This window comes from Myxococcus sp. CA051A (assembly GCF_013336705.1).
GTDB lineage: Bacteria > Myxococcota > Myxococcia > Myxococcales > Myxococcaceae > Myxococcus > Myxococcus llanfairpwllgwyngyllgogerychwyrndrobwllllantysiliogogogochensis.
In genome coordinates this window covers 1-107,845 of record NZ_JABUMS010000025.1, presented here as the reverse complement: position 1 = coordinate 107,845, position 107,845 = coordinate 1, and the positions used below count along the sequence as shown (strand labels likewise).

The window sequence follows — 107,845 nt, the reverse complement described above, 5'->3', positions numbered from 1 at the left end:
GGCCTGTCGGCGAGACGGGTGCCACCGGCGCGGCGGGCCCTGCTGGCGCCACCGGTCCTGCCGGTCCTGCTGGCGAGACGGGTGCGACCGGTCCCGCCGGCCCTGCTGGCGCCACCGGTCCTGCCGGTCCTGCTGGCCCCGCCGGTCCTACCGGGGATACAGGTGCCACCGGCCCTACGGGCCCTGCCGGCGCAACCGGCCCCGCAGGTGCGACGGGGCCCGCTGGCGAGACGGGTGACACCGGCCCCGCGGGGCCTGCCGGGCCCGCCGGCGCAACGGGTCCTGCCGGTGCAACGGGTCCTGCCGGGGAGTCCGTGGTCGGGGCGTCCGAGCCCCCTGGGGTGAACTGCCCCACGGGCGGTGTCCAGTACACCTCCGCTTCTGGCGTCAACTACGTCTGCAACGGAGCTCCGGGCCCCGCGGGTGACACCCTGGCCTTCGGCTACTTCTATGCGCTGATGCCGCCCGACAACGCCGCCACGGTCGCGGCCGCGTCCGCGGTGGACTTCCCTCGCGACGGTGCGACGAGCGGAATCAGCCGGGCCAGCGCCAGCGAGTTCGTCCTGCCAGCGATTGGCGTCTATGAAATTTCCTGGCAGGTCAGCGTCAGCGAGGCCGGCCAGCTCATCCTCGGGCTCGACAGCGGCTCAGGGGTGGTGGAGCAGATCAGCACCGTGGCTGGCAGGGCGACGGGAACGTCCCAGATCATGAACCACGTGTTGATCACGACGAGCTCCGTGAACTCGCTCTTGACCGTCCGCAATCCCGCTGGGAATTCGCCGGCCCTGACGATTACGCCTCTCGCCGGCGGCACGCGGGCCGTCTCCGCGACACTCCTGATCAAACAAATCCAGTAGGCACCGGCCCCAGCAGGGCCGGTGTTCCGGGGAGGCCATTCGCGCGGTTCGAGTGGCCTCCCCTCGAAGTCTGTCATTTCGGACGCAGGGCCAAAAAGGCATGACACCTGCCCGGCTCGAATTGCGCAGACACCTCGTGAATGCTTGCGCAGTGAAGGGCTGTCAGTCCATGACATGAACACCGTCAGGAGCCGCGGTTAGGGTGTGAATTCCTAACGCTCCCTGGAGGTCTTCATGCAATTGCCGCGATTTTCTGTCGTACTGGTTTCAGCCTGCGCCGCATGGCTGGTGGGCTGTGGGGATGCGCCCGCGGACTCGATGGAACTGGCGGACGGGCTCTCCACCATCGACCCACGGTCGGGCCCCACGGGGGACGGGACCTGGATGGGCGAGCCCACGGGCGCGGGCTGCGAACCCGACGCAGGCACTCCGCCGCCCACGGATGGCGGACCGTCTGCCGACACCGTGCTGGTGACGAGCACCACGCGCTTCTTCACCTCGGTGGGCATCTCCGAGCAGGTCGAGGACCTGTCTGCCAATCCCCCTGAGATCCTCGTGCCCCAGGGCGCGACCTTCTCGCTGATTCTGGGCTCCGCGGTGCCCGGTGGCTGGGAGTTCCGGGGAGTGCCCCAGGGGCCGTACTACCTGCACAGGGGGACCACCCACGTCATCACGTCCGCGCGCCACGTGGACGTCGGCAGGAACCGGCTGGGCCGGGACGATGCCGTCTACTCGGAGTTCAACTGGGCGCCCCTGCAAATCAACCTCTTGAACCTGGCGCCGTGGACGCCATCCGGGTCCGGAAACCTGCAGCCCGGCTCCAGCCTCCAGCTCACCTCCGGGCAGGTGGACCTGTTCGGCTGGATGGACCTCTTCGAGATGGTCCCCAGGGGGCAGACGTCCATCCTCACCAACCAGGCCAGCCTGTCGCTCGGCAGTGGCTACAACATCCCCATCTTCGAGGCCGCGCGCGGAGACCGGATGTATGTCAATCAACTGAGCCAGTTCAGCGCGCAAGCGCTGTCGGATGGGACACCCGTGGGCTACGCCGCCGTGGAGCGCTCCCTGGAAGTGGGCGCGTTCGACTTCGCGCCGGACGGGGTCAGCCCGCTGCCGGTCTCCGGCATGCTCCAGCCCGTGAGGATGCGCGAGTTCCCCGTGGAGTGGCGCCTGCCCGCGTTCACTCGCTTCGCCTCGGAGGTACACCCGCTGGCGGCGCCCTGGACGCCCACGCTCCAGGTCCTGCCCGCCGCGCATGGGCTGTCCAAGGGTTGGATCGGCTACTCGGGTGAGCTGCTCACCCTCCGCCTGCCCCGAGCCTCCTCGTTCGACTACACGACCCGCCTGAAGTTCGGCAATCCGTTTCCCCAGAACTGGGGTGTCGTAGGCGCCTCGGGCTACAGCTTCCGGCACTCCGCCCCGCTGCCGGACGGCTCGGGCAACTCAATCGCCATCTCGGGCACCATCTCCACGGTCGACACGCTCGACAATCTCATCGCGGGGCCGCTGCAGCCCCGGGTGTCCCCTCCCCGCTCACTGACCATCGACGGCGTGCCCGCGAGCGTGCCGCGCGAGGTGGGCTCCGCAAGCCCCGTCATCGCCTGGGCACCGCCCACGCTCGGCACGCCCAATGCCTACCGGGTGGCCTTCTACCGGTATGACCCGGACCTGAACTTCGCCTTCCAGACGACGAGCCTCTATGTGCCCGGCTCGGCCACGCAGGTCCGACTGCCGCCCGACGTGCTCCTACCGGACAGCATCTACTACCTGCGTGTGAGGGCCATCGACGCCCCCGGCTTCGACATGGAGCGCCACCCGTTCACGACCCACGAGCAGGTGCCCTACAGCAGCGCGGATGCCGTCAGCTCCCTCATCACCACGCCGTAAGCGGCTTCGGTGGAGCTGAAACGTTTCGCCACCTCCCGGCCACGCGGCCCGGGTCCGGACGGGGTCAAACCTCACCGGGCCCGGGCCGTGGTGTCAGGAGTTGCATCTTCCGCCACACCAAATTGCGGACCTCCCTCGTCTTCCGTGCTAGGCAGCGCCCGCCGAAGCGCCTCGGCCGGGTGACAGCTCGAGGGCCCTGGGGTGTTGAACCAGTCCAGCGCCTCCAGACCTGACCCACGGCACCGCGCCGAAACAGGGGGACCGAATGTTTCCGAAGACCGGGTTCACGAGTGCCGTCACCGCGGTGCTGCTGGCGTTCGCTCCGCGAGTCGCCGCGGAGCCCACCGTCCAGGCTCCGTCCGCCTTCTTCCTCTCCCGGAGCGAGAACCGGAACCAGGTCCACTACGCCGTGGCCCTGGATGAGGGCTGCCGCCCTGTCGGCGCGCGTCCCGTGCACGTGTACTGGCGGATGCTGGAGCGGGGCGAAGCGGAGGTCGAAGCGCTGCTGAGCATCGAGCTTCCCGCCTATGGACTCGAGGACGCGCAGCAGGTGGAGTCCACCGCCGAGGGTGGGCGGGTGCGCATCCGCCTGCGGTCATTTCCGGATCGCCCCATCGACATCACCACCACCCTGGTGCGCGGTCAGTGCTCGGTGCAGGCCTGGACGAAGTTCGGCGCCAACACGGCCCAACTGGTCCACATCTTCGTGAAGACGTCCTGGCCCTTCTCGGTCGACTTCGTGCGGCTGGATGGCGTGGGCGCCGAAGGTCAGGCCCTCTCCGAGCTGATCCGCCGGTAGGACGTCCCGCCCGCGCCGGAGCCATGAAACACCGGTGTGATACCCCTGGAATTTCCAGCGGTTCCGGCTGCGTCAAAAAATCCGCGCGGAAGTGACAACCTCAGGGGGAACGGGGCCGATAATGCCCGCATGACCAGTGTCGTCGGCCCCCGCCGCTCGCCCCTCTCCGCTCGCCCGACCGAAACTGAAACCGCGCGTGAAACGTCTTCACCCCGGGCACCTGCCCCGGCGCGCAACGAGTTCGAGCCCTCGCGGCAGGGACTCGCGGGCCTCACCCCCTCCCTCCTGACGAAGCTCGGCTCCGTCTTCGTGCCTGGCGCCCCCACCGTCGCGAACGCGGCGGCCCCGAGCGCGAAGGCCGCGACGGGAACGGCGGCGACGCCGCTGACCCCCAGCACGAGCCCCAACGCGGCCATCCAGGACAACGCCACCGTCACCAGCACGCTGGACGTCGCGGACGACGCCAAGGTGGAGTCGCTCAAGCTGGACCTGGACATCGCGCACACCTACCGGGGTGACCTGACGGTGACGCTGACGTCCCCGTCGGGCAAGAGCGCGGTGGTGTCCAACCGCCAGGGCGGCTCCGCGGATGACCTCAAGGGTTCGTTCGACCTGAAGGACTTCGCGGGAGAGCCCACGAAGGGCACCTGGAAGCTCGAGGTGAAGGACACCGCGAAGGGCGACATCGGCACGCTGAAGCAGTGGGGGATGAACATCGTCCCCGAGACGAAGGCGCCCGAGCCGGACCCGGAGCCCTCGGATGACCCGTTCGACGGCCTGCGCGACGACGCGCTGCTGAAGGCCGTGAGGGACTCGGCCTCCGGCAAGAAGGTGGTCAGCTACAACGAGGCGCGCAACATCATCTTCTCCAGCCTGGACGTGAACGCCGCCGGCAACGTGGAGTGCGTCTACACGGGCGTGGAGGTCAAGGGCGGGAAGATTCCGAACAGCTCCGTGATGAACGTGGAGCACACCTGGCCGCAGTCCAAGGGTGCCACGGGCGCCGCCAAGAGCGACCTGCACCACCTGTTCCCCACCGACAGCAAGGCCAACTCGCGGCGCAGCAGCTTCCCGTTCGGCGAAGTGGTGAACGTGAAGTGGAGCCACAACGGCGCCAAGCTGGGCACGGACGCCAAGGGCAACACCGTGTTCGAGCCGCCCGACTCCCACAAGGGCAACGTGGCGCGCGCGATGTTCTACTTCTCGTCCACGTACAACAAGCCCATTCCCGCCGACGAGGAAGCCGCCCTCAAGGCGTGGAACAAGCTGGACGGAGTGGACACCGCGGAGATCGAGCGCAACCGCCGCGTGGCCAACATCCAGGGCAACACCAACGCGTTCGTCGACAACGCGGACCTCGCGGATCGCGTCAAGGATTTCTAGACGCCCGCTGAGCCGCACCGGAGATGAAGCACAGGGGTTGGATGGCTCGAGCCGTCCAACCCCTTTCATTTGGAGCCCGTCCATCCGCCACCGCGACATCGCTGCCCGGAACTCGTGGTGTGGGGAGTGCTGACAATCCTGTCGCGATGGCTGCTCGCCCACTCCCGCGACTCCGGGGAAAAGCGAGGGGCGTCGCGAGGCATGGGTGTTGCTTGGAGACAATCGCCACCCAGCCACAGGAGCGACTGTCTGACTCGCCTCGCCTTCGTCGCGCTGCTCCTCCTCGCCCCGGCGGTTCGTGCCCAGGCGGAGTCCCCCAGGCCCCAGGCCGAGTCCACGGCGGCCATTCCGAAGACCTCCATCTGGCTGTCGCCCGTGACGCACGCCTTCTTGTTCTTGGGAGGGCCGATGACGGAGCGGCTCCACGTCGCCGTGCCGATTGGCGTGGGCCGGAGCTTCTCGGAGACAACCACGGGGGTGCTCGAAGTCACGCCCATGCTGACGCGCAACAGTTGCAACCGCGAGTCCATGCGCTGCGACACGATACGGCAGCTCAAGGTCACCCTGGGCCTGGCGTGGAAGCCCGCGCCCAGGGCTCGTGGGCAGGGCTTCTTCTTCCAGCCCAGGTTGAGCGGCATGTGGACCTTTGACAGCCAGCATTTCCGTCCCTTCGGAAGGGCCTCCGCGCTGACGTATGAGCAGGAACATGGCTTCCAGGTCACCCTGGGGATGGACGTGGGCTACCGCGTCGTGACGCGACGCTCTGGGTTCTTCTTCGAGCCCATGCTCGGACTCGGCATGGGCTACAGCGTGAACCAGCGACGCAAGGCCATCGACGTGAGCTTCCAGTATGGAAATCCCATGACGGAGGACCGCACGGACCGCGCCATCACCGACCTGGACCTGGACCTGGTTCGCCTGGGCGTCACCTTCTGAATCCAGTGTCCCGGTACTCGATACGGAGCAGGCTCTCGCGCGCCAAGAACCATTCGCTCACGACGCGAGATATTCATGGAAACCTCCGCGCATGAAACAGGCTCGGTACCTCGGGCTCGTCTGAGATTTCCCGGTATCAACGACTGAAACATACGTCATCAGGCGGATACCCCTCGCCATGTGGGCGGCTTGGGTATACCGGTTGATTCATGAGCCGCTCGTCAGCTTCGGTCGGGACATTGCTGGGTCAGAAGTATCAGCTGCGCCAGAGGATTGGCGTGGGGGCAATGGGCATCGTCTACGAGGCGGCGGAGCTCGACGAGACCGACGCGGTGGCCATCAAGGTGCTCCAGCAGCACCTCCTCGACAACGAGGCCGTGCTCGCGCGCTTCCGTCGGGAGGCGCGCGCCATCGCGGGGCTCCAGCACCCGCACCTGGTCGAGGTGAAGGACTTCCAGTGCAACCCGGACGAGCCTCCGTTCATGGTGATGGAGCTGCTCCAGGGTCAGACGCTCCGACTCCTGCTGAAGCAGCAGGGTCCCCTGCCCGTCGCGCGCGCGGTGGCCATCGCGCTGCAGACGTTGTCCGCGCTGGAGACCGCGCATCGCGCTGGGGTCATCCACCGCGACATCAAGCCGGACAACCTCTTCATCGTCTCGAGCGAGACGGGTGACAAGGTGAAGGTGTTGGACTTCGGTGTGGCGAGGCTGCTCCACGAGGACGACGCCTCGGCGGTGGGCGCGGAGGCGGGAGCCTGGGTGGGGACGCCGTCGTTCATGGCGCCCGAGCAGGTGCGTTGCCAGCCCGTTGACGCGCGCGCGGATCTCTACTCGCTGGGTGCGTGTCTGTACCAGATGGTGACGGGGAAGCAGCCCATCGACGTCGCCGACACGGTGGCGCTCTTCTCCGCCATCGTGGAGCGGGTGCCGCCGCTCGCCTCAGCGATTCGGGCGGACGTGCCCGAGGACTTCTCGCAAGTGCTTGCACGTGCGCTGCACAAGAAGCCCGCGGAGCGCTTCGCTGATGCCGAGGAGATGGCACGAGCGCTCAGGCCATGGGCCACCCCACCCCGGACTGAGACCGCGGTTCAGCTCGACGCCGGGCCTGAGCTTCCGATCGACGCCGGGCCTGAGCTTCAGTTCGACATTGCGCATGAGCTTCCGCTCGACGCCGCGCCCGCGCCTCAGCTCGACACCGCGCCTGCGCCTCTGCTCGACTGCGCGCCCGCGCCTCAGTCCAACGCAGCTCCTCAGCCCAGCGCCGCGCCTCAGCCCAACGCTGCGCCTGCGCCGCAGCTCAACGCCGCGCCTGCGCCAAATCTCGCGCCTGTGGATGAGCGTGCGCCGGTTGTACCGGTGGCGCCTCCGCCGCCCCTGCCCCGCCGCCGCTCGGCCATGAAGGAGAGCCTCATGGTCGTCGGAGCCACCCTGCTCGGGCTCGTGGTAGGCGTGGCGCTCGGCCTGTAAGGCGGGGGCCTCACACCGCGAGCATCGTCTGTGCCTTCACATCCTCGCGGGCCGCGACAAAAGAAGACGCGCCCCTCCACGCTGACGCAGGGGCGCCCAAACCTCGAGCACGGGGAGCATGCTCAAGGTCCGACATCGAAGAATGACTCTCTCTCCAATGGAGCGGGAGCCCCAAGGGCCCCCGCCCCTCCCGCCCTCAGTGGACGATGAACGTCGAGGGGAGCAGGACCTTGGCGCCTCGGCCCTGGAAGAGGCTGTCCTTCAGGTGCAACTGGATGACGACGTGCTTGCGCTTCTCCAGCTCCGCGCGCTTGGTCGTGAACAGGATGGAGCCCGAGCGAGCGTTGATGAGACCCGGCGCGCCGGACTCCCGGAAGGCCCCCACGTCATCGAAGTGCACGCGCACGTCCGCCGACTGCGCTTCCGCCGGCAGGTAGAAGTACCCCAGCAGATAGGCGTGGTCCGTCTGAGCCAGGTCCATGGAGCGCGCGGACGCGGCGAGCTGGAACGGAATCGACTTGCCCTGCGCAATCACCTCGATGCGCCCCACGCCCAGCAGCGCCTTCTCATACAGCTCCGCATCCTGACCGAGCAGCCGCAGCTCGAAGCGGTCGCCCTCGGGCACCACGATCGGGTCCGGTCCACCGCCTCCATCACACGCGCTCAGCGTCAGCGCCACGAACATCCCGGACAGGGCCATCCACCTTGAATTCGTCATCATGTCATCCCCCCTTTCAGTACTGCGGTTCCACGGCCCGCTCCTGCCCCAGCAGCGGATCCATCTTCCAGATCTTCTTGCTCAGCGGCACCGCCCTGCGCTGACCGGAGCGGTTGTGCTTCTCCAGTTGCTCCAGCGCCTGCTCCAGCAACATCGGGTTGGGAGCAACCCACGCCTCCAGGCCCGTCAGCGCCGGAGCCTGGGTGCCGAAGAACCGCTCGTTGCACGTGGCCGTCAGCAACTCACGAGCGACCTTCACCTTGAGGGACTCGAAGTCCGAGCGGATGGCACCGCCCTGCGAGATGGCCGGGTTGGCCCAGAGGATGCCCAGCGCGGTCTCCGTCGTCGTGACCTTGCCCAGGTTGCCCAGCGAGATGGGGCCCGGCGCCAGACACTCGCTCAGGGCGTCCTCGCTAGAGCCATAGAAGCCGTGGTCCCGCGTCAGCATCGGAGGCTGTTCCTCACTGCCCACGGGAGGAGGCAGGTTGAAAGCACATGTCGCGCCGTCCGCGAACTGCGTGGCGGGGCCGGTGGTGACAGTGGTCAGCGCTCCCGTGACCAGGTTCACTGAATAGAACGTGTTGGCGAGGTTCACGTTCGCGTTGGTGGACCCGTAGAAGAACAGCGATCCGGAGACCGTGAAGAAGGCGGAGACCATGGAGTTGCCCACCGACGGCACACCGTTGATGAGTGTCGGGAGGAGGAAGTCCAGGTGGGTGCCCAGCACCGGATCGATGACGGTGACGCGCTGGGTGGCGCTGTTGAAGCCATACAGCAGGCCGTTGATGGGGTTCACCGCGAAGTCGGCGACCCGGAACGTCGCGGGAGTGCCCACGACGACATCCGACAGCGTCGCGCCCGTGGCGGTGTTGATGCGGACCAGGTGGTTGCTCGTGATTTCGAACCCGAGATAGGAGCCATCCTGGAGGACGGCGCCCGCGCCCCAGAGCGCCGTGTTCGCGGCCCCCGTGGCGAGCGGAGCGATGACATCGGACGAGCCATTGGCGTCCACCCGGATGAAGCTGGGCTGGACCACGCCGTCGGAGCTGATGGCATACAGGAAGCCGTCGACATGGTTGAAGGCGAGGGCATTGTACGGCAGCGAGGTCTCCCCCTGGAGCGCGAGCGTGGCCGTGCCAGGGTCGAAGATGTACAGACGCGACGGCCCCACGGGCAGCCCGGCGCTCGAGGAAGACGCCGTCGAGATGTAGACCGTGTCGTCACACGACAGGATGCGTTCCTGGGCGCAGAGCACGTTGACGCCGTCCTGGGCGGAGCCGCTGTCCCAGCCGATGCTGAAGACGTTCGTGAAGGAGGCCTCCTCGCTGGGTGTGGAAGGATTGGCGTCCAGCGCGCCCAGCGCGATGCAGGCCTCGTAGCTGGGCACGGGGAATGAGCACTGATACGTGACGTTGCCACCCACGGGGACCGTCCGCGGCGGCGTGGGGTCGAGCGTGCACGCGGTCAGGAGCGGGTCTGCCGCCAGGAGGAGAATCGACTCCAGCGTCGGATGGATGTTCGTCGCGCTGAACGTGAAGTTCAGCGTGTTCGGATAGGTAATGATCGTGGCCTGCTTCACGCCATTCACGAGCTTCTCCGCTCGGAAATCGTGAGCCCAGACACCCGGGGCCCATAACGCGCCACCGAGCAGGACTCCAAACCATCTGCGATTCATCTTTATGCCTCCGCGCCCTTGGGGGTTACGGCCAGGGACGCCGGACGCCCTGCACGGAAGGTGCCCGCTTTGGCTTGGTTCACAAACTATTCCCGGTGACGCCTGCGAATGCCCTTCAGTCCCGGCGTGTGATGAACACGCGGCATGAACAGACAGACATTCTCGGATGATGGGTGCCCGAGAGTGATTGTCTGCCCGATGAAGGGCTCGACACCCGCCCCCCAGGGCAACACCGCCTGCGGGCCAGGACGCGAGGGAAACAACCTACACGGAAATTTTTGGCAAAAGAGCCCTGCAACAATTCCAGTCAAAACACATATTCCGTGTCGGGTGCTCAGGAAGGAGCCACGGGCCCTGACTCCGCGACGGGCCCGAGGGCGGAGCCGGGCTGGGACTGGTCCTCGGTGCGCAGGTACCAGGGCACGCTGATGACCACCAGGCGCCGGGCTCCGGACAGCATCAAGGTGCTGCGCAGGAGCTCGGAGCGGCGCCCATACATGACAGCCCGGTACCACCGGCGCTCCAGCAGCTCCGGCAGGACGACGGCCACCGTGCGGTGCGGGTCCTCGGCGAGGAGTCCGTCCACGTAGTCCAGCAGGGGCTGCACGAGCCCCCGGTAGGGCGAGGGGACTTCGTCCAGCCTCGGCACCTGGAGGCGGGCCCGCACCGCGGGCTCCTGGACGAGCGCGGCCCACTGTTCGGCCAGGGCGCCCGGAGCGGCCTCGTCCTCGTCGGTGCGCACATGGACCGCGCGGACGTCATGGCAGAGCCCCAGCGCGAACCGCAGGGCGGTCTCCGACGCGTGGGACCAGCGGCTCATGGGCACCACCGCCACCATGCTCCCGCGCGCGTCCACCGCCATGGGCCGCTGAAGCCCTGTCGTCTCGCGCACGCGCAGATAGGCCTTGTGGACGCGACTGAACAGCAGCACGCCCAGCGGGATGATGACCACGGCGGCCCAGCCGCCATGGGTGAACTTGGCGACGATGACGATGGCCAGCGCAAGCCCCGTCAGCAGCGCACCCACGCCGTTGAGGACGCGGCGCCACCGCCACCCCGCCTCGCGGCGGCGCGTCCAGTACACCACCATGCCCGTCTGCGAGAGGGTGAAGGCGAGCAGCGCGCCAATGGCGAACAGCGGGATGAGCCGGTCGGTGATGGCGTCCGAGGCGAGGATGAGCAACCCCGCGAGCACCGCGAGCAACAGGATGCCTCGCGAGTACGCCAGCCTGCGTCCCCGGTGCACGAAGGCCACGGGCAGATAGCGATCCAACGCCAGGAGCCAGCACACGCGAGGGAAGCCCGCGAAGCTGGTGTTGGCCGACAGCGCGAGCACGCCGAGGATGGACGTCATCGCGACGTAATAGAAGACACCCCGCCCTGTCACCGCCGCGAGCAACTGGGACAGGACACTCTGGTAGCCCGGGCCGTCGGGCGCCGTCGCGCCCACGCCATAGACCTGGCACAGCGCGGACACGCCGAGCAGCAGCAGCACGAGGACGAGGATGATGAGCGACAGCGTGAGCCTGGCGCGGCGCACGGAGGGCGCGCGGAACACCGGCACCGCGTTGCTGACCGCCTCCACGCCCGTCATCGCCGTACAGCCGCTGGCGAAGGCCCGCAGCACCAGCCACAAGCCCACGCTCGCCGAGGGCGAGGGCAGCGCTGGCGGAGGGATGTCACTGGCCGGAGCGCCCCCTTGCGCGAAGGCCCGGAACGCACCGACGGCGAGCAGGATGAAGAGCGAGCCGATGAACATCGCGGTGGGCAACAGGAACAAGGCCCCGGCTTCCCGCGCGCCTCGGAGGTTGACGAGCGTGAGCAGGCCCAGCAACCCCAGCGCGAGCCCCAGCGTGTGCGGCCGCAGCGCGGGGAAGGCGGAGACGATGGCGCCCACGCCCGCGGAGATTCCCACCGCCACGTTGAGCAGGTAGTCCAAGAGCAGGGCGGACGCCGCGAGCAGCCCCACCCGACGGCCCAGGTTCTCTCGCGCCACCGTATAGGCACCACCGCCGCGCGGGTAGGCTGCGATGGTCTGCCGGTAGGAGGACGCCACCACCACCAGCAGCCCGACGATGCACGCGGTGATGGGCAACAGCAGCTTCACGCCCGTGGGGCCCAGCGGGCGCAGCACCGTGAGCGCGGCCTCGGGGCCATACGCCGCGGACGACAGCGCATCCAGCCCGAGGAGTGCCACGCCCGCGAGCACGCCCACCTGCTCGTGTGACGCCTGCGCCGTCGTGAGGGGCTTGCCGAGCAGCGTGTCCATCCAGCTCCGGCGGCTCGTCCTGGCGTGTTCCATGCCACCCCTCTGGCGCCCCTCGTGGTCCCGTCGCCGGGCGTCCCTCACGGGCAACCTGGGGATGCCACGCTCCAGGCAGAGCGGGCGGCGCGCCAGGCGCGCGACTCCACCCAATCCCTCGCATCCGCCCCAGGACACGTCGCATGCCTCCGCGCGGACACCTTGCTGCCCCGGGGTGATGGGCTGCCAACACCCGGAGTCCGCTTGTGTCGTCCCCGGACGCTCGGCCCTGGAGTCGGCTTCACGGAGCCCTCCCTGATTGGTCACTTCCACGTCCACCCCGCAAATCGCATTGGAGGGCAGCACGTATGGCCATGAGGCACTGCTGGACGCTATCTGTCATCGCCACCCTGGGAGTCTCCGGGACAGCGGTGGCGCAGGAGTCGGAGACGCGCGAGTCGAGCCCGGTGGAGCCGGTGGAGATGGATGTCCGCGCGGAGCACGGGATGGCCGGCCCCCAACTGGCGGTGGGTATCAACCTGGGCCTGGGCGCGGGCTACGTCTACAAGGACGGCACGTCGCGCACGGGGACCCGGGAGGACTTGAAGATCACCGACGCCGCCAACGCCTCCCTGCCACTGATGCTGGAGCTGGGCTATCGCTTCAACCCCCGCTTCTACGCGGGGCTCTGGGGCAGCTGGGAGAAGGTCTTCACCAAGACGAACGACATCTCCTGTCCGGAGGGGTTCGACTGCAACAACTCCCAATGGCGCTTCGGCCCCGAGGGCCGCTTCCACTTCAATCCGGAGTCGGGCTTCGACCCGTGGGTGGGGCTGGCCGTGGGCCTGGAGTTCCTCAAGAGCCACGTGGAGGGCACCACCCAGGTGCCCGTGCCCGGCGGAGGCACCGTGGCCGCGAACATCGACACCCAGGTGACGGACCGGGGCCCCACCTTCATCCGCCTCAGCGCCGGAGGCGACGTGCGGCTCACGCGCTACGTCGCGTTCGGGCCCATCGTCACCGCGTCGCTGGGCAGCTACACCGTTCGCACGGGTGACCAGACGTTGAGCATCGCCGGCCTGCCCGGGCAGACCTCCCCCGTCTCCGCCGTGGACGACGGCTTCCATGCACTCTTCACCCTGGGCGTGCGCGGCGTCTTCCGCACGTTCTGAGGCGCGCGGAGCAGGCCCGCGAGGCGGAAGACCGGGCGAGCCGTCCACGACGGCCCGCCCGGCCCGGTGCCCGATTTCCCCCGCTCCTGACACGATGTCTCGTGACAAGTGCACCTGGGTCACAACCGCCCCTCCCAAATGTTGCCGTGGCGCGTCGGAAAAGGCTCACTCCCCGGCTCCCAGAGGCCCTTCCCAAACCTTTCCTACATGTCAGGGGATGCAGACCTATTTACAGTCATGCGCCGCCAGTCGAGCATTGGCCTCCTCATGGCTGCCTACCGCCCCTCCCCGACACCTTTCGACAGCCTTGCCCCGCGCGACTCCATCGCGAGGCGTCACGCACCGTCGCGCCGAGTCGCGCGTCTGGCCCTGCTGGGCTGCGCGCTGTTCATGGCGCTCGTGCATGCACCGACGGCCCGCGCGGCCGAGGAGGCGAGTTCCTCCATCCCATTGTTGGAGGGATGGCGCTACCGCTGGGGTGACTCGCCCCAAGGCGCGGATGGACTTCCCCTGTGGGCGCAGACGGCCAACGTCGCCGAGGACTGGCGCACGATGGAGGCGCTCAAGCCGCCACCGGGACGCGGCACCCACGTCTTTCTGTGGGTCAGCATCCCGTTGCCCCAGGGGCCGTGGGCCGAGCCCGCCGTCATGCTGGGTGAGGTCACCAACGCCGTGGAGGCCTACGCCAACGGTCAGCGCGTCTATGTGAGCGGGCGACTGAACACGTCTGGCGCGGAGCTGTCCGACAACATGGCCTGGCATGTCGTGCCGGTGCCGCGCGCCGCGCTGGGTGGACATCTGCTGCTGCGCGTCCAGTCGAGCAACCCGAACATCGGCGTGGCACAGGGCGCGTTGATCGGCTCGCGGCACCAACTGCTCGCCAAGGTGACGCGCGAGGGACAGGCGCCGTTCGTCATGGGCATGCTGCTGCTGGCGGTGGCGGTGGGTTCGGGTGGAGCGTTCCTGATGCACTGGCGTCGGCGGATGCTCGCGGGCCTGGCGGTGTTCTCCGCCAGCGGCGGCTTCGTGCTGCTGGGCCTGAGCGGCATGCCCAACGCGCTCTGGGACGCGCCCATCACCGCGACGCGCTTCACGGTGCTCGGCATCTTCCTGCTCGTGTCGGGCCTCATCGAGTTCGTGTCCGACGCCATCCTCAACAACCAGCGGCGCTGGTTCCGCATTGGAGCGATGGGCTACACGGCGCTCTGCGTGGTGGCGGCCCTGTCCGCCCTGCTGGACCTGGGCACCGCGCAGCGCATCCTGGTGCCCTTCCTGCCCTTCTCCTTCATCATGCTGCTCATCTGCTTCAGCGTGGCGGCGGCGGAGGCGTGGCGGGGCAACCCCGACGCCCGCATCTTCGTGGGAGGCATGTCGGGGCTCGTGCTCTTCCTCGCGCTCACGGTGCTGCCCGTCATCGGCGTGCTGAGCTTTTCGTTGGGCAACGTGTCGCACTGGGGATACCTGGCGCTCACCCTGTCGCTGATAGGCATCGTCGCGCGACGCTCCATGGAGGTGGTGCGCTCGCTGGAGGCCCACACCCGGCAACTGGAGGAGCGGCAGCTGGAGGTGCGCAACCTGGCGGGGCGCATGGGCACCGGCGCCGGTGAGCTGGCCACGGTGGTGCAGCAACTGCGCTCCACCAGCGACCAGCAGACCGAGGGCGTCAGCCGTCAGGCGGCGGCGCTCCAGGAGGCCGAGCAGACGGTGAAGGAGATCCGCCGCTCGTCGCAGATGACGGCGGAGAAGGCCAGCTCGCTCGCCGCGTCCGCGGAAGGCGCCGAGCAGGTGGGCCGCGAAGGCAGCGCCGCGCTGGAGCGGACGCTGGCGGACCTGGCGGCGATTCGCAACGAGGTGTCGGAGATGGCCCGCCGCATCCTCGCGCTCGACGAGCGGACGCGCGAGGTGTCCGGCATCGTCGACTCGGTGAAGGACCTGGCGGACCAGTCCAACATGCTGGCCATCAACGCGGCCATCGAGGCGGCGCGCAGCGGCGAGAGCGGCCGGGGCTTCGGCGTGGTGGCGCGGGAGATGCGAGGACTGGCGGACCAGTCCATCCGCGCTACGCACCGCATCCGCGAGGTGCTCAACGGCGTGAGCGCCAGCATGCGCGAGGCGGCCCAGTTCAGCGAGAAGGGCGACGAGCGCGTCCGGCAGAGCCTGGATGCGGTGCGCACGTCCAGCGCCCAGTTCCAGGAGCTGGCCATTCTCATTGGCGACTCCAGCGCGAGCATGCGGCAGATCACCGCCGCCGTCAGCGCGCAGGACTCCGGCACCCAGCAGATGGCCATGGCCATCCAGGAGCTGTCAGGACAGATGCAGCGCACCCTGAAGACGGTTCAGGAGACGCAGGAGGCCACCCGCTCCGTCCAGTCGCTGGCGGAGAGCATGTCCGGCCTGGCCACCCAGTCGCTCCGGGCAGAAGGCTCCACGAGCGTCGCGCCACCCCGGTAGTCCCCAACACCCTCGGAGGAGAGGTCCCATGCGTACCCAGGCCGCCCTGCTGCTCGTGCTCGTCGCCGTGGCTTCAGCGTGTGGAGGGGCCCATGGGGCCGCCTCGGACCCCAACCAGCCTCCGCCCCCCAAGACAACGGTGGCGGTGGAGAGCCGGAAGCTCGTGGACGTCAACCTCTACGCGCTGACGGGGACACGGCGGATGCGGCTGGGGACCGTGCCGGGGATGTCGACGCGCAACTTCGTGTTGCCCCCGGACATGGTGGGCAACACGGACCGCATCCGCTTCGGCATCGAAATCATCGGCACCCTGGGCCACAAGAGCCTGGGCAGCGAGCGTGGCTTCGAGAGCGAGCAGGAGATGTCCGTCCGGCCCGGCGACGAGCTCTCCCTGACCATCTACTGACACCCACCCGGCGCCTTCCTTTCGTGAGGAAGGCACCGGGCTCGGGTCCTGGTTCCGGTCAGAACGACACGATGTCGCGGCGGCTCGAAGCCCCGCTTTCAAGGTCGGACAGCACCGAGGCCCCATCGAACGGCACCGGAGGCGCGGGCTCCAGGGGCCGAGCCGCGGCATCTGACGCCAGCGCGGCGGCGGTGACCTCGAGTTCGAAGAACCCGCCGTTGTTGTTCTCGTCGCTCTCCGCGACGACGCCATCCACGTCCGCCAGCACCACGACGCGGTAGCTGCCCGGAGCGATGGTCGGCGAGAAGGTGATGGTGGTGGGCGGCAAGGACCACGTCCCCGCGCCCGCGCTGATGGGAATGGCGCCAATGCCCTCCAGAATCTGGAAGTCCGGGTCGGTCAGGAAGACGCCCACGTGCGTGGCCGAGGGGGCCGCGCAGCGGGTGAAGAGTTCGAAGGAGAGGTCGGCGGAGCCTCCTGGCTGGATGGTGCCCGGGCTGAGCGTGCCGGCCGTGAAGAAGAAGTCGGGCGGCTTCGTGGTGCCCAGCAGGCTGTTGTCGCTCAACACGCCGGTGAGGTCCACGCGGCCCAGGACATACCAGGTCGATGGCTGACACCCGTTGGAGATGAACTCCAGTTGGGCCACGGTGTTGGCGGGCATGGAGAACCGGGAGATGAACTGCGTCTGGGTTCCCACCGGCGGCAGATAGGGTCCAAGTCCACTTCCCCGGAGCGCGATCTGCGTGGTGAACAGCGGGTAGACGCCGCTGCTGCCATTCGCAGTGGCCGACAAATAGAAGTTCAACTGCGCCACCGCCGCTCCAACGCCTGACTTGCTGCCGGCCATGGAGTACTGGACGTTGAAGCCCGAGAGCGGGGTCGTGATCGTCGGCGGTACCGAGATGGAGATCATCTGGACCTGCGCCCAGGCGGGAGTCGCCACCACGCCCAGCAGCAGAATGAAAGACACCACGGCGGATTTCCTTGTCATACAAAAGACAGTACACACGCCAGGAATGGCGCAGCAAGACAGACACCACCCGCCACGCCCGCGCCCATGTACACCAACCAGACACGCTTCTCCAAGGCAATCACAACCAATCCAACTTTACGACCGCGACGGAAGCTCGCGACCCTCAACAGGGCCCTCGGCCGGGAGACTCCCCCGGGAAACCGCTACACCGACAGCGAGACGCGCCGGCGCGCCACGGGCGTGCCCATCCTCCGCGCCCTCCTGAAAACACCCACACGCGGATGAAGACAGCCACTTCTTAAATTCCGATTCTTCGGAAACTCCGGACATCCCCGGCCCGACAACGTGTGGACCCCGGGTCGAATCGCGGTGCGACAGGCCCGCCGTGCACGGCCCGAGAACCGCTCGCGGGAACACCCCGCCTGGAGAAGAAAGATGCACACGAAACGGAAGATGTGGCTCCTCGCCCTGCTGTTCGTGGGGCTCTCCGCCTGTGGTGGTGAGGGCGAAGGGGTGACGGACGCGCCCGAGTCGCTCGACACGAGCACGGCCGAGCTCAACACCGCCATCTACAACCGGGCGCGCAACTACGCCGCGGCCCATCCCACGCGGGATGGCGGCACGTGGGACCAATGGTGCGGCTCGCTGATGTGGCGCTTCGGACAGTTCCCGGAGTCCTCGGCGCGGCCCTCGGCCATCGAGGCCTATCACGCGTCGACCCGGCAGCCCTACGCCGCTTCGCAGGCTCCCGCAGGGGCCTTCCACTGGTGGGACATCGGTTCGTTCGGCCACGTGGGCCTGGACCTCAACGGCGGTGGCACCACGGTCTTCATGGCCACGCGAAAGCTCGCGGAGAGCTGGGGCAACGCCATTGGCATCAACAGCGTGTCGGGGTACTCGGCGCAGTCCGGCGCGCGATATCTCGGCTGGTCGCTGGACTACGCGGGCAGCGTCATCCCGGACCATGGCCCCCTGCCCGGTGGCGGAGGTCTGCCTCGGACGTCGACGGAGGACGACGGCATCCCCGGGCCCATCTACTACAAGCGCATCCAGACGGTGGGGCGGCGGGACTTCGGCTACACGGGTCCCATCGACGGTGTCACCGGACCGAACACGGAGAAGATTCGCGTGAGAATCACGGCGCGCGAGCTCAACCGTCGGGGCGGCCCGCGCACCTCCGCGCAAGAAGACGGAATCCCAGGCGCCATCTACTGGCAGCGCGTCCAGACGGTGGGCCGGGGGTTCGGCTACACGGGCCCCATCGACGGGATTCCCGGCCCGAACACGTACAAGGCCGAGCACCGCATCTGCGGGTACGCCGTGAATCGGGCGTTCTAGACGGAAGGCCCCTGCCCTCGCGCTCACAATGCCCTTTCCGCCGAGCGCGAGGGCGGATGCGGCTACAGTCCGCGCATGACTGTCCAGGCCACGGGCGTGCTGCTCGACCTTGAAGGTGGCGTCGCCACGCTCACGCTGAACGATGCCGCGCGCCGCAACGCGATGACTCCCGAGCTGGGGGATGCGCTTCGTGCGCGGGTGGAAGAGCTGCGTGGGCGGGAGGACGTGCGCGCCGTCGTCCTCGCCGGAGCGGGCGGGACGTTCTCCGCGGGCGGCGACCTCCTGATGCTGGAGCGACTGCGCCAGGTCTCCTTCGAGGAGGCCCGCGTCTTCATGCTCGACTTCTACTCACGCTATCTCAGCATCCTGGACCTGCCCGTCCCCACGGTGGCGGCGGTGGAGGGCGCGGCCATTGGCGCGGGGCTGTGTGTCGCGCTCGCGTGCGACATGTGCATCGTCTCCGAGGACGCGAAGCTCGCCCTCAACTTCGTGCAGCTCGGCCTGCATCCCGGCATGGGCGCCACGTGGCTCGTGCCACTGCGCACAGGCCCGCAGCGCGCCGCGGAGCTGCTGCTCACCGGGCGGCGCTTCGATGGCCGCGAGGCGGTGCGGCTCGGGCTCGCGCTGGAGGCCACCCCCGCCACGGAGACCCGGACCCGCGCACGCGCTCTCGCGACGGGCATCGCGTCGAACGCTCCGCTCGCGACCCGGGGACTCAAGCAGCGGCTCGGCCTGGACCGCGCGGGGCTCCATCGCGCGCTGGCGGAAGAGGCCCGGCTCCAGGCGGAGAGCTACGGCAGCTCAGACCTGGGCGAAGGACTCGCCGCCGCCGCGGCGCGACGGCCTCCCGTGTTCCAGGGGCGGTAATCCGCCCATCGCCGTGCTTCCTCGTCGCCAGGGTTCGCGACATGCTGCCGGGCGGCTTCGCGGTGGACGCGAGACAGCGGCGGGAGGGATGGAGATGGGACAGCTTCGACTGGAGCGACACCTGCACGGGGTGCACGTGGTGCTCATGTGCACGGACGACGCGGAGGAACAGGCGGAGTGGGTGCTGAGCGTGCTCGAGCGCCTGCCTCCCGGCGGACTCATCCCCGGACGCACGCTGCGCTTCGGCTGGTCCAACCTGCGCCTGGACCCGCGCGGAGATTCGCTGGTGGTGACGGAGCCCGACTTCGACGGCAACCCGCTGACCGACTGGCGCGACGACATCACCGTGACGCTGCGAGTCCAGGGGCGGATGCTCGAGACGACGCAGACGGTGGGCACCGAGCCCCTGTTTCCTCGCTACGGGGACAAGGTCGCGGCCGTGCCCGGCTGGGACAGGAGCCCCCGGGTCGCCATGGCGCGCGCACGCGCCCCCGAGGGCACCGACTCCGGCTGGCTCATCGTCCCACCCGGCCCGCCCGGCGATGAGACCTTCGAGACCTTCCCCGTGTACGCCCTGCTGCGTCGCCGCCCCGCGTTGCTGTCCGCGCTCGCCCTCCCTGGAGGATGGGTGGCGGAGTTCGAGGACGACACGCTCGTGGGCTACGGCAAGCCCGACTGAGAATCCGGGTCCGCGTCAGGTACGCTCCGAGCGAACCGTCCTGGGCCCCCAACTCAAAAATTCGAAGACACGAACATCATGACCAAGCTCAATCAGATCATCGCCGTCGAGAAGGGCGTCAAGAACCGCTCCCAGCAGGAGCTGACGCAGGCCCACCACGACCTCCAGAAGCCGCAGCTGCTCAACGGCATCTCCCGCACCTATCAGCCCCGTGACGAAGAGGGTGAGCGCTTCCCTCCCGAGTCCACGCGCGTGCAGGTGCGCACCGACGACGTGCTGAAGAAGACGAAGGAAATCCTCACCCGGCTCTTCGACGTCACCGCCACCAAGGACCTCACCAACTGTCACGCGAAGGCGGACGTGCGTGTCGACGGCAAGGTGCTGCTCAAGGGCGCCCCCGCCACGTACCTGCTCTTCCTGGAGAAGCAGCTGGTGGACCTGCAGACCTTCGTGAAGAAGCTGCCCACGCTGGACCCGTCGGAGTCCTGGGTCCCCGACCCGGCGCAGGGCCTGTGGGCCACCGAGCCGGTGCAGACCGCGAAGACGAAGAAGGTCCCCCGCAACCACGTGAAGGCCGAGGCCACCGAGAAGCACCCCGCCCAGGTGGAGGTCTATTACGAGGACATCGTCGTCGGTTACTGGAAGACGGTGAAGTACTCGGGCGCTCTCCCCGCCGTCCGGGTCAATGAGCTGGTGGAGCGTGTGGAGAAGCTTCAGCAGGCGGTCAAGTTCGCGCGCGAGGAAGCCAACGCGGTGGAGGTCGAAGAGTTGAAGTCGGGCGAGGTTCTCCTCGGCTACCTCTTCAGCTAGACTCGGCGCGCAGTCCTTTCGGAGTACAAGCTCAAACTCAGCAGCAAGTTGATGCCGAGCGTTCCCGGGTCGCCTTCAGTGCAGGTTCGAACCCTGCCCCCGCCATCCACTCCTGCGGCGGGGTAGCCCAACTGGTAGAGGCAAGCGACGTCACGGGCCCGCGAAGCACCCCACGCTCAGATTCTCACTCCAGACTCAGCATTCGCTGTCGCAGGTCCGATCAACCGCCTTCGCCCTTCTCCCCGAGATGCTGGTGCAATTCCAGCCCGCCGCTCCACTCGCTTGCGCGGCGGTCGTTCAATCGCAGGACACGGGGCATCAGACTGAGGCGAAGTCTTAAACGTGCGGACCTCATCCATGGCAGCACCCCGAGCCCGGTCAGGAGGACACCCTGATCGGGCTCACCTATTTGTCCCGTCGAAACTTCCAGCGCGGCTGTTTCACCTGGCGGACATGTCTCGCCGTGAGGGCTCGTGTGGGGTTGCCCTCGGCGCGCGGGGCGACTTCAATGCGGAGTCGCGATGCTGTTCGGAAGCAAGACGCCGCCGTCCCGTTCGGAGCTCGTCACCGAGGCGGACCTGGCTCGCTCGAAGGGCCGGCTGAACAAGGCCATCTCTGGTTACCGGAAGGCGCTGGAGCTGGAGCCGAAGGACGCGGTGGTGCTCGGCAAGCTCGCGCCGCTGCTGGCCCGGGTGAAGCAGCCGGAGGCCGCGCTGGAGAGCTTCCGCGCGGCGGCCCAGGTCCATCTGGACAAGGGTTTCGCGGACAAGGCGCTCGCCGTCTATGCGCAGGCGGCGGAGCTGTTTCCCCTGGAGCTGGACCTCTGGCGACAGGTGTCGCAACTCCACGTCGTGAAGGGACACCGCGCGGAGGCCGTGAAGACACTGCTCCGAGGCCGGCTCCACTTCCGTCGCGGGGCCGAGCGGCCTGGTGCCATCCTCCTGCTTCGCGAGACGCTCGCGCTGGACGCGACGTTGTTCGAGGTGAAGCTGGACCTGGCGCTCCTGCTCGCGCGACAGAAGCAGCGTGACGAAGCGCTCGCGGTGCTGGAGCCCCTGCCCGCGGAAGCGAAGAGTCGCCGCCACATGCGCAGGTTGCGGTGGACGCAAGCCCAGGTGACGCCGACCGTCGGAGCGTTCGCGTCGTGGCTGCGCGCGGTGCTGCTGGGCCGCTAAGCGTCAGCCCTTGGCAGTCATGAGCCGTGAGCCTCCCTGGACTTGACGCTCTGCCACGCGAGCCTTGGCAGTTGGCCTCGCATCCAGGAGGGCTCCAGCGGAGCGCCCGCGAGGAAGCGGCGGCAGGCCTCGTGACTCGGGCCGAGCAGCACGACATCCAGCAGCAGCGGCGGCCACGGTGGCAGCGAGCCCTCCGCGATGAAGCGCCCGAAGTGCTGGACGATGGGCGCGAGCAGCTCCGCCTTGCGCGCCGTGAGCGCTCCCGCAGCGTGCGTCCCCAGCTCCATCGCCATCGCCTGGTACATGAAGCGCCCTTCATCCCGGTGGGCGAAGATCCACTCCAGGTGGCCATCCACCAAGGCCACCACGGCCGCCTCCGCCGTGGTGGTGGGCAACACGCGCTCCGACAGGTGCGTGAAGAGGCGCTCGAAGGTGCGAATCAGCAACGCCAGTGTCAGGTCCGGCAGCCCGTCGAAGAGGTGGTAGACGCTCGACGGGCTCGCCCCCGCGGCCTTGCGAATCTCCTCGATGCCCGTGCTGAGAACGCCCCGCTCCGCGAAGCAGTGCAGCGCCGCATCCAGCAAGGCATCGCGTCGCTTCACCCCGTCCCGTCGTGCTGGCCCCATCGCCCTACCCTATGCGCTGCCCCCTCCTTGGGTCATCAAACCCCAGACTCTCGAATTGGAATATTCTTCCAATTCATGAACAGGGCTGGCAGGCTGGTGTCCATGGCCGACCTCATCCTCACTGGAGCGTCGCGTGGCATCGGTCACGCGCTGGCAAAGGCCCTCGCGAAGTCGACGGAGGACCGACTCATCCTGGTTGCTCGGGACCGGGCCCGATTGGACGCGCTGGTGCTCTCCATCCAGCGGGACGGCGGGCAGGCGCTCGCCGTGCCTGGAGACCTTTCCTCTCTCGCGGCGGCGCGCGACCTGGGGCGGCGATTGGTGGACGTAGTGGGCCCCGAGTCCACGCTGGTGCACAACGCGGGCGTGTGGCCATCGCGACGGGAGCTGACGCCGGACGGGCTGGAGCGGGCGTTCGTGGTGAATCATGCCGCGCCGTGGGTGATGCAGCAGGCGTTGCTCGACGCGGGCCGGCTGCGCCGCATCCTGCTGGTGAGCGCGGGACTGTTGGTGAAGGGCCGGTTCGACGCGGCGCGCACACCCATGGGTGAGGACTTCTCCAGCATCCGGACCTACTGCGACACCAAGCTCGGCTTCGCGCTCGCGATGCGCGACGTCGCCACCGAACATCCGGAGCTGGACGTGCTCGTGATGCATCCCGGCGTCGTGCGCACGGACCTGGGTGCGCGCACGGGGCCCGTGGGCTGGCTGCTCTCGCTCGTGAAGCGCGGCTGGGAGTCGCCGGAGGTCTGCGCCGAGCGCCTCGTCCGAGTCCTCTCCAGGAAGCGTTGGTCTCCTCCGGGACAGGCCTCCTGGTGGATGGAGGAAACGGAGCAACCCTGGCCCGCGGTGACGGAGGATGTCGCCACGCGGCGCGCCGTGCGCGAGGTCCACGCGCGACTGTTCCCGGGCACTTGAGGCCCGCGCGGCCGCGGGCTCGTCCCGCGCGGAGGACGACTCGTCACCGGCGCCGGAGCTTCCGTCACATCCCCGCCCTCGCTGTCGACACGTCCCGCTACGACACGGTGCTCCAGCGCCTCCGGTGTTCGCCGGCGGCCCGTAGCGAGGAGCGTGTCCATGCATCGCCCGATATCCATCCGAAGCCTGTTCCTGGCGAGCGCCCTCACCCTGGCCTTCGTGCCCGGGTGTCAGGACGCCCCGCCGCCCGCTGACTCCCCTCCCGAGCCGCTGGGTGCCGCCACCCAGGGCCTCACCTGCGGCGACAGCCTCATCCCCGCGATGACGGCCGGCGATGCTCCGAGCGGGCTCGCCATCGGCTCCAGCCAGCTCAGTGCGTCCAACCCCGGCTGGATGGCGCTCGACGGCAGCGACACCACCATGTGGCTCTCCGCGAGCGGACAGGCCACGGCCTGGCTCACCTACGAGTTCTTCAACGGCCCCAAGACAGTCACGCACTACGCCATCAAGTTCTCCAACGGCACGCTCAACGCACGAGCGCCACGGGACTGGACGCTGCAGGGCTGGTCCGGCACCGCGTGGAACACGATTGACTCGCGCACGCTCCAGACGAACTGGGGAGGCACCGAGCAGCGCGAGTTCGCCGTCGCGTCTCCCACGGCCTACAGCAAGTACCGCCTGGTGGTGACGGAGGACAACGCGGCCGGCACGGGCGTGGACGTCCTCTCCATCGGCAAGCTGAGCTTCTACAACTGCGCCTGCGCCGCCAGCGTCAACCAGGTACCGGACATGACGAGCGCGACCGCGCCCTCCGGCATCGTCACTGCCTCGGGGGTCATCGACGCGGAGCCGGAGTACGACGCCTGGAAGGCGTTCGACAGCGTGGCCACCGGAACATCCATGTGGATCTCCGCCATCAAGCAGACTCCCGCGTGGTTGGCCTACGAGTGGACGGACGGTCCTCGCATCGTCAGCCGGTACGCCATCAAGTACGCCAACGGAGACATTACCACGCGCGCGCCGAAGAACTGGACCTTCCAGGGCTGGAACGGCAGCGCGTGGGTGACGGTGGACACGCGCATCGACGAGATGAACTGGTTGGGCGCGGAGCGGCGCGAGTACACGCTCAGCACCCCGAGGACGTTCAGCAAGTTCCGGCTGAACGTGACGGACGACAATGATTCTCGCACCGGGGTCGAGGTCATCTCCCTGGCGCGGCTGGAGCTGCTCGGCTGCGTGCGCGACACGGTGGCGCCCATCGTCCCGGTGTTCACGGGCTTCACGCCGGCCTCTCCCAGCACGCAGACCAGTACGACTCTCGCCGGCACCACGGAGGCGGGAGCCACCGTGCGGCTCTTCTCTGGAAGCAGCTGCGCCGGAAGCCCCCTCGCGAGCGTGACGGCCACCGCCACGGGCACCTTCACCCGCCCCTTCACCATGACGGCCAACACCACGAGCACCTTCTCCGCGAAGGCGGAGGACGCCGTGGGCAACATCTCCGCGTGCTCCGCCGCCATCAGCTATGTCCATGACAACATCGCCCCCACCACGCCCTTCCAGCTCGGCTTCGTCCCCAATGGAGTGGGAACGCAGTTGACGCCCCTGCTCGAAGGTCGCACCGAGGCGGGCGCGCTTGTCCGCGTCTTCCAGAACTCCAGCTGCGGAGGGACTCCGCTGACCACCACCACGGCGAACGCGACGACCGGCAACTTCAGCATCAACCTCACCGTGGGGACCAACTCGGTGACGACGTTCTCCTTGCGAGCCGTGGATGCCGCTGGCAACACCTCCGGCTGCTCTCCGACGGTGGCGTACACGCACGACAACCTCGCGCCGCTGCCGGCCACCTTCATACCGGGACTGGTGCCCTTCCCCCAGGCGCCCTTCGTCAGCGCGGTGCGCACCCTGGCCGAGCCTCGCACGCGGGTGGTCCTCTTCTCGAACGCGGGCTGCACCACGCCCATGGGCACGGAGGTGCCGTTGGACAATGCCGGCAACGCGATGGTGCCGCTGCTCGCCAACCAGGTCGGTGTCACCGTCTTCGCGAGGGTCCGGGACGCGGCGGGCAATCAGTCCTCCTGCACGTCCTTCACGGAGACCTGCGTCGCGGGCTTCCTGGACTGCGATGGCAATCCGGGCAACGGGTGTGAGACGTCGATGATGGAAGACGCGGCGAACTGCGGCGCGTGCGGCACCGTGTGCGGTGGCGCGGCCTCGGCGAGCGGCGTCTGTGGCGCGGGGACGTGTGGCCTCGGCTGCGCGGTGGGCACCTTCGACTGCGACGGCAACACGGTCAACGGCTGCGAGTCATCCACGGCCTGTGCTCCAGGCGTGTGTCAGGTGACGCCGAACCGCGAGCTGCTCATCACCGACCTGTCCGTGGTGGAAGACCCGGTGCGCACCACCGGCAACGGCGTCTGGACGTTCGGCACGCTGATGCGCCGCATGAACGGCGGGCAGAATCCCTCCGAGCTGGTGCGCAACTGGCTGAAGACGTGGGAGCAGGACCAGTTCATCGAGGCCTCGTTCGTCGCCGCGCGCACGCGCATCCGCCCCGACGTGCTCGGGCCGTGGGAGGCACGCAGCGGCGGCCCCACCGCACAACTCGACTTCAACACGGCGCCATTCCGACTGCTCGCCATCGTCAACCGCATTGACCTGCGCAGCGAAGGTACGCACTCGGGTGAGGGCCGCTTCGTCTTCGGCGTCACCACGCCCACGGGCCAGCCGCTGCCGTTCACCGTCATCCTTGAGTACATGCTGCCCGGCGATGGGCCGGAGGACATCCAGCGCTGGGCCCGTGACTGGCACGAGTTGGGCACGCTGAGCCTCGGCACACCCGCGTTCAACACGAAGCTCCAGGCGCTCACGGACCGCTTCACCCAGTCGTTCGTGGCACCCGGCCACTTCATGGGCAGCGCCATCCATCAGGTGCGCACCAACGAGAACGCGCTGGACCCGCTGTGGGAGCTGCGCGAGTTCCGCTTCGGGCCCACCGGCCTGGCCCCCGCTCCCGTGGCCCTCACGCCGGAGCTCTTCCACGCCGGCACGCCCCTGGTGTCGAACTACGTGCAGCAGAACGTGGTGCCCCTCATGAACGGCACCCACGAGGTGCCGGCCTTCTTCGAGGGACAGCCCTTCCTGGCGGGCTCCGCGCTCACGCCGTTCTTCTTCTTCTGGGACGCGCCGGGCGCGGACCCCGAGGCCCGGCATCGCTTCTCCCTGAACACGTGCAACGGCTGCCACGCGGGGGAGACGCAGACCCCCTTCCTCCACATCTTCCCGCGCTCGGCCGGTAGCGCCTCGGGCCCGTCGCCCTTCATGGTCAGCCAGGCGCCGACTCCAGACCCCGTGAACTCCTCCATCACCCGCGTCTTCGACGACCTGGGCCGGCGAGACGACGACCTGGAGAACCTGGTGTGCGGAGCACCGCAGGGCTTCCAGGCGATGACGGGCTCCGTGGGCGAGGCCCTCCTCGCGCCACGCTCACTGAGCAGCGCGAAGAACCTGGACGCTGCCGTGCCGGGCTTCCCGCCCCGCTCGAACCTGCCTCCAGGCCGCGTCCACTGAGACGCACCGGACACACGAAGTGAATGGGCCGGGCTCCACCAAGGCGCGTGGAGTCCGGCCCGAATCATGTCCAAAGGACATCACGCGCTGGCTCAGAAACTCCCGAGCATCCAGGCACTGCCCACGAGGATGGAGACCGTGGACGCCACACGAGGCACATGCGTCGCCAGCTTGGAGGAGAACTGCTTGATGCGGGAAAAGGCGGCGATGCTCGCGGTGAGCGCGGACATGGCCATCGTGCTGCCGATGGAGAACCCGCCCAGGTAGAGGGCCTGCTCCGGCGCCGTGCCCGACACCGCGATGGGGAGCAGCAACACCAGCGCGGATGCACCCGTCAGACCGTGCACCAGCCCCACGGCGAGCACGCCTCGGGACGCCAGGGCCTCATCGCCCGCGCCCAGCTTCCGCCGCAGTCCCCAGACGCCCATCCCCAGCAGCGCGAGTCCCGCGAGGCGTTCGGCCCAGCGATCAACGGACTCCAGATGCACCGCGGACAGGAGCACCAGCAGCACTCCCGCGGCGATCAGGGTTCCGAGCCCATGGCCGAATCCCCACAGCAGCCCCACCCGCCACGCGCCCCGACGACGTCCCACCGAAAGAGGGGCGAGACTCAGCAGGTGGTCCGGTCCCGCCAGTGCGTGCAGCGCACCTGAACCGACAGCCGCGAGCGCGATGAGGGGCATGGTCATGGTGGTATCCACCTGCTGAGGGAGAGATGCCCATCCCCCCGCCCGCGTTCCAAGACATCGACTCAGGGGTCCCGCGAAGCCCCGCCGCCCGGTCGATTGAACGCCCGCCTACCCGCCCAGGACGGGCCCTGGGGCCAGCACTCCCGCCGAGACTTCCCGCCACCAGGGCGTGGCCTGCTCCAGGCGCAGGGGCTCGCTCGCGGCCCCCAGGCGAGGCGTGAAGAGCCGGACCTGCTGCTCGGAGGCCAGCCGGAGCAGCGTCTCCGCGGGCTCATCCCATGCGTGCAGGGCCAGGTTGAAGGTGCCCCAGTGCACCGGCATCAACCGGCCGCCCCCGAGCATCTCGTGGGCCTTGAGCGCGTTCTCCGGTCCCAGGTGGATGGTGCCCCAGCTCGGATGAAAGGCACCCACCTCCAGCATCACCAAGTCGAACGGACCATGTCTCCGCCCCACTTCGCGCAGCTCCTCCGTCAGCCCTGTGTCACCACTGAAGAAGAGGCGGTGCTTGTCACCCTCCAGAACCCAGGACGCCCACAGCGTCCGGTTCCGGTCGCCCAAGCCGCGCCCGGAGAAGTGCTGCGACGGCGTGGCGGTGAGTGTCACCGGTCCCACCGTGGTCCGCTCCCACCAGTCCAGCTCGGTGATCAGCTCCGGCGCCACACCGTAGGCCTCCAGGTGGGCCCCCACGCCCAGGGCCGTGACGAACGGAACGCGCCGCTTCGCCAGGGCCTGGATGGTGGGCCGGCACAGGTGGTCATAGTGGTCGTGCGACAGCAGCACCACGTCCAGCTCCGGCAACGCGTCCAGGGACACCGGCGCCTCGTGGAAACGCCGAGGCCCGGCGAAGGACATGGGCGAGGCACGCTCGCCGAACACGGGGTCCGTCAGGATGCGCGCGCCGTCCAGCTCCAGCAGCATCGTGCTGTGCCCCAGCCACGTCACCCGCAGGCCGGTGTCGGGCCTCCGTCCCCAGGCTTCCAGCGGGTTCTCCAGGGGCAACGGCCCCGGAGGCGTGCGCTGCGCGCCCCCGAAGAAGTACTCGCCGAGCAACGGCAGGGGGTTGCCCTGGATGCCAGGGTGCACGGGCGCGGTGTTGCGGAACCGACCCTCCGCGAACTGGCGGGAGGCGCTCACCCGCTCGAGTCGCAGCCCCGAGATATGCCCACCACGGCTGGAAGAAGACATGTCGTCGTGTCTAACGCCTTGGCCCGATTCTGGCCACCCCACCAGGAGGGCGAGCGATGGGTCGCCCTCCCGGCGGGTGGAAGTCAGTCCAGTCGGACGTGCTGCTCCAACCGCTCCTCGGCCGTCAGCTCGCGGTTGGCGACCTCCAGGTCGAAGTCGAAGGTGGCGTACTCGATGCGGCCCGTGAAGGGGAACGTCCCCCGGTCCAGGTACCCGCGGCTCACGGGCGAACGAGAGTCCATTCCGACATCCATGCACTCGGTGCTGAAACGCCCGCGACACTGACGCGGAATCGCCACGTGGCCCACGTCCTTGCCGTTGATGAAGATGCGTGCCGACGCGGGGCCGCCCAGCGTGTCGGACTCATTGGTGAACGCGAGCTTCAGCTCCACCCGCCCCGTGGGGACCTCGATGTCCGACACGGCCTCGTGCCGCTCCACGTCGAAGAAGTTGTAGTGGTACACGAGCCGCCGGTCCTTCACGTACAGCGACCAACCACCCATGTCTCCGCCCACGCAGACCAGCACGCCCTCGGTGCCCTCCGAGGGAAGGTCCGCTCCGACGGTGAGCGTGTAGCTGATGTTGTTCGTCTTCGGCGCGCTGCCCTCCGGCAGATAGGTCATGCCCGAGTAGAACGTGACGCGCTTGCGCCCGTAGAACCAGCTCGGGCGGAGCGTGACGTCCGCGCGCTCGATGAACCGGTCATCCAGGGGCAGCACGTCGTACTTCGCCGCCTCCACCATGAACAGGTCCTGGAGCTCGCGCAGCTTCTCGGGATGTCGGGCCGCGACGTCCACCGCCTGGCTGTAGTCGCCCCGGAGGTCATAAAGCTCCCAGCGGTCCTTGGCGAAGTCCGCCGTTCCCACCGTCTGCCACGGCAACCGGCCATGTCGGCATGAGGCCATCCAGCCATCGCGATACAGCGCCCGGTTGCCGAACATCTCGAAGTACTGGGTGGTCCGCGTGCTCGGAGCGTCCTCGGCCTTTTCATCGAAGGTGTACGCCAGGCTGACGCCCTCGATGGGCTTCTGCGGCGTGCCCTTCATCATCGTCGGCTCGGTGATGCCGATGACCTCCAGCAACGTGGGCGCGATGTCGATGATGTGGTGGAACTGGAAGCGCGAGCCACCTCCCTCGGTGATTTCGCGAGGCCACGAAACAATCATCGGGTTGCGCGTGCCACCGAAGTGCGAGGCCACCTGCTTCGTCCACTGGAACGGCGTGTCGCCCGCCCAGGCCCAGCCCACCGGGTAGTGCGGCGACGTGCCCGGCAGGCCTATCTCGTCCTGTCGGTCCAGGAGCTGCTGGAGGTCGGGCGCGTACCCTCCCAGCGTCAGCATCTCGTTGAGGGTGCCCGTGAGCGTGCCCTCCGCGCTCGAGCCATTGTCTCCGATGATGTAGAGCACGAGCGTGTTCTCCAGCTCACCCAGGTCGTCGAGTGCCTGGACGACTCGGCCCACCTCGTGGTCCGCGTGGGACAGGAAGTCCGCGTAGTTCTCCGCCATGCGACTGAAGAGCTGCTTCTGCTCGTCGTCGAAGGAGTCCCAGGCCGGAATCTCCGCGGGGCGCGCGGTGAGCTTCGCGTCGGGAGGAACCACGCCCAGCTCTATCTGCCGCTTGAACACCTCCTCGCGATAGGCGTCCCAGCCCTGGTCGAACTTCCCCTGATGCCGGCCTCGCCAGTCGAGTGGTGGCTGGTGCGGCGCATGGCCCGCGCCGGGTGCGAAATAGAGGAACAGCGGACGCTGTGGGGCAATCGACTTCTGCTGGCGCATCCACCCGATGCAGTCATCCGCGAGGTCTCGCGTGAGCTGATAGCCCTCCTCGGGCGTCCGGCCGGCCTCCACGGGCTCCGTGCCCCGATAGAGCGCGGGACGGAACTGGTCCGTCTCACCGCCGATGAAGCCGTAGAAGTAGTCGAAGCCCCGCTGCGTGGGCCAGTTGTCGAACGGCCCCGCCGCGCTCGTCTGGTTGTCGGGGACGTTGTGGTTCTTCCCCCACCAGGCCGTGCCGTAACCATTCTGTTGGAGGGTCTCCGCGATGGTGCCACAGCTCTTGGGGATGATGCCCGTGTAGCCGGGGTAGCCCGTGCCTATCTCGCCGATGACTCCCGACGCGGCGCTGTGGTGGTTGCGGCCGGTGAGCAACGCGGCCCGCGTGGGCGAGCAGAGCGCGGTGGTGTGGAACTGGCAATACTTCAACCCGCTCCGCGCGAGCCGCTCGGCCGTCGGCATCGAGACCCGTCCGCCGAACGCGCTGGACCACCCATAGCCCACGTCGTCCAGCAGCACGAGCAGCACGTTGGGCGCGCGCTCTGGCGCGTTCGGCTGGCGCGGGAAGTCGGGCTTCGAGTCCTGATAGGTCAGCCCGATCTTCGCTTTCGAGAAGCGGTACTCCGGGCCTGGGTAGACGTGGCGATCCACCTTCCGAGGGAACCGAGGCTTCCTGGCCATCGCACGAGTCCTTGCTGCGCCGGGCGCAAAGAAAACCGAGGGCACGGCACCATGGAGACAGGTGGGCCCCCCTGGACGCGCCTTCAAGCCACCCCCGAGCGCCGCCCAGCCCCCGGGCCTGTGTCCACCCCCTGGACGACGGGGAGGAACAGCCAGGCACGCATCCGCTCGAACCCTGGGAGGTGAAACCCGCTAGGGTGCCGCCATGATCGACGAGAAGCCGTTCGTCTCCCGCCACCGCTACGAGCACCACCATCCGACGGTGCTCGCCATCTATTGCTCGGATGGACGCTTCACGGATGCCGTGGAGGACCTCGCCACCCACCTGGGCCATGAGCGCATCGATACGCTGACCATCCCCGGTGGTCCCGCGCTCCTCAACCGCTGGGTGGCTGACTATCTGGAGAGCGACACCATCACCCGCGCGGCACGCTTCCTCATCATCGGCCACCACATCGAGGAGGTCCTCCTGCTCGCTCACGCCAACTGCGGCTACTACCAGTCCCGTCACGGAACGATGGGGCCGGAGTTCATCGCGGAGCAGCAGGTCCAGGATCTGCGTCACGCCGCCGAGCAGCTCCAGAAGGAGCACACCGGCATCCGCGTGCGCCCCTTCTTCGTCCACCCGGAAGCGGAGCGCATCCACTTCAAGCCCGTAGCCCTCCACGACTGAGGCCGCGGACGACCCTCTGGCTCAGCGCGAGTCCGTCCGCCCCGCCGCCTCCGCTTGCCCCACGCGGGAGTGCTTGCGGCCGTAGCCGAAGTAGATGACCAACCCCAGCGCGAGCCAGAGGATGAGGCGTATCCAGGTCTCCGTGCCAAGGCCCAGCATCAGGGCCGTGCAGACGAAGATGCCCAGGATGGGGACCACGGGCACGAAGGGCGTCCGAAAGGGCCTGGGCAGATCCGGCCGCGTGTAGCGCAACACCAGGATTCCGGCACAGACGACCACGAACGCGAACAGCGTTCCGATGGAGACGAGGTGCCCGAGCAACCCGATGGGAAACAGCCCCGCCACCACCATGGACACGGCTCCGGTGATGAGCGTGGACACATAGGGCGTGCGGAAGCGCGGATGGATGCGGCCGAAGAACGGTGGCAACAACCCGTCGCGCGACATGGCGAAGAAGATGCGCGGCTGCCCCATCAACATGACGAGCACCACGGACGCCAGTCCCGCGATGGCCCCCACCCCGACGATGGGGCGGAGCCATTGCAGGGCCGGGCCCCCCTCGGAGATGGCCACGTACACGGGCTCGGGCACGTTCAGCGTGCGGTACGGCGCCAGGCCCGTCATCACCGCCGCCATCAGGACGTAGAGCACCGTGCACACGATGAGCGAGCCGAGGATTCCCGTGGGCAGGTCCTTCGACGGGTTCTTCGTCTCCTGCGCGGCCGTCGAGACGGCGTCGAAGCCGATGTACGCGAAGAAGATGACGCCCGCTCCCGACAGCACCCCGCTCCAGCCAAACTCTCCGAAGCGCCCGGTGTTGGGAGGGATGAAGGGCGTCCAGTGCTCCCGCTCGACGTGGAAGGCGCCGAAGACGATGACGAGCAGGACGATGGCGACCTTCACGAAGACGATGATGTTGTTGACGCGCGCCGACTCGTGGATGCCGACGACGAGCAGCACCGTGAGCACGCCCACCAGCAGCACCGCCGGAAGGTTGATGAGCGCTCCGGTGGCGTGAGGGATGAGCGAGCCCGGCGCGGTGTCGAACGGAGCATTCGCCAAGGCCGCCGGCAGCTGCCACCCCACGTAGTCGCGAAGGAAGGCCGTCAGGTAGCCGGACCACCCCACCGCCACGGCCGAGGACGCGAAGAGATACTCCAGCATCAGGTCCCAGCCGATGATCCACGCCACCAGTTCGCCCAGCGTGGCGTAGCCGTACGTGTATGCGCTGCCGGCGACGGGAATCATCGAGGCGAACTCCGCGTAGCACAGCCCCGCGAAGAGACAGCCGACCCCGGCCAGGACGAACGACAGGACGATGGCGGGCCCCGCGTGCTGCGCCGCCGCCGTCCCCGTCACGACGAAGATGCCCGCGCCGATGATGGCCCCGATTCCCAGCAACGTCAGCTGGAACCCATTGAGGGTGCGGTGCAGCTCATGCCCCGCGCCATCCTCGTCCTGGAGCCTCGCGAGGCTCTTCTTCGACCAGATTCCCACGGGCGGCAGTCAATGCCGGCCCGCGAGCATTCGGAAGCACGGACAGCGGCGCTCGTCGGCAAGTGTCACCCGGCGAGCGAATCACCGGAGCGGCGCCCCCGGTATCGACTCAGCCGCGGCGGTGGTCGCGGCGGTCCTCACGGCGCTCGCGATGGTCCTCACGGCGCTCGCGATTGTCCTCATGAAGCTCCTGCTTTCCCTCGCGGACCTCGCGCTCCGCCAGCCGGATGAGCTCCTGGATGAGGTCCCGCTTGCGGTGCAACGCGCCACCATTCCGGCGGCCCTCCAGCTCCGCGAGCTCCCGGGCGATGACCTGCCGAGTGCGCAGCGTGGCGGCCTCCGCCTTCACATCGCGGCGGTCATCCCGGGCATCCCGCCGGTCATCGCGGAGGTCCCGCTTGTCGTTGACGTACGCGGCCCGGCGCCCCCAGGCGGCATCGTCGCGGACCTCCCACTGCTCCGCGCGCACCTCGCGCTGGCTGCGCTGGGCCTCCCGCTGCGAGGACGACAGCTCGGTGCGGCTCTCCATCATCTCCGCGCGAAGAAGCTGGCGCAGGCGCCCTTCCACGGCATCCATCTCACGGGTGTCACGACGCGCCCAGGCCTTGTCGAAGCGGGCCAGGACGGCCTTCAGCTCCTCCACGTCCTTCCGGTCGTCGCGAAGCTCGCGGCGGTCCTCATGCACTTCGTAACGGTCCTGCGCGCGCTCCCATTGGTTGGAGCGGGACTGGGCCTGCGCGCTTCCCGCGAAGAGAAGTCCCGCGAGCACGGCGGATGAAAAAGCGTTCATGGTGGGGGTCCTCGTGAGCGCGAAGCTCGCTTGTGTGTACAGGCCTACTGACGCGGCCTGAGCCATTTTATTCGAGGCTTCGAGCCCCCGGGTGGAGACAAGGTAGGACTCGCGCCGACTACTGGGCGGCGACGGTGCAGTCGCCCGTCACATTCGGCGCGGGGTTGCCATTCACCGTGTTCCCACTGAAGACGTTGTCGCTCTCGACCACCAGCTCCACCGCGCCGCTGCCTCGGTTGCACACCACCACGCCCCCCGCCCCTGCCTGGTTGTCCAGGAAGCGGTTGTGTCGCAGGGTGACACCGCGAGTGCCAACATCCTCCACGTAGATGGCCGCCGCGGGCCCCTTCGTCACGAAGTTGTCTTCGAAGAGGTTGTCCACGATGAGGTCGTTGTTCGGCTGGAAGTAGTGCAGGGCCGCGCCGCCGCCCAGGTCGTAGATGTTCTGTGAGTTGGGCCAGGCGAGCACGGGCCTCACCGTCAGGCCGCTCCACACACTGCCCCGGAACGCCTCCAGGCCGTTGTTCCGGAAGGTGTTGCCGCGCACCACGGAGTCACGTCCGTGCGTCACGCACATCGCCCCGCCACCCGCCATGGAGGACGTGCCCGCCTGAGCGAAGCGGTCGATGTCCGACGTGCGGTTGCCTTCGAACAGCGTGCTCTCCACGCGAGAGCCCACGGTGAACATCAGGTCCAGCGCGCCGCACTTCGCCGCGGACACGTTGTCACGGAACACGGAGTTCCGAATCGTCACCGGCCCCGGGTAGTAGGCCCACAGCGCGCCACGCGTCCAGTCTCGGTCGCCGTTGTATTCGTTCTTGCGCACCTTCTCGAAGACCATGTGGTCGAAGACGGGGTGTCCGTCTCCCACGGAGTTGTCTCCATAGAAGTTCATGCCCCACCAGCCATACGGGTTCGTCGAGGTGAGCAGCACGGGCTTGTCCGCCGTGCCACTCACCTGGATGCCGCCGTACACACGCACTTCCACGCGGCCCTTCTGGTGGTTCATCACGCTGTCCGGCGCACCCGCCGCGACATCGGCCTCCGTCACCTCCGGGCGCCCCTTGAAGTCGAGGATGACGCCGGGCTGCACCTTGAGGACCTGCCCCTTCGGAATCGTGACGACGCCCTGGGCATTGCCGATGACCCGGTAGGGGGAGCCCGCCGCCGTCAGCGTCCCGGACAATGTGCCCGTGACGACCGTGCCGCCATCCGTCGGCACCTCGACGGGCCCCGCATCCTGGCCTGCGTCCAGGCCACCATCCAAAGCACCGCCATCCGTCCCAGCATCGGCTCGGCCCGCATCCACGGGGTCAGGACCACTGCCACCGTCCACGCCGGAGTCGCCTCCATCCGAGGTCCCAGGGCCAGCGTCGCGCTCAGGTTCGCCACCAGCATCTCGCTCCGGTTCGCCGCCAGCGTCACGTTCGGGCTCTCCACCGGCATCGCGCTCGGGCTCTCCACCAGCGTCGCGTTCGGGCTCTCCACCAGCGTCGCGTTCGGGCTCGCCACCGGCGTCACGTTCGGGCTCGCCACCGGCGTCACGTTCGGGCTCGCCACCGGCGTCACGTTCGGGTTCTCCGCCAGCATCGCGCACGAGCCCGCCACCATCCTCCACTCCCACGCCGTCTTCAGGGTCCGTCGACGAATCTTCGCCGGAACAAGCAAAGGCACTCACCGAGAGAGACACGGCGACGACGCTGGCAATCAAGAAGGAAAACGAAGATGTCTTCATAGGCGGGCTGGCAGGTAACACGAGCAGGAGTCAGCCACCATTGCATGAGGGTCCCATCCCATGCGGACCAACCTTCGCTCCGAATTCCTGCACGAAGGTACGTGCCCGCCTCACGCGCCAGGCACTTCCCCACCCCCGCGGTCGGGCTTCCCTCCTCCAGTGACCCGTACATGCCGCGCACTCACCTCACCTGCATGGTCGGTTTTCATGCACCAGGTGGAGACATCCCGTGCACTGAAGCCTGCTCCCTCGCTTCGCCACACCGTGGCTGACGTACCGGGTCTGGAATCCGACCGCGAACGGGACGCCTTCCTCGCCGGGGGTCGCGTAGACTCCGCGCCACGATGAACCGCGAAGAAGCGAACCAGGCCCTCGAGCTCATCCGCCGCGTCGTGTCCCAGGCGCGTGACGACTCGGCCCTCCAGAACTGGGGCGTCATCTGGATGCTCCATGCCTTCACCAACGCCGCGGGCTTCGCCGCCACTCAGTGGCTCTGGAATCGGGGAGACCGGACGCCCGGCGCCTACGTCGTCCTCTGGAGCGCCATCCTGGCCTTCAACATCTCCAGCATCTTCCTGCTCAAGCGCGGCCAGACGGCGGGCGCGCGCTCCTTCGTCGAGCGGCAGATCTGGGCCATCTGGACCACGTTCATGGGCGGCATGGGGCTGGTGGCCCTCATCAACTGGCTGCTCGGCCTGGACCGGCTGTTCATGCCCGCGGTGGCCTGTGTGTTGTTCGCCACCGCCTTCTCGATGATGGGCGCGCTGATGGGCCGGGTGTGGTTCACGGTGGCGGCCTTCTTCGCGGTCGTCTCCCTGATGATGACGCGCTTGCCAGAGCACGGCTTCAGCCTGCTGGCCGCGCTCTGGTTCGCGGTGCAGTTCGGCGGAGGGCTCGCGCTCCACCGCGCCCGCTTGCGCAGGCTCGCGGCCCGGACGCCCGAGGCCCGGCTGGTATGAAGCCGGAGTCGCTCGCCGCACTGGTGGCCCTCGCAACCGAGCCGTGGGGGCTGGACGAGCTGGAGCTTCACTCGCGCCTCGCGGTGGCTGGAGTGACGGACCCCGCGTCGGCGCTGCGCGCGATTGCCCTGGCGGGACTGGCTCGTGAGGAGCGACGCCGCTGGGTCCCTACGCCGTTGGGACACGAGGCCCTGCGCGAGGCCCACCTGCTCCTCGCGAGCAGCCAGGACCCGAGCCCCAGTCCCCCCGGCATGGAGGAGTGCCCATCCGTGCCCTGGCTCACCCAGGTGCAGACGCACTGGGTGGAGGCCGTCTCACTCAACTACGCGGTGGACGCGGAGCGACTCGCGCGCCTGTTGCCCGCGCCGCTCGTTCCAGAAATCCATCGCGGCACCGCGTGGGTGCAGGTGCTGATGTCGTCCCTGCGCGACATGCGTCCCCAGGGCGTGTCTCCCCTGCTGGGCGTGTGCTTCTACCAGGTGAGCTATCGGGCGGCGGTGCGCTATCGCAACGCGCGCGGGGAGTGGCGACGCGGCGGCTACTTCGTGCGCAGCGAGACGAATGACCCGGTGATGCGCCGCGTGGGCAATGCGCTGGACGAGTTCCGCTTCCACGAGTTCGGCGAGGCGCACATGGTGATGGCTCGCGAGGGTGAGCTGCTCACCGTCGCGGCGGACCCGGAGGCGGCCTTTCCCGGAGGGCGCCTCGTCGGCGTGTTCGACACCCGGCCCCAGACACACCCGCCCCAGGGCAGCGTGTGGACGGGGCTGGAGGACCTGCACGAGCCGCTGGTCGAGTGCTACGACGCGCTCGGTGTTTCGGGCGACTTCGTCTACGTCCTCACCATCGACCGTGCCCCGTGGAACGCCCGCTTCTGCACCCCGGTGGAGCTGTACTGCGAGTACTTCGAGGAGGGCCCTCTCGCCCCGGGAGCGCGGCTGGACTCGGTCCTCCACCTCACGGAGTGTGCCTACCGCTGGCGGCCTCTTCGCAGGGAACGACATACCGTGGAACCGTGAGCGACCCGGCGGAGTCCAACGCGCGATGAAGACCTCTCTCGCAATCGTCGCCGGCCTCCTTGGCGCCCTTCTCTCCCTGAGCGCCCATGCAGGGGACCGCGTCGCCACCGCTCGCGCCTCGCGGATGAAGGACGTCACGGCCCTCTTCGCCACCGCCGGGACACCCTGGCCCACGGACCAGCTCTATGTCCGGGCCTTCAAGCACGAAAAGGAGCTGGAGGTCTGGGCGGGGCCCAAGGAGGGTCCGCTGGTGAAGGTGAAGACGTACCCCTTCTGCGCCGCCTCGGGAGAGCTGGGGCCCAAGCGTCGCGAGGGCGACCTCCAGGTCCCGGAAGGGTTCTACACGCTCGACCTCTTCAACCCGGTGAGCAACTTCCACCTCTCCGTGCGGGTCAGCTATCCCAACACGGCGGACAAGCACCACCAGAAGCCGGGCGTCCGGCTGGGCGGCAACATCTTCGTGCATGGCAACTGCGTGAGCATCGGCTGCATCGCCATCGAGGATGGCCCCATCGAGGAGCTCTACCTCATGGCGCTGGACACGCGCGCCCGGACGAAGCGGGACGCGCCCATCCACATCTTCCCGCGCAGGCTCGACGCGGCGGGGATGGCGGCGCTGGAGAAGCAGGCAGGCGCGGACACCTCGCTGGTGTCGTTCTGGAAGAGCCTCCAGCCCGCGTACACCCTCTTCGAGGAGAGCCGCCAGGTGCCTCGCACCTCGGTCGTCGCGAAGACGGGTGCCTATGTCGTGACACCCGCGACGAAGGCCCCTCGCGCGGGACGATGACCGCGCGAAGGGCGCCGCGCGTCACAGCGGATACAGGAACCCCGCCGCCGTCTCGTCCTGGGCGCTCAACACCAGGTCTCCCGCCGTCACACCGCACGAGTAGTTGACCATCACCGAGTTGGGATCCGGGGTCTCCGTCAGCATGCACGTGCCCGTGGTCCGCGGACAGAGCACGCTGCCCGGCTCATGCACGAAGCCCAGCACATGCCCCAGTTCGTGCCGCAGGAGGCCCCTGAGCGTCAAAGGGGCGATGTTCCCGAACGCGGTGTTGTCGATGAGCAGGCTCCGCGCGGAGCGGGCCGCATTCGGGAAGAACGCGCGGGCCAGATACTGGCCGCCCGTGTTGACCGGTCGGATGTCGAAGACGACGCCCTCCTGAGAGGCAATGCAGGCCCCGTCGAGCGAGCTCTCGTGGATGAAGTTCACGCCCGCCACGGCTTCCCACGCCTTCGCCGCGCTACTCATCGCCGCGATGACGTCGGCCTGGCGCGTGCCGAACGACCTGCTGACGCAGTACCGCAAGTCGCGCACCGCCGCGGAGCCCCACATGACGAGGACGCCATTGGGGCACCCCACGGCCAGCGCATCCTCGCGAGTGCCCAGTCCGTCCCGCCGCACGTAACGGTCGTGGTACGCGCGCAGCGCCGTGTCGCCGTCGAACGCCAGGTCCGGCGGCACGACATAGACGTTCGAGTCGGGCTCCCGGTATGCCCTCGACTTGAACTCCTCGAAGGCCGCATCGGAGGTGCCTGCCGGCGCACCTGCCGGCTCCTGTTCGACGCTCCCGCATGCCGAGAGCAGGACGGACACTCCGAGACACAACCCCACGAAACAGACATTGCGCATGACTCCCCCTCTGACGGCTCCCAAAGCCGCCCAACCAGAAATAATAGCAAATCTGGAAGGTGACCTGGGAGCCGGGGGGCTGAACTTCAATCCGGAGTGGGGTGCTCTTCTTCCGGCGTGGGGGTGGGGGCACCAGGCGGCGGAGACGCGGGCGGCTCCGTCTTCAAGACATTCACCAGGGCCATCATCTGGGCCACCAGGGTGGTCAGTCCCTGGCCGTCCTGCGCGCCGCCGGCGCCGCCGATGGACACCGAACGCAGCTCGCGAGGCTGCGGCAGCTTCTCCGCGATGGCGGGCAGCAACTCCACCAGCCGCGCCTGCACGTTGGACGCACTCAGCCCGTTGAGGATCTGCTGGCGCAGCTCCAGGTGCTCCAGCTCGACCCGGGCCTGACGGTTGGCCGCGGCGCGCTCCACGTCGTGAGCGTCCGTGCTCGCCAGCGCGGTGCGCTTGAGCCTTGCCGCCTCCACCTCCTGGTGCAGTCGCGCCAGCTCCGCCTCACCTGCCAGCCGGGCCTTCTCCAGCTCCGCGGCCTGGAGCACCGTCTGCTGCCGCTCCGTGGCCAGCTTGCGCGCGTCCTCTTCCTCGCGATGCTGTCGCCGCTGCCGCTCGGACTGCTCGCGGTCGTACGCCTGCGCGTCCTTGCTCGCCCGGAGCGCGGACAGCTCGCCATCGCTCTCCAGTTGCATGCGCTCGCGCGTCTGCTCCACCTCCAGCTCACGCTGGGCCAGCGACTCCTCCTTCCCCAACGACGCCAGCCGGGCGATGCGCTCCTGCTCGGCGCGGAACGGCGTCTGGAGGCTCTCCCACAGGCGCGCGGAGCTGACCACGGCCTCCTTGATTTGCACCGTGACGATGCGCAGCCCCAGGCCCTTGTCGGTGCCTCCGCCGCCCTCCGCCACGTGCCGCAACCGGGCCGTGAGTTCCTCGATGATGGGCTGCTTGTCGGACAGCACCGCGTCGATGCTCATGGTGGCCACCTTGTCCTTGATGGCCGCCTCCGCCTGCTCGCGCAGCTGCACGTTCACCACGCGCATCGGGTCCTCCACGTCGGTGAAGTCCAGCTTGCGGTAGGCCGTGCCGAAGTCCTCGATGATCCACTGCACGTAGCCCTGCACCAACAGGCCCTGCAGCTCGCGGCAGATGCAGTGCGCGTTGATGAGGATGGTCTGCATCGCCCCCGGCACCACCAGGAACGAGTCCTTCGAGGGGTCGTATGCGAACGACACCCCCAGGCCGAGCGTCAGCGGCTGCGCATGCCCACGGCGCGTCTGCACCACGTAGGCATTGGGCGGGACGACGACCGTCTTCCAGCGCCAGAAGCCGGTGATGCGCACGTCCACCGCGTTCCCCGGGCTCGCACCACCACCTCCTCCTCCTCCTCCTCCGCCCCCTCCTCCGGGTGACGCCGGGCGGGACGCGCTCGCCGACGCCATGGCGATACCGCCCACCATCTGCTTGCGAGCCCGCAGGTCCACCTCCAGGCGCTGCTGCTGCTCCCGCACCTGGTCGAGATACGCGTTCTTCACCGGCTCCTGGGACGACATGGACGCTCCCCCTGAAAAGGGGCCCATCCAAGCACACGTCAGGAGCCCCGAGGAGGCGGGGGGCGCTACTTGCCCTTCACCAGCAGGATGTCCACGCGGCGGTTCAGCTCGCGCCCGCGCGGAATCAGGTTGGGGGCCTTGGGACGGGTATCGCCCAGGCCGGAGGCGTCGATGCGCGACGGGCTCAGGCCCGCCTTCACCAGCAGGTCCGCCACGGCCTTGGCGCGCGACTCGGAGAGCGCCTGTCGCGCCGTCGCCGGAGCCTCGCGGTTGTCCGTGTGTCCCTCCAGGCGCAGCTTCAGCGTCTCGTCCCGCACCAGCAGGTCCACCAACAGGGCCAGGCCCTCCGTGGAGTCCTTGCGCGGCGCGGCCTGCTTCTCCGCGAAGCGCGGGGGCTTGGGCAGCTCCACGCGCTCGTTCTTCACCTGCGGCTGCTTCGCCTTCTGCGCGGGCGCGGGCGCCAGCACGAAGGCCACCGAGGCCTCGCGGTCTCGGCTCACCTTCACCTGACGCGTCTGGGCCAGGAACCCCTTGGAGAGCACATCCACCGTGTACTCACCCGGGGGCAGCATCACCGGCACCGGCTTGCGCGCGTTCTTGTCGAGGAGGACCTGCTGCGGCGCGCCCTTGCCCCGGACATACGCCGTGGCGGCCACGGGCTTCTTGCCCGCGAGCACCTTCAGCAGCAGCCGCCCCGGCGCCACCGGGCCCTGCTCCGGAGATTCCCGGGGCTTCGTCCCCGCGACTGGCGGCGCGGTGACAGGAGGCGCCGTCACGGGCGGCGCGGTGACAGGCGGCGTCACCTGCGCCACGGCGATGGGCGGCGCACCCGCGTCCTGGCCTTCCACCAGCGTGGCGTCCGCGAGCGGCGCGGTCATCTCCGCCGATACATCGTGCGACAGCTTCAGCTTCAGCCGAGGGTCGGGCGCGGTGGGGTTGATGCCGGGAATCACCTTCACCCGCATCCGCAGCCCCTTCTGCGCCTGGAACGTGACGGAGGCCGTCATCTTCCAGAGGAAGCCGCTCTCCTCGCTGAAGAGGTTCCACGCGTCGTTGTTCGTATAGGTGACGCGCGACACCAGCGTGTAGGAGCCCTCCTCCACCTTCAGCGACGCGAGGCGATGGATGCCCGGGCCGGAGATGACGTCCAGCCCCGGTACCGCGAGGGGTTGGCCGTTGAGGATGAAGTCCACCTCCAGCAGCTTGTAGGCCCGCGCGGTTCCCGCGCCCGGGAGCCCTTCGTAGGTGATGACGACCTCTGGAGGAGGCGTCTTGACCAGGGCCTGGAGCTGACGGTCCAGGTCCTCGCGGGCCCGCTGCTCGACGGTGGACGGTTCAGCCGCGCGAGCCGTGGCGCCGACGAGGGCCAGGATGCAGAGCCACAGTGCTTGTACGGAGGAATAAGCCACGGGGGTCCACAGCATCGCACAACCTGGGCCTGCCGCGAGTTGTCAGCCGGGCGGGCTGACCACCAGCCGACCGTCGGCCCCCCTCCCCTCACTCCAGGTCCCGGCCGGACAGGGGCCTGGGGTGTGGCCCGGTCCACGTTTTTGGCTCCCATCCCGCCGCCAAGGGCGCTACTCCTGGGCGCCGAAGACTCCCCCGAAGAGGCGCGCGCGATGAACGACTTCCAGTTCCAGGAAATGCTCCCGCTGGGCAAGGACGAGACGCCCTACCGATTGCTCACGAAGGACCACGTCTCCACCTTCGAGGCCGGCGGACGCACCTTCCTCCAGGTCGCCCCCGAAGCGCTCACCCTGCTGACCCGGGAGGCCATGCGGGACATCGCGCACCTCTTGCGCCCCGGGCACCTGGGCCAGCTTTCGAAGATCCTCCAGGACCCGGAGGCGTCCGCGAATGACCGCTTCGTCGCGCTGGAGCTGCTGAAGAACGCGAACATCGCCGCCGGTGGCGTGCTGCCGTCCTGCCAGGACACGGGCACCGCCATCATCATGGGCAAGAAGGGCCAGCACGTCCTCACCGACGGCCATGACGAGGAGGCCCTCTCCCGCGGCGTCTTCGAGACGTATCGCACGTCCAACCTGCGCTACTCGCAGATGGCGGCGCTGGACATGTACAAGGAGGCCAACACCGGCAACAACCTGCCCGCGCAGATCGAGCTCTACGCGACGGGCGGCGACGCCTACAAGTTCCTGTTCATGGCCAAGGGCGGCGGCTCGGCCAACAAGAGCTATCTGTTCCAGGAGACCAAGGCGCTGCTCAACCCGACGAGCCTCTTGGCCTTCCTCGACGCGAAGATCCGCTCGCTGGGCACCGCGGCGTGTCCGCCGTACCACCTGGCCATCGTCGTGGGCGGCACGTCCGCGGAGTTCGCGCTGAAGACGGCCAAGTACGCCTCCGCGCGCTACCTGGACACGCTGCCCACCGAGGGCAACGCGCTGGGCCGGGGCTTCCGCGACGTGGCGCTGGAGCAGGAGGTGCTGAAGCTCACGCAGCGCATGGGCATTGGCGCCCAGTTCGGCGGCAAGTACTTCTGCCACGATGTGCGCGTCATCCGGCTGCCGCGCCACGGCGCCTCGTGCCCGGTGGCCATCGCCGTGTCGTGTTCGGCGGACCGGCAGGTGCTCGGCAAGATTACGCGCGACGGTGTCTTCCTGGAGCAGTTGGAGGCGGACCCGGCGAAGTACCTCCCGGAGACGACGGACGCGGACCTGGCCGGCGAGGTGGTGAAGCTGGACCTCAACCGTCCGATGAGCGAGCTGCGCGCGGAGCTGTCGCGCTACCCCATCAAGACGCGCGTGTCGCTCACCGGCCCCATGGTGGTGGCGCGCGACATCGCCCACGCGAAGCTCAAGGAGCGGTTGGACCGGGGCGAGGGCATGCCGCAGTACCTGAAGGACCGCATGGTCTACTACGCGGGCCCGGCGAAGACGCCGGAAGGGTATGCCTCCGGCTCTTTCGGTCCGACGACGGCCGGCCGCATGGACGCGTACGTGGACCAGTTCCAGGCGGAGGGCGGCAGCTTCGTGATGCTGGCCAAGGGCAACCGCTCCCAGGCCGTCACCGACGCGTGCAAGAAGCACGGCGGCTTCTACCTGGGCTCCATTGGCGGCCCGGCGGCCCGGCTCGCCAAGGACTGCATCACCAAGGTGGAGGTGCTGGAGTACGAGGAACTGGGCATGGAGGCCGTGTGGAAGATTGAAGTGGTCGACTTCCCGGCCTTCATCGTGGTGGACGACAAGGGCAACGACTTCTTCGCCCACCTCAACAAGCCCTCCGCGAAGAAGGGCTGAGGGCACGCCGTGGAGTGGCGGGACTGAAGCGCCACCCCTCAAGTGGCGCTCCGAGGGCCTCGGCTCAGCGACGCCGGCGAACGAGCGTCGGAAGCACGAGCAACAGGAGGCCGAAGAACAAGGAGCCTCCTCCTCCCGCGCAACCGCACGACTCGGACTCCTCCGGCCTGGGGACGATAGCGCCACCGTCCACCACGCCACCGTCTCCTGCCCCTGCGTCACCGGGACCCGCGTCGTCACCGGGACCCGCGTCGTCGCCAGGACCCGCGTCACCGGGTCCGGCGTCCGCAACCGGGCGCTCGGTGATGGTCACCGGAAAGTGACAGGTCGCCTGATGGCCGGCGTGGTCCGTGACCACCACGTCCACGGTGCTCGTCCCGACTGGGAACACAGAGCCCGAAGGAGGAACGCTCTCCACCGTCGGAGCGGGGTCCAGCGCATCGCTCACGGAGACATCGAACAGGACCGCCGCTCCCTCGATGCCGTTCAACCCCACCGGACACGTCAGCGTGGGCGGCGAGGTGTCACGCCGGATGGAGACCCGCTGCGACGTCGTACCTCCCTGCGATGTCGCGGAGCAGGTGAACACCTGCTCCAGGGTGTCCCTCGTCACCGTCTCGGCTTCGCAGCCCGTCGTCTGGGTGACGCTCGACTCTGCTTCCTCGATGGACCACGCGAGCGAGACGTCCCCCACGTAGAAGCCATTCGCGCCGAGCACCCCTGTCACGTTCGCCTTCACGACCGGCGGGGTGACGTCGACATCCACCGCGAACGGCTCCATCCCATATTCAGGGTGAACCGCCGCCAGGAACAGCGTGCCAGAGACCGTGATAGGCGCTGACGGAGACGAGGGCATTGCCCCTGGCCAGAGGTCCGCGACCAACGAGGGCTCGCCCGCGCCCGGGTCGAGCCGACAGAGCTCCAACCCCACGGCTCCCAGCTCACAATCCAGGAACACCGTGTCCCGGTACGTGGTGAGCCACGACGACCCCAGCACGGAGTCCACCACCGTGGTGCCTTCGGGGGTCCCATCCGTCCTCGCCAGATACCGACCCGAAGAGGTCTGGATGAGGAGCACCGTGCCCGTACCTTGCCGCGTGGCGGCGAGCAGCCGCGTATCCCCTGTCCCCGGCTCGAAGTCGCCCAACCGCTGTGCACGAGTGCCACGCAGCACCCAGACCTCGCGCCCCACCTCCGCGCCCTTGGCCGTGAAGAACAACAGCGGACCGACCGCGTGCAAGTCGGCGGGCTCCACGTCCTGCGTGCCAGGAACGAGCGCCGTCCCCATCACGGAGCCGTCACTCGACCAGAGGGATGCGCCCCGAGTGACGAACGCCACCCGGTCCTCATAGGCGACCGGCTTCCCCGCGGGGACGGTTGCGAGCCTTATCACCGAGCCCGCAACGCGGGCCCCGTCCGTGCGGTACGGGAAGTAATCGCTCTCGCTGGTCAGGTACTGGCGGAAGAACACCTGGGTGCCGGCCACGGCGAGGAAGTCGAGCGGACGACCGGCAAGCGACTGCATCGAGAGCGTTCCATCCCGGGTGCCATCACTCTCCGCCAGTTCGTAGCCTGAATCCCATTCGCGCCCCAGAATCATCCTCGAGCCCAGGTGGGCCTTGCCAGAGGCGGGACTCAGGTGCACGGCATCGCCAGGCCCCCCCTTCGAAATATACAGCGCCGCGCCTTCACGGAAGGTGAGCGCGTCCCCCCAGCGTTCCAGCTGGGTGATGGTCGAATACAACGAGAACGCATCACGGATGACGTGCGTGCCGGCGTGCGTGCCGTCGGTGCGAAGCAGCGACGATTGTCCCAGCGCCTTCGTCGCGCTGAAGTACGCGAACGTATCTCCCGAGGTCCAGTTCTCGGGGTAGGACCCCGCGTTCGACCAGGTCCAGACTTCCGTCACGGCACCTTCCGGTCCGCCTTCGGGGAAGGCGTGAAGCAACAAGCCGCTGCCCTCGATGGAGAACGCGTGCAGCGTCCCTCCCCTCGACACGACGTCGGTCAGTCGCCCTTCGAAGACCCTCGAGGTCCCTTCCGGTGTGCCATCGGTCCGCCACACGGACTCGGCACTGCCCTCGGGAGTCCCGGAGAGCAGCACCTGGGCGCCGACCGCGGTGAACGCCGTGACACTCGTTCCAGCAGCGCCTGGGCTGAGGTCGGCGAGCAACCCGGTGCCCGCCTCCGTGCCGTCCGTGGTCCAGGGCTCCAGGCCCGTCAACGCATCGCTGGCGACGAAGTAGAGCCGCCCGCCGTTCTGGACGACCACGCTGGTGCTGGGAAGCGCGGCGAACCTTCGGACCACGCGAGGCGCTGCGACGCCATCCCACGCGAACACCGCGGGACCGGTCGAGTCGACTCCCACGTAGACGAACTGGGAGCCAATGCGGGAGACGGGGCCCACCAGTCGCTCAAGCCACTGGAGCACGCGCGTCCCCGAGGACGTACCGTCCGTCCGCCAGAGCGCGACACCCAACGCGGTCGACACCGCGAAGTGCACCTGGGACCCGAGCGGATCCAACCAGGAGGCCAGCAACGTGGTGCGATTGGACCTGATGGAAGCAATCGTCGTCGTGCCACTGACCGTTCCATCCGAGGCCCTCAACGCGATGTCATAGACGCCATTGGAACCCGACCATGCGCCGAACAAAGACCGGGGGCCGATGTCGAGGTTGGGCCCGGTGAACGGTTCGATGGTGGAGACCTGCTTGGTCCCAGCAGGGGTGCCATTGGTGACGTAGAGGTCCCAGAGGTAGATGTTGCTGTAGCCGGAGCGGAACCAGAGCTTCCCTCCTCGAATGGACAGGCGAAGCTCGCGCGAACGCGTGGACTGGTCGACCGCGTACACGAGCCGCGTCCCGGTGGCTGTCCCATCCGTCCTCCACAGCTCGTTGCGGGAGCTGAAGTACAGCGCACCCTCGAACTCGAGCAGCCCCGTCGATTCACTGGAGAATCCGTACGGACCGGCCCACGTGTCACTCACGAGGTGGGTCCCTTCGGAGGTGCCGTCGGAGCGCCACAATTCATGGCCGTGCACGCCATCGTTGGCGAGGAAGTAGAGCGCCGAGTCCCAGGTCGTCCACCCGAGGCAGTTCCCGTCACCGGAGCCAGGCCGGATGTCCTTGAGCAGCGTGGTGCCTTCCGGGGTGCCATCGGTCGACCACGGCTCCGAGCCGTGGACACCGTCGTCGGCGAGGAAAAAGACCCGCTCCCCCAGCACCCCCATGAGGCGAGGCGTCGACGAGCCCATCCCCGGGTGGATGTCCTTCACCATCCGCGCTGCCCCCCGGGAGAGGTCGGTGACCCACAGCTCATTGCCCGCCGCCGCCGTCGCCAGCGAGAAATACACGCGGTCGCCGACGGAGACGAGCACGCGGGCCCCTGTATAGGGCGTCACGGGCGTGGGATTCAGGTCGGCAATCAGTCGTGGCGTCGCCGAGACAAGACTGAGCACCAACAAGCTGCTGTAGAGCATGCGTGTTCCTCAGGGGGTGTGGTGCGTCCAGGAATGCGGGCGCGCGATGCACCTCGCTTGCCCCGTTAGACGACACCCGCCCTCCCCTGGTGGCTCATTCCCGCCACGAGACGAGGCCCACCGATTACGCCCCTGCGTCCCGAGAACCTCGTCCCAGGACGAGCCCTCAAGGGACCGTTGCGGAAAACCCTTGCGAAAGAGGCGTGACGCGGGGCGCCCTCACGCGCGCGGCGGCGCTTCTTCCACCGGCACGGCCACGGGGACCTTCTTCTTCGGGATGATGCCGCGACGGGGGCCCTTGAGGGCCACGCCCAGCAGCATGCTCGCGGGGAGCATCATCCCCAGTCCTTGCGTGAGGTTGTCGGGAGGATGAACGACAGCCCCCAACACCAGCGCGGAGAACAACAGACCACAGACCAGTCGAAGCAACAGGGAGCTCACGAGAGGGACCTCGGTGACGGGGTGCCCCAGCGTAAACATCCCAGAGGCCCTGTCCAGGCGGCCTCGTGGGGCCCTTCAGGGTGGGGCCGAGCAAGCACCCCACCCTGTCCCACCGCCCACGTCGGACGGTGGGAGCGTCAGGGAGCTACCAGATCTTCACGCGCTTCTCGGGGGCGAGCCAGCCGGCGTCGCCTTCCTTCACGCCGAACGCCTCGTAGAACTCCGCCATGTTCCGCACCACGCCGTTGACGCGGTACTGCGGCGGCGAGTGGGTGTCGGTGAGCAGCATCTGCCGCATGGCGTCGTCGCGGTACAGGCCACGCCAGACCTGCGCCCAGCCGAGGAAGAAGCGCTGGGGGCCGGTGAAGCCGGCGATGGACGGCGCCGCCTTGCCCTGGAGGGACATGTTGTACGCCTTGTAGGCGACCGCGAGGCCGCTCAGGTCGCCGATGTTCTCGCCCAGGGTCAGCTCGCCGTTGACGTTCATCGACTCCAGCGGGCTGAAGCCGGCGTACTGGGCCACCAGCACGGACGTGCGCTGCTTGAAGCCGGCCTGGTCCTTCTCCGTCCACCAGTTGCGCAGGTTGCCGTCGCCATCCGAGCGGCTGCCCTGGTCATCGAAGCCGTGGCTGATTTCGTGGCCAATCACCGCGCCGATGGCGCCGTAGTTCGTCGCGTCGTCCGCGTCCGGGTTGAAGAACGGCGGCTGGAGGATGGCGGCCGGGAAGACAATCTCGTTCATCGTGGAGCTGTAGTAGGCATTCACCATCTGCGGCGGCATGCCCCACTCCTCGCGGTCGATGGGCTTGCCCAGCTTGTCCACCATCCGCTGGAAGTCGAACGCATCACCGCGACGGACGTTGCCCAGCAGGTCGCCCGCGACGATCTCCAGGCGCGAGTAGTCCCGCCACTTGTCCGGGTAGCCGATCTTCACGTTGAACTTGGACAGCTTCGCCTGGGCCTGCGCCTTCGTCTCGGCGCTCATCCAGTCCAGCCCGTCGATGCCCTGACGGAAGGCCTCACGCAGGTTGTTGACCAGCTCCACCATGCGCTGCTTCGACGCGGGGCTGAAGTGGCGCTCCACGTAGAGCTGGCCCACGGCCTCGCCCAGCGAGTCCTCCACCGCCGACACGCCGCGCTTCCAGCGCGGACGGTTCTCCTGAAGGCCCTGCAGCGTCTTGCCGTAGAACTCGAACGAGGCCTGCTCGAAGGGGCTCGACAGCATCGGCGCGCGGCCGGCCAGCACCTTGAACGTCAGGTACTGCTTGAGCACGGGCAGCGGCGTCGTCTTGACGAGTCCCGACAGGGCCTCGAAGTACGTCGGCTGGCGGACGATGACGGCGGGCGTCGCCTGGGCACCCGCGGCCTTGAAGAAGCGCGTCCACGAGAAGCCGGGGGTGAGTGCCTCCGCCTCCTTGACGCTCTTGAGGTTGTAGGTGGCCTCGCGGTCCCGGCTCTTCACCCGGTCCCAGCTCTTGTCGGCCAGCGTCGTCTCGAGCGCGAGGATGGCCTCGGCCGCCTTCTTCGCGTCCTTCTCACCGGCCAGGGTGAAGAGCTTCTCGATGTACGCCACGTAGGCGGCGCGAATCTCGATGAAGCGCGGCTCCTGCTTGGAATAGTAGTCCCGGTCCGGCAGGCCCAGGCCGCTCTGGCTGACGTACGCGATGTAGCGCGTGGCCTGCTTCTGGTCCTGGCCCACGAAGAAGGCGAAGGGCGTCTGGATGCCGCTGCGCTGGAGCTCCGCGAACAGCTCCGGCAGCTGCGCCTTGTCCTTCAGGCCCTTCACCCGCGCGAGCTCCTGGGCAATCGGCTTCACGCCGAGCGACTCGATGCGCTCGGTATCCATGAAGCTGTTGTACAGGTCGCCCACCTTCTGCGCGGTGGAGCCCGGCGCGCGCTCCTTCGCGGTGGCGGACTCCTCGATGATGGCGCGCAGGGCCAGCTCGGACTTGTCCGCCAGCTCGATGAACGAGCCATAGCGGGCGCGGTCCGCGGGGATGGGCGTGTTCTTCAGCCAGGTCCCGTTGACGAACCGGTAGAAGTCATCCTGGGGACGGATGCTGCGGTCCAGGTTCTTCAGCTCGACGCCGAGTGCACGAACCGCCTCCTCCGACACGGCCTCCGCGACGGGCGCGGGCGTGGACGCGGCGGGAGGCGGAGTCGCCTCGGTGGGCGCGGGCTGCGGCGCGCTGGCGCAGCCGGTCAGCAACAGGGTTCCGAGGGCACTGGTCGCCCAGGCTCGGTGGGCAATGGACTTCTTGGGGCTCATGAGGTTCCGAGAGGAAAAAGGGACGGGGGATGCTGCCGGACCCGAGTGGTCGTCGTCCATCCGGGCAGGCAGGAAAAACACCCGCGCGCCCGCCCTATTCCTCGGGGAGTCCCCCGCCCTGGCTGCAATTTCGTGGAAACAGCCGTTTCCGGCCCCGCCCCCGTTCAGGAGGCGAGGCCGCGAGCGCCCACTCCCGCCTCAGGCCCTCAGCGCTGGCCCATGACGGGAGCGGGCACCGAGGTGGCGGGGGCGGGCACCGGAGGCACGACGGGCGCGGGAGCCGGCGTCACCGTCACGTCCTGCGACAGGGCCTCCACGTCATGGAAGCCCTTCGTCGTCACGTCGCCGTTCCGGAACAGGGCCCAGCCCTGGAGGTTGCGCTGGTAGGTCCGCGTCATGTGCCACAGCTGGATGCCGCTGTTGGCGACGAAGAGGTACAGGGCGCGCTTGGGGTTCCAGGGGTTGGGCAGGGCCAGGGCGATGCCGTCGTCCGGGCGGCCATACGTCTTGCCCTGCCAGCGGAAGAAGCGGCGGCCCAGCTCCATGGGGAGCTTCTTCTCCTGGGCCAGCCGGGCGAGCAGCGCGTTGTCCTCCGCCCCGCCGAAGACGACCAGGTCGCGATCCGCCAGCTGCGCGTCCGTCACCTCGAAGTCCGGCGCCACGGGGACCAGCCGCTCGGTGAAGACATCCGCCAGCGACTCGCGGTAGCCCAGCACCAGCGTGCGCATGGACTCCGTCTGCCGGGCGGTGCCGTGCACCATCAGCAGCTTCTCCCAGGCATCCGTCTGGTTGGCCAGGACCTGGTAGCGCTCGCGCGGCACCGGAATGTCATTGCCCGCGTTGAAGACGACGCGCACGGGCGCCTCCTTGGTGCGCAGGACGAACGTCTCGCTCGCGGTGCCCTTCACCTCCACGCGCTCCAGCGTGGAGCCCTTCGCCGTGTGCACCTCCACCAGCGTGACGAAGTGCCAGGGCTTCGGGCCGGGCTGCTCCACCTTGAGCGTCACCTCATAGCCGTCCTTCACCTGCGCGGCGGTGGCGCGGAAGCGCGGCTGCGGCAGGCCCGTGCGCTCCAGCCACTGGCCGACGAAGGAGCCCACGTCCTTGCCCACCGCCTCCTGCGCGGTGCGCTTGAAGTCCGCGGTGGAGATGTCCTTGTTCGCGTAGCGCGCGTGGACGGCGTTCATCACCTTGGAGAAGTCCGCGTTGCCCAACAGCAGGCGCAACTGGTGCAGCGCGAAGGTGCCCTTGATGCGCGGCACCAGATAGGTGCCATAGCGGCCGTACTCCGTCTTGACGGAGGCGGGCAGCACGTCCGCCTCTCGCGAGGTGGTGAAGAGGTAGCGGTCATTGAGGTCCGCGAGCACGTCGCGCTGCGCGTCGAAGGCCTTGTCCTGCTTGTCCTCGTGCGCCGACACGTCGCGCAAGAGCTTCCAGTACGCGGACGTGCCGCTGATGAGCCAGTTCTCCCCGTCCGACGCGGGGAACAGGGTGTTTGCCCACAGGAGCGACTTGTCGAAGCCGACCGCGTCCTTCACCCGGGAGAAGTCCCGCTTGGCGGCCTGGGGCTCCTCGGGCGCCTTCCACGTCTTGCGCGCCTCCTTCAATTTGGCGGCGACGTAGATGGGGCTGAACGTCGTGTAGCCCAGCGACAGGTGCGGCGTGGCGCCGGGAAGGTCCGGCATGAAGCGGCTGCCAATCATCTTCTCGCGCAGCGTCGTCTTGCCGTAGTGGGCCAGGAACATCAGCTTCTCGGCCATCTCCGACGTGGTCACCTTGCCGTCGCACGCGTGCGGGCGGTTGATGGGGCTGGAGGCCATCATCCGCGTGGCGGAGTCCAGGTCGAACCCCTTCTTGCCGAACTTCGCGTAGTGCTCCCAGAAGGCGATGTCGCGGTTCCAGGTGTTGAAGGCCAGGTCCGCGGGCGCGTTGTCCGGGCTGGAGACGGACTCCTTGCGGACCTCCAAGTCGCGGTTGTTGTTGTTCGCCCAGATGAAGTCCTTGAGGTTGCCCGGCGTGTCGGAGGTGTTGCCCTTGCTACCGGTGCGCCACAGCCGCGTCTTCTTCGTGCCGAGCAACAGGCAGGCGCCCTCGTCCGTCTTCGTGTCCGCGAGCGTCCAGTCGTTGGTGTACAGGCCGTTGTTGTTGTCCTTCATGATGCGCGCGACGTCATCGATGGAGGACGCGTACTGCGCCGCCTTGCGGATGCGGTTGCTCTGCGGGGAGCCATTCAGGTCGAACGGGGTCTGTCCCACCGTCGTCTCGCCGATGACGATGCCCGCGGAGTTGATGAACCAGTCCGCGCCGCTGTGGATGCCGCCCGGGAAGGTCTGCATCACGAAGCGGTGGCCTCGGGTGGGCTGCACGTCCAGCACCACGTCCCAGTGGACGCCGGTGTAGCCGTTCCACATGAAAATCTGCCCGATGATGGCGCGGCCGTCCTTCGTCGCGGACTTGGTGGCGACGAAGGAGGAGCAGTGGTCACCCTTGCCTCCGCGCTCGGCCTCCTCGTCGGCCTTGAGGAAGGTGCGGCCGGACAGCGAGGTGGAGGTGGCGCGGTTGGCCTCCTCCAACTGGCCCGCGTCCACGGCGGTGTTGAGCGTGACGATGTCGAGCACGTCCAGCTCGCGGTCCTTGAACTTCGCGCCGGCCTTGTTCGCGCCGTCGGCGATGCCCTTCATCTCCTCCAGGTACTCGGCGTCGAACTTGCGCAGGAAGAGCGAGTCCGCGAGCAGTCGCTGGTGGCTCCATCCCTTGGCCGCATCCGTCTTGTCCTTCTGGATGCCGAGCTTCTCCATGTACCGGACGATTTCCTGCGAGGTCAGTTCACCGAACTGGACGCCGCGCTCGTAGGGCTCGCCCTCGATGTGGACGTAGATCCACCCGCCGTCGTCGTAGCGGAAGCCCTTGCCCGCCCAGCGCACGGACTCCATCGGGACATACGCGGTGATGTCCTCCACGGGCTCCAGGCGGACATCGTCATACCAGACGGAGCCGGTGGCCTTGCCGTTGCGGCCCAGGTGGAGCTGCACGCGGTCCGAGGACTGGGTGGCGAAGAAGAGGACGGAGGCGCGGGTGCCGGCCTCACCGCCCGGGGCGGGTGCGCAGTTGGTGAAGGGGAAGCTCTTCATCGAGAAGCAGGCGCCGTGGGCCGTGGGATAGCGGGCCTGGGGGTCGACCTGGACGCCCTTGGTCCGCACCCAGGCGCTGAGCCGGTAGAGCTGGCCCACCTGGAGCTGGAGGTTCTCGGACTCGACGGTGGTCTCGCCACCGCCCTGAGGGCTCTCGATGAGCAGGCCGCGCGAGCCCTCCACCTTGCCCTCGGCGCTGGAGGCCACCTTGCCAGGTCCCTGCGAGCGCCAGAACGCGGGCACCGAGGAGGACCCTCCGGCCACCTCGAAGTTTCCGTTCGGCACCGCCGAGGACTTGACGGGGGAGGCGGCCACGGCGGGCGCGGCCTGGAGCAGGCTCGCGGACAACAGCAGCACGCCGAGGAGCTTCGACGTCTGGGGGAGGTCGGTCATGTCGTTCCCTTCCCGAGCAGGGCGGGGCAACAGCTCGGGGAATCGGGGCGCATGACACTGCCGCGCGTTTCGAGCGTCAACCCTTCACGTCATCCAAGGCACCATGACGCGAGGTGACTTCCACACCCACCCCGACACTGCGTGCGCCCCCTCCCCTGTCAGCGCAGCAACCGGCCCGACGCGTGGAGCACACTGCGCGCGGCCCGGCGCACCGCGTCCACGCGCCGCGACTCCACCCAGGGAGGGTCCACGGGAGCGTCCCAGTCGAACACGCGCAGCCGCGACAGGAAGCCCTGCTTCACGCAGCCCTCCAGGCTGAAGACGTGCAGGTCATGCGTCCAGCGCACCGCGAGCCGCAAGTCGCGCGACAGCTCCGTCCAGTCCAGCGGCGGCGCCGAGAGGACCCCTGGCAGCTCCACGCCGCCCCCTGTGCTGCCCACCGCGAGCGAGCCCGTGCCCGGCGCGTAGCTCCACAGGAGCGCGGCGCCTCGGGGACGCACGAAGCTGGTGTAGAGCATCAGCACCTCCCGGTCCGCGGGCACGTCCACCAGACCCGCCACGCGCCGCAGCACGGAGGAGCGCGCCTGGCGCTCATCCACGATGAAGGGGAACTGGTACGCGTCCACGCGGTAGCCATCCACGCGGATGCGCTCCACCAGCGCGTGGTAGCCCGCCCTCGCCTCGCGGGAGCGACCTCCTCGGAGGATGAGCCGCGAGAGCATCCCAGGAAGACTCCGCAGCGGCGCTTCGGCCCACCTGCGCAGCTCCTGGATATCGGGCTCGATGTCCAACCCCACGCCGGCCCACTCGAGCTTCTCGTCGTCCGTCCACGTCCTGAAGGCTTCGTAGCGCGCACGCGCTTGCAGCACGTTGCCCGCGTGGAACCAGTAGCCCTGCTCCGGAGGGAGCAGGAGCCACGCCGTGACGGGGATGCCCGCGCGGTTCAGGCGGCGCACCACATCGGCTCGCTCGGGGCTCAAGTCCAGGAGTCCCAGGCTCACGCCGGCGCGCATCGCCTGGAGATCGTCGATGACGCCTTCGGTGTTGAACAGTTCGCGAAGTGGCTCCGGAGCCAGCTCGCAAAAGAAGGTCAGGAAATGGGGTTTCATGGCAGCCTCGCGCCTCCACGCGTACCCCCTCAGGGGCGCACATTTCCGCGAGGAGCACCATGGAATTTCACAGAGGCCGGATGCTCGACCACGTCCACCTCCGCGCCAAGGACCTGGCGGCGAGCAAGCGGTTCTATCAGGCCATTCTCGAAGTGTTGGGCATCCCGCTGGGCTCGCATGGCCCCGACAACTTCTTCGCGGACGAGCTGTTCGTCAGCACCGCGGACCCCGGTGCGCCGAGTGGACGCGGCGTCCATCTGGCCTTCCAGGCGAAGGACCAGGAGATGGTGAAGCGCGTCTACGAGGTCGCGCTCGCGGCCGGTGGGAAGGACAACGGCGGCCCAGGTGAGCGGCCCTACCACCCGGGCTACTACGCGGCCTTCGTGCTGGACCCGGACGGTAACAACATCGAAGCCGTCTACCATGGCCCGGCGAAGCGCTCCGCGCCGTCCGTGGTCTTCACCGTGTAGGCAGCTGAAGCATGTGAACGGCCCGCTCTGGGGTGTCTCCGAAGCGGGCCGAGTCTCACGAAGCGAAGCGCGGTTCAGTAGCTCCAGGGGAAGCGCTTGAAGTCGCGCTTGCGCTTCTGCACGAAGGCGTCGCGGCCTTCCTGGGCCTCTTCGGTGCCGTAGGCCAGGCGCGTGGCCTCGCCCGCGAAGAGCTGCTGCCCCACCAGACCGTCGTCGGGCAGGTTGAAGGCGTACTTCAGCATCTTGATGGCGGTGGGGCTCTTGGTGTTGATCTCCGCCGCCCACTCCAGCGCGAAGTCCTCCAGCTTCTCGTGGGGCACCACGGCGTTGACCATTCCCATCTGGAAGGCCTCCTGCGCCGAGTAGTTCGCGCCCACGAAGAAGATTTCGCGCGCCCGCTTCTGGCCAATCTGCCGCGCCAGCAGCGCCGAGCCATAGCCACCATCGAAGCTGGCCACGTCCGCGTCGGTCTGCTTGAACACCGCGTGCTCCTGGCTCGCGATGGTCATGTCGCAGACGACATGCAGGCTGTGTCCACCGCCCACGGCCCACCCCGGCACCACGGCGATGACCGCCTTGGGGAGGAAGCGGATCTGCCGCTGGACTTCCAGGATGTGCAGCCGTCCGAGGCGTGCCGGGTCGGACTCGCCTTCCTCTCCCTCGTACTTGTAGCCGTCCTTGCCGCGGATGCGCTGGTCTCCGCCCGAGCAGAACGCCCAGCCGCCGTCCTTGGGGGACGGGCCGTTGCCGGTGATGAGCACGCAGCCCACGTCCGTCATGAAGCGCGTGGCCTCCAGCGCCTTGGACAGTTCGTCGACGGTGCGGGGACGGAAGGCGTTGCGCACCTCGGGACGGTTGAACGCGATGCGCACCGTGCCCTGGTCCACCGCGCGGTGGAAGGTGATGTCCTTGAACTTGTGGCCCTCGACGGGCGTCCAGCGGGCCGGATTGAAGATGGCCGAGACCATGGGTTTCTCACTCGGGAGAAAGGGGGAACGGGCGCGGACCCTACGCTGGCACGAAGGGAGCGTCCATCGTCCATCCGAGGATGGCGAGGTTCATTCCCCTGGGCTGGTCCCGCATGGGAGCGGTGAGACACTCGCCGCCTACCCATCCGAGCGCGGCGATGCGCAGGAGTTGGTGCAAGAGCGCTTCAAGTCGTTTGGCGTCCATGGTGCGGCACCGGAGGATCGAGCCCGCTGGATGGTCGACGTCAAGCAGACGTCTACGGCTGCGCTCCGCGATGAGGAACAGGCGGAGGCGTCGTCGGAACCTCCACCGCGAGCACTCCGCTGAGAGGCAGCAGTTCGCCAAGGACCTCGACGCACCGCTCACTCGCCAGGATGAGGGTCGGCATCATGGCGAAGCGGACCAGATCCAGGGACGGAGGGCTGGTCGCGTCCATCCACCACGGTTCGGGGATGTCGTACTCCTGCATGCCACAGTTGGCACAGGGACCACTGCCGTAGAATCGCGGCTGGCATTCTGATGCCAATCTCCCTTGCGGCATGAGTGCGAGTTCGTACAGAGGGCCGCGCTTGCTCCCGCTGATGCGCGCCTCAACGGGTGTGATGCCCGTGAGTTTCGCATCCTCGAGTTGCTGGAGCACGTCACCATGAACCAGCAACCTCCACGACTCCTGGAGCACGACAGGCGGCAGGTTGCCGCGGGCCCTGCCCACCAACGGCCCCAGGTGCGTACCTGGCGCAACCAGCGCACCCGCCGGTAGCAACGGCATCACGGCATCACGGAGCCGCGAGTACTCGTCCCACATCGTCTGTCGAGCCTTGCGATACTCGCGCTCACTCGACAGCGTGGTCAGGTCGACTGCCGGATAGTCGAGTCCAAGTCTGGCCCACTCGCCATGGCAGGTGGGACACACCGCACCTGGAAGCCCCCATCGATGCTCGGCTTGATACCCCCCTGGGTAGGCCGGGTCGCGATGCGGCAGCGAGCGACGCAACTCGAAATAGCGCATCACTTCCCTCCAACTCCGCTTGTCGGCACAGCGAACAACTCATCGAGCTTCGTCCAGTAGGACATGGGCATTCCGACCAGATGATACTTCTGAATCATGAAGCCCGCGTGCTCCATCAGTTCCCACTTCGTAGCCTTACTGATGCCTCGCTCCTTCGCCTCAATGAAAGCGCGCCAATCCGCGTTCCACGGTCCGCCGTCTTTGCCATCGTGGATTTGGCGATGACGCCGCACGTCGATGGCAAGGGCGAACTCGTGGATGTTGATGCCACGCAAGGTGAAGTAGTTCTCGAGCGCGCGAGGGAAAATGTGGTGCTTCTCCTTCGGGACACTGGCCCACTCGGCATACGCCTTTCGGAGTCGCGCCTGGCTCGGCAACTCCTCGGCACGATGCCACGGGATGACGAGCACGGGGCCTCGGCCCGGGAGAGGTTGGGCTGGGCCCCGCATTCGCTGCTGTGAGGCCGCGGCCGACGCCGGCATCGGCCCACGGAAGGCCACCGGAGCGGAAGCAAGGTCCTCGCACCGGTACAGACCGCATTCGCCACTCGCGCACGACAGGGCGACACACCCGCTGTCGTCCTCTGCTGCCGCGGCACACTCTTCGGCGGACACGTCATCAACCGGCAGCAGCGCGGCATCGCGGTGCACCACACTCGATGGCGTCGCGCAGGCCCACAGCAGAATCCCGAGGCAAATCACCCAGGTTGTCCTTCGCATGCGCACTTCCCCCCGCCGGACGTCGGCACTTGTTCACCATGCCCGTCCCGGCATCGGGCCGACCCTATCAGCCCCCGACCGGACAGGCAGGCCCTGCCTTCAAGCGTGTCAGTGGCCATGCTTCCCGTGGACGACTGCTCCGCTCAGCCCAGGAGGTCTCGAATGAAACGATGGACCCAGCACCTGCTCCTCGGACTCCTGCTGAGCACGCCTCCCCTGGCCCTGGCCGTGGACACCCAGGCGAGCGGGGACTCGGCCCGTCCCTCCCCTGCCCCGGATGCCGAGGGCACGAGCGGCACACCTCGGGCCTTCTCCGGCCCGGTGCTCGGAACCGCGCCGGGAACACTCTTCGTCACCGGTCCCAGCGGCGCTTCGATTCCCATCCGCGTGACACACCAGACACGCATCGCCGGAGCGACTGTCCCGCGCGACCAGGACATCGAGACCTATCTGCGCGAGAACCTGAAGCCCGGCCGCTCCGTCCGCGTCCAGTTCGACGTCAGGCCCTTCTCCGACGGTACCCCGCAGAACGTCGCCTCCACCGTCGAGCCGAAAACCTCCCGCGAATCCCCTTCGCCGTGAGCCACGTCGCGAAAGCACCGCGACTCGTTGGAGCCACAGTCATCCGGCCGGGCCCTACTTTTCGGCCCTGGGAAAACCATCGTCCCGTGACACGGTGACGCTGGGCGAATTGCTCGGAAGGTGCCAGCCTGCGGAGCGCACGGTGCAGCCCTTCGCGAGGAACTCCGCGTCATGCCCGCCGACGTCGCCCTGCTCAAGGAAGTGCCCCTCTTCGCCGCCCTCGATGACGAGGAGCGCGCGCTGCTCGCAAACCAGCTCGAGGAAGTGCGCCTGTCCGCCGGAGAGAAGGTGTTCAGCCGAGGAGACCCCGGCGGCGCCATCTACATCGTCAGCTCCGGCGAGGTTCAAATCTCCGTCGAGGACACCACCGGCCAGGTCATCGTCTTCGAGACCGCGCGGCGCGGCGACTTCTTCGGCGAGCTGTCCCTGCTGGATGGAGACCCGCGCAGCGCGGATGCCCGCGCCATCCAGGAAACGTCCGCCCTCAAGGTGGACCGCGCCGACCTCGAGCTCCTCTTCCGGCGCCACCCCTCCAGCGCCATGGACGTGCTGACCGCCATCGGCCGTCGCCTGCGCGAAGCAGACAAGATGCTGCACAGCCGGCCATCACTCAGCCCCAACGAGATGGTGGAGGAGCGACTGACGACCATCCAACGACTCGCGGATGGACTGGCCGCCTTCAGCGGTACCTTCACCTTCATGATGCTGCACGCCGTGTGGTTCGCGGTGTGGATCACCATCAACCTGGGATGGATTCCCACGTTCCACGCGTTCGACCCGTTCCCCTTCGGCCTGCTCACCATGGTGGTCAGCCTGGAGGCCATCTTCCTGTCCTGCTTCGTCCTCATCAGCCAGAGCCGGCAGGCCGCCAAGGACCGCATCCGCTCCGACGTCGAGTACGAAGCCAACATCCGCGCCGGCATGGAGGTCACCCAGCTCCACTCCAAGCTGGACCACCTCTACGCGCAGACCATGGCCCGCCTGGACGCCGTCGAACGCGGGCGCCCACCCTCGGCTCCGACGACCTCCAAGCCCGGCCAGCCCGCGGCATCCCAGGGCTGACCGAGCCACCGCTGGCTCCAGGCTCAGTTTGGCGCGGAAGCCCAACTCGCCTCCATCGAGCGGAAGTGCAACGCCAGTTGGCGTCAGGGGGCGCAGATGATGACCGAATCAACCTCCAGGTCTGGCGGGTCATAGACCGCCGCGGTGTCCGGCCCGACGTTCCAGGTCCCCTCCGGCTGCACCGCGAAGTCGATATAGGGGCGCCACCCATCGGCGAGCGCCGTGCGGAAGGCCTCGTCGGTGACCCTCCCGTTGAAGCCAGACGTCTGGTAGGTCGCGGTCCGCACCAGGATGCGCGAAGAGCCCAGGCTGTCCCGATAGTAGTATCGGGCAATCGCCGGAACCGCGGCGGCGTCCCACTCGACTTCCCAGACGTGGGCCGCGGAGACCAGATTGGCGAAGGGGCCGACTTCGTTGTTCGAGGTGTGAATCATCGGGCTCGAGCCGACGTGCGTGGTGGCCGAGAACTTGTTCGGGTCATTGGCCGTGCCCTTGGGGGAATCCCACCAGGTCTCGATGAGGTCGAGCTCGCCATAGCGTGCATCGCCGAAGCTGTTGCGGGCCCACAGGGCGGGGAACGTGCCGGGCATAGGGGTCGGCATCCTCGCGTGGAAGGCCATCGCGCCCCTTCCCGGAGCGAAGGTGCCCTTCCCCTTCAGCCATGCGCCCGAGTAGTAGTTCGTGCCCGCGCACCTGGCGGGATTCTCCGGCGTGATGTTGGGATAGGGGTCCGCGCAGTGGCGCTTGGAGGCGACCTTCAGCTTGCCGTCCTCCACCTTCACGTTGGCGCGGAGCATCTTGGTGAGCTGCGTGAACGCGCCCCCGCTGGGGTTGTTGTTTCCCTGGATGACGTCCCACTTCGTGGTGTCGAGGGCAGTCCCGTCGAAGTCGTCGCGGAAGAGCTCGTTGGTGAAACCCGGAGGGCAGTCGAGCCTCGTGACAGGGATGGGAGGGCCCACGGGGCCGGGGAAGAGGTTCTCCTTGGGGATGATGCCCTTGGGCGTCGACGGCGATGACCACGAGAGTGTGGCCACGGCGTTGCCAGTGTTCTCGAAGTACTCGAGCACGATGTCGTAGGGCTCGCCGGCCTGGAGCGCGCTGGTCCCGGAGTTCTCGATGGCACCGTGTGCGGTCCAGTTGTCGATGATGCGCGTGCCATTCACCGTCAGGCGGATGCCATCGTCGCTGGTGGTGTAGAAGGTGTACGTCTCCGTGTGGTCGGCGCTGACCTTGCCCGTCCAGCGCACGCTGAAGGTCTCGGCGCCGAGGTCGGCGAGAGGCGCGGCCGCTCCCCAATTGAAATCGACGGTGGCATCCACTCGACTCACCGAGGCGCCAGTGAATTCGACGTTGTCGAAATATTGCCCCTGGAGCCCGGTGCCGCTGCGACCCGTGACGTCGAGCCAGATGATGGACGAGACCAGCGATCCGGCCGCCGCACTGTTCTCGAAGAGCAGCTCGGTCCGGAGCAACCTTGCGTCCGCCACATCCAAGCTGGCGAACGTGTCGCTGAAGTTCCCGGGAGTGGTGGTGAGTCCGTGGAGGGGCCCCGTGGCGAGCAGGGTCGCGCCATCGTAGAGCTTCACGCGGAGCGAGCCGGCGCCTCCGTTGATGGCCCATCCGTCGTAGTTCACGACGACTTTCGATGCGCCGCCGGGCATGGCGCTGTCGTGATAGCCCAGCGTCAGGGTCGATGACGTTCTCGCGGGGGCGCTGCGCGCGAACGAGCCGCCGCGATCACTCGCCGCGAAGGAGACACCGTCATCCATCAAGCCATGGATGGGCGCGCTTCCTCCGCCCGCCCAGATGCCGCTCATGGCCTCGTCGCTGCTCGGAGACACACTGGACGAGACGAGCGCCGATGGCACTGTCTCACTCGCTTCGAGGTCGTCACCCTTCTCGGATGAGGAGCCGTGGCACGCCGCGAGGAAGGCAAGGGAGAAGACAGGGAGAGTCCGGAGCGCACGTATCGCTCTGTTCATGAAGAGCACCCTTGGTAGGCACAGCGCCAGGAATTCCAGATGTCTCAAATTCCATGTAGCGCGGTTGCACCAACAATTGTGCCTGGGGCTTTCTCACCCCGTCAAGCCATCGCTTCGCTTGTCTTCACGAGTGCGTCGCAATTCGGAAGACTTCTCCACCAGGGGCGGAACCATTCCTCTCTCATGATGACAATGGCACCTTCGCAAGGGATTGAACCGCTCCAGCGCGCCCGCGTCGAAGTCGCTGTCGAGGTGCGCCCGCGCGGTGCGGCGCCGGCGCATGAGCTGTGCCTTGATGTGCTGGGCGACTCCTCGCGCCTGCGAGACCTGGAGCTGTTTGTATCAGTTCGCGTCGGTGGCCTGGGCGACCGGAACGCGGCACATCTCCAGGAGCTTCTTCTTCTGGACGGCCGAGGCGCCCGCCCAGTCCGGATGTTCCGAGGCGACACAGGTCGGCTGGGAGGGGGCCTCGGGCGGAGCCTCCGGCCTGGCGATCAACGCACCAGGGCCGCTGGTCTGTCCCAACTCCAGCTCCAGCAGCATGCCGCGGATGGCCTCCGCCTCGTCCTTCCCGGTCATCTGGTCCCGGCCGTGCCAGAGCGAGCCGGTGATGACATTCTTGTCGCATCTCGGCACCCAGGCGGGCGGAGCGTCACTGCACACCGCGCGGCCATCCAAGGTGGGGTTGCCGAACAAGTCCATCCGGGTGACGCCGTCCTCGCGTGGCGTCAGCAGCACGAAGAACATGGACCCCACCGTGTTCGTGGAGCCGTAGACGATGTCGCCCCCCGACACCGTGGTCAACGCCGTGCGCAGTCCCTTGAAGACGTAGACGAGGCTCCCGTCCTTGCGGACTTGCTTCTCCGTCACCGGGAAGCCGCGCTTGCTCATCAACTCCGTGATGCGTCGCGCGGCGTCATCCGGGCCTCCTTGGAGGAGTGCCTCGGACTTCTTCGCGTCCAGGAATGAGTGACTGCTGGTCCGAATGCTGGAGATGCAGCCGCTGCCCAGCATCACCATTCCCGCCAGGGCCCATGCTTGGATTTTCATGGGAAGGCTCCCTAGCATTTGTCATTCCAAGCCCATCGCTCGTCAGGCTTTCGAGCGGAGAGGGCCCCGGCACCTCGCATCCGCGCGCCGCGTGTCTTCATGACAGACCTTGATGCGGGGAAGTACGTAGATGCTGATTCCGCATGTTTTGCGGAAATCGCACTGCCATTTCTTCCACGCGCGTGTCTCCACCCGCCCGGGCCCCGAAGTGGCCAGGGACGGGCGGGCACTGACTCCGGGCGTTGAGGACAGCCAGCTCAGGGCTCGGGGAAGCCTTCGCGCACCCACACGTTGGCGGTGTCCCTGTTGAACTTGAAGTTCATGGGCACGCGATGCTTCGCGACAGTCGCACCCGCGTCGTCGGTGGCCGAGAGCAGCGCGTGGGGCTCATACTCATCGGCCACGATCTCCAGCAGGACCTCGTACCAACGGCCCTCCCAGGCGATGGAGAGCTTCCGGGTCAGGGCCTGGTCGCGCTGTCGCGCGGAGCGGTCGAGGACCTCCGAGGCCGTCTTCACGAAGGTCGCGAACGCTGGCGCATCGAAGGGCTTGGGGTTCTTCTTGTCGCGGCCCATCACCCACGGACTGATGAGGACGGGCTCGGCAATCCCCTGCTTGCGGATCTCCACGGCCCAGCCGTCATCGTCCTCGTTCTTGATGACCCGGGCCGACCAGCCATTCTTCTGCCAGAACGTGGGCTCCATCACTTCAGGCTCGGTAGGCGTTCGCTCGTCGCTCATGGGGTTCCTCATACCCTCCGATGGCCATTTGCCAGAGCAGAGAATGAGCTTTCCCCTGCACCACGGAAGTCGACCGCGCGCTCGACCGCCTCGCGGCCGAGCGCTCCTCGCTGGATGGGAGGCGGCGGGGATCGAACCCACGGCCGGCGTTGCGAAAACCCCAGCAGAATCGCGCCCTTACCTCGCAACCGCCCGGAACCACTCGGATTCGACTTCCCTCCGCGTACCGCCCTGTCCCGGTTCGTCCCAACCCGTTCCGCAGCCTTCTGCGACATACCTGCAACATGGCGCCAGCCCCCGAGCAGTGAGGGCCGGCACCTGGGCGCCGTCCTAAACGACGGAGCGCGATTCCCGATCGGCCTGGAGAGTAGGCGGGCGCCAGCAGCGCGGTGATGGGGCTGCGCCACCTCCACCGTGGTGGCCGCCGTGCTGCGCTAGCAGGAGCGCGGCCGTGAGGGACTGCGAGATGGCAGAGCCTTCAACGGCCAGGTCGCCCGCGACCATGGGACGCGCGCTGGCCTCGGTGGGCGCACGTCGCAAGGGTGCGCTGCCCCTGGCCCGCGCGGCGGCGGCGGCACCAGCGCCAGTGGCAATTGAAGTGCCGGGCCACCTACGCCCGTCCCCAGGAGCCCGTCCTCTACGAGGACGAGATGGACGTGCACCTCAACCCCAAAATCGGGCCTGAGCTGGGGAGAGCGCCCGGGCTGTCCGGCCACGCTTCATGCCTATCTCAAACATGTAAAACATGCAATAATTGAATAGACAACAAATACGGCAAACTGCAAGAAGGAGGCAGTTGGTGTGATGCCAACTATTTGCACACAAAGGAATTCTATGTCCAAGCTTCACAAGGCGCTGCTGACAGCTTCCGTTGCGCTCCTCGGTTTGAACGGGTGTGGCGGCGCCGACCTCCCGGACGCGGAGGTGGTCAGCACCCGCCAGGGGGTGGAATCCGCGACGGCCATCCCTCTCCCAATCCCCGCCTGCGCGCTTCTCCCCGATACGGACCGCGACGGCGTCTGCGACGTGGTGGAGCTGTTGCTGGGCACCAATCCCAACAACCCCGACACGGACGGAGACCGCCTCAACGACTACGCGGAGTCGTTCGGCTTCGGCGGTGGCCTGGACCTGACGGCCCTCGGCGCGAACGCGCGCAGGAAGGACGTCTTCGTGGAGGTGGACTACTATCCCAACCTCAGGCCCAGCCAGGCCACGCTGGACAAGGTCATCACGGCTTTCGCCAGCGCGCCGGTGAGCAATCCGGATGGGTCCACTGGCATCACGCTGCACCTGGTGCTGGATCAGCAGATCGCCGCCGCGGACGCGGACATGAACCTGAGCCCCGTGTGGACGGAATTCGACGTCATCAAGGCGAAGTACTTCGCCGCCGCCCGCGCGCCCTACTTTCACTACGCGGTGTTCGCGCACCAACACAACGGGAACTTCTCCAGCGGTATCTCTCGCGGCCTCCCCGCGCATGACTTCCTGATGACGTTGGGCTCTTTCAATGGCACCGAGCAACAGCAGGCCGGCACCCTCATGCACGAACTGGGTCACAACCTGGGCCTGGACCACGGTGGCAACGACGGAGCCAACTACAAGCCCAACTACCTGAGCATCATGAACTACGAATACCAGTTCTATGGATTCGAACTTGGCGGCACGGTCGGCGCGCTCGACTACTCGCGTGTGCACGTGGATTCCATCAACGAGGCGGCCGTCAATGAGCTCACCGCGTTCGCGGCCGTCGCCCCGTCCACCGGGTCGGAACTGACTAGGTACTACGGGCTGCGCTTCAACGACGCCCAGGTGGCGATGTTCTCCGCAGCCGACTTCGTCGACTTCAACAACAACCGCCAATACGACTTCAACACCATTGCGTTGGACTTCAACCGCGACGGCGACGCGACGGATGTGTACCCCGTGTCGCAGAACGACTGGGCGGCCCTGTTGTACGACGGCGGCGGCCAGATTGGCTTCGCCACGCCGGGCATCACCCAGGACCTGGGCCGCGAGGAGCTGTTCCTCGTCGCCCCCGAGAAGATGGAGCCCTGCCTCACCGGGGACCCGCGCGACGCCCGCTAACCCGCTTCAGGTAAATCGGTGAACCGTGCTCGGAGAGGGAGCGGATGACCTCTCCGAGTGCGCGGCCTTTCCCAGCCCCGTGCTGCGTGCCGTCACCGCACGACGCGCAGCATGAGACCTATCGAGAATCGCGCTCCGTCGTTTAGTTCGTGCTGATTTCGTCCTGGGATGCCTCAAAGCCTTGGGGACGCCGAATTCCCAGCTCGGTCAGCGCCTCGCCGGCCAGCTTCATGAGCTTGAGCAGCTCGGCTTCCGCGTCCTCCTGCCCGAAGACCTCACCGTCCCCCAGCCAGTGGCGCGGGTCCGCCGCCAACTCGCGCGCCGACTGGTAGCGGTCAGCGGGCTTCGCTTGAAGAAGCCGGCCCAACGTCACCCGCAACCCCTGCGGGAGGTTCTCCGTCAACGCGTCCAGGTCCGCCTGCGAGTAGGTCGCCGCGCGCCAGATCACGTCTTCAACCATGGGGTGACTGTTCGCGAGGCGGGCCCGTCGGATGGCACGCCGGACGCGCACGCGCTGCCTGACCGACAGCGAGCCCTTCACCTCTTCGGTCAGGTCGTCCGGAGCGTCGAGAAGGTTCCTCCCCGTCGCGATTTCGAGCATGACGACGCCGAGCGCGAAGAGGTCCGAACGCGCATCAACACGACCGGTCAGGAGCATTTCAGGAGAAGAGTAGAACGCATCCCCCAGCGGACGGCGCACCGTGGATGAAACGCGCCCAGGCAAGTCCGACAGGGCGAGTCCGAAGTCGGCAACCTGCACGCCACCCTTCCAGTCAACGAAGATGGTCCCCACGTCGACGGCCCGGTGAACGATGTTGAGGGGCCTCTCCTCGCCGTCCCTGGCCTCGTGGGCGTGCTCAAGAGCCGCAGCCACCTTGGCCCCCACGTACAGCGCGAACAGGGGCGAGAACCGGCGCCCGCACTCCGCAGCGAGCGTCAGCATGTCGCTCACGCTGTGCCCTGACGGATGATCGGTGATGACGTACCAGCACCCTTCCGCCTTGTGCATCCCGTGGACGCGAAGGATCCCCGGATGGTTGAGGAAGGTCGCAAGACGCACCTGCTCTTCGAGCCTTACCCTTGCCCGCTTGACGCCCGCCCCCTCCTGGCCCGTCTGGGGGCCAACCGCATTGAGCAGCACCTTCCCGCGGGGGTGGTTGCCCTCCAGCGTCCGGCGCCGCGCGACGAAGAGGCTCAGCCCGTGGTGCGCATCGAACGCATCGCTCCTCTGTCCTCGGGAATGCCGAGCCTCCGTTTCCCCTTCCCCGAGTAGTGCGGAACGCTGCTGGAAAGTGCGCCTGCGCGTCGAGGGCTCAACGCCAGCGCATCCCGTTACGAAGAGAACGGCGCACAGTATCCAGCGGACAGCACACATTCTTCACCCCCATGCCTCTCTCCAAGGAAGGCAAGTGGGTTGAATGCTGGCATTCCCGTCTGACAAACGGCTAGGAACCGACTGCGCGGCGGAACCTTACAACGTCACCCCGACATGCCTCGAAGGCCCGTCAGGGGAAGGTCACGTTGCTAATCGTCACCGTGCGCGGCCCATTGGCCTCCCACAGCTTGAGGGCGAAGGGGCCGCGTGCGGATTCGCCGGAAGCCTCTGTTTCAATCACCACTCGCCCCTTTCCACCTGGGGTGATGGGTGATTCTTGCCAGACACGAAGCACCTTCAATTCCGTTCCAGGAACACCGCGTAGGGCGGCGCCGCTCGCAATCCACGGCAGTTCTCCGCGCAGGCCACTCAGTAAGACTTTCAGGGCTACACGCCCTGTCGAGCGATAGCTTTGCACCTTGAAAGGCTGAAGTACGCTCTTCGAGTCCGAGGGAATCGCCTCCGTCACAATTCTCCCGGCCACACCACTCACATCAATGCCGCCCATCGCGAGCAAGCCTACCAGCCCCCGGGACTCCATGTTCCGAGACCAAGCGCGCGCTTTCCTCCTGGCACCGCTGTGTCTCGGCTCGCGCTTCTCTTGCCTCTTGCCGGTACGACTCGACGGTTCTTGTATTCCGATACACCTCGACAACCGTGTCCGCACGCGCGGGATGGACGGTCAGTGAGAAGGATGCCCCGGGAGGCGCCGCGCCATCACGGAATCTCACCGAAACCCGGAACTTCTCTCCGGGACTCACTTTCGCAGAAGGGACCAACAGCATCGTCATGCGGCCCATGTCGACAATTGAGAATACCCCCCTCTCGTCCAATTCGACCCCATCTTGAGCCAGCTCAGAGTCGAAGAGAAGCATCGTGGACAAAAGTGCACATACTGAGCCGCATTGCCCGCCGGCTTATTCGCGTTTTCATGAGAGACGAGTCACAGAATCGACATTGACATACAACGTCCGCCACCTGACAAAACCCTTGTCCCATCGCACAATATCGACAATCCGACAAAAGACAGACATTGGAGTGGCTCGCGGGAGTTATCCCCGCCCCATAGCACACAAAGAAGTCGCGGCTATCACCTTGCTTCAGCAGCACCGCTGGACTGTTCTCACCTCACACCTGGAGACGAATCATGAGGCTTGTTCTATTTGCCACAACCCTCGCACTACTTGTTGGCCCTCGGGTTGCCCAAGCCCAGTGCAACACCACTGTCGTTGATGTCGGGCTCGTGACGACCGTGACAGTAACCGTGACGGGCGACGCACATGGATGCGAATGGGCAGACCTCAATCCCAATCGCTCCAACCTGACTTCCGTAACTGGAGCACTTGTCGCCTTGCCGGGAGCTACACGCCAATTCCTATTGCACGAGGGAAAGAGCTTCTGGCAACCGGGCGTCCTGGAACTAGGTGAAGCCGCGGACGGCGGTTGCAATACTAGCACAGATCCATACGTAATAACCTGCTCTTCCGCGATAGAATACTTCCCCAGTCGCAAGCCCAACTACAGATTGTGCGGAATCCGCGCTGGGCCCTTGCGCCCGCTTGAGAGCGCAACTACGGCATGTGTCTTTACTGCGCTCTAAGGCAGAGCACCTCACTCTCCTGACCGCCAAAGTCGCCGCACCCAAGCCCTCAATTGGCCTCGGTGCGGCGATGTTCGTTCTGAAGGACCACGGCGCTTCGTGCAACACCTCCCCTCGGGGGGCTACGCTACTCGCCCTCATCGGCAAGCAGCTCGCGCAACTCCACAACGGACGCTTTCGCGACGAGTGCCTCAGCATGGAATGGTTTCGTTCCAGGGTAGAGGCGAAGGTTGTCATCGAGGCGTGGCGGCAGCACTACAACCTGGTCCGGCCACACTCGAGCCTCGGCTACCTCACGCCTCTGGAATTTCGACGGCAGTGCGAAGCAGTGGTACCCGCCCCATCCCGGCCGGCACCTCTCGCGTAAAAGGATCCAGGCAGGTCATCTTCTCTGATGCGATGGTGCGCGATGTGTTGCTGAATGAGAGTCCAGGGAGAGAACCTGATGAAGAAAAACCTGATGTGCCTGACCGCCGTGTTCACGCTTTCCGTTGCCGTTCCCTCCTTCGCTTCTGAGCCACCCCCGGAGAGCAGCGCCGCCAGCATCTGCCCAATGACGAAGGTGACCGAGAACACGCTGAAGCTGAAGCCGAATAACTCATTCCCCGTGGGCGGAATCAAGGCCCCCAAGGTGTCGTGCCACGACAACAAGGAGAAGTTCAAAGCCGGGTACCACTTCAAGCTCTTCGTCTCCCCCGACCGTAAAGTAAGAATCGACTACCTTCACAAGCCCGAGGAAATCCAGGCCGCGTGCCAGAACGCCTGCATCGAGCAGTCGAAAAATTGCAAAGAGACGTTCGCGAAAGGTGACAAATCCAAAGTAGCCATGTGCACCGCCCAACTCCACGATTGCATGGCCGCCCACAACGAGTCTCATTCAGCCGTCTTCAAGAAGATTTCGGATACACACTGCACAAAGTACGGCGAACCCTGAACGACGGGTCGCAGTTCTCGAATGGCCTTATGCTGCGAGTCGAGCGGGACCAGCGCGCAGCAGCCGGCTTGCAGTCCGCTGCGCGTTGCGAGCTGCCAAGAGGCATCCACTCTTGCTGGAGTGCGGAGCCGCGTTGTCCGGGATGAAGTGCAGGCGCCGTTTAGTCGCGGGGCTTGAGGTTATGAGCAGGCATCCCATTCACGACGTAAGTCTTCGCGAAGCGTACGATAATCCGCATCACTTCACTGGCATCCGTCGGTTCGACGTGCGCCACTCGCCCAGGACGAAGCCGTCAATCAGCTCTCCGGGGCGCAGTTCGTCCGTGCGAATCCAGCCGCACGCCACCGTGCGCCAGCAATGGTCGGGCGTCACGACCAGCACGCGACCATCCATCATCACAAGCTTGCAGCGGGGCTGCGACAGGGCGAGATTATCGGGCTCCAGTGGAACGATCTGGACCTGCCCCAGGGCTTGCTGAGCGTCAACCGGACCATTTGGCGCGGTGTGGAGGACTCGCCTAAGAACCTCCAACAAAAGTCAGGATAGAGGCGGCGAAGGAGCATAAGGCAACGGCTCAGGACGAGGAATCCGAAATGGACGTCGTCCCTGCGCTCATCTCGAACACGGACACGGCCGAGCTGATTCTTCCAGGCCAATGGGCGCTCCACCACCCAGCGGAAACGCCCCAGACGCTCCTTCGACAGGCTCCAGCGCTACGTGAGGACCCGCAACGGCGTGGCTCCCTCTAACAGGTCGTCCCATAGCGCACCTCAAGAGGAGAACTCGGTGAGCGTGTCACGCCGAGCCGGTCCTTTCGCGTTTCGACGTGACCGGGAAGCCTCTGGTACGGATGTCGTGCAGCTCGAGGCGATGCTGCGACGGGGCGACCTCAAGTCCTCCGACCTGGTGCTCATGGATGGGAATTGGCAGACGTTTCAACAGGCCATTCCCTTCGAGGAGGTTTGTTTCGAGCTGGAGCGTCAAGCGCGCCCCTTCCAACTGGCCGCGTTGGCGCTCTCCCTCGTGTTGGGGTTGCGACTGGCGCTGGGGCTGACCTGGTTCGTCTGCTCCATCCCCGACTGGATTTTCGACTCCTCACGGTGACGCAGAGAGAGCGAAGTCCTGGAACCAGAAGTGGCAGATGGCGCACCAAGGGGGCCTTGGAGTTGCGGACCTCCGAGTCCGCGGGGTAGGAGTCCTCCTGTCTCGGTCCTCTCCCTTTGGCCGATTTTCACCTGACCATTGAGGCCCTGAAAGCCCTTCAAGCCCGCCGCAGAGCGGCTATGCGCGCTCCCCGGATCCTCACCATGCTCATGCCCTCCCTTCCGCTGACCCCTGACACCGCGAGGCACTTGTCCCTGCTGCGAATGCTGGGGCCGCCGGAACGGTCGACGTCCTCGCGGTGGCAGCGGTTGGCCTGGGATGCGTCGTCGCGCTATCTGTTGTCGGTCCAGAATCGGGGCGGTACGCCGCTGCGTTGGTGGGACCTGCACTCGGAAGAGTCGGCTCCGCTTGTCGCGCACCCCGTCTCCCAATGCGTGGGCGCGTGGTTCCTGCCCGACTCCCAGCGGTTTCTGTCCGTGACGAGGCGCGGCACCCTCCAGACCTGGTCCGTCACCGACGGCAAGCTGTTGTCCTCGGTGGAGCTTGGTGGGTCCGTCGCCCGTGGGTGCCTGTCGTCGGACGGCACGCGCCTTCTGGTCACGGCCAGCCAGGGACGCGTCCTACTCTGGAACATGGAGCGCGACTGGCTCATGTGGCGGCTGGAGGACCCGGCCTTCCTCTACGGCTGCGCATTGTCGCCGGATGGCCGGTTCGCGGCTGTGGGCGTCGCCGAGGAGCAGGACGGCGCCACGACACGTGGCTCGGTTCGCCTCTGGGATGCGCGGACCGGTAAGCTCGTGGGGGCCCGCACGTTCGACTCACAGGAGCTCTGGACCGTGGCGTTCACGCCGTCCGGAGCGTCGCTGGTCGCCGCGAATTCCGCTGGCCAGTTGTTGTTCCTGGACCTTCCCGGACTTGAAACCACTCGGATCATCAGGGCCCCGGCCTCCGGGGCCCTGCAGTTCGAGTTCAATCGGGAGGGCACCTTGCTGGCGGCTGGTCCGGACACGAGCGCGTTCGAGGTCATCGACGTTCGTGAGGGACGCAGCGTCTTCTCCTATTCGGACCTGGACGACCAGGAGGGAAGCACCGCGAACTTCTCGCCCGACGGACGCTTCGTGAGCTGGGGCATGGACGACGGCAAGGTGGGCGTCTGGGGCGTGAAGCCGCGGCCCTGACGCCGCTTGAGGTTGTTCAGCCCGGTCGCCTGACCGTCCTCGACGACTTGTAGCGCCGCAGCTCGCGCCCATCCTGCCTGGCCTTGCGCTTGCGGCCCCGGCGGTATGTTGCCTCATGCTCCTTCGGCGCCTCCATCCTGACTTTAGTTCGAGGTTCTAAGGGTGGACGCGAGCGGACGGTCGACCTGCCCCGTTCGGTGGTGGAGGCGCTCAAGTCGCACCGGCACCTGCGCGATCGCTTCGTGTTCTGCCAAGAAGACGGCCGGCAGCTCACCGACGGGAAGATGGAGGCGCCGCTTCGACGTGCGCTCCGGGTGGCGGGCATCACCCGCGAGCAGGGGCAAATAGGCTGGCACGACCTGCGGCACACCTACGGGAGCCACCTCGCAATGAGGGTGGTTCCGCTGAAGGTAATTCAGGCGTGCCGCTCCACGCTGTCGTCAGCGAGCCTGGGGCGCGTGGATCTCCCACGCGACCTCGAGGCTCTCGTGCCTCCTGACGGTGACGCTCCTCAAGAAGCCCGGCGTCTGCCCTGGCACCAGCCGGAGCCCCGGGAGACTCCGCAGAAGGGCCTCCAGCGCCAGGCGTGCCTCCAGCCGCGCGAGCGGCGCGCCGATGCAGAAATGGAGGCCCTGCCCGAAGGCGAGGTGCTTCTTGACGTCAGGCCGCCGGACATCGAAGCGCTCCGGCTCGTGGAACCGGGCCTCGTCGCGATTGGCCGACGCGTAGACGATGCGGATGTGGGCTCCCTTGGGAATGGAAACGCCCCCAAGCTCCACCGCCTCCAGCGCGGTACGGAACATGGCATGCACGGGAGAGGTCATCCGCACCGCCTCCTCGACCGCGCCCGCGATGAGGCCCGGGTCGTCCCGAAGGGCCCGCAGCTGCTCCGGATGCTCCAGCAGCAGCTCCACCGCTCCCACGATGAGGCCCGCGGTCGTCTCGTGCCCCGCGAAGTGCACCTGCATCAGCATGCTCACGAGCTCCGACATGCTCATGGGCGGCGTCATCCCCTGTGACCCGGTGACGATGTCGCTCATCAGGTCATCCCGGGGAGACGTTTTGCGTTCCTCGAGTGCCGCGGCGAGGTAGCGCTGGAAGTCGACCACGCCTCGCGCGCATGCGACCTGGTGCTCAATGGGGCCATGCGCCGCGAGGACCGTGGTCAGCTCGTCGGACCAGCGCCGGAACCTGTGGATGTCCGCGTGAGGGATTCCGAGAATCTCCGCGATGATGCTGCACGACAGTGGATGGGCGAACCGCAGGAACAGGTCCGCCTTCCCTTCCTTCCGGAAGGAGTCGATGAGTTCGTCCACGAGGGCGCGGATGAAGGGTTCCTTCTCCGCGAGACGCCGCCCGGTGAAGGCCTTGCTGACGAGGCTCCGGAAGCGCGAATGCGCTGGCGGGTCATTGTCGACGAGGCTGGGGACCAGCGGGTAGCCGTCCATCAGCGCGGCAACCACCTCCGGAGGCGTCGTCGCGGCGCCCACGGTGATGGACTCGGCGGACGAGAAGCGCTCGGTATCGGCGACCACTGCGCTGATGTCCGCATGGCGCGTCACCACCCACGCTCCCAGCGCCGGGCTGAAAAACACCGGCTCCTCCCGCCGTGCACGCGCGAGGAACGGGTGGGGATTCTCGAGCTGGGGAGAGTCGAGCGGGCGATACTCAGACCCGAGTCCTGAAGCGGCGCTGTCCTTGAACATGCGTGCTGACCTCACTCAAAGGTTCGTCGGGTGTTCAGTGCGGATGGGAGGCCCCGCGAATCCTAGCAGGCCAGCAAGACGCACCCGCATCCCGACGGTGACGACGACGCCATGACGAAGCTGGGACAGGAACGGCCGACTGTCGCCTCCGGGTGGTAGGTTGCCGTCACCTACCTTCTTCGAACAGGGCGTGAGGATGAGCATGCGCGGTGTGACCGCCAGGCGGTTGGGTTTCGTGGGGTTCTGGGGCGCGGTGCTCTGTGCGCTCGCGCTCTCGGGCTGTGCCACCCGGGCGGCGACTCTCCGGCCGATTCCCCCACCGCTGCCACCAGGCCCGCTCTTCTCCCCGCGTGCCACGTTTCGCTTCGCCGTCGTCCACACGCCAAAGCCTGGCATGCCAGTCCTCCCGAAGGTGGAGGAGCTGGTGCGCGAGCGCTTCACCGTGCTGCGGCTCGCTGGGAAGGGCTTAGGGGCAGCGCCCCTGCCCACCGTGCGCGTCTCGGAGCGAGCCCTGAAGGACCATCCTCTCCCCGAGCAGGGGATGCTGGAAATCGCCGCGCGCGGCCTCTCGCCCCAGGAGCAGGCGCAGCTCGCGGCCTCCGAGCGCATCACCGTCCTGGAGTTCACCACCGAGCCCCCGGCTTTCGAGGCGGTGCGGCAGGCGCACGCGCTGGCCCTGGAGCTGGCCCGCGCCAGCGGCGGGCTGGTGTGGGACGAGCATGCCGGGGAGTTCTTCTCCGTGGAGGGCTGGCACGAGCGCCGGCTCGAAGGCTGGGACGGCGGCGAGCCGATGCTGCCACGCCACTTCAACACCCGTGTCTACTCGGAATGGGACGGCACCGCACGGCTCATGACCGCGGGACTGGGCACCTTCGGCCTCCCGGACCTGGGAGTGCAGCAGGTCCCGGCGCCGCTCGCGCACACGGTGGGCACGTTCATGAACCTCGTCGCCCAGCTCATGGTCGAAGGCACTGCCATCCGCAAGAATGGGGTCTTCCCCATCACCGTGGACGCACTGAAGCTCGCCTCCTATCGCGAGGCCCTGCTGGAGCAGGTACCGCCCGAGGCGCCACGGCGCACCTTGATTGGCCTGCTCCCCGTGGACCCGAGCGACGTGGAAGGTGAGAACCGGCTGGTGGAAATCATCTTCAAGGCTCGGCCTGGCGACAACCCCTCGGAGCGCCCCTATGCCGCCATCTCCGAGGTCTTCGGCACGCAATCCGAGATTGTCCATGTCGACGAGGACCCGGAGCTGCTGGCCGCGAGCCGCCGCGCCGTGGAGGCCCTGCTCACGCGAATCAAACCGCGCTTCCAGGAGGGTCTGGAGCTGGAGTCGAAGCTGCTCGTGAAGGCCCGCTTCACCACCCATGACGGGGGCATCGAGTGGATGTGGGTCCACGTCACGCGGTGGGAGGGCAGCGTGCTCCATGGCGTGTTGAACAGCGAGCCGGAGGCCGTGCCCGAGCTGAAAGCAGGCTCGCCCGTGACGGTGGGGGAAGACTCGCTCTTCGACTACATCCTGGAGCGGGACGGTGGCTCCGAGGGCAACGAGACGCAGCGCCTCATCCTTGAGCGCTCGGGCAAGACGCGCTGACCGGGTGGAGGCGACCTCGCCCACTCGCCCACGGTCAGGCAGGTGCTCGAGCACTTGAAGCGGCCCGTGGATGTGCCGCCTCTTGCACCGGCACCAGGGCCGCCGCAGCCAGACTTCTGGCAGTCAGCGCCCCACCCTTCCGCGCCGCGCACTCCCGCGCAGCGCTCGGCGGCGGTGTGTCCGTTCACGTGCCACAGGGACCACACCCCCTTGAGCCGACCTCTCCAAGAGGTGCGCTTACCCGTCCGCTCACGAGCAGGACAGCACCATGGGCTTCTATCGGTCCGATGTTCCGGGAGAGCACAGATACGTGGCCTCCACGCAAAACAAGGCCATGCGCCTCGCGTCAGAATTCCCTTCCAGACATGTCAGTCCGGTGCGGTTTCATCCAACGCATCAGTGAGGGGTTCTCCAACATGAATATCCAGAAGCAAGGCGGACGTTCCGCGTCCGTATGTTCCACTCCTGCATCCGGAGTGAGAGGTCTTTTCCTACTCACACTGCTCACCTTGGGCGCGGGCTGCGGCCCGGAGGCAACGGAGCCGTGGGCTCCCAAGCAGGAACCAGGTCCCCTCAGGGAGGCGCTGGACGAAGGACCCGCCTTCCTGGTCAAGGACATCAACACCTCGACTCCGGCCAACGTCGGCTCCAATCCGAAGCACTTCGTCGCGCTCGGTGGGGCGCTCTACTTCGCCGCCGACAGCCACACCTCGGGCGAGGAGCTCTGGAGGACCGACGGCACCTCCGATGGCACCGCGCTGGTCGCGGACCTCTGCTCGGGCCCATGCGGCTCAAACCCGCGCGGTCTGACGGTCATGAACGAGGCGCTCTATTTCTTCGCCTCGAATTCCCACGGAGCCCTGGGGCTGTGGCGCAGCGATGGCACTGTCGCCGGCACGCAGATGCTCAAGGCAATCAACATCAACAACTTCAGTCCAAAACTCACCCCCATCAACGGGACGCTCTACTTCAGCATCTACGACCCCGCCTCGGGAAACGAACTGTGGACGAGTGATGGCACCGCCGTCGGCACGAAGATGCTCGTGGATATCAACCCGGGCACCGGCGACTCCTACCCGAGTGGCTTCCTCGCCTTCAACGGCACGGTCTATTTCAGGGCCACCTCCGGGGTGGGGGCCGAGTTGTGGGCGACGGACGGCACCGCCGCCGGCACCGCCATGCGGATGGACCTCTACCCGGGCACCAACGGCTCCGCGCCAGCTGAACTCACCGTGTACAACGACATGCTCTACTTCATCGCCTCGGATGCTCCCAGCCAGCGGAGTCTCTTCAAGTCCAATGGGACGGCCGCGGGGACCGTCAAGGTGAAGGGTTTCGGGACCATGGGCGCCCCCCTGCTCTTCAACGGGCTGATGTACTTCCCGGCCTCCGACACCGCCTCCGGATACGAGCTGTGGAAGAGCGATGGCACCACCGCCGGGACCTTGCTGGCCGTGGATGTCTTTCCTGGCAGCGCCGCCTCCCACATCAACAACATCAAGGTGGTGGGAGACAGTCTGTTCTTCACCGCCTACGACTCCACCGCTACCTATGCCCTGTGGCAGAGCGACGGCACCCAGGCGGGCACCCAGCGACTCCTCACCGCGCCCTCGAACCTGAACAACGTCAACGTCCTGGGCGGCTCGGTCTACTTTTCCGCCCGGGAGGCGAGCACGGGCTCGAGCGTCTACGCGGAGCTCTGGGTGAGTGACCTGACCGCCGCGGGCACCCGCGTCGTGAAGGACATCAACCCGGGCACCTCGCTTGGCGCCTTTTCAACCCTGGCGACGAGCTACTTCGGCATCCTGGACGGCGTCCTCTACTTCGGAGCCAACGACGGCGTCTCGAACACCGAGCTGTGGCGCAGCGATGGCACGGCCGCTGGCACCACCCAGGTGAAAGACCTCTTCGGGCCCGTGAGCGAGTCCTCCCCCGCGAATCTCGTCGTGTCGAACGGCCGCGTGTTCTTCACCGCCAATGAAGGGAGCCATGGGGCGGAGCTGTGGGAGAGCAATGGCACCGCCACGGGCACCCGCAGGTATTGGGACATCTGCACGGGGAGCTGCAGCCCGACCCTGTCCTCCTTCACCCTGCATGGCTCGAGCATCTTCTACATCACCACCACCAATTCGATTGGAGGCAGCTCGCCCGCGAGGCTGATGCGGAGTCCCACCTCCTCGGGCACCGCTGGCGCCATCCCCGTGGCCAGCTCGCTCACCGTCACCTCGCCCCGATTGGTGTCGTACAAGAACTGGCTGTACTTCCGCGCCAATGACACCAGCTACGGCGACACCTTGCGGATGACGGACGGCTCCTACACCACCCAGACGAGTGACACCGCCGGTCGCGGGCTCAGGACCCCGGACCAGATGGTGGTCTCCAACGGGACGCTCTTCTTCACCGCCGATGACGGCACGAGCATGGGGACCGAGCTGTACAAGACGGATGGCACCTACTCGGGCTCGACGCGGGTGAAGGACATCTGGCCGGGCGTGAACAGCTCCTCCCCGTCCAACCTCACCGACGTGAATGGGACGCTGTTCTTCCGCGCCCAGGATGGAACCGGCGCGTACAACCAACTCTGGAAGAGCGATGGCACCAGCACGGGCACCGTCAAGGTGGCGACCTTCTTGCCGGCAACCGGCGGCGCGTTGACCAACTTCAGGAACATGTCGGGGACGCTCTTCTTCTTCGTGTCCGACTACACCACGACCGAGCTCTGGAAGAGCGATGGCACCAGCGCGGGCACCGTCAAGGTGAAGGACCTTCCGGTGCGCTCCTACTCCGAGTCGACGTACTTCGCCACGATGGGCGGCGCGCTCTACTTCGGCCTGCGTGACGATGCTCACGGCTACGAGTTGTGGAAGAGCGATGGGACTGCCGCGGGCACGGACATCCTGGTGGACCTCCGACCCGGTCCGAATGGGGGATTGGCGACGCAGTCCTACAACAATGGCGCGCTCGTCTCGAACCTGCTTCCGTTGGCCGAAGGGCGGCTGTTGTTCTCCGCGTCGGATGGGGAAACCGGAATGGAGTTGTGGATGACGGACGGGAGCGCCGCGGGAACGGTGCGCTTGACGGACCTGGCACCGGGTGACGCCTCCTCCACTCCGACGTCGCTGACTCGCGCGGGCACCCTGGTCTACTTCGCCGCCAACGACGGGGGGCGTGGCCGCGAGTTGTGGGCCCTGCGTGTCGCCGACATCATGGACAGCAGCCAGACTTCTGGCAGTAAGGGCCCCACCCCTTAGCCCCCTACCCTTCAGCGCGGCGCTCTCCCGCGCCGCGCTCGGCAGCGGTGTGTCCGTTCACTTCCCTCGGGCACAGCGTATCGTCGTGCGCCTGCGCCCCGGGCGCGGCTCGAAGTGACCCGGATGGCGCATACCCGCGTGGCTATCCGGGGTCTGTCATTGGGTGCGTTGAAGCGAAACCGGCGGCCCGGAGCACTTCTGTCCGGGCCGCCCATTGCCAACGGGGCGATTACGGGCTGAGGGAGATGCTCCCCGCCCAGTAACCGTAGGAGTACGAGGTCACGCCATTGCGGGTGGTGCCCGCGTAGCCACCCTGGGCCGGCTGGATGGTGACAGTCACCTGTCCGCCGCTGGAGGCAATCACACCCGCGTGCACGGACGCCGTGCAGACATCCGAGTCATCGGTGTAGAGGTCCGTCCCCCAGATCGCCGCTCCGAGGCTCGCCGTCGGGCAGTTGCACCGGATTTGCGTCCCGTTCTGCCCGCGGTAGGACAGGAAGTTGAAGCTGGAGCAGATCGGCGGAGTCTGCGGCACCTGAGCGCCGATGAGGCGGAAGCTCCCCGCCCAGGCGCCGTAGGAGTTCGTGGTGACGCCGTTGCGAGTGGTTCCCACGTAGGTGCTCTGGCCCGGCTGGATTTCGACGACCACCGTCCCACCGCTGGTGGAGATGACACCCGCGTGCACCGCGGCGGTGCAGATATTCGAGTCATCGGTGTAGAGATTCGTTCCCCAGACAGTGCCTGAGGCCCCCGGGGAGCAGGTGCAGCGACCCTGTGCCCCCGTCTGCCCTCGGAAGACCGTGAGGTCGACGTTCGAGCAGTTCGGGAGCTCGCTCGGGCCGTAGAGGGCTTTCAGCGCGGCCTCGTCGGCCTGGGTGAACTCGCCGGTACTGCCGAAGTTGGGGCAGGCGTTCATGACGGACCCGTCCCAAACGGCGGCTTCCGGCGACCCCGGGATGAGGATGGCGCCCACGCCCATATCGCCCTCGTTGTAGCCGCTCGGGCAACTGATGGCGCTGTTGTAGTAGTCCGTGTGGCGCAACCCGATGGCGTGGCCAATCTCGTGGGTGATGGTGTGCTCGTTGATGTCGAGCTCGTAGTTGGCCAGCAAGACAGTCATGTAGATGGTCCCGTGGGGGAGACCGAGCGCAGGGAAGAACGTCCAGCTATGGTCCTCGGTCGTGGTCACCATGTCGATGTTCGCGGAGCAGCCGGTGGTCGGGCCGCGCTCGAAGGTGAACCGCAGACCCAGCGCGTTGTAGTTTTCGATGGCCATGTTGAGCCCCAGCTTCAACTTGGGATGCTCGTTGAACGAGTCCGATGGGTTGAGGCAGATCTTCGTCACTGAGGGGCCGACGACGTTGGTCGTTCTGTAGTGCTCGGCGCTCCCCGGGGGGGCCTGAAGCATCTCTCGGGAGGCCTGGAGCGTCACACGCGTGTCGCCGCCCACGAAAACAGCCTCGTTGATGACCTGGATGTCCTTGGCCGGATAGCCGGCCTCGATGAGGTTGGAGATGATCTCCTCATTCTCCATTCGCGGATCCATACCGCCGCAACCGACCAGCAATGCGACACCGGTCACCGCGAGGACTGCTGCCTGCTTGAACATGGATGCTCGTCTCTTTGACTTCGGGGGAATGCGCCGCCCGGCGAGGGCTTCCCGCCGGGGCCGCGCGCCAGGTTTCATAGCGCGCCCCCACCCCAAACCCTCAGCGACAACCTTGGATGCTTAATCCGTCTCAAGTCTCGGGATTCGAGACACCCACGCGAAGTCGGAACTTGCTGCTGAAATGACCCCGCGGGCTGTTGAAGACCGGGGCCTCCCGCCTCGCTGGGCTGAGGCGCCAGACGCGCAAGGGAACGCGGCGGCGTGCTCAGTCCAGGATGAGTGAGTAGGGGCCGTACGTGAAGCTCCCGGACGCAATGTCAGGCCGGACCCGGAGGTGGTGGAGGCCCGATTGGGTGGGAGTGAAGTCCCCCGCGAAGCTCCTGGGCACCGCCGTTCCATCCGGGGCCACCACACTCACCACCGTCCCGAAACCGGCCGTGGCCTTCACGCGACGCGGCTGCCCGGCGAGCAGGCTCAGCGAGAACACGTCCACGTCGAACGCGGAGTCCAGCACCGCGGGCAGCAGCAGCGGATAGGTGATGGGCGTCGCATGGACCAGGTCATCCCCATGGTCGTCCGTGCCCAGGTACTCCAGCGTGAGCTGGTAGAGCCCCGCCCTGACGACGACGTAGACCGGAGCCGTTGCGTCGGCGTCCAGGTGGTAGCTGATGGTGGTGCCCTGGGTCGTCTTGAGCGTGCGAAGCAGCCCGGCCGGTGACTCGAGCTTCGGGTCGCATCCGGTGCAGCTCACCCGATAGAGGGCATTGGCCTCCATGGAGAAGGTGAACACGTCCACGTCCGTGCTCACGTAGCACGCGCCAGAGACAGGCAGGCCCGGTTCGAGCGGCGTGGCTGTCGCGGGTGTGTCCCCGTGGTCATCGGGTCCCAGGTCACGGGCCCAGATGGAGAAGGTGCCCGCACGCCCGAACGGCGCGACATCCACCTCCAGGAAGTAGACCGCCTCCTCGGACGACAGGAAGGTGAAGCCACCGGACAGGGTATGGAGCACCGTCCCCTGCGCGTTCTTCAGCCTCACTGCGCCCGCGTTGCCGGTGCCTCCCATCTGCTGAAGGGAGTAGTGGTGCCCGGCACGCACGGAGAAGGAGAAGACATCCACGTCGAGGCGCGTCTCCATGTGTCCCGTGAGCAGGGAGGGAAGCAGCACTTCGGTCGCATCCACGAGGGTGTCCCCGTGGTCGTCTGAACCCAGGTCTTCCAGGCGACAGGAATAGGGGCCCACGTAGGCCCCGAAGCCCACCTCCACGAAGTACTCGGCGACAGCGGCCGCATCCACCGAGACACGTGTCGGCTGGTTCTCGACGTACGTGTGGACATCCACCATCTGCCCCGTGCCATTCGTGAGCATCAGGTGCGGCCCCACGCTGTACCCAGGGACGACCTCGCAACTGAAGAGGTAGATGTGTCCCACCTGGGTGGTGAAGGAGAAGACATCCCGGTCCAGTCCACCGGAGAGCTGCCCCGTGAAAGGCACGGACGACGGCGTCACCGGAGTGGCGTACTCCCGCGCATCCCCGTGGTCGTCCGTGCCCAGGGTCGCGAACTGGAGCGTATAGGCCGCCTGGACGATGAGGTCCTGCGCGAAGACCGACGTCACCTCCACCCGGTAGATTCCGTCATGCGTCGCATTGAAGGAGACCGTGCCCGTGGGATCCCCCGTGGACGAACCCGTGGGAGAGAGGACCTTCACCTTGCAGGACACGGCCGGGTTCTGGGACGTGCAGGTGACGCCATGGAAGGCCCCGTGCGACAAAGACACGGTGAACACATCCATGTCCGTGCGCAGCTCCATGACGCCCGTGGCCTGGGTGCTCGGGAGCCAAGGCGTGGCCGTTTCCACGGTGTCACCGTGGTCATCCTGCCCCACGTCCTCGAGCACGCAGCTGTAGGAGCCCGACAGCTCCTCATGGACGGCGAACATCCTCAGGTAGGTGGTCTGCGCCGAGTGGGTCTTGAAGTAGAGGCTGCGCCCGGACGAAATCCAGACAGGGACCCAATCCAGACGCCTGCCCGCGGAATCGATGAGCTCGAGCCCCCAACCCACGAGCGGCTCCGGAAAGGTGCAGTGGAAGCGGTAGAAGTGCCGGGCCCCCGACTGGAAGGCGAAGACATCCCGGTCGAGGGAGCTCTCCAGCGTGCCTCCGAAGCTGGCAGAGGAGGCAGGGAGGTGCGTCGCGGTGGCCGGAGTGTCTCCGTGGTCATCGAGCAGCGCGCCTGAAAGGGAGACATTCGCCGGCTGGAAGGACTCCGCCTGCATACCCGGGGCGCCCTCCTCTATTGGCTCGGGGAGTGCTCCACCGCAGCCCAGCGCGAACATCAGAATGGGCAGACGACGCCAGATGCTTCGTAGCAGGGGTGTCATGGTCGTTCCTCCAGACAGCAGGTGGGATGGATGGGCCAACGGCGTGGGCCCCTCCTTCCTGAAGGAAGACGCGGCGGAAAGCAAAAACACTGGCACACGGAGCACATGTCAAGCCATGGCAACTCCATGGGACGTCGGAGCGCCGCGCACCAGGACACACTTGGCTGAGGCGGAGGAGCCGAGGCGGGGCGCGGATGGGGGCCGCCGAACCGTGCGCCACCTCGGAGGAAAGGCCGTCTATTCTCGGTCGCCAAGATAGAGCCAGAGCACTCTTGTCCATCCCCGCACGGGCCGGACAGCATCTCCCAGACTCCTGGGATGGACACGCCCGCCTGGAATGACGACCCTCGCGGGAGATCGGCGATGTGATTGCAATGGCATCCGCAGAAACTGGGGCGTCAGGACCAGTCACTACGAGTTCACCAAAGTCGAGTGCCACGAACGGCGGTAGCGTGGAATGCGGCCGCATTCAGTGCCGCGAGGTGTCGCCCCAACCCGTCAGGGCGTCAGGCTCAGGACCGCGATGACGCGTGCGTCGCCGACTGGCCGAGATCTGGAGGTCGCTCCAAGGGGAACGTCAGAGGGTCGCGGTACATCGGTGCGGTGTGGCGAGCGCCTGTCACCTGGTTGCAGGTGCCCTCGCCTATCCGGGCGCGCATGACCCCTGTCCGTACAGGGGCTCCGTCGACGCGTGGTCCCTCTTGCTGCTTCTTGGTCCTGTCGTCGTCACCCGAGTCGCGGGAACGGAAAGCGCCGCACGAGCCGTTCGGCCCGCGACATCCCCCCTATGACATTGAAACCCTCCTGGATGAGATGGGCCCTGGTTGTCCTGGGCCTCATGGTGTTCACCCCTGCCTGCAAGGACAACACGCCGAACGACAATGACCCGCCGGACGCCTCGGGCGATCCCGACGCTGGAGGCTCCGATGGTGGCTCCAGCCCCACGGGGGACGGTGGGACTGGAGACGGTGGCTCGCAGCCTTCGGAGAGCCTGGGCTTCATCGACTACGTGTTGCCCGCGTTGGACGCGGAGGCGGTCCCTCGCAACGCGCGGGTCATCGTGGGCTTCACGGAGGCGCTCGACGTCAGCACGGTGAACGAGCATGTCCTCACGGTGTCGGAGAACGGGGTCTCGCTCCAGGGCACCCTGACTCATGACGCCACCACCCGCACGCTGACCTTCACCCCGGCGCGTCCGTTCACCGCCGACGCGTTGGTGACGGCGGTGGTCTCCTCGCTGCTGCGCTCGGTGACGGGCAAGTCGCTGAGCGTGCCCCATCACTCCATCTTCACGGTGGGGTTGGAGTCGGACTCGTCGCCGCCGAGCGTGACGGCCACGAAGCCCCTCCTCGGAGTGACGGACGTGCCGTCGACCTGGCCGGTGTACGTCCTCACGTTCAACGAGGCCATGGACCCGCGCACCCTCACGGCCGAGTCGCTCCAGTTCGAGCAGTTGCTGGGTCCGAACCCCGCGTCGCCACTCTCCGGGACGTACTCCTATGAAGCCGCGAGCCGGTCGCTGTACTTCCGGGTGAGCCCCCAGCCCGCGCCGGGCGCACGTGTCACGGGCACGCTCTCCACGAAGGCGAAGGACCTGGCGGGCAATCCCCTCGTTCAGCCGTACACGCTCACGTTCGTGGTGGCGTCGTCGAGAGACACCACCTCGCCTCGCGTGCAGGCAACCCTGCCGGAGGCGACCTCGGTGGGAGTCGCCGTGCGCAACGCCCCCATCATCGTCACGTTCAGCGAGCCGCTCCGGCCCGCGAGCATCACGCCGGACCGTCTCTACCTGGAGGAGCTGAACGCGGATGGCACCCAGGTGGTCGGCCTCGTCCCGGGCGCCCTGCGCTACGACGACGCGCGGCTCCAGGGGGTCTTCACTCCTGCCCAGCCCTTGAAGTACCAGACGCGCTACCGGGGACACGCCCGCTTCGTGGAGGATATCGTCGGTAACCGGCTGGTGCCGTTCGAGGGTTTCGGCTTCGTCACGGAGCTGCCCCCCTCCCCTCCACAGGTCCTCGACGCGACGCCTGCTCCGGACACGCGCTTCGTGCCGCTGAGTGGCCCGCTGCGCGTGCGCTTCGACCGGCCGCTGGACCGGGACTCCATCACCCCGGAGACGGTCAGCGTCGCGGGTGTCACGGGGGTGGCCAACTACGAGTCATCGACGAACACGGTGGCGTACCGTCAGTTGTCGCCCTTCGCGCCGGCGACGAACTACACGGTGACCGTGAGGGACGTACGCACGCCGCAGGGGGCGAGCCTCGCTTCGCCCTTCACGTACACCTTCCGCACGGTGGCTCCGGGGGTGAGGGTGAGCGCGGGCAGTCCTGGCCAGCCGGGCCCGGCCGTGTTCGCCACCGGGCCGCTGGGGACGCTGGCCGTGTGGAACGAGAACACGGGCACGGGCGTCCAGGTCCGCGCCTCGCTCAACCGAGGCTCTGGCTTCGGAGCGTCCATCCTGGTGGGCGAGGGGCGCTCGATGAAGGAGTCGCCGCAGGCGGCCGTGTGGGACCAGCGGTTCATCGTGGGGTGGTCGACCCCATCGCCCAACGACGATGCGGTGGCGACCTTCGATGGAACGGCCTTCACCCCGGTGACGCCTGGCATCCGTGGCCACCTCTTCGGCTTCGGCGACAACCTCTATGCCTATGACTCCGTAGCGAAGTCCTTCCGTGTGCGCTCCGGAGCGCAGTGGTTGGAGGTGACCCGGAAGAACCTGGGGACGTCCCCCACCCTCGTCTCCAACGCGGGGGCCGTGATGTTGATATCCGGGCCGGACTCTTTCGAGGACGTCACGACGATTTTCGATGGTGTGCAGTGGGTGCATTCCAGCGTCGTCTCCTCGTCCGTGGAGGAGCAGTACACCCTCGTGGGAGACAGCTTTGGCCGGGCGTGGACCACCTCGGAGGGGACGTGGTTCTCGCTCTTCAATCGGACCACCCGGGCGTGGGGTCCCGCCGAGTTCATCACCTCCAGTCAGGCGCGCAACCTGCGCATCGCCTCGGATGGCAGCACCGTCACGGCGCTCTTCATCCGCTCGGATGAACTCACCGCGTCGGTTCGCGTCAATGGTGAGTGGCAGTCCCTCGTGCGGCTGCCGGACAGCGGGCCTCTGCTCCTCCCCGTGGCGATGGTTTCGTACCAGGGCAACTACGTCGGGTTGTTGTCGGGCAGCTCCTCGGGGCTGCACTCCATCACGCAAGTGGGGGGCTCGTGGACGTCGGTGACGAGGAGTGTTGTCGCGACAGGGATGCACGCGGTGCTCGAGACGCGCGCGGTGGGCAATGAGCTGCTGGTCCTGATGAAGAAGAACGGCCCGACGTCGTCCCTGCATGAAGTCTGGGGGACCGCGCTCACGTCGCAGGGGTGGCAGCCGAGCGTCCAGCTTCGAGGCGCGGAGAGCACTCCCGTGGTGCCGCATCGGGTGGGGGACCAGGTGAGTGTGTCCTATGTGGCGCCGGGGCAGCTCTCCGTGCGTGGCTATCAGGGCGGCGGCCAGTGGGGCGCGGCGAGGCAGATGGTGACGCCGCCGCTCGTCGGTGGCGTGCGGGAGGCGGTGGTCCACTTCGCGCCGGACGGGCAAGGAGCCGCCGCGTGGGAGCAGTTCGATGGGGGCGTGTGGAGCCTCTTCCTCGCGGAGTACGACGGGGAGGTGTGGCACCAGCCCGTGCGTCTGGGGCCCGTGGGCTCCAACGTCCGGGTGGCCGTGGATGGCGACAGGGTGGTCGTCGCATACCTTCAGCCATCCACCACGGCGGGCAAGATGGACATCTGGGCGGTGTCCTACGCCGCGGGGGCGATGGGGACGCCGGTCAAGCTGGACAGCGTGACGGCTACGGCCCCCGACCTGGTCCTGGTGCACGGAGCCAGTGGCTTCATGGCGGCGTGGGGCGAGTGGGAGATTCGCTCGGCGCAGAGCGTGGACGGGACGACGTGGAGCACGCCTCAGCTCGCCGCCGAGCGCACGTCGACGATACTGCGTTGGAGAAACACCCAGTTGATTCCCTCGGGAGCCTCCTTCGCGTTGTCGACGAAGCGGGAGGACCGCGAGCTGAACATCCTGCGCATGCACACCTCGGGCGTCTGGCAGCCGAGGGTGGAGCCGGTGCTGCGGACCGGCATCTACGACATCGTGGCCACGGACAGCGCGGTGATGGTGATGGCGCCCCTCAGCCATGAGTTCCGCTACATGGTGCACAACGGTGTCGCCTGGTCCAACGAGAACACCGTGGCGTCGTCAGGGGACGGCCAGGGCTTGCTGGCCGTGTCCCCGAGCGGGATCCGGATGCACACGGACCTGAGTTGGTGGCGGTGGACTGGAACGGAGTGGTTGAAGGAAGCGACGAACGTCAGCCGCCCCTACCCGTCTGGCAGCCTGCGGTGCGACGCGAAGGGCTGTGGGCTGATGACGGGGCCCGGCTTCGGGGAGTCGACGGACCTGGGCTTGTCCTACGCGTCGGGCACACGCTCGTTCTGGAGCGGCGCCACGCCCCACCAGGGGCCCTTCCCCGTCCAGACCTGGAGCGTGACGTGGGACTTCGCGGGGGGCACCTACCGCGCCACCTGGCGGCAGCCCGTGGAGCCGGGAGTGACGGCGCTGCACGCCAGCACGGAGCTGTGACGCCGGGCGCGCGGGTGTGAGTCCGTGAGGACGGAGCGGGAGCCGAGGCTTCCGCTCCGTCCTCGCGTCATGAAGTGGCCCGTCACACAGCCCCGAGGATTGGGGCGTCGTGCCTACCGGTAGAGGCGGACGTCACAAATCTGGGAGAACTGGGTGATGCCGGGGAAGGTGCCCGACGCGTAGAACCGCACGTAGCGCGTGTTCACCCCTCCGCCCGAGCGCTGGCTGTAATCCCTGATGAGCGTCTGACCGGACGCATACGACAGGGAGCCGCCGTCCTGAATCACCCAACTGCTCCCGTTGAGGCTGAGGCCCATGTACCAGCTCGGCGGATTCGCGCTGCCGAAGAGGACCTCCATCCGCTTGACCAGGTGCACCTGTCCCAGGTCGATGTACACCGACTGCTCGTTCCCGTTGCTCGTCCACCAGCAGGAGCCCGTGTTGTCATCCGTCACCGTGTAGGCCGCGATGGCGTTGATGGTGGCGTTGCTGGACGTCGCGGGAATCTTCTGCTCGACGGTGGCGTCGACGAAGAAGGGCCCCGCGATGCCGAAGCGGCCCGAGTCGTTCTTGTCCACCACCTTGAGCAGCACGTTCGAGTTGCCCCAGCCGCCCGTGTAGAAGTTCCAGTACCTGTTCGTGTTCGCCACGACGTCCTCGCCCACCTTGGTCCACGTCGCACCGTTGTCTCGCGAAGCGAAGTAGTCGACCGCCACACCCTGCGGATGGGACCAGTGGACGGTGACATTCACGCCATCGTGCGTCGTGGTGCCGACCCAGGGCAGTTCGGCCTCGATGCCATTGGCGATGGTCAGCGTCGTCGCGTTGGAGACGATGGTCTGCTGGTGGGGGTCCACCACCCTCCAAAGCGAGGTCGTCGGCAGCGTGGCGGAGTCGATGGGGTAGTAATAGTTGTTGGTGATGGTCCCGACGGTCTTCCAGTCAGGCGACAAGGGGTTGGTCGCGCGCTGGAGGATGAGGCTGTTACCACCGCCGTTGATGAACAGCATGGGCACGAGCTGCCGGTTGATCACCGGGTGCTCGAAGGAGACGGTCGGCTTGCTGACGGGATTGGTGACCCAGATGGGGGCCATGACGACTTCGGAGTTGCCCCAGTTCTGGGTGAGCGTGACGACGTAGATGGACTCGTAGGGCGTCAGCGAGAACGCCTCGCGCACATTGATGAGGTTCGGGTCGGAGTAGGTGATTTCCTTGAGGGGCGCGCCGGGCTGGAAGGGGTTCCAGACCTGGAGCTTCGTCCACTCGTTGCCACCATACCCGGTGCCGTCCTTGGTCGTGCCCCACACGGTGAAGTCCAGCCTCCGCTCGTTGGCGGCGCGCTCGAACTCGGAGCCCATGGGGCGCCCGTTGACCATGAAGAAGCCGGAGGCGGGCGCGAGCCCGGTGCGAAACACCGAGCGGTTGCGCAGCGCGGTCAGGAAGTTGTTGTAGTTGAACGGCGTGCCGGGTGGCAGCACGACACCGCCGCGCCCCTGGGCGAAGTCATCGCCGTAGAGCTTCTCCCGGGGCACGCCGGGCTCGTCGATGAAGGGCCTGACGAAGGAGCCGTCGGGATTCCGGTCCAGGTACTCATGCGCCAGCAGCTCGCGGGTGGTGGCGTGCGCGTCCGAGTTGGAGACCGGGGCGACGCGGAAGCCTCGACGCAGCAGCTCGAAGTACCTGGGGAGCCCGTTGAACTCGGTGAGTTCGATGGCGTCACGAACGTTGCGGCGGCGGTCCGGCTCGGTGGGCAGCGTGAACCAGACGTTGTCGCTGGGGTGGTTCAACTGGACGTGGGTGCTGAGCAGCGGATTGGTCGAGTAGTTGTTGAGGATTTCGTGATGCATGTCCCAGACATCGTCCGAGTGGACGTGGACGTGCCGGTTGAAGCTGTTGAAGTGGTGGTCATGGGAGGGGCCGGTGCCGTCGTCGGGACCGACGTGGCTCTCCACGCCCGTGAGGATGAGCAGCTCGGGCTGACCGTTCGCATCCAGCTCCGGGCTCAGCTGGGAGATGGGGTCATCACCGTCATAGCCGTCGTCCCAGGACGAGGTGTGGTTGCTGGTACCGAAGAAGTCATAGCCATGGCGGAACGCGGACTGGAGTACCTCGCTCCGCAGAATCTGGGGCGTGAAGTCGAGCTCCGTGTCCTCGTTCTCCGAATGGCCTCGGGGGTGGCTGTGCAGGTCGCCGAGGAAGACCTGCCAGCCCCCGCCGCCAAGCTCCTGAGCGATACGATTGCGATACTTGCTCTCCCGTTCCGCGGGGAGCGGAATGCGGTCCGAGGCGACCACGTTCGTCACCTCCCCCGCGAGGGAGGGACCCGCCACCAGGGCAGCCGTCAACAACAGCCAGGGGCTGCGACTTCCACGTCGAGACATGGGATTTCCTCTGAAAGAGCCCCGTGAGCGGGGTGTTTTTTCAAGAGGCATTACGGAGGCATGACGGGAAGCTGGTCGTTCGGACCGCGAGCGAAGGTGCTGGTTGAATGCGGGAGGACCCGTGGCGCACCCGAGTCCCAGGGGGCTTCCACCCCACCTCGGAGCCCCCAGAAGGATTGAAGGCTCAACAGCGTGGAGTCACCGGGGCTGACGGGGCTATCGCGGATTTGTTCCAGCGCCCCGAAACGCAGTAGAAACATCGTCTTTGGGCCGGAAAGCAGTGGCGGGGAAGCCGACATGAGTGACGCAGTGTCTCGAGAAAAGAAGAGTCCAACCGCCGTGACGTACCTGCGCGTCCCGTTGTTGCTGATGACGGCGATGCTGACCATGGGCAGTGGCATGGGCAATCCGGGGTGCGGCAGTGGCGACGACAAGGACGACGACGACATCGGGCCCGAACGCTGTGAATCAGGCTGCGCCATCAGCGGCGACTATGTGTTCCGCTTCCAGGACCCCACGCCGTTGAGCGCCGACTGCGGCCTGCTGGGGGTGTCGCTGCCGGAGGGCGAGCGGGTCGTCGTGGTCCAGAAGGGCAGCGAGGTGGACATCACCGCGACGCTGGGAGAGCTCCAGCTCACGGGCTCGCATTACGGGAGCACCACCAAACACATCGTGCTGAGGGCCATTGTGCAGCTCCAGCGCCGCGAGGGACCTCCCACCGAGTTGCTCTACCTCATCGAAGGCCAGTTCGCGGAGGGCCCCGAGAGTGTCGACGCGCCGGCCTCTTTCTCCGGGACGTTCAATGCCAACCATGTGAACACGGTGGCGGGCGACCCGGAGTGCCGCGTGGTGCGTCGCTTCACGGCGACGCGCTGACCTGAGTCGAAAAGGTCGCGTCGCTGTCCTCGGTGGGCGGCGACGCGGCCTGGTCGTAGGTCAGTAGCGGGGCGGCGCGCTACCAGCGGTGCTCCCACTTCTGGTTGTCACCTCCGTGGCATTCCCACAAGAACGGCAGCGTCCCGTCGGACGTGCTCCAGGGGTTGTCGAGGCACAGCCCGCCCGGCCCCCGAATCTCCCCTCGCAGATGGAACTTCTGCGCGGATGAGCCATTGCAGTCCCAGAGCCGGAAGGGGGTGCGGTTGGTCGTATTCCCATCGGCGAGGTCCAGACACTTCCCGCCGAGGCCGCGAATCTCCCCGCCCTGGTTGAACGTCCACCGCTGGTTCGCGCCGCCATGGCAGGCATAGGCCCACACCGGCGTGCCATTCGCGGTGCTCCACGGCACATCCAGACACCGGCCATCCGGCGCGCGGATGAGGCCTGAATCCGTCACCGTCCACTTCTGGTTGGGGCCCCCCCAGCAGTCGAAGAGCCAGGTCCCCGAGCCGTCATACGCATAGGGGACGTCAACGCACTTGCCGGAGATGTGACGAAGCTCCACGTTCTCCATCCGCCACTGCTGATTTCCAGTCGCCCAGCAGTCGAAGAGCCAGGTCGTGGTACCGGCTGTCGCAAAGGGCGCGTCCAGACACTTGCCCGCGTTGCCGACAAAGGCCAGGGCTTCCCGCCGGAACGTCTGCGCCGAGGAGCCGTTGCACGAGTGGAGCTGGAACGGAGTGCGGTTCGCGGTGCCGCCCCCCTGCGCGTCCAGGCACTTGCCGCCCCACGCCTTCAGCTCCCCGGTGGGCCGGTGCGCCCGCCAGAGCCACCCGAGCGAGGTGTGGTCCAGAAAGATGCCCTGGTTGTGGATGCCATTGTTCGAGTGGTTCACGCCGACGACCTGCAGTGAGTCGTCTTCGATCACCGCGGCACCGCTGCTTCCAGACTCCGTGTCGCAGGAGTGGAGGAAACCGGCGGCGAGAGGGGGGATGTAGCAAGTCTGCGACCACTCGAGGTCCCTGCCCTGGGGGTGACTGAAGATCGTCCCAGAGGAGCCCACCGGATTGTTGATACCGCCCGCGTTGGACTGGAATCCCACCGCCGCGGGGGGCGGCGGGCTCACCTCGAAGAAGGCGTAATCCCAGGCGCCCGAGTTCTGCATCGCCAGGATGCGGGTACAACTCGAGACCAGATAGGGGCCGGTCCCCGCGCGCTTTCCCCAGGAGACGGTCGTGTCCGCGGGACACGCGAGGTTCGACTGTCCGCCGGAGCCCGCCGCGAAACAGTGGCCCGCGGTCATCACCACGCCGTTGCCCAGGTGGGTCGCGGTACAGAAGCCCGCAGTGCCGATCTTCAGCAGGCCGAAGGCATCCAGCAGCGGGCGGTACCTCGCCGGGATGTTCGAGCCATCCGCCGCCACGGGGATGAGGTCATTGCCGCCAACGATGAGGCCTTCCCTCTGTGACTGCAGGGGTGTGTCCTCCATGGGCACACCTTCCATGACCTCGAGCTCCGTGCCACAACCCACCAGCAGCAAGGCCATCACTCCCGCCATTCGACGCAACATGCACATCCCCCCATTCCTCGTAGCGCTGCCTTGAAAATGGCCGGAGCGCCGAGGTCTCGTGCTGTCAGGAACGTGCACCGTCCAGATCCTTGGCTCCCGCGCGGGCGGACGCCGCTGAGTCGTCAGCCACCCTCCGCCTCATCCTCCTGACGCATTCGCGGTCCTCGTTCGATACATGGGAGAGAGCGCGTATGAGAAGGATTTCGCGCCGGAGTGCGCGACGTGCGGACACAGAGGAGCGCCGCACGTACGTGTGAGGCGCTCCCAACCCTGGCAGCTCGCTGTCAGTGCAGGCACTCGCTACAGGAGCCAGACAGCTTGGTATTGGCGATGAAGGAGGTGTAGTCCGCTTGCGACGTGACCACCGCGGAGCCGAAGTCAGCGTAGACCGCCCAGGTGGATGGAGTGGCCGCGGCGGCCTCGAAGGTTCCGCGATAGTAGCCCACGTCATTGTTCGTCTTGATGAAGCTCCACCCGTAATTGCGATTCCATGGGCGGCAGCTCGCATGCGTCACCATGTAGCCCGCCGTGGGAGCACCGCCACGCCCCTTCCACAGGTAGCACGCGTTCGCGGGCACCTGCGACGAGGCGGCTTGAGCGGGCGGCGTCTGCGCACCAGCACCAGTCATCAGCAGACAGCTCCCCAATGAGAAAAACGTCACGAATCCGCGCATGCTTGGGTCATCTCCGGCAGGGCCCATGAAAGTGGGGCCAGAGGCGACACAGCAAGCATCATGCCCAAGCGCGATGGGGCCCCGTGCAGGCACGACAGGTGCGCCCAAGGCCCGCTCGCCCCTCATTGACATGTCAAACGGGAGCGGATGACGCGTCAAAGGCGCATCTCCCGGGGAGAGGTCTTGCGCTCCTCGAGCGCCGCGGCGAGGTAGCGCTGGAAGTCGACCTCGCCTCGGGCGCATGCGACCTGGTGCTCGATGGGACCAGGTCAGGCGCGGGCCGGGACGAGGGCGGCGCGCCGCCGAGGCAGCTCACCCGCCTGTCCTGGAGAGGCCCTCCGTGGCGCCCGGTGGACGTGCGCCGACGACGGCGGGGCGGCCCGCGAGCAGGAGGCCCAGGATCGCGGCCGCGCCCGCTGCATGGATTCCCCCGACCCAGGCTGGCGGCATCAACGTCGCGCCCGCACCCACGAGGAAGGCCAGGGTCGCGAGGGCCGCCGACAGGCGCCAGGCCCAGAGTCTGCGGCGGAACAGGAACCCAGCCGCGACGGCGACCACGACTCCGTGGGCCAGCAGCGCCGTGGACAGCAGCGCGGACATCTCGGCGGCCATGAGTCCCGCGAGCAGCAGGTAGGGAACCACCAGTGCCTGCATGATGGCCGCACCGGTGATGAAACCGCCTCCGCGCTGGGAGGCCTGGAGGGGCGATTCACTCGCGACCGTTTCGCTCATGGGGCCGCAATGTAGCTCGACCGCCTTACCCATGGAGTGCGCGCTCACGATAGGGTCCGGCACGCCTGGGAACGTGCTCGAGGACTGGAGATGGGGAGCGGTCATCATCGCCATCCCTCTCCCCTGCTTCCGAGCCCGTGCCTGTCAGACATCCCGGGTAGGATGCCCTCCACACCCCATGAAACCCGCTGAGAAAGCCGTCCTCCTCCTCGAGCGCCTGCGTGAGAAGCACCCCGACGCACGCTACGAGCTCAACTGGTCCACGCCGTTCGAGCTGCTCGTCGCCACCATCCTCGCCGCGCAGTGTGTAACGGACCGGGGTCGCGGACTGCGCAGTCTCGGACACCCCACGGTGGCGCCGTGGGGCCCGCACGATGTCCAGGGAAACTAGCGTGTGCCAGCGGATGGGGCCATTGGCGACGTCCGCCACGAGGTTCAGGCCCAGCGCATCCCGGCAGAAGGTCAGCTCACGTTTGGGGTTGTCATGGGGCCCTGCCAGCCGTCCGCGCAGTCTAATTTTGTTCTAAAAATAGACGGACGCGGATGAAAACTGGTCATTGTCCCTTCTTGTCACTACGAGGCTTTGTTCGAGAGCCACGCCCTGGAATGGTAGAAGCAGGCTTGCTGGATGATGGGCAAGTGCCAGCATCCATGCGCTCCTCGCAAGTGACATAACTACAGAAGATATTGAGAGGGTGCCGTTCGGATGGTGGGAGCTTCTGCACGATCCCCAGGCATCGATGGAGCAATGAACCGGAGCCGCTCTCTCCGTCCGCGTCCTGTGGCAGCCGCGCCTTGGCCTCAATGGCGCGGTGGTAATGGTCAATAGCGCCGTAGTTGTCGCCCAGTTGGTCGGCAAGTTCGGCTCGGGAAACAAGACACAGGAGTTCGTCAGGCGCCTGAGTGAGGGCAGTGTCCAGCATGCTGGCTGCCGTCGTAAGCTGGCCAAGGGACTTGTGGTACTCCGAAAAGACATACCCCTTCTGACACGTCTGAGTATCACTCGGAGTCGTCGGCGCCTCCTTGAGTTCGAACTCGAGTTGCGAACTCGCCACCCCCTTCCAGCTCGCGTCATTCGTGCCATTTCGACTGTCCAAAAAGACCTGCATCGTGTAGCGCCCGGCCGCCGGCGTGGCAGTGGCCTCGGGCGATAGCACGACGGTCAACTCCCCCCGCTGCTCCGTATCCAAAGTGAGGGACGGGCCTACGGTTGTGAGCAATCGATAAGGCCATTGTTGGATCTCGCCCTGTGAGTTCCGAACAACGAGCTTTACGAGAGCCGTCCATCTCCCGCTGGGGACAGAAACGGATATGGGCTGGACCGTTTCGCCCTTCGCTGCCGCGAGTGCCGCTTTCGGGTGGGCAACAGAAATCTCGGTGACGATGGGCCAACCCCGATACGTTCCTCCTTCACCTCCTGCGACAAGCCCCAGATCGACATCGGGTCCCTCCGCCCCAGGCGACTGTGCGAAGACTGCTCCTGGCAGCACAAGCGCCAGGGCAGAGCACCACACTGAAAGCATGCGATATTTTTTCGTCATGACCATCACCGGGGTTGAGCAGGGACCGCATCGTTGACGAGAATTTGATGAACGCAGCTACCGCGCCCTGCACTTGCATTCCCGTGGCGCGACGGCTGAGCAGGAATTCCAGTTTTATTGAATGTCTTTCCAAGGCCGTCCGTGCAAAGCACCCCACCCGGGGTTTCGCTTGGAGAAATCCAGTATCGGACATCTAGTTGACCAGGCCGCACGACGACATTCGCATCATTGTATCGAAGAATACAGCTCTCGTCACCGCTATGTTGCTTTCCGGGAGGGAGCGACGCCTTGACAGGCGTGCTTCTCTGCGGACCAGGAACCCTATTGGCGTTGTCGTGAAGGACGGCTTTGGTGGTCTCATCTATGAGTTGTCGGATAACAACAGGATTCCTTGTCCCGGCGTTGTCATCCGCCTCCACGAGGCTGCCATCGGACTTGAAGACCAAATACCGGATGACTTCGCCCCCCTCTCCATGATGGTAGACATTGAGAGAATGCCCAAGCTCGTGAGCAACATCACGAATCAACTGTTGCTGACTGAGCTGCTTGAGCGCCTGCTCGGCAATCTCGATCCTGGAGAAAACCTTGGGTGTTCCCAGGGCGTTCGTATTCGAACGCCTTGCGTGAGAGTTGCCATCCGGCGTCCTCACTGCAGTCAGAACAACCAGATGCTGATCAACCCTGTGATTCACATTGTCGTGGTTGAAATTAACAACCCGGCGATTGAGAGAGAAATCAGTTCCGCTCTGGGGTGGCTCGAACTCGCCACGATCCAAATGATGGACGGTCAGGCCAGATGCAGCTTCGAACAGGGCGACGCCCTTCTTGGCAACAGCGCTAGCCGGGGAAACACCCATGCTTGTTGGGTCGACATGAACAAAGAAATCCTTCTTGCTTGGGTTTCCTTCCACGTGCTTCCCCTGCTCCCAGAAACCTCGATACTCCTCATAGAGTGTCAAACCATCGCCATTGTTTCCATCACCAGCAGGCACAGATTCATTGTCATCGGAATCACCTTGCCCGCCGGTGCCTGTTCTGTTCCTCCAAGATATTGCGATGTTCGAATTGGGAGCACGCTGAGGAATGCGCATCTCCGTTTCATCTGCAGCAGAAAGGACGGCAACAACAGCGGTTCCGTCTTCCATTATCGCTCCTGCCTCGATCTTGCCATAGGCACCCCAGTCACGAGCGAGCACTTCGACTGTGGCCGTCTGGTGCTGGCCATCCGGAGTCGTTCCAATTTGGAGGTCGCCCATCTGAGAGAGAGCCAGGACCGTTCCAGGAGCTTGGTTCATGACAAGGTCGAAGTCACTGTTCGCCTGCCCAGGCAGTGGCGAGTTGCCTGCGATGCCAGGTACTCTCGATGACGTCAGACGAAAACTGATGGTCTTGGCCTTCTTGCTAGGTGCCCCACCAAGTGGGCCTTGAAGATGGCGCTTGCTCCCGGTTGCACGAGCGGCGGCGCGCTCAACATAGGGCGACTCCCAGGTGCAGTGAATGTAGTGATGCTGCTGTCTAACGGTGGGATGCCAGAAACATCGGGAGTGAGTCCAGCGATGCTCGCCATGGGACGCCAAGTCCCATAATCACAACCGGACGTGCGCGCCCCGTGGGGTGCACACTCACGGGAGGGCCCTGCACACCTCGGAACGTGCCCGAAGGACTGGAGATGAGGAGCGGCCATGGCCCTCCCCCCGTAACTGCTTGCCCTCCCTCAATCTGGGCATGCACCCGCCACCGCGCCGCCACTTCCGAGCCCGTGCCTGTCAGACATCCCGGGTAGGATGCCCTCCACACCCCATGAAACCCGCTGAGAAAGCCGCCCTCCTCCTCGAGCGCCTGCGTGAGAAGCACCCCGACGCACGCTACGAGCTCAACTGGTCCACGCCGTTCGAGCTGCTCGTCGCCACCATCCTCGCCGCGCAGTGCACCGACGAGCGCGTCAACCGCGTCACCGCCACCGTGTTCCCCAAATACCCGGGCCCCCAGGCCTTCGCGGACGCCGACACCGCGGAGCTGGAGGAAGACCTCAAGCCCACCGGGTTCTTCAAGCAGAAGACCAAATCCGTCCAGGCCATGAGCCGCGCGCTGATCGCGGACTTCGGCGGAGAGGTCCCCCGCACTGTCGCGGAGCTGGTGACGCTGCCCGGCGTGGCGCGCAAGACGGCCAACGTGGTCCTCAACACCGCCTTCAACCTGGCCTCCGGCATCATCGTCGACACGCACGTCGCCCGCGTCAGCCAGCGTCTGGGCCTGACGAAGCACGAAAAGCCGGAGGCGATTGAAGAGGACCTGATGAAGCTGGTGCCCCAGGACGCGTGGACCTTCTTCGGCCCCGCCACCGTCCTGCACGGCCGCTACACCTGCACCGCCAAGAAGCCGAAGTGCGACGAGTGCATCGTGAAGGACATCTGCCCACGCATCGGCGTGTAGACCCACCCGACCCACTCGAAGCGCGCGCAATTCACCGCTGCCGTGGAATACCGGCAATAAAGCTCAGGTTCAGGCGTTCTTTCCGAACACATGACCTCTGCTCCTTCCGCGGTGACCACCGCCGAGGCCCGCCCGGTCGATTCGGGCGAGCGCCTGGTGTTGCTCGACACGCTGCGCGGCTTCGCGCTGTGCGGCGTGTTCATCTCCAATACGTTTATGTGGTTCAGCGGCCGGGCCTTCATGCCCCGGGAGCAACTCGAGTCCCTGTTCGCAAATGGGACGATGCTCGACAAGGTGCTCCTGCCCGTCGTGACGACGCTGGTGAGCGGGCGGTTCATCACCATCTTCTCGTTCCTCTTCGGACTGGGCTTCGCGGTGCAGATGGGCCGAGCGGAGGCGCGGGGCTCGCCCGTCACGCGCCTCTACGTGCGCCGGCTCGGGGTGATGCTCCTGCTGGGGCTCACGCACCTGACGCTCATCTGGTACGGAGATATCCTCAGCAACTACGCGCTGCTGGGCTTCTGGCTGCTGTTGTTCCGGCGCCGGGAGGACCGGACGATTCTCAAGGTCGCCGCGGTGCTGCTCTTCGCGTGGCCCATCGTGAGCGCGGTCATCTTCAAGCTGCCGCAGTTGATGGCCGCCACGCCGGAGGCCGCCGCCGCGCTGGCGAAGCTGGAGACGGAGCGCTCCGCGGCCCTGAAGGCGGACACCCTGTCGGTGTTCCAGAACGGGAACTGGTGGGCCGTGGTGAAGGGCGGCCTGTCGTTCTACCGGCGCGAGTTCCTGCTCATCATGTGCGTCAACTCGCTGGCGCTGCTGGGCCGCTTCCTCCTGGGCTTCTATGCGGGCCGCAAGCGCCTGTTCCATGACGCGCCCCAGCACGTGGCCTTCTTCCGCCGCCTGTTCTTCTGGTCGCTGGGATTGGGCGTGCTGGGCAGCAGCGTGGGCGTGGTGACGCAGCAGCTCGTGCTGCGCAAGATCATCAATCCGGAGACGCTGCCCGTGTGGCTGCCCATGGTGCTGGCCCCGGTGCGCGCCATGGGTGAGGTGGGCATCGCCGCGACGTACGTGTCGGGCATCACCCTGCTCTTCCAGCGCGCGACGGGGCAGAAAATCCTGTCCGTGCTCGCGCCGGTGGGCCGCATGGCGCTGACCAACTACCTGAGCCAGTCCGTCGTCAGCATCCTCGTGTTCTACGGCTACGGCCTGGGGCTCGTCGGCAAGCTGACGCCCAGCATGAGCATCGTGTACTGCCTGGGGGTCTTCACCGTTCAAATCGTGTGGAGCCACCTGTGGCTCGCGCGCTTCCGCTTCGGGCCCATGGAGTGGGTGTGGCGCTCGCTGACGTACGGCAAGCTCCAGCCCATGCGCCGGAGCACCGAGGCCGGCGCGGCGGTGGCCACGTAGGCTCGGCGCGGAGCCCCAGGGAGAGGGCCCCGGGGCATCCCCAGGGGGCGGCCCGGACACCAGGCCGTCGTCCAGCCCACGGACTCCGGGTGAGAGTCATCCCCGTCGGACTCCGGGTGTGGCAGACTCACAGGGACCATGTGGGATTGGGTCCGCCAGCTGGGCGAGTGGGCGCGCGAGGATGCGCCCTTCGCCGTGGCCACCGTTACAGCGTGCCAGGGAAGTACCCCCGCCGAGCCCGGCGCGAAGCTGCTGGTGCGTGGGGACGGCGCGTTCCACGGCACCGTGGGCGGCGGACACCTGGAGCAGTTGGTGCTCGCCGACGCGCGGGCCTGTCTGGAGCGCGGCGAGTCCCGCTCCTATCGCTATCCGCTGGGCGCGAAGCTCGGCCAGTGCTGTGGGGGCGTGGTGGACATCTTCGTGGAGCCCGTCAACCACGGGCCTCGCCTGTACCTCTTCGGGGCCGGGCACGTGGGCCAGGCGGTGTGCCGCATCCTCGAGGGGACCCCCTTCCGCGTACACCTGGTGGACGAGCGCCCCGAGTGGCTCCACGGCGAGCGCGTGCCCGCGGCGGTGACACGCCACGACGAGTCCTGGGAGGACTTCGTGGCCCAGGCCGTGTGGGACGCGCGCCGGACGTACGTCGCGGTGATGACGCACCGGCATGACCTGGACCAGGACATCATCGCCGCCGCGCTGGAGAAGCCCGCGCGATACATCGGCCTCATCGGCAGCAAGACGAAGTGGGCGCGCTTCCGGCAGCGGCTGGAGGCGCGAGGCGTGCCCGCGACGCTGCTGAGCCGGGTGCAGTGCCCCATGGGGCTGGAGCTGGGGGGCAAGTCCCCCCAGGAAGTCGCGGTGAGCATCGCCGCGGGGCTGCTCCAGCTCCACCACCAACCTTTCGTTGAAACCCGCCCCGAGCCATCCGCCTCGGAGCCGCCCCGCCTGCGCGGGGTTTCGTCTGGAGAATGAGCACCATGTTCGAGTTCCGGCTCAACGGGAGCCTGGTCGGCGTCGAGGACGTGTCGCCCAACACCACGCTGCTCGACTACCTGCGCGCCCAAGGCGCCACGGGAACGAAGCAGGGCTGCGCCGAGGGGGACTGTGGCGCGTGCACCGTGGCGATGGTGGACCGCGATGCCCAGGGCAACCGCTGCCTGCGCGCGTTCAACAGTTGCATCACCCTGGTGCCCATGGTGGCCGGGCGCGAGGTGGTGACGGTGGAGGGCGTGGGCTCGCGCGAGAAGCCACATCCCGTGCAGCAGGCGATGGTGAAGCACTACGGCTCGCAGTGTGGTTTCTGCACGCCGGGCTTCATCGTCTCCATGGCGGAGGCGTATTCGCGGCCGGAGGTCTGTACCCCCGAGACGGTGGCGGACCAGCTCTGTGGAAACATCTGCCGCTGTACCGGGTACCGGCCCATCCGCGACGCGATGATGGAGGCGCTCGCAGCGAGGGATGCGGCGGTGGGATTGCAGCCACTGCCGGGTACGTCGCTCGGGGGCCCTGCTTCGCCGGTGTCGGCGCTGAGCTATGAGGCCGGCGGCCAGAAGTTCCTGCGGCCCACGTCGTGGGAGGAGCTGCTCGCGCTGAAGGCCGCGCATCCGGAGGCGCTGCTCGTGGCGGGCGCCACGGAAGTGGGCGTGGACATCACCAAGAAGGCCCGGCGCTTTCAGTTCCTCATCTCCACCGAGGGCGTGGAGTCCCTGCGCGCCATCCGCCGTGAAGCGGACGGCTGGTACGTGGGCGGCGCGGCGACGCTCGTGGACCTGGAGGATGCGCTCGGCAAGGACGTGCCCGAGGTGGGGAAGATGCTCAACGTCTTCGCCTCGCGACAGATCCGGCAGCGGGCCACGCTGTCGGGCAACCTGGTGACGGCGTCGCCGATTGGCGACCTGGCGCCGGTGCTGCTCGCGCTGGATGCTCGGCTGGTGCTGTCGTCCGTGAAGGGCGAGCGGACGGTGGCGCTGTCGGACTTCTTCCTCGCGTACCGGAAGACGGCGCTCCAGGTGGATGAGGTCGTGCGCTTCATCGTCATCCCGCAGGCGCCTTCGGCGGCCAGTGGACTCCGGCGGGTGTCGGATTCGTTCAAGGTGTCCAAGCGGCGCGAGCTGGATATCAGCATCGTCGCCGCGGGCTTCTGCGTGGAGCTGGATGCGGGCGGTGTGGTGCGCACGGCGCGGCTCGGGTACGGCGGCGTGGCGGCCACGCCCATTCGCGCGCGACGCACCGAGGAGCTGCTCGTCGGCCAGCCGTGGACCCGGGAGACGGTGGAAAAGGTGCTGCCCGTGCTCTCGGGCGAGCTGTCCCCCATCAGCGACTTGCGCGGGAGCGCGGAGTACCGACGCGGGCTCATCGTGAGCCTGTTCGAGAAGTTCTTCTCGGGGGAGCAGAGTCCCTCGCTGGACGCGGCGCCGGGCTTCGTCACGGGAGACGCCGAGGCGCCCACGGACACCAGCCGCGTGCTGCGACATGAGAGCGCGCTGGGTCATGTGACGGGGGCCGCGAAGTACGTGGACGATGTGGCGCAGGGCCGGCCCATGCTGGAGGTGTGGCCGGTGTGTTCGCCGCATGCGCACGCGCGAATCCTGCGCAGGGATGCGACGGCCGCGAGGGCGCTTCCGGGCGTGGTGACGGTGCTGCTCGCGGAGGACATCCCCGGGATGAACGACACGGGGCCCATCCGCCACGACGAGCCGCTCCTGGCGAAGGACGAGGTGCTCTTCCACGGGCAGATTGTCGCCGTGGTGGTGGGAGAGAGCATCGACGCGTGCCGCGAGGCCGCGAAGCAGGTGGTGGTGGAGTACGAACCGCTGCCGGCAATCCTTACCGTGGAAGACGCGATGGCGCAGGGCAGCTACCACACGGAGCCGCACGTCATCCGGCGCGGCGATGTGGACGCGGCGCTCGCGTCGAGCCCGCGTCGGCTGTCCGGCACGGTGACGATGGGCGGACAGGAGCACTTCTACCTGGAGACGCAGGCGGCCTTCGCGGAGAAGGGCGACGACGGCGACATCACGGTGGTGTCCTCCACGCAGCACCCGTCCGAGGTGCAAGCGGTGATTTCCCACGTGTTGCACCTGCCGCGCAGTCGCGTGGTGGTGCAGTCACCGCGCATGGGTGGCGGCTTCGGTGGCAAGGAGACGCAGGGCAACTCACCCGCGGCCATTGTCGCGCTGGCCGCGTGGCACACGGGCAGGCCGGTGCGGTGGATGATGGACCGGGACGTGGACATGGCGGTGACGGGCAAGCGCCATCCGTTCCATGCCACGTTCGAGGTGGGCTTCACCGAGCAGGGCAAGCTGCTCGCCCTGCGCGCGCAGCTCGTGTCCAACGCGGGTTGGTCGCTGGATTTGTCCGAGTCGATTACCGACCGTGCCCTCTTCCACCTGGACAACGCCTATTACGTCCCGGCCATGAGCTACACGGGCCGCGTGGCGAAGACGCATCTGGTGTCCAACACGGCCTTCCGTGGCTTCGGGGGTCCGCAGGGGATGCTGGTGGGTGAGGAGGTCCTCGACCGGGTGGCGCGCACGCTGGGCCTGCCGCCGGAGGAGGTGCGCGAGCGCAACTTCTATCGAGGCACCGGTGAGACGAACACGACGCACTACGGACAGGAGCTGGAGGACGAGCGGCTGCCGCACCTGTGGCGCGAGCTGAAGGACTCGGCGGACTTCGCGCGTCGGCGTCGGGAGGTGGAGGAGTTCAATGCCCGCTCACCGCGAATCAAGCGCGGGCTGGCGATAACGCCGATGAAGTTCGGCATCTCCTTCACTGCGACGTTCCTGAATCAGGCGGGCGCGCTGGTGCATGTGTACCGGGATGGCTCGGTGATGCTGTCGCACGGCGGCACGGAGATGGGTCAGGGCCTGCACACGAAGATTCAGGGCGTGGCCATGCGCGAGCTGGGATTGCCAGCGGACGCCATCCGGGTGGCGAAGACGGTGACGGACAAGGTGCCCAACACCTCCGCCACGGCGGCCTCGTCGGGTTCGGACCTGAACGGCGCGGCGGTGCGCGAGGCGTGCGTCACGCTGCGTGGGCGGCTTGTGCCGGTGGCCGTGAAGCTGCTGTCGGAGCGGCACGGGCGCACCGTGGCTCCGGAGGCGGTGGTGTTCCAGGACGGGCGCGTGGGGGTAGCGGATGCGTCCGTGTCCTTCGCGGAGGTGGTGGACGCGGCGTACCTGGCGCGCGTGGGGCTCTCGGTGACGGGCTACTACCAGACGCCGGGCATCGGCTACGACAAGGCGAAGGGCCGAGGGAAGCCGTTCCTCTACTTCGCGTATGGCGCGGCGGTGACGGAGGTGGAGGTGGACGGCCACACGGGCATGAAGCGGGTGCTCCGGGTGGACGTGCTGGAGGACGTGGGCGACTCGCTCAACCCGGGTGTGGACCGGGGGCAGATTGAAGGCGGCTTCGTCCAGGGCATGGGCTGGCTGACGGGCGAGGACTTGCGCTGGGATGCGAAGGGACGGTTGCTCACGCACTCGGCCAGCACGTATCCGGTGCCCGCGTTCAGCGATGCGCCGGTGGACTTCCGTGTGCGGCTGTTGGAGCGGGCGCGGCAGCACAACACGATTCACGGCAGCAAGGCGGTGGGCGAGCCGCCGCTGATGCTGGCGCTGTCGGTGCGCGAGGCGCTGAGGGATGCGGTGGGCGCGTTCGGGGCTCCGGGCGGAGAGGTGGAGCTGGCCGCTCCCGCCACGCACGAGGCCCTGTTCCTGGCCATCCAGCGGCGTGAGGCCCGGAGCAAGTCTGAGTCGGGGCTGGTGGTCGCGGCATAGCCTCCTGGCGCCCCGTGGGAACGAGGCGCCGTTCACCACACGAGAGCAGGAGCAATGTGACGACACATACGTTGGAGTCGTTGAAGCCTCGGCTTCGGAGGGCCGGGGACCTCGCGGACCTCCTGCTCGAGGAGCACGCGACGTTCCTCGACGGTGACACCTGGGTCCACGAGGGAGACCTGGTGCTCGAAGGGGAGCTTGAGGTGAAGCGGGGGGCGTTGCTGATTCTGGGAAATCTGAGGGTCAGCGATGCCGTTGGGACGGACGAGAGCGGCAAGCTCGTCGTCACGGGTCGACTCGATGCCCGCCACCTCTATCTGGAAGGCGACCTGCGGGTGCACAAGGACGTTGCGCTCCGAGGCGCCCTCTTCGGCTTCTACGAAGCGGGCAATTCACAGGTCGACGGACGGACGACCGCGAAGCTCGGTCTCATCGGCGACCATGAATGGGAGTGCGATGACGAGCACTACGAGGTCTCTGGCCGCTTCTCGAATTTCGTCGAGATTGAGGAGGGAGACCCCGATGCCATCCGCCAGCTCATGGGCGACAAGGAGTTCGCCATTCTCGCGCCCATGCTGGGTCTGTCCGACGAGGATACGGAGTGCGATGGTTACGGAATGAAGCTCTTCTTCCGGGTCTGAGCAAAGCGCGAGTCTCGGAGCAAGACGGAGACGGGACTGGTCGCGACGTAGGTCCTGGGCGCCGATTCATCGTTGAACGTGGAGACGTGACTTGAAAGAGCAGACACTGCAGTCGCTGAAGCCGAAGCTCCGGCCCGTGAAGGACGAGGACCTCGAGCAGATTGGTGATGAGGACATCGCGGGAGTCCTCGGTGATGACAGTTGGGTTCACGAGGGAGACCTCGTGATTGAGGGCGACCTCAGCGTGACGGAGGGGGCGCTGTTGGTCCTGGGGGACCTGACGGTGAGCGGCGAGGTCACGACGGATGAGACGGGCACGTTGGCTGTCATGGGCCAGCTCAAGGCCCACCACCTCTACCTGGAGGGCAACCTGGAGGTTCACGGGGATGCCACGCTCAGCGGTGTCGTCTACGGCTTCTACGAAGCGGGCATCTCCCGGGTCTACGGCAAGACGACCGCGAAGCTCGGCCTGATTGGCAATCACGACTGGTCTTGCGACAGCGAGCACTACGAAGTCTCGGGGCGCTTCAGCAACTTCCACAAGCTCATGGAAGGAGACCCGGAAGCCATCCGCAAGCTCGTCGGCGACAAGGAGTTCGCCCAGCTCGCGCGCATGCTGGGGGTGACCAAGGAAGAGGTGGAGGGTTCGTCGAACAGTGCCTGGGGACTGAGCCTCTTCCACCGGGTCTGAGCCGTTCGCAGCATACCTAGCTCGCAGGCGATCGTAGGGCTTCTGGCGCTTGGCGACGGCAATACTCTCGCGACTAGATGGCTCCTACGGGTGAGCGTCAAGGTAGATGTCGCGTGAGCGGGTTCAGCCGATGCGCTTCAACTCCTGCACGGCCGGGGAGAGGTTCGGAGAGGGGCCGAGGCGGACGGGGCCTGCTGGCGTCCAGTTGCGCGTGACGCGGCTCCATCGTTCGGGGTGACGGGCTCGGGCGCGTTGGTACACCTGATGGCGTCGGGGACAAGTTCGCGGACCATGCCCCTCAACCTGGGGATGGCCCCTCCCAGCGACCAGCCCAGCACTGACTTTCGTTAGGCGCTTTTAGAAGGGAAGTCCTGCATCTGCAATCATGCGCTCTTCGAAGGGGGCAGATTTTGAGTTAACTTAGCTGTTAGCTCTGTAATCAACCGGTTAACCCCTGGGTGGTTGCGTACCTTGGCGCAAAGTTCAAGGACATTGTGGTAGCCATAGGTCGACCCCCTGCCTGCAACCGAGAGAATTCGCACCAACGCCTGCAGCAGAAGGTGGCCTCGGAGCTTGCGCGTATAATTCTTCCTGATATCCGAGCAAGTCGCCTCCGGGGGCTCAGTGTATTGAAATTTGTCTCTCACGAGAGGACTAAAATCCAATGTTCCCTGGGGGACAATGGCGGATATGTGCAGAGCTATATTCACATCCCGGCCGCATCTGTGGTTTTCAAGCTGAAAAGCAAACCACCTCGACGCCAAATCAATCAGACTTCTAAATTCCGAGGTCTCCTCAGTAGTCATAAGCCGCTCTATATCCGAATCATGGTACAAATCATTCTCGATACTATACCCCTCGGTCCAGACGATCTCTGCATACTCTGGAGGAACGGAACTAAAAAGCCACATATCCTTGTCGGATAAAAATGCAACGGACTTTGCCTGAAACTCACTGCGACGCTTGAAGACGTCAAGCAATATGGTTCGACCACCACAAGGCAGTACGTCGGCCCGTATTCCGCGCATGAGGGACTCAATGTGCCGGTATACCGCCACATCTTCAGGGCCCTCGACGATTACAGTCGCCAATGACGTGCGCTTTAGTGACTCAACAAGTTCGTCAACAGTCGCTGACGGAAGCGGCATTATTCGCCCTCCCCTCGGGTATCAAGAAGCAATTCCTTGTCCGTATATTTCGAGTATATAAACGGCGAATGCGTCGCAATTATGAACTGATTGCTCGCATTCTGAGACAACAGGGTCGGAAAAAGGATTCGCTGCCAGTCGACATGCAAACTAATCTCAGGCTCATCAATAAACACGATACTGTTCCTGGCGAATGTGTTATATGCGAGAAAACTAAGCATCTGCTTTTCACCGGCCGACAATTTATCCGAAGCAATTGCCATGCTGGCCTCGCCGAGAGTTATTCTCGACGTAAGCCTAATCCCCTTGTGTTGAAACAGGTCGGCCACGAGAGCGCTCAGAACCGAAAAGGGCTTAAGGAGCGCCTCTTGTCGCTCTGAATGAGCCGCAATTATTGTCTGAACCTCTTCCAATATCTTGCTCGCCACGTCGAGCTTCGAGGAGTCATTGGCCGCACTGTGCTTCGTGCGATCGTATTCCTGGATAATTTTGATGATATTTTTAGAGCGAGAGTCGTTGTCCGCCTGGACACTCTCAGAGATATCGGCATACCTCTTTGTAAGCGTAGTAATGATGTCATTTGTTGATATTGACGCAATGAGTCTGTGTTCCAGCACTGAGAGTCGCTCGGACAGGCTCTGAAGGGCGTCCTCGACTCTCTGCGCCTCTCTATTTATCCTACCATTCTCGTCATCCTGACGATTTCGAGTCATTGAGAATCCACCCTCAATGCGTCGAAATGTGGGAAAGAATAGCGACGCACCTGAGGCAGCCGCCGTGAGTCGGTTGATCCTATTGAGTGCGCCTTCGTCGTTGCGGATGTTGATTTCCACCGACTCATTTAACTCGACGACTTCCGACTGGATCGCTATCTTTACTCTACCCTCTTTTTGCGCATACGCCAGCGACAGCTTAAATCTATCTGTCTCAAGCTCCGCTTCTTCTATTGGAATCTCCGCATGAATCCGCTCAATATTCCCACTCATCATATACCAAATCAGCTTAAGCAGGGTTGTCTTGCCGGATCCGTTCCGCCCCGTTATCACATTAATGTCTTGATGAAAGCACTGACTAAAATCAATCTTCCCATTGAGCTTCGTGCAACTAACTTTCTTGATCATGGCACAACCCAAATACAGGCAAATGCGCACGCGTGCGCGTAATCGAGGATACCCGTCGAACATCCCACGTCAGGGTCAACAACAAGGCTCACGCTTAACCGGGTGCGAAAGTAATGCTTTTTTGGGAAACACTAGTGCAACGGATATTCCTGCCAGCAACTAGATCCACATCACACCCCTTCTTGGTTTGAATTTCGTCCTCCCGAGTGACTCCGTTCATATATGAAGGAACTGGTGATCTGCTTGGAATTTATGAACATACCCCCTCGGAACTCAAATCCTCAAGGCACAGCGCCAAGTACTCGAAGGTTTGGCGTGCCGGGCCTGCAAGGCCAGGCGGTTCGACCTAGCAGCCTCTAACAAATGTCAGGGCAGAGCCGGCGCAGCAGCATGAGTCAGCAACCAAGGCCGAGGAAGCCGAAGTGGACATCGTCCCTGCGCTCGTCGCGGACTCGAAGTCGGCGGAGCTGGTTCTTCCAGGTAGGGTTCGTTCCGGTGAGCGTCAAGGTAGATGTCGCGTGAGAGGGTTCAGCCGATGCGCTTCATCTCCTGCACGGCCGGGATGAGGCTGGGCGAGGGGCCCAGGCGGACGGAGCCCGCGGGAGTCCAGTTGCGCGTGA

General features: G+C 66.8%; 77 protein-coding genes and 5 pseudogenes. 42 read left to right on the top strand and 40 right to left on the bottom strand.

The features are described from left to right. Window positions 1-341: 341 nt before the first annotated feature. From HUA74_RS45260 to HUA74_RS41230, 6 genes are all read left to right on the top strand, one after another. Window positions 342-857: a hypothetical protein gene (locus tag HUA74_RS45260; RefSeq protein WP_217440333.1), complete on the top strand. Its 516-nt coding sequence runs from the start codon at window positions 342-344 to the stop codon at window positions 855-857. 234 nt (window positions 858-1,091) lie between these two features. Beyond that, entirely contained in the window at window positions 1,092-2,744 is a 1,653-nt protein-coding gene (locus HUA74_RS41250) for a fibronectin type III domain-containing protein (protein WP_174458967.1), read from the top strand. Window positions 2,745-3,009: 265 nt separating this feature from the next. Next, entirely contained in the window at window positions 3,010-3,543 is a 534-nt protein-coding gene (locus tag HUA74_RS41245) for a DUF4833 domain-containing protein (RefSeq protein ID WP_174458966.1), read from the top strand. A gap of 129 nt (window positions 3,544-3,672) precedes the next feature. Further along, entirely contained in the window at window positions 3,673-4,926 is a 1,254-nt protein-coding gene (locus HUA74_RS41240) for an endonuclease (protein ID WP_141649009.1), read from the top strand. A 408-nt stretch (window positions 4,927-5,334) separates the two neighbouring features. Beyond that, window positions 5,335-5,862, top strand: coding sequence for a hypothetical protein (locus tag HUA74_RS41235; protein WP_141649008.1), 528 nt, complete (start codon window positions 5,335-5,337; stop codon window positions 5,860-5,862). Between the two features lie 209 nt (window positions 5,863-6,071). After that, the gene (locus tag HUA74_RS41230; protein ID WP_174458965.1) at window positions 6,072-7,328 is read left to right on the top strand and encodes a serine/threonine-protein kinase; all 1,257 of its coding nucleotides are present in this window, start codon (window positions 6,072-6,074) and stop codon (window positions 7,326-7,328) included. 196 nt (window positions 7,329-7,524) lie between these two features. Here the strand turns inward: HUA74_RS41230 and HUA74_RS41225 are convergent, their stop codons facing one another. The 3 genes from HUA74_RS41225 to HUA74_RS41215 form a co-directional block, all read right to left on the bottom strand. Continuing rightward, the gene (locus HUA74_RS41225) at window positions 7,525-8,049 is read right to left on the bottom strand and encodes a hypothetical protein (RefSeq protein WP_174458964.1); all 525 of its coding nucleotides are present in this window, start codon (window positions 8,047-8,049) and stop codon (window positions 7,525-7,527) included. A 13-nt stretch (window positions 8,050-8,062) separates the two neighbouring features. Then, a complete protein-coding gene (locus tag HUA74_RS41220) occupies window positions 8,063-9,721 on the bottom strand; it encodes a hypothetical protein (protein WP_174458963.1) in 1,659 nt (552 codons plus the stop codon). A gap of 334 nt (window positions 9,722-10,055) precedes the next feature. Further along, a complete protein-coding gene (locus HUA74_RS41215; RefSeq protein WP_254625481.1) occupies window positions 10,056-12,023 on the bottom strand; it encodes an APC family permease in 1,968 nt (655 codons plus the stop codon). 308 nt (window positions 12,024-12,331) lie between these two features. Here HUA74_RS41215 and HUA74_RS41210 point away from each other — a divergent pair, with 308 nt between their 5' ends. The 3 genes from HUA74_RS41210 to HUA74_RS41200 all read left to right on the top strand — a co-directional run bounded on the left by HUA74_RS41210 (window position 12,332) and on the right by HUA74_RS41200 (window position 15,992). Continuing rightward, window positions 12,332-13,135 (top strand): hypothetical protein, encoded by an 804-nt coding sequence (locus HUA74_RS41210; RefSeq protein ID WP_174458962.1) that lies wholly within the window; start codon window positions 12,332-12,334, stop codon window positions 13,133-13,135. A 267-nt stretch (window positions 13,136-13,402) separates the two neighbouring features. Beyond that, window positions 13,403-15,586 (top strand): methyl-accepting chemotaxis protein, encoded by a 2,184-nt coding sequence (locus HUA74_RS41205; protein WP_174458961.1) that lies wholly within the window; start codon window positions 13,403-13,405, stop codon window positions 15,584-15,586. Window positions 15,587-15,614: 28 nt separating this feature from the next. Beyond that, on the top strand, window positions 15,615-15,992 hold the full coding sequence (locus HUA74_RS41200; protein ID WP_141648481.1) for a hypothetical protein: 378 nt from the start codon (window positions 15,615-15,617) through the stop codon (window positions 15,990-15,992). 58 nt (window positions 15,993-16,050) lie between these two features. Here the strand turns inward: HUA74_RS41200 and HUA74_RS41195 are convergent, their stop codons facing one another. Further along, window positions 16,051-16,965, bottom strand: coding sequence for a hypothetical protein (locus tag HUA74_RS41195; RefSeq protein ID WP_174458960.1), 915 nt, complete (start codon window positions 16,963-16,965; stop codon window positions 16,051-16,053). A gap of 435 nt (window positions 16,966-17,400) precedes the next feature. Between HUA74_RS41195 and HUA74_RS41190 the strand changes: the two genes are divergently transcribed. The 5 genes from HUA74_RS41190 to HUA74_RS41170 all read left to right on the top strand — a co-directional run bounded on the left by HUA74_RS41190 (window position 17,401) and on the right by HUA74_RS41170 (window position 21,834). Next, window positions 17,401-18,303 carry a hypothetical protein gene (locus HUA74_RS41190; protein ID WP_174458959.1) on the top strand — a complete coding sequence of 301 codons (903 nt, stop codon included), beginning with the start codon at window positions 17,401-17,403 and terminating at the stop codon, window positions 18,301-18,303. A 75-nt stretch (window positions 18,304-18,378) separates the two neighbouring features. Then, complete coding sequence (locus tag HUA74_RS41185; protein ID WP_174458958.1) at window positions 18,379-19,170, top strand: enoyl-CoA hydratase/isomerase family protein; 792 nt, start codon at window positions 18,379-18,381, stop codon at window positions 19,168-19,170. Window positions 19,171-19,264: 94 nt separating this feature from the next. Continuing rightward, the gene (locus HUA74_RS41180) at window positions 19,265-19,849 is read left to right on the top strand and encodes a hypothetical protein (protein WP_174458957.1); all 585 of its coding nucleotides are present in this window, start codon (window positions 19,265-19,267) and stop codon (window positions 19,847-19,849) included. Between the two features lie 78 nt (window positions 19,850-19,927). Then, window positions 19,928-20,659: a hypothetical protein gene (locus HUA74_RS41175; RefSeq protein ID WP_141646925.1), complete on the top strand. Its 732-nt coding sequence runs from the start codon at window positions 19,928-19,930 to the stop codon at window positions 20,657-20,659. A 521-nt stretch (window positions 20,660-21,180) separates the two neighbouring features. Beyond that, complete coding sequence (locus HUA74_RS41170; RefSeq protein ID WP_174458956.1) at window positions 21,181-21,834, top strand: lipopolysaccharide assembly protein LapB; 654 nt, start codon at window positions 21,181-21,183, stop codon at window positions 21,832-21,834. 17 nt (window positions 21,835-21,851) lie between these two features. On the opposite strand, the gene HUA74_RS41165 is transcribed toward HUA74_RS41170, so the two are convergent. Continuing rightward, the gene (locus HUA74_RS41165; protein ID WP_371745766.1) at window positions 21,852-22,436 is read right to left on the bottom strand and encodes a TetR/AcrR family transcriptional regulator; all 585 of its coding nucleotides are present in this window, start codon (window positions 22,434-22,436) and stop codon (window positions 21,852-21,854) included. Window positions 22,437-22,562: 126 nt separating this feature from the next. Here HUA74_RS41165 and HUA74_RS41160 point away from each other — a divergent pair, with 126 nt between their 5' ends. Beyond that, window positions 22,563-23,378, top strand: a complete 816-nt coding sequence (locus tag HUA74_RS41160) for an SDR family NAD(P)-dependent oxidoreductase (RefSeq protein ID WP_174458954.1) — start codon at window positions 22,563-22,565, stop codon at window positions 23,376-23,378. Window positions 23,379-23,537: 159 nt separating this feature from the next. Then, entirely contained in the window at window positions 23,538-26,948 is a 3,411-nt protein-coding gene (locus tag HUA74_RS41155; RefSeq protein WP_174458953.1) for an Ig-like domain-containing protein, read from the top strand. A gap of 92 nt (window positions 26,949-27,040) precedes the next feature. On the opposite strand, the gene HUA74_RS41150 is transcribed toward HUA74_RS41155, so the two are convergent. The 3 genes from HUA74_RS41150 to HUA74_RS41140 form a co-directional block, all read right to left on the bottom strand. Continuing rightward, entirely contained in the window at window positions 27,041-27,637 is a 597-nt protein-coding gene (locus HUA74_RS41150) for a hypothetical protein (RefSeq protein WP_254614544.1), read from the bottom strand. A gap of 108 nt (window positions 27,638-27,745) precedes the next feature. Beyond that, a complete protein-coding gene (locus tag HUA74_RS41145; protein ID WP_174458952.1) occupies window positions 27,746-28,822 on the bottom strand; it encodes an MBL fold metallo-hydrolase in 1,077 nt (358 codons plus the stop codon). A gap of 83 nt (window positions 28,823-28,905) precedes the next feature. Continuing rightward, window positions 28,906-31,275 (bottom strand): arylsulfatase, encoded by a 2,370-nt coding sequence (locus HUA74_RS41140; RefSeq protein WP_174458951.1) that lies wholly within the window; start codon window positions 31,273-31,275, stop codon window positions 28,906-28,908. A gap of 205 nt (window positions 31,276-31,480) precedes the next feature. On the opposite strand from HUA74_RS41140, the gene HUA74_RS41135 reads away from it, so the two are divergent. After that, window positions 31,481-31,948 (top strand): carbonic anhydrase, encoded by a 468-nt coding sequence (locus HUA74_RS41135; RefSeq protein WP_141646931.1) that lies wholly within the window; start codon window positions 31,481-31,483, stop codon window positions 31,946-31,948. A 21-nt stretch (window positions 31,949-31,969) separates the two neighbouring features. Here HUA74_RS41135 and HUA74_RS41130 read toward each other — a convergent pair whose 3' ends face one another. From HUA74_RS41130 to HUA74_RS46230, 4 genes are all read right to left on the bottom strand, one after another. Continuing rightward, window positions 31,970-33,445 carry an amino acid permease gene (locus HUA74_RS41130; protein ID WP_174458950.1) on the bottom strand — a complete coding sequence of 492 codons (1,476 nt, stop codon included), beginning with the start codon at window positions 33,443-33,445 and terminating at the stop codon, window positions 31,970-31,972. Window positions 33,446-33,554: 109 nt separating this feature from the next. Next, complete coding sequence (locus HUA74_RS41125; RefSeq protein ID WP_174458949.1) at window positions 33,555-34,235, bottom strand: hypothetical protein; 681 nt, start codon at window positions 34,233-34,235, stop codon at window positions 33,555-33,557. 118 nt (window positions 34,236-34,353) lie between these two features. Continuing rightward, a complete protein-coding gene (locus HUA74_RS41120) occupies window positions 34,354-35,457 on the bottom strand; it encodes a right-handed parallel beta-helix repeat-containing protein (protein ID WP_254614543.1) in 1,104 nt (367 codons plus the stop codon). After that, window positions 35,406-35,846, bottom strand: a complete 441-nt coding sequence (locus HUA74_RS46230; RefSeq protein ID WP_254625480.1) for a hypothetical protein — start codon at window positions 35,844-35,846, stop codon at window positions 35,406-35,408. Before HUA74_RS46230 ends, HUA74_RS41120 begins: the two co-directional genes overlap by 52 nt. 468 nt (window positions 35,847-36,314) lie before the next feature. Here HUA74_RS46230 and HUA74_RS41115 point away from each other — a divergent pair, with 468 nt between their 5' ends. Genes HUA74_RS41115 through HUA74_RS41105 form a run of 3 tightly spaced genes read left to right on the top strand, consistent with a single transcriptional unit; the run spans window position 36,315 to window position 38,735 of the window. Continuing rightward, the gene (locus HUA74_RS41115; protein ID WP_174458947.1) at window positions 36,315-36,929 is read left to right on the top strand and encodes a hypothetical protein; all 615 of its coding nucleotides are present in this window, start codon (window positions 36,315-36,317) and stop codon (window positions 36,927-36,929) included. Next, entirely contained in the window at window positions 36,926-37,948 is a 1,023-nt protein-coding gene (locus HUA74_RS41110; protein WP_174458946.1) for a DUF2071 domain-containing protein, read from the top strand. Before HUA74_RS41115 ends, HUA74_RS41110 begins: the two co-directional genes overlap by 4 nt. Before the next feature lie 25 nt (window positions 37,949-37,973). Beyond that, on the top strand, window positions 37,974-38,735 hold the full coding sequence (locus HUA74_RS41105) for a murein L,D-transpeptidase family protein (RefSeq protein ID WP_174458945.1): 762 nt from the start codon (window positions 37,974-37,976) through the stop codon (window positions 38,733-38,735). A gap of 21 nt (window positions 38,736-38,756) precedes the next feature. On the opposite strand, the gene HUA74_RS41100 is transcribed toward HUA74_RS41105, so the two are convergent. The 3 genes from HUA74_RS41100 to HUA74_RS41090 all read right to left on the bottom strand — a co-directional run bounded on the left by HUA74_RS41100 (window position 38,757) and on the right by HUA74_RS41090 (window position 42,552). Next, complete coding sequence (locus HUA74_RS41100; RefSeq protein WP_174458944.1) at window positions 38,757-39,581, bottom strand: matrixin family metalloprotease; 825 nt, start codon at window positions 39,579-39,581, stop codon at window positions 38,757-38,759. 86 nt (window positions 39,582-39,667) lie between these two features. Beyond that, entirely contained in the window at window positions 39,668-41,128 is a 1,461-nt protein-coding gene (locus HUA74_RS41095; RefSeq protein WP_174458943.1) for an SPFH domain-containing protein, read from the bottom strand. A gap of 65 nt (window positions 41,129-41,193) precedes the next feature. After that, window positions 41,194-42,552 (bottom strand): OmpA family protein, encoded by a 1,359-nt coding sequence (locus HUA74_RS41090; RefSeq protein WP_174458942.1) that lies wholly within the window; start codon window positions 42,550-42,552, stop codon window positions 41,194-41,196. Window positions 42,553-42,747: 195 nt separating this feature from the next. On the opposite strand from HUA74_RS41090, the gene HUA74_RS41085 reads away from it, so the two are divergent. Next, window positions 42,748-44,382: a fumarate hydratase gene (locus HUA74_RS41085; protein ID WP_141648781.1), complete on the top strand. Its 1,635-nt coding sequence runs from the start codon at window positions 42,748-42,750 to the stop codon at window positions 44,380-44,382. Between the two features lie 64 nt (window positions 44,383-44,446). Here the strand turns inward: HUA74_RS41085 and HUA74_RS41080 are convergent, their stop codons facing one another. From HUA74_RS41080 to HUA74_RS41060, 5 genes are all read right to left on the bottom strand, one after another. Beyond that, on the bottom strand, window positions 44,447-47,860 hold the full coding sequence (locus HUA74_RS41080; protein WP_174458941.1) for an HYR domain-containing protein: 3,414 nt from the start codon (window positions 47,858-47,860) through the stop codon (window positions 44,447-44,449). 219 nt (window positions 47,861-48,079) lie between these two features. After that, entirely contained in the window at window positions 48,080-48,301 is a 222-nt protein-coding gene (locus HUA74_RS41075; RefSeq protein WP_141648779.1) for a hypothetical protein, read from the bottom strand. A gap of 145 nt (window positions 48,302-48,446) precedes the next feature. Continuing rightward, entirely contained in the window at window positions 48,447-50,570 is a 2,124-nt protein-coding gene (locus tag HUA74_RS41070) for a M13 family metallopeptidase (RefSeq protein WP_174458940.1), read from the bottom strand. 206 nt (window positions 50,571-50,776) lie between these two features. After that, window positions 50,777-54,094, bottom strand: a complete 3,318-nt coding sequence (locus tag HUA74_RS41065; RefSeq protein WP_174458939.1) for a C45 family autoproteolytic acyltransferase/hydolase — start codon at window positions 54,092-54,094, stop codon at window positions 50,777-50,779. 158 nt (window positions 54,095-54,252) lie between these two features. Continuing rightward, window positions 54,253-55,203 (bottom strand): hypothetical protein, encoded by a 951-nt coding sequence (locus HUA74_RS41060; protein ID WP_141647650.1) that lies wholly within the window; start codon window positions 55,201-55,203, stop codon window positions 54,253-54,255. 59 nt (window positions 55,204-55,262) lie between these two features. Between HUA74_RS41060 and HUA74_RS41055 the strand changes: the two genes are divergently transcribed. Next, entirely contained in the window at window positions 55,263-55,673 is a 411-nt protein-coding gene (locus HUA74_RS41055; protein WP_141647649.1) for a VOC family protein, read from the top strand. Window positions 55,674-55,747: 74 nt separating this feature from the next. Here HUA74_RS41055 and HUA74_RS41050 read toward each other — a convergent pair whose 3' ends face one another. Genes HUA74_RS41050 through HUA74_RS41035 form a run of 4 tightly spaced genes read right to left on the bottom strand, consistent with a single transcriptional unit; the run spans window position 55,748 to window position 58,370 of the window. Beyond that, the gene (locus HUA74_RS41050) at window positions 55,748-56,641 is read right to left on the bottom strand and encodes a 1,4-dihydroxy-2-naphthoyl-CoA synthase (RefSeq protein WP_141647648.1); all 894 of its coding nucleotides are present in this window, start codon (window positions 56,639-56,641) and stop codon (window positions 55,748-55,750) included. Window positions 56,642-56,681: 40 nt separating this feature from the next. After that, a complete protein-coding gene (locus tag HUA74_RS41045; protein ID WP_174458938.1) occupies window positions 56,682-56,846 on the bottom strand; it encodes a hypothetical protein in 165 nt (54 codons plus the stop codon). Window positions 56,847-56,898: 52 nt separating this feature from the next. Beyond that, complete coding sequence (locus HUA74_RS41040; protein ID WP_141647647.1) at window positions 56,899-57,651, bottom strand: double-CXXCG motif protein; 753 nt, start codon at window positions 57,649-57,651, stop codon at window positions 56,899-56,901. Then, window positions 57,651-58,370 carry a TIGR02269 family lipoprotein gene (locus tag HUA74_RS41035; RefSeq protein WP_174458937.1) on the bottom strand — a complete coding sequence of 240 codons (720 nt, stop codon included), beginning with the start codon at window positions 58,368-58,370 and terminating at the stop codon, window positions 57,651-57,653. Before HUA74_RS41035 ends, HUA74_RS41040 begins: the two co-directional genes overlap by 1 nt. A gap of 162 nt (window positions 58,371-58,532) precedes the next feature. Between HUA74_RS41035 and HUA74_RS41030 the strand changes: the two genes are divergently transcribed. Together HUA74_RS41030 and HUA74_RS41025 are read left to right on the top strand one after the other, a co-directional pair. Beyond that, window positions 58,533-58,952, top strand: a complete 420-nt coding sequence (locus HUA74_RS41030; protein WP_174458936.1) for a hypothetical protein — start codon at window positions 58,533-58,535, stop codon at window positions 58,950-58,952. A gap of 171 nt (window positions 58,953-59,123) precedes the next feature. Further along, window positions 59,124-60,014: a DUF1003 domain-containing protein gene (locus tag HUA74_RS41025; RefSeq protein WP_174458935.1), complete on the top strand. Its 891-nt coding sequence runs from the start codon at window positions 59,124-59,126 to the stop codon at window positions 60,012-60,014. An 83-nt stretch (window positions 60,015-60,097) separates the two neighbouring features. Here HUA74_RS41025 and HUA74_RS41020 read toward each other — a convergent pair whose 3' ends face one another. The 3 genes from HUA74_RS41020 to HUA74_RS41010 form a co-directional block, all read right to left on the bottom strand. Continuing rightward, the gene (locus HUA74_RS41020; protein ID WP_174458934.1) at window positions 60,098-61,831 is read right to left on the bottom strand and encodes a PA14 domain-containing protein; all 1,734 of its coding nucleotides are present in this window, start codon (window positions 61,829-61,831) and stop codon (window positions 60,098-60,100) included. A 507-nt stretch (window positions 61,832-62,338) separates the two neighbouring features. Next, window positions 62,339-63,046 carry a hypothetical protein gene (locus tag HUA74_RS41015; protein WP_174458933.1) on the bottom strand — a complete coding sequence of 236 codons (708 nt, stop codon included), beginning with the start codon at window positions 63,044-63,046 and terminating at the stop codon, window positions 62,339-62,341. Window positions 63,047-63,303: 257 nt separating this feature from the next. Next, on the bottom strand, window positions 63,304-63,786 hold the full coding sequence (locus HUA74_RS41010) for a hypothetical protein (RefSeq protein WP_141647640.1): 483 nt from the start codon (window positions 63,784-63,786) through the stop codon (window positions 63,304-63,306). Between the two features lie 834 nt (window positions 63,787-64,620). Here HUA74_RS41010 and HUA74_RS41005 point away from each other — a divergent pair. Beyond that, the gene (locus HUA74_RS41005; RefSeq protein ID WP_141647639.1) at window positions 64,621-65,871 is read left to right on the top strand and encodes a hypothetical protein; all 1,251 of its coding nucleotides are present in this window, start codon (window positions 64,621-64,623) and stop codon (window positions 65,869-65,871) included. Window positions 65,872-66,013: 142 nt separating this feature from the next. On the opposite strand, the pseudogene HUA74_RS41000 reads toward HUA74_RS41005, so the two are convergent. Both HUA74_RS41000 and HUA74_RS46990 read right to left on the bottom strand, forming a co-directional pair. Further along, window positions 66,014-67,099, bottom strand: a pseudogene (locus HUA74_RS41000) (serine/threonine protein kinase); the annotation flags it as partial. Window positions 67,100-67,376: 277 nt separating this feature from the next. Further along, window positions 67,377-68,090: pseudogene (locus HUA74_RS46990) on the bottom strand (DUF2381 family protein); the annotation flags it as partial. Window positions 68,091-69,012: 922 nt separating this feature from the next. On the opposite strand from HUA74_RS46990, the pseudogene HUA74_RS40990 reads away from it, so the two are divergent. Both HUA74_RS40990 and HUA74_RS40985 read left to right on the top strand, forming a co-directional pair. Continuing rightward, window positions 69,013-69,213, top strand: a pseudogene (locus HUA74_RS40990) (transposase); the annotation flags it as partial. A 78-nt stretch (window positions 69,214-69,291) separates the two neighbouring features. Continuing rightward, window positions 69,292-69,780, top strand: a complete 489-nt coding sequence (locus HUA74_RS40985; RefSeq protein ID WP_174458932.1) for a hypothetical protein — start codon at window positions 69,292-69,294, stop codon at window positions 69,778-69,780. Between the two features lie 237 nt (window positions 69,781-70,017). Here HUA74_RS40985 and HUA74_RS46215 read toward each other — a convergent pair whose 3' ends face one another. After that, the gene (locus HUA74_RS46215) at window positions 70,018-70,176 is read right to left on the bottom strand and encodes a hypothetical protein (protein ID WP_246137689.1); all 159 of its coding nucleotides are present in this window, start codon (window positions 70,174-70,176) and stop codon (window positions 70,018-70,020) included. A gap of 459 nt (window positions 70,177-70,635) precedes the next feature. Between HUA74_RS46215 and HUA74_RS40975 the strand changes: the two genes are divergently transcribed. From HUA74_RS40975 to HUA74_RS40965, 3 genes and pseudogenes are all read left to right on the top strand, one after another. Then, window positions 70,636-70,884 (top strand): hypothetical protein, encoded by a 249-nt coding sequence (locus HUA74_RS40975; RefSeq protein ID WP_174458931.1) that lies wholly within the window; start codon window positions 70,636-70,638, stop codon window positions 70,882-70,884. A 203-nt stretch (window positions 70,885-71,087) separates the two neighbouring features. Then, on the top strand, window positions 71,088-72,062 hold the full coding sequence (locus HUA74_RS40970; RefSeq protein ID WP_174458930.1) for a WD40 repeat domain-containing protein: 975 nt from the start codon (window positions 71,088-71,090) through the stop codon (window positions 72,060-72,062). 83 nt (window positions 72,063-72,145) lie between these two features. Beyond that, window positions 72,146-72,481: pseudogene (locus HUA74_RS40965) on the top strand (tyrosine-type recombinase/integrase); the annotation flags it as partial. A gap of 21 nt (window positions 72,482-72,502) precedes the next feature. On the opposite strand, the gene HUA74_RS40960 reads toward HUA74_RS40965, so the two are convergent. Further along, the gene (locus HUA74_RS40960; RefSeq protein WP_174458929.1) at window positions 72,503-73,768 is read right to left on the bottom strand and encodes a cytochrome P450; all 1,266 of its coding nucleotides are present in this window, start codon (window positions 73,766-73,768) and stop codon (window positions 72,503-72,505) included. A gap of 394 nt (window positions 73,769-74,162) precedes the next feature. On the opposite strand from HUA74_RS40960, the gene HUA74_RS40955 reads away from it, so the two are divergent. Together HUA74_RS40955 and HUA74_RS40950 are read left to right on the top strand one after the other, a co-directional pair. Next, window positions 74,163-75,362, top strand: a complete 1,200-nt coding sequence (locus HUA74_RS40955) for a DUF2314 domain-containing protein (protein ID WP_174458928.1) — start codon at window positions 74,163-74,165, stop codon at window positions 75,360-75,362. Window positions 75,363-75,838: 476 nt separating this feature from the next. Further along, window positions 75,839-78,613, top strand: coding sequence for an ELWxxDGT repeat protein (locus HUA74_RS40950; protein WP_174458927.1), 2,775 nt, complete (start codon window positions 75,839-75,841; stop codon window positions 78,611-78,613). 229 nt (window positions 78,614-78,842) lie between these two features. On the opposite strand, the gene HUA74_RS46985 is transcribed toward HUA74_RS40950, so the two are convergent. Together HUA74_RS46985 and HUA74_RS40940 are read right to left on the bottom strand one after the other, a co-directional pair. Beyond that, window positions 78,843-80,147: a M57 family metalloprotease gene (locus HUA74_RS46985; RefSeq protein ID WP_306440922.1), complete on the bottom strand. Its 1,305-nt coding sequence runs from the start codon at window positions 80,145-80,147 to the stop codon at window positions 78,843-78,845. 340 nt (window positions 80,148-80,487) lie between these two features. Beyond that, complete coding sequence (locus HUA74_RS40940) at window positions 80,488-82,602, bottom strand: hypothetical protein (protein ID WP_174458925.1); 2,115 nt, start codon at window positions 82,600-82,602, stop codon at window positions 80,488-80,490. Between the two features lie 337 nt (window positions 82,603-82,939). Here HUA74_RS40940 and HUA74_RS46980 point away from each other — a divergent pair, with 337 nt between their 5' ends. Beyond that, a complete protein-coding gene (locus HUA74_RS46980; RefSeq protein WP_371817390.1) occupies window positions 82,940-83,053 on the top strand; it encodes a DUF6289 family protein in 114 nt (37 codons plus the stop codon). A gap of 357 nt (window positions 83,054-83,410) precedes the next feature. Then, window positions 83,411-87,226: an Ig-like domain-containing protein gene (locus HUA74_RS40935; protein WP_174458924.1), complete on the top strand. Its 3,816-nt coding sequence runs from the start codon at window positions 83,411-83,413 to the stop codon at window positions 87,224-87,226. A 113-nt stretch (window positions 87,227-87,339) separates the two neighbouring features. Here HUA74_RS40935 and HUA74_RS40930 read toward each other — a convergent pair whose 3' ends face one another. Next, window positions 87,340-89,607 (bottom strand): discoidin domain-containing protein, encoded by a 2,268-nt coding sequence (locus tag HUA74_RS40930; protein WP_174458923.1) that lies wholly within the window; start codon window positions 89,605-89,607, stop codon window positions 87,340-87,342. Between the two features lie 297 nt (window positions 89,608-89,904). On the opposite strand from HUA74_RS40930, the gene HUA74_RS40925 reads away from it, so the two are divergent. Further along, window positions 89,905-90,483 carry a hypothetical protein gene (locus HUA74_RS40925; RefSeq protein WP_174458922.1) on the top strand — a complete coding sequence of 193 codons (579 nt, stop codon included), beginning with the start codon at window positions 89,905-89,907 and terminating at the stop codon, window positions 90,481-90,483. A gap of 79 nt (window positions 90,484-90,562) precedes the next feature. On the opposite strand, the gene HUA74_RS40920 is transcribed toward HUA74_RS40925, so the two are convergent. The 3 genes from HUA74_RS40920 to HUA74_RS40910 all read right to left on the bottom strand — a co-directional run bounded on the left by HUA74_RS40920 (window position 90,563) and on the right by HUA74_RS40910 (window position 93,459). Beyond that, on the bottom strand, window positions 90,563-92,053 hold the full coding sequence (locus HUA74_RS40920) for a ricin-type beta-trefoil lectin domain protein (protein ID WP_174458921.1): 1,491 nt from the start codon (window positions 92,051-92,053) through the stop codon (window positions 90,563-90,565). Window positions 92,054-92,337: 284 nt separating this feature from the next. Next, window positions 92,338-92,682 carry a hypothetical protein gene (locus tag HUA74_RS40915; protein WP_174458920.1) on the bottom strand — a complete coding sequence of 115 codons (345 nt, stop codon included), beginning with the start codon at window positions 92,680-92,682 and terminating at the stop codon, window positions 92,338-92,340. Window positions 92,683-93,039: 357 nt separating this feature from the next. Then, the gene (locus tag HUA74_RS40910) at window positions 93,040-93,459 is read right to left on the bottom strand and encodes a hypothetical protein (protein ID WP_174458919.1); all 420 of its coding nucleotides are present in this window, start codon (window positions 93,457-93,459) and stop codon (window positions 93,040-93,042) included. Between the two features lie 178 nt (window positions 93,460-93,637). On the opposite strand from HUA74_RS40910, the pseudogene HUA74_RS40905 reads away from it, so the two are divergent. Beyond that, window positions 93,638-93,778, top strand: a pseudogene (locus tag HUA74_RS40905) (endonuclease III); the annotation flags it as partial. Between the two features lie 235 nt (window positions 93,779-94,013). Here the strand turns inward: HUA74_RS40905 and HUA74_RS40900 are convergent. Continuing rightward, window positions 94,014-95,000: a hypothetical protein gene (locus HUA74_RS40900; RefSeq protein ID WP_174458918.1), complete on the bottom strand. Its 987-nt coding sequence runs from the start codon at window positions 94,998-95,000 to the stop codon at window positions 94,014-94,016. 5 nt (window positions 95,001-95,005) lie between these two features. After that, window positions 95,006-96,295, bottom strand: coding sequence for a hypothetical protein (locus HUA74_RS40895; protein WP_174458917.1), 1,290 nt, complete (start codon window positions 96,293-96,295; stop codon window positions 95,006-95,008). Window positions 96,296-96,800: 505 nt separating this feature from the next. Between HUA74_RS40895 and nth the strand changes: the two genes are divergently transcribed. The 6 genes from nth (at window position 96,801) to HUA74_RS40865 (ending at window position 104,956) form a co-directional block, all read left to right on the top strand. After that, window positions 96,801-97,433, top strand: a complete 633-nt coding sequence (gene nth, locus HUA74_RS40890) for an endonuclease III (RefSeq protein ID WP_174458916.1) — start codon at window positions 96,801-96,803, stop codon at window positions 97,431-97,433. A 90-nt stretch (window positions 97,434-97,523) separates the two neighbouring features. Next, window positions 97,524-98,840 carry a DUF418 domain-containing protein gene (locus HUA74_RS40885; protein ID WP_174458915.1) on the top strand — a complete coding sequence of 439 codons (1,317 nt, stop codon included), beginning with the start codon at window positions 97,524-97,526 and terminating at the stop codon, window positions 98,838-98,840. Window positions 98,841-98,978: 138 nt separating this feature from the next. Then, window positions 98,979-99,812 (top strand): xanthine dehydrogenase accessory protein XdhC, encoded by an 834-nt coding sequence (gene xdhC, locus HUA74_RS40880; protein ID WP_174458914.1) that lies wholly within the window; start codon window positions 98,979-98,981, stop codon window positions 99,810-99,812. A gap of 5 nt (window positions 99,813-99,817) precedes the next feature. Further along, window positions 99,818-103,624: a xanthine dehydrogenase molybdopterin binding subunit gene (gene xdhB, locus HUA74_RS40875; protein WP_217443701.1), complete on the top strand. Its 3,807-nt coding sequence runs from the start codon at window positions 99,818-99,820 to the stop codon at window positions 103,622-103,624. 80 nt (window positions 103,625-103,704) lie between these two features. Next, window positions 103,705-104,265, top strand: coding sequence for a hypothetical protein (locus HUA74_RS40870; protein WP_174458912.1), 561 nt, complete (start codon window positions 103,705-103,707; stop codon window positions 104,263-104,265). 91 nt (window positions 104,266-104,356) lie between these two features. Next, on the top strand, window positions 104,357-104,956 hold the full coding sequence (locus HUA74_RS40865) for a hypothetical protein (RefSeq protein ID WP_174458911.1): 600 nt from the start codon (window positions 104,357-104,359) through the stop codon (window positions 104,954-104,956). Window positions 104,957-106,103: 1,147 nt separating this feature from the next. Here the strand turns inward: HUA74_RS40865 and HUA74_RS40860 are convergent. After that, complete coding sequence (locus HUA74_RS40860; RefSeq protein WP_174458910.1) at window positions 106,104-107,225, bottom strand: AAA family ATPase; 1,122 nt, start codon at window positions 107,223-107,225, stop codon at window positions 106,104-106,106. Window positions 107,226-107,845 lie beyond the last annotated feature (620 nt).

Bases quoted from the DNA above. Each gene is read 5' to 3' on its own strand.
- HUA74_RS41080 (WP_174458941.1), bottom strand. From the start codon at position 47,860: ATGCTCTACAGCAGCTTGTTGGTGCTCAGTCTTGTCTCGGCGACGCCA.
- HUA74_RS41045 (WP_174458938.1), bottom strand. From the start codon at position 56,846: ATGGACGCCAAACGACTTGAAGCGCTCTTGCACCAACTCCTGCGCATC.
- HUA74_RS41085 (WP_141648781.1), top strand. From the start codon at position 42,748: ATGAACGACTTCCAGTTCCAGGAAATGCTCCCGCTGGGCAAGGACGAG.
- HUA74_RS41240 (WP_141649009.1), top strand. From the start codon at position 3,673: ATGACCAGTGTCGTCGGCCCCCGCCGCTCGCCCCTCTCCGCTCGCCCG.
- HUA74_RS40895 (WP_174458917.1), bottom strand. From the start codon at position 96,295: ATGAACCAAGCTCCTGGAACGGTCCTGGCTCTCTCTCAGATGGGCGAC.
- HUA74_RS40930 (WP_174458923.1), bottom strand. From the start codon at position 89,607: ATGTCTCGACGTGGAAGTCGCAGCCCCTGGCTGTTGTTGACGGCTGCC.
- HUA74_RS46215 (WP_246137689.1), bottom strand. From the start codon at position 70,176: ATGATGGATGGTCGCGTGCTGGTCGTGACGCCCGACCATTGCTGGCGC.
- HUA74_RS41125 (WP_174458949.1), bottom strand. From the start codon at position 34,235: ATGAACGCTTTTTCATCCGCCGTGCTCGCGGGACTTCTCTTCGCGGGA.
- HUA74_RS41200 (WP_141648481.1), top strand. From the start codon at position 15,615: ATGCGTACCCAGGCCGCCCTGCTGCTCGTGCTCGTCGCCGTGGCTTCA.
- HUA74_RS41060 (WP_141647650.1), bottom strand. From the start codon at position 55,203: ATGAAACCCCATTTCCTGACCTTCTTTTGCGAGCTGGCTCCGGAGCCA.
- HUA74_RS40985 (WP_174458932.1), top strand. From the start codon at position 69,292: ATGAAGAAAAACCTGATGTGCCTGACCGCCGTGTTCACGCTTTCCGTT.
- HUA74_RS41070 (WP_174458940.1), bottom strand. From the start codon at position 50,570: ATGAGCCCCAAGAAGTCCATTGCCCACCGAGCCTGGGCGACCAGTGCC.
- HUA74_RS41140 (WP_174458951.1), bottom strand. From the start codon at position 31,275: ATGGCCAGGAAGCCTCGGTTCCCTCGGAAGGTGGATCGCCACGTCTAC.
- HUA74_RS41090 (WP_174458942.1), bottom strand. From the start codon at position 42,552: ATGCTGTGGACCCCCGTGGCTTATTCCTCCGTACAAGCACTGTGGCTC.
- nth (WP_174458916.1), top strand. From the start codon at position 96,801: ATGAAACCCGCTGAGAAAGCCGCCCTCCTCCTCGAGCGCCTGCGTGAG.
- HUA74_RS41065 (WP_174458939.1), bottom strand. From the start codon at position 54,094: ATGACCGACCTCCCCCAGACGTCGAAGCTCCTCGGCGTGCTGCTGTTG.
- HUA74_RS40925 (WP_174458922.1), top strand. From the start codon at position 89,905: ATGAGTGACGCAGTGTCTCGAGAAAAGAAGAGTCCAACCGCCGTGACG.
- HUA74_RS41245 (WP_174458966.1), top strand. From the start codon at position 3,010: ATGTTTCCGAAGACCGGGTTCACGAGTGCCGTCACCGCGGTGCTGCTG.
- HUA74_RS41150 (WP_254614544.1), bottom strand. From the start codon at position 27,637: ATGACCATGCCCCTCATCGCGCTCGCGGCTGTCGGTTCAGGTGCGCTG.
- HUA74_RS40885 (WP_174458915.1), top strand. From the start codon at position 97,524: ATGACCTCTGCTCCTTCCGCGGTGACCACCGCCGAGGCCCGCCCGGTC.
- HUA74_RS46230 (WP_254625480.1), bottom strand. From the start codon at position 35,846: ATGGTGGCGGGCTCGTGCGCGATGCTGGCGGAGAACCCGAACGTGACG.
- HUA74_RS41005 (WP_141647639.1), top strand. From the start codon at position 64,621: ATGTCCAAGCTTCACAAGGCGCTGCTGACAGCTTCCGTTGCGCTCCTC.
- HUA74_RS41040 (WP_141647647.1), bottom strand. From the start codon at position 57,651: ATGCGCTATTTCGAGTTGCGTCGCTCGCTGCCGCATCGCGACCCGGCC.
- HUA74_RS40955 (WP_174458928.1), top strand. From the start codon at position 74,163: ATGCCAGTCCTCCCGAAGGTGGAGGAGCTGGTGCGCGAGCGCTTCACC.
- HUA74_RS41180 (WP_174458957.1), top strand. From the start codon at position 19,265: ATGGGACAGCTTCGACTGGAGCGACACCTGCACGGGGTGCACGTGGTG.
- HUA74_RS41225 (WP_174458964.1), bottom strand. From the start codon at position 8,049: ATGATGACGAATTCAAGGTGGATGGCCCTGTCCGGGATGTTCGTGGCG.
- HUA74_RS41205 (WP_174458961.1), top strand. From the start codon at position 13,403: ATGGCTGCCTACCGCCCCTCCCCGACACCTTTCGACAGCCTTGCCCCG.
- HUA74_RS41030 (WP_174458936.1), top strand. From the start codon at position 58,533: ATGAAACGATGGACCCAGCACCTGCTCCTCGGACTCCTGCTGAGCACG.
- HUA74_RS41250 (WP_174458967.1), top strand. From the start codon at position 1,092: ATGCAATTGCCGCGATTTTCTGTCGTACTGGTTTCAGCCTGCGCCGCA.
- HUA74_RS40860 (WP_174458910.1), bottom strand. From the start codon at position 107,225: ATGATCAAGAAAGTTAGTTGCACGAAGCTCAATGGGAAGATTGATTTT.
- HUA74_RS41235 (WP_141649008.1), top strand. From the start codon at position 5,335: ATGACGGAGCGGCTCCACGTCGCCGTGCCGATTGGCGTGGGCCGGAGC.
- HUA74_RS41145 (WP_174458952.1), bottom strand. From the start codon at position 28,822: ATGTCTTCTTCCAGCCGTGGTGGGCATATCTCGGGGCTGCGACTCGAG.
- HUA74_RS41170 (WP_174458956.1), top strand. From the start codon at position 21,181: ATGCTGTTCGGAAGCAAGACGCCGCCGTCCCGTTCGGAGCTCGTCACC.
- HUA74_RS41185 (WP_174458958.1), top strand. From the start codon at position 18,379: ATGACTGTCCAGGCCACGGGCGTGCTGCTCGACCTTGAAGGTGGCGTC.
- HUA74_RS46985 (WP_306440922.1), bottom strand. From the start codon at position 80,147: ATGGAGAATGAGGAGATCATCTCCAACCTCATCGAGGCCGGCTATCCG.
- HUA74_RS40915 (WP_174458920.1), bottom strand. From the start codon at position 92,682: ATGACTGGTGCTGGTGCGCAGACGCCGCCCGCTCAAGCCGCCTCGTCG.
- HUA74_RS40940 (WP_174458925.1), bottom strand. From the start codon at position 82,602: ATGACACCCCTGCTACGAAGCATCTGGCGTCGTCTGCCCATTCTGATG.
- HUA74_RS41110 (WP_174458946.1), top strand. From the start codon at position 36,926: ATGAAGCCGGAGTCGCTCGCCGCACTGGTGGCCCTCGCAACCGAGCCG.
- HUA74_RS41015 (WP_174458933.1), bottom strand. From the start codon at position 63,046: ATGAAAATCCAAGCATGGGCCCTGGCGGGAATGGTGATGCTGGGCAGC.
- HUA74_RS41220 (WP_174458963.1), bottom strand. From the start codon at position 9,721: ATGAATCGCAGATGGTTTGGAGTCCTGCTCGGTGGCGCGTTATGGGCC.
- HUA74_RS40910 (WP_174458919.1), bottom strand. From the start codon at position 93,459: ATGAGCGAAACGGTCGCGAGTGAATCGCCCCTCCAGGCCTCCCAGCGC.
- HUA74_RS41105 (WP_174458945.1), top strand. From the start codon at position 37,974: ATGAAGACCTCTCTCGCAATCGTCGCCGGCCTCCTTGGCGCCCTTCTC.
- HUA74_RS41020 (WP_174458934.1), bottom strand. From the start codon at position 61,831: ATGAGCGGCATCTGGGCGGGCGGAGGAAGCGCGCCCATCCATGGCTTG.
- HUA74_RS41095 (WP_174458943.1), bottom strand. From the start codon at position 41,128: ATGTCGTCCCAGGAGCCGGTGAAGAACGCGTATCTCGACCAGGTGCGG.
- HUA74_RS41210 (WP_174458962.1), top strand. From the start codon at position 12,332: ATGGCCATGAGGCACTGCTGGACGCTATCTGTCATCGCCACCCTGGGA.
- HUA74_RS40920 (WP_174458921.1), bottom strand. From the start codon at position 92,053: ATGTTGCGTCGAATGGCGGGAGTGATGGCCTTGCTGCTGGTGGGTTGT.
- HUA74_RS40970 (WP_174458930.1), top strand. From the start codon at position 71,088: ATGCTCATGCCCTCCCTTCCGCTGACCCCTGACACCGCGAGGCACTTG.
- HUA74_RS41050 (WP_141647648.1), bottom strand. From the start codon at position 56,641: ATGGTCTCGGCCATCTTCAATCCGGCCCGCTGGACGCCCGTCGAGGGC.
- HUA74_RS41135 (WP_141646931.1), top strand. From the start codon at position 31,481: ATGATCGACGAGAAGCCGTTCGTCTCCCGCCACCGCTACGAGCACCAC.
- HUA74_RS41025 (WP_174458935.1), top strand. From the start codon at position 59,124: ATGCCCGCCGACGTCGCCCTGCTCAAGGAAGTGCCCCTCTTCGCCGCC.
- HUA74_RS40935 (WP_174458924.1), top strand. From the start codon at position 83,411: ATGAGATGGGCCCTGGTTGTCCTGGGCCTCATGGTGTTCACCCCTGCC.
- HUA74_RS41190 (WP_174458959.1), top strand. From the start codon at position 17,401: ATGCACACGAAACGGAAGATGTGGCTCCTCGCCCTGCTGTTCGTGGGG.
- HUA74_RS46980 (WP_371817390.1), top strand. From the start codon at position 82,940: ATGACGACCCTCGCGGGAGATCGGCGATGTGATTGCAATGGCATCCGC.
- HUA74_RS41035 (WP_174458937.1), bottom strand. From the start codon at position 58,370: ATGCGAAGGACAACCTGGGTGATTTGCCTCGGGATTCTGCTGTGGGCC.
- HUA74_RS41010 (WP_141647640.1), bottom strand. From the start codon at position 63,786: ATGAGCGACGAGCGAACGCCTACCGAGCCTGAAGTGATGGAGCCCACG.
- HUA74_RS40960 (WP_174458929.1), bottom strand. From the start codon at position 73,768: ATGTTCAAGGACAGCGCCGCTTCAGGACTCGGGTCTGAGTATCGCCCG.
- xdhB (WP_217443701.1), top strand. From the start codon at position 99,818: ATGTTCGAGTTCCGGCTCAACGGGAGCCTGGTCGGCGTCGAGGACGTG.
- HUA74_RS41160 (WP_174458954.1), top strand. From the start codon at position 22,563: ATGGCCGACCTCATCCTCACTGGAGCGTCGCGTGGCATCGGTCACGCG.
- HUA74_RS41155 (WP_174458953.1), top strand. From the start codon at position 23,538: ATGCATCGCCCGATATCCATCCGAAGCCTGTTCCTGGCGAGCGCCCTC.
- xdhC (WP_174458914.1), top strand. From the start codon at position 98,979: ATGTGGGATTGGGTCCGCCAGCTGGGCGAGTGGGCGCGCGAGGATGCG.
- HUA74_RS40900 (WP_174458918.1), bottom strand. From the start codon at position 95,000: ATGACGAAAAAATATCGCATGCTTTCAGTGTGGTGCTCTGCCCTGGCG.
- HUA74_RS41230 (WP_174458965.1), top strand. From the start codon at position 6,072: ATGAGCCGCTCGTCAGCTTCGGTCGGGACATTGCTGGGTCAGAAGTAT.
- HUA74_RS41215 (WP_254625481.1), bottom strand. From the start codon at position 12,023: ATGGAACACGCCAGGACGAGCCGCCGGAGCTGGATGGACACGCTGCTC.
- HUA74_RS41175 (WP_141646925.1), top strand. From the start codon at position 19,928: ATGACCAAGCTCAATCAGATCATCGCCGTCGAGAAGGGCGTCAAGAAC.
- HUA74_RS41055 (WP_141647649.1), top strand. From the start codon at position 55,263: ATGGAATTTCACAGAGGCCGGATGCTCGACCACGTCCACCTCCGCGCC.
- HUA74_RS41115 (WP_174458947.1), top strand. From the start codon at position 36,315: ATGAACCGCGAAGAAGCGAACCAGGCCCTCGAGCTCATCCGCCGCGTC.
- HUA74_RS41100 (WP_174458944.1), bottom strand. From the start codon at position 39,581: ATGCGCAATGTCTGTTTCGTGGGGTTGTGTCTCGGAGTGTCCGTCCTG.